The organism is Sporolituus thermophilus DSM 23256 (assembly GCF_900102435.1).
In the GTDB taxonomy this organism is placed as follows: Bacteria; Bacillota; Negativicutes; order Sporomusales; family Thermosinaceae; genus Thermosinus; species Thermosinus thermophilus.
This window is the reverse complement of the sequence record NZ_FNBU01000003.1, coordinates 57,672-173,014: the sequence shown is the minus strand read 5'-3', so window position 1 is coordinate 173,014 and position 115,343 is coordinate 57,672. Positions and strand designations below refer to the sequence as shown.

108 protein-coding genes and 1 other annotated feature (2 of these 109 cut by a window edge) are annotated in these 115,343 nt (G+C 54.4%); of the genes, 14 read left to right on the top strand and 94 right to left on the bottom strand.

All coding sequences use genetic code 11. The annotated features are described in order from the left end of the window. The 5 genes from BLQ99_RS03330 to BLQ99_RS03310 all read right to left on the bottom strand — a co-directional run. A protein-coding gene (locus tag BLQ99_RS03330; RefSeq protein WP_093688125.1) for a Ger(x)C family spore germination protein crosses the window boundary here: on the bottom strand, positions 1 to 806 show its 5' portion. It extends 406 nt beyond the left edge of the window; 806 of the gene's 1,212 nt are visible here — the first part of the coding sequence; its start codon is at positions 804 to 806; its stop codon lies beyond the left edge, outside the window. A gap of 41 nt (positions 807 to 847) precedes the next feature. Next, positions 848 to 2,056 carry a Ger(x)C family spore germination protein gene (locus BLQ99_RS03325; RefSeq protein WP_093688123.1) on the bottom strand — a complete coding sequence of 403 codons (1,209 nt, stop codon included), beginning with the start codon at positions 2,054 to 2,056 and terminating at the stop codon, positions 848 to 850. Next, positions 2,040 to 3,152: a GerAB/ArcD/ProY family transporter gene (locus tag BLQ99_RS03320; RefSeq protein WP_093688121.1), complete on the bottom strand. Its 1,113-nt coding sequence runs from the start codon at positions 3,150 to 3,152 to the stop codon at positions 2,040 to 2,042. The genes BLQ99_RS03325 and BLQ99_RS03320 overlap by 17 nt, the downstream gene beginning before the upstream one ends. Positions 3,153 to 3,251: 99 nt before the next feature. Then, on the bottom strand, positions 3,252 to 4,907 hold the full coding sequence (locus tag BLQ99_RS03315) for a spore germination protein (protein ID WP_093688119.1): 1,656 nt from the start codon (positions 4,905 to 4,907) through the stop codon (positions 3,252 to 3,254). 112 nt (positions 4,908 to 5,019) lie between these two features. After that, a complete protein-coding gene (locus BLQ99_RS03310) occupies positions 5,020 to 6,003 on the bottom strand; it encodes a SpoIID/LytB domain-containing protein (protein ID WP_093688117.1) in 984 nt (327 codons plus the stop codon). 306 nt (positions 6,004 to 6,309) lie between these two features. Here BLQ99_RS03310 and BLQ99_RS03305 point away from each other — a divergent pair, with 306 nt between their 5' ends. Continuing rightward, positions 6,310 to 7,509, top strand: coding sequence for an iron-containing alcohol dehydrogenase (locus BLQ99_RS03305; protein WP_093688115.1), 1,200 nt, complete (start codon positions 6,310 to 6,312; stop codon positions 7,507 to 7,509). A 358-nt stretch (positions 7,510 to 7,867) separates the two neighbouring features. Here the strand turns inward: BLQ99_RS03305 and pstA are convergent, their stop codons facing one another. The 3 genes from pstA to BLQ99_RS03290 all read right to left on the bottom strand — a co-directional run bounded on the left by pstA (position 7,868) and on the right by BLQ99_RS03290 (position 10,705). Then, positions 7,868 to 8,746, bottom strand: coding sequence for a phosphate ABC transporter permease PstA (pstA, locus tag BLQ99_RS03300; RefSeq protein WP_093688198.1), 879 nt, complete (start codon positions 8,744 to 8,746; stop codon positions 7,868 to 7,870). A 57-nt stretch (positions 8,747 to 8,803) separates the two neighbouring features. Further along, positions 8,804 to 9,697, bottom strand: coding sequence for a phosphate ABC transporter permease subunit PstC (gene pstC, locus BLQ99_RS03295; RefSeq protein WP_093688113.1), 894 nt, complete (start codon positions 9,695 to 9,697; stop codon positions 8,804 to 8,806). 153 nt (positions 9,698 to 9,850) lie between these two features. After that, positions 9,851 to 10,705 (bottom strand): phosphate ABC transporter substrate-binding protein, encoded by an 855-nt coding sequence (locus BLQ99_RS03290; protein WP_093688111.1) that lies wholly within the window; start codon positions 10,703 to 10,705, stop codon positions 9,851 to 9,853. Positions 10,706 to 10,932: 227 nt separating this feature from the next. Between BLQ99_RS03290 and BLQ99_RS03285 the strand changes: the two genes are divergently transcribed. After that, a complete protein-coding gene (locus BLQ99_RS03285) occupies positions 10,933 to 12,711 on the top strand; it encodes an ATP-binding protein (RefSeq protein WP_093688109.1) in 1,779 nt (592 codons plus the stop codon). A gap of 108 nt (positions 12,712 to 12,819) precedes the next feature. Here the strand turns inward: BLQ99_RS03285 and phoU are convergent, their stop codons facing one another. The 8 genes from phoU to mfd all read right to left on the bottom strand — a co-directional run bounded on the left by phoU (position 12,820) and on the right by mfd (position 22,697). Next, the gene (gene phoU, locus BLQ99_RS03280) at positions 12,820 to 13,416 is read right to left on the bottom strand and encodes a phosphate signaling complex protein PhoU (protein WP_050769620.1); all 597 of its coding nucleotides are present in this window, start codon (positions 13,414 to 13,416) and stop codon (positions 12,820 to 12,822) included. Between the two features lie 74 nt (positions 13,417 to 13,490). After that, a complete protein-coding gene (gene pstB / locus BLQ99_RS03275) occupies positions 13,491 to 14,246 on the bottom strand; it encodes a phosphate ABC transporter ATP-binding protein PstB (RefSeq protein WP_093688107.1) in 756 nt (251 codons plus the stop codon). Positions 14,247 to 14,327: 81 nt separating this feature from the next. Continuing rightward, entirely contained in the window at positions 14,328 to 15,020 is a 693-nt protein-coding gene (locus BLQ99_RS03270; RefSeq protein WP_093688105.1) for a winged helix-turn-helix domain-containing protein, read from the bottom strand. A gap of 83 nt (positions 15,021 to 15,103) precedes the next feature. Further along, positions 15,104 to 15,379: an HU family DNA-binding protein gene (locus BLQ99_RS03265; RefSeq protein WP_093688103.1), complete on the bottom strand. Its 276-nt coding sequence runs from the start codon at positions 15,377 to 15,379 to the stop codon at positions 15,104 to 15,106. A 91-nt stretch (positions 15,380 to 15,470) separates the two neighbouring features. Continuing rightward, the gene (gene yabN / locus BLQ99_RS03260; RefSeq protein WP_093688101.1) at positions 15,471 to 16,940 is read right to left on the bottom strand and encodes a bifunctional methyltransferase/pyrophosphohydrolase YabN; all 1,470 of its coding nucleotides are present in this window, start codon (positions 16,938 to 16,940) and stop codon (positions 15,471 to 15,473) included. A gap of 1 nt (position 16,941) precedes the next feature. Further along, entirely contained in the window at positions 16,942 to 18,543 is a 1,602-nt protein-coding gene (locus tag BLQ99_RS03255; RefSeq protein ID WP_093688099.1) for a putative polysaccharide biosynthesis protein, read from the bottom strand. Positions 18,544 to 18,733: 190 nt separating this feature from the next. Further along, positions 18,734 to 19,300: a stage V sporulation protein T gene (gene spoVT, locus BLQ99_RS03250; protein WP_093688097.1), complete on the bottom strand. Its 567-nt coding sequence runs from the start codon at positions 19,298 to 19,300 to the stop codon at positions 18,734 to 18,736. Positions 19,301 to 19,367: 67 nt separating this feature from the next. Further along, a complete protein-coding gene (mfd, locus tag BLQ99_RS03245) occupies positions 19,368 to 22,697 on the bottom strand; it encodes a transcription-repair coupling factor (protein ID WP_093688095.1) in 3,330 nt (1,109 codons plus the stop codon). Positions 22,698 to 22,939: 242 nt separating this feature from the next. On the opposite strand from mfd, the gene BLQ99_RS14720 reads away from it, so the two are divergent. Next, positions 22,940 to 23,131: a hypothetical protein gene (locus tag BLQ99_RS14720; RefSeq protein WP_143005860.1), complete on the top strand. Its 192-nt coding sequence runs from the start codon at positions 22,940 to 22,942 to the stop codon at positions 23,129 to 23,131. A 41-nt stretch (positions 23,132 to 23,172) separates the two neighbouring features. Here BLQ99_RS14720 and BLQ99_RS03235 read toward each other — a convergent pair whose 3' ends face one another. The 17 genes from BLQ99_RS03235 to BLQ99_RS03155 form a co-directional block, all read right to left on the bottom strand. Continuing rightward, complete coding sequence (locus BLQ99_RS03235; RefSeq protein ID WP_093688091.1) at positions 23,173 to 23,415, bottom strand: anti-sigma-F factor Fin; 243 nt, start codon at positions 23,413 to 23,415, stop codon at positions 23,173 to 23,175. Then, the gene (locus tag BLQ99_RS03230; RefSeq protein ID WP_093688089.1) at positions 23,412 to 23,816 is read right to left on the bottom strand and encodes a hypothetical protein; all 405 of its coding nucleotides are present in this window, start codon (positions 23,814 to 23,816) and stop codon (positions 23,412 to 23,414) included. Before BLQ99_RS03230 ends, BLQ99_RS03235 begins: the two co-directional genes overlap by 4 nt. A 63-nt stretch (positions 23,817 to 23,879) precedes the next feature. Next, on the bottom strand, positions 23,880 to 24,779 hold the full coding sequence (locus tag BLQ99_RS03225) for a M23 family metallopeptidase (protein WP_093688087.1): 900 nt from the start codon (positions 24,777 to 24,779) through the stop codon (positions 23,880 to 23,882). 141 nt (positions 24,780 to 24,920) lie between these two features. Continuing rightward, complete coding sequence (gene glpX / locus BLQ99_RS03220; protein WP_093688085.1) at positions 24,921 to 25,886, bottom strand: class II fructose-bisphosphatase; 966 nt, start codon at positions 25,884 to 25,886, stop codon at positions 24,921 to 24,923. 31 nt (positions 25,887 to 25,917) lie between these two features. Beyond that, the gene (fsa, locus tag BLQ99_RS03215; protein WP_093688083.1) at positions 25,918 to 26,562 is read right to left on the bottom strand and encodes a fructose-6-phosphate aldolase; all 645 of its coding nucleotides are present in this window, start codon (positions 26,560 to 26,562) and stop codon (positions 25,918 to 25,920) included. Continuing rightward, positions 26,559 to 27,221 (bottom strand): hypothetical protein, encoded by a 663-nt coding sequence (locus BLQ99_RS03210; RefSeq protein ID WP_093688081.1) that lies wholly within the window; start codon positions 27,219 to 27,221, stop codon positions 26,559 to 26,561. The genes fsa and BLQ99_RS03210 overlap by 4 nt, the downstream gene beginning before the upstream one ends. Positions 27,222 to 27,339: 118 nt before the next feature. Continuing rightward, positions 27,340 to 27,732: a response regulator gene (locus BLQ99_RS03205; RefSeq protein WP_093688079.1), complete on the bottom strand. Its 393-nt coding sequence runs from the start codon at positions 27,730 to 27,732 to the stop codon at positions 27,340 to 27,342. A gap of 123 nt (positions 27,733 to 27,855) precedes the next feature. Continuing rightward, on the bottom strand, positions 27,856 to 30,213 hold the full coding sequence (locus BLQ99_RS03200; RefSeq protein WP_093688196.1) for a hypothetical protein: 2,358 nt from the start codon (positions 30,211 to 30,213) through the stop codon (positions 27,856 to 27,858). Between the two features lie 239 nt (positions 30,214 to 30,452). Continuing rightward, on the bottom strand, positions 30,453 to 31,034 hold the full coding sequence (locus tag BLQ99_RS03195; protein ID WP_093688077.1) for a Yip1 family protein: 582 nt from the start codon (positions 31,032 to 31,034) through the stop codon (positions 30,453 to 30,455). 12 nt (positions 31,035 to 31,046) lie between these two features. After that, a complete protein-coding gene (sppA, locus tag BLQ99_RS03190) occupies positions 31,047 to 31,973 on the bottom strand; it encodes a signal peptide peptidase SppA (RefSeq protein WP_093688075.1) in 927 nt (308 codons plus the stop codon). Positions 31,974 to 32,064: 91 nt separating this feature from the next. Continuing rightward, positions 32,065 to 33,681: a CTP synthase gene (locus tag BLQ99_RS03185; protein WP_093688073.1), complete on the bottom strand. Its 1,617-nt coding sequence runs from the start codon at positions 33,679 to 33,681 to the stop codon at positions 32,065 to 32,067. A gap of 92 nt (positions 33,682 to 33,773) precedes the next feature. Continuing rightward, positions 33,774 to 34,139: a DNA-directed RNA polymerase subunit delta gene (rpoE, locus tag BLQ99_RS03180; RefSeq protein ID WP_093688071.1), complete on the bottom strand. Its 366-nt coding sequence runs from the start codon at positions 34,137 to 34,139 to the stop codon at positions 33,774 to 33,776. A 73-nt stretch (positions 34,140 to 34,212) separates the two neighbouring features. Beyond that, the gene (gene argS / locus BLQ99_RS03175; protein ID WP_093688069.1) at positions 34,213 to 35,883 is read right to left on the bottom strand and encodes an arginine--tRNA ligase; all 1,671 of its coding nucleotides are present in this window, start codon (positions 35,881 to 35,883) and stop codon (positions 34,213 to 34,215) included. Further along, positions 35,873 to 36,310, bottom strand: coding sequence for a YwiB family protein (locus BLQ99_RS03170; protein ID WP_093688067.1), 438 nt, complete (start codon positions 36,308 to 36,310; stop codon positions 35,873 to 35,875). Before BLQ99_RS03170 ends, argS begins: the two co-directional genes overlap by 11 nt. A 345-nt stretch (positions 36,311 to 36,655) precedes the next feature. After that, on the bottom strand, positions 36,656 to 37,159 hold the full coding sequence (locus BLQ99_RS03165; RefSeq protein WP_093688065.1) for a hypothetical protein: 504 nt from the start codon (positions 37,157 to 37,159) through the stop codon (positions 36,656 to 36,658). Positions 37,160 to 37,182: 23 nt separating this feature from the next. After that, positions 37,183 to 38,205 (bottom strand): SpoIID/LytB domain-containing protein, encoded by a 1,023-nt coding sequence (locus BLQ99_RS03160; protein WP_093688063.1) that lies wholly within the window; start codon positions 38,203 to 38,205, stop codon positions 37,183 to 37,185. 69 nt (positions 38,206 to 38,274) lie between these two features. Continuing rightward, complete coding sequence (locus BLQ99_RS03155; RefSeq protein WP_093688061.1) at positions 38,275 to 39,105, bottom strand: VanW family protein; 831 nt, start codon at positions 39,103 to 39,105, stop codon at positions 38,275 to 38,277. Positions 39,106 to 39,239: 134 nt separating this feature from the next. On the opposite strand from BLQ99_RS03155, the gene BLQ99_RS03150 reads away from it, so the two are divergent. Then, a complete protein-coding gene (locus tag BLQ99_RS03150) occupies positions 39,240 to 40,718 on the top strand; it encodes a Mur ligase family protein (RefSeq protein ID WP_171904579.1) in 1,479 nt (492 codons plus the stop codon). A 139-nt stretch (positions 40,719 to 40,857) separates the two neighbouring features. On the opposite strand, the gene BLQ99_RS03145 is transcribed toward BLQ99_RS03150, so the two are convergent. The 8 genes from BLQ99_RS03145 to BLQ99_RS03115 form a co-directional block, all read right to left on the bottom strand. Further along, a complete protein-coding gene (locus BLQ99_RS03145) occupies positions 40,858 to 41,457 on the bottom strand; it encodes a cytochrome b/b6 domain-containing protein (RefSeq protein WP_093688057.1) in 600 nt (199 codons plus the stop codon). Between the two features lie 398 nt (positions 41,458 to 41,855). Next, positions 41,856 to 41,987, bottom strand: a complete 132-nt coding sequence (locus BLQ99_RS15250; protein ID WP_281240864.1) for a hypothetical protein — start codon at positions 41,985 to 41,987, stop codon at positions 41,856 to 41,858. 107 nt (positions 41,988 to 42,094) lie between these two features. Beyond that, positions 42,095 to 42,763 (bottom strand): hypothetical protein, encoded by a 669-nt coding sequence (locus BLQ99_RS03140; protein WP_093688055.1) that lies wholly within the window; start codon positions 42,761 to 42,763, stop codon positions 42,095 to 42,097. 269 nt (positions 42,764 to 43,032) lie between these two features. Next, entirely contained in the window at positions 43,033 to 44,007 is a 975-nt protein-coding gene (gene gluQRS, locus BLQ99_RS03135) for a tRNA glutamyl-Q(34) synthetase GluQRS (protein WP_093688053.1), read from the bottom strand. Beyond that, positions 44,007 to 44,996: a pyridoxal-phosphate dependent enzyme gene (locus tag BLQ99_RS03130; RefSeq protein ID WP_093688051.1), complete on the bottom strand. Its 990-nt coding sequence runs from the start codon at positions 44,994 to 44,996 to the stop codon at positions 44,007 to 44,009. The genes gluQRS and BLQ99_RS03130 overlap by 1 nt, the downstream gene beginning before the upstream one ends. Before the next feature lie 464 nt (positions 44,997 to 45,460). Beyond that, positions 45,461 to 46,408: a metal ABC transporter substrate-binding protein gene (locus BLQ99_RS03125; protein WP_093688049.1), complete on the bottom strand. Its 948-nt coding sequence runs from the start codon at positions 46,406 to 46,408 to the stop codon at positions 45,461 to 45,463. A gap of 313 nt (positions 46,409 to 46,721) precedes the next feature. Beyond that, positions 46,722 to 47,360 (bottom strand): nitroreductase family protein, encoded by a 639-nt coding sequence (locus BLQ99_RS03120; protein WP_093688047.1) that lies wholly within the window; start codon positions 47,358 to 47,360, stop codon positions 46,722 to 46,724. Between the two features lie 157 nt (positions 47,361 to 47,517). Beyond that, positions 47,518 to 48,900 (bottom strand): sodium-dependent transporter, encoded by a 1,383-nt coding sequence (locus BLQ99_RS03115; RefSeq protein WP_093688045.1) that lies wholly within the window; start codon positions 48,898 to 48,900, stop codon positions 47,518 to 47,520. A gap of 240 nt (positions 48,901 to 49,140) precedes the next feature. Beyond that, positions 49,141 to 49,364: a binding site (T-box leader), on the top strand. Between the two features lie 41 nt (positions 49,365 to 49,405). On the opposite strand from BLQ99_RS03115, the gene BLQ99_RS03105 reads away from it, so the two are divergent. Both BLQ99_RS03105 and BLQ99_RS03100 read left to right on the top strand, forming a co-directional pair. After that, positions 49,406 to 49,885 (top strand): Lrp/AsnC family transcriptional regulator, encoded by a 480-nt coding sequence (locus BLQ99_RS03105; RefSeq protein WP_093688041.1) that lies wholly within the window; start codon positions 49,406 to 49,408, stop codon positions 49,883 to 49,885. Continuing rightward, on the top strand, positions 49,882 to 51,051 hold the full coding sequence (locus tag BLQ99_RS03100; RefSeq protein WP_093688039.1) for an aminotransferase class I/II-fold pyridoxal phosphate-dependent enzyme: 1,170 nt from the start codon (positions 49,882 to 49,884) through the stop codon (positions 51,049 to 51,051). Before BLQ99_RS03105 ends, BLQ99_RS03100 begins: the two co-directional genes overlap by 4 nt. Before the next feature lie 74 nt (positions 51,052 to 51,125). Here BLQ99_RS03100 and BLQ99_RS03095 read toward each other — a convergent pair whose 3' ends face one another. The 7 genes from BLQ99_RS03095 to BLQ99_RS03065 form a co-directional block, all read right to left on the bottom strand. After that, positions 51,126 to 52,349: an ABC transporter permease gene (locus BLQ99_RS03095; RefSeq protein ID WP_425440865.1), complete on the bottom strand. Its 1,224-nt coding sequence runs from the start codon at positions 52,347 to 52,349 to the stop codon at positions 51,126 to 51,128. Beyond that, entirely contained in the window at positions 52,342 to 53,025 is a 684-nt protein-coding gene (locus BLQ99_RS03090; protein ID WP_093688035.1) for an ABC transporter ATP-binding protein, read from the bottom strand. The genes BLQ99_RS03095 and BLQ99_RS03090 overlap by 8 nt, the downstream gene beginning before the upstream one ends. Before the next feature lie 12 nt (positions 53,026 to 53,037). Further along, the gene (locus tag BLQ99_RS03085) at positions 53,038 to 54,156 is read right to left on the bottom strand and encodes an efflux RND transporter periplasmic adaptor subunit (RefSeq protein ID WP_093688033.1); all 1,119 of its coding nucleotides are present in this window, start codon (positions 54,154 to 54,156) and stop codon (positions 53,038 to 53,040) included. 21 nt (positions 54,157 to 54,177) lie between these two features. Next, positions 54,178 to 55,446 (bottom strand): TolC family protein, encoded by a 1,269-nt coding sequence (locus tag BLQ99_RS03080; protein WP_171904578.1) that lies wholly within the window; start codon positions 55,444 to 55,446, stop codon positions 54,178 to 54,180. Positions 55,447 to 55,681: 235 nt separating this feature from the next. Further along, the gene (locus BLQ99_RS03075; RefSeq protein ID WP_093688029.1) at positions 55,682 to 56,965 is read right to left on the bottom strand and encodes a sensor histidine kinase; all 1,284 of its coding nucleotides are present in this window, start codon (positions 56,963 to 56,965) and stop codon (positions 55,682 to 55,684) included. A 3-nt stretch (positions 56,966 to 56,968) separates the two neighbouring features. Further along, entirely contained in the window at positions 56,969 to 57,643 is a 675-nt protein-coding gene (locus tag BLQ99_RS03070) for a response regulator transcription factor (protein WP_093688027.1), read from the bottom strand. Between the two features lie 171 nt (positions 57,644 to 57,814). Then, on the bottom strand, positions 57,815 to 58,579 hold the full coding sequence (locus BLQ99_RS03065; RefSeq protein WP_093688025.1) for a hypothetical protein: 765 nt from the start codon (positions 58,577 to 58,579) through the stop codon (positions 57,815 to 57,817). Positions 58,580 to 58,751: 172 nt separating this feature from the next. On the opposite strand from BLQ99_RS03065, the gene BLQ99_RS03060 reads away from it, so the two are divergent. Next, positions 58,752 to 59,600: a MurR/RpiR family transcriptional regulator gene (locus BLQ99_RS03060; RefSeq protein WP_093688023.1), complete on the top strand. Its 849-nt coding sequence runs from the start codon at positions 58,752 to 58,754 to the stop codon at positions 59,598 to 59,600. Positions 59,601 to 59,638: 38 nt separating this feature from the next. Here BLQ99_RS03060 and BLQ99_RS03055 read toward each other — a convergent pair whose 3' ends face one another. The 10 genes from BLQ99_RS03055 to BLQ99_RS03010 all read right to left on the bottom strand — a co-directional run bounded on the left by BLQ99_RS03055 (position 59,639) and on the right by BLQ99_RS03010 (position 68,157). Beyond that, positions 59,639 to 60,451 (bottom strand): beta-keto acid cleavage family enzyme, encoded by an 813-nt coding sequence (locus BLQ99_RS03055; RefSeq protein WP_093688021.1) that lies wholly within the window; start codon positions 60,449 to 60,451, stop codon positions 59,639 to 59,641. 13 nt (positions 60,452 to 60,464) lie between these two features. Next, positions 60,465 to 61,802 carry an aspartate aminotransferase family protein gene (locus BLQ99_RS03050; RefSeq protein ID WP_093688019.1) on the bottom strand — a complete coding sequence of 446 codons (1,338 nt, stop codon included), beginning with the start codon at positions 61,800 to 61,802 and terminating at the stop codon, positions 60,465 to 60,467. A gap of 160 nt (positions 61,803 to 61,962) precedes the next feature. Continuing rightward, positions 61,963 to 62,172 (bottom strand): hypothetical protein, encoded by a 210-nt coding sequence (locus tag BLQ99_RS03045; protein WP_143005859.1) that lies wholly within the window; start codon positions 62,170 to 62,172, stop codon positions 61,963 to 61,965. Between the two features lie 204 nt (positions 62,173 to 62,376). Then, on the bottom strand, positions 62,377 to 63,219 hold the full coding sequence (locus tag BLQ99_RS03040) for a hypothetical protein (protein ID WP_093688015.1): 843 nt from the start codon (positions 63,217 to 63,219) through the stop codon (positions 62,377 to 62,379). Between the two features lie 57 nt (positions 63,220 to 63,276). Next, positions 63,277 to 64,218, bottom strand: a complete 942-nt coding sequence (locus tag BLQ99_RS03035; RefSeq protein WP_245690230.1) for a DMT family transporter — start codon at positions 64,216 to 64,218, stop codon at positions 63,277 to 63,279. 13 nt (positions 64,219 to 64,231) lie between these two features. Further along, on the bottom strand, positions 64,232 to 64,513 hold the full coding sequence (locus BLQ99_RS03030; RefSeq protein ID WP_093688013.1) for a DUF503 domain-containing protein: 282 nt from the start codon (positions 64,511 to 64,513) through the stop codon (positions 64,232 to 64,234). 1 nt (position 64,514) lies between these two features. Next, on the bottom strand, positions 64,515 to 64,904 hold the full coding sequence (locus BLQ99_RS03025) for a secondary thiamine-phosphate synthase enzyme YjbQ (RefSeq protein ID WP_093688011.1): 390 nt from the start codon (positions 64,902 to 64,904) through the stop codon (positions 64,515 to 64,517). Between the two features lie 148 nt (positions 64,905 to 65,052). Further along, on the bottom strand, positions 65,053 to 66,027 hold the full coding sequence (rocF, locus tag BLQ99_RS03020; protein ID WP_245690229.1) for an arginase: 975 nt from the start codon (positions 66,025 to 66,027) through the stop codon (positions 65,053 to 65,055). Positions 66,028 to 66,119: 92 nt separating this feature from the next. After that, positions 66,120 to 66,947: a PHP domain-containing protein gene (locus BLQ99_RS03015; RefSeq protein ID WP_093688009.1), complete on the bottom strand. Its 828-nt coding sequence runs from the start codon at positions 66,945 to 66,947 to the stop codon at positions 66,120 to 66,122. A gap of 181 nt (positions 66,948 to 67,128) precedes the next feature. Beyond that, on the bottom strand, positions 67,129 to 68,157 hold the full coding sequence (locus BLQ99_RS03010; RefSeq protein WP_093688007.1) for an aldo/keto reductase: 1,029 nt from the start codon (positions 68,155 to 68,157) through the stop codon (positions 67,129 to 67,131). Positions 68,158 to 68,531: 374 nt separating this feature from the next. On the opposite strand from BLQ99_RS03010, the gene BLQ99_RS03005 reads away from it, so the two are divergent. From BLQ99_RS03005 to BLQ99_RS02990, 4 genes are read left to right on the top strand one after another with little or no spacing between them, the layout of a single operon-like run. Then, positions 68,532 to 69,521, top strand: coding sequence for an acyl-CoA dehydratase activase-related protein (locus BLQ99_RS03005; RefSeq protein WP_093688005.1), 990 nt, complete (start codon positions 68,532 to 68,534; stop codon positions 69,519 to 69,521). A gap of 5 nt (positions 69,522 to 69,526) precedes the next feature. Then, positions 69,527 to 70,633: a 2-hydroxyacyl-CoA dehydratase gene (locus tag BLQ99_RS03000; RefSeq protein WP_093688003.1), complete on the top strand. Its 1,107-nt coding sequence runs from the start codon at positions 69,527 to 69,529 to the stop codon at positions 70,631 to 70,633. Between the two features lie 9 nt (positions 70,634 to 70,642). Next, positions 70,643 to 71,617, top strand: coding sequence for an acyl-CoA dehydratase activase (locus BLQ99_RS02995; RefSeq protein ID WP_093688001.1), 975 nt, complete (start codon positions 70,643 to 70,645; stop codon positions 71,615 to 71,617). A 55-nt stretch (positions 71,618 to 71,672) separates the two neighbouring features. Beyond that, positions 71,673 to 72,074, top strand: a complete 402-nt coding sequence (locus BLQ99_RS02990; protein WP_093688190.1) for a putative ABC transporter permease — start codon at positions 71,673 to 71,675, stop codon at positions 72,072 to 72,074. Between the two features lie 61 nt (positions 72,075 to 72,135). Here the strand turns inward: BLQ99_RS02990 and queF are convergent, their stop codons facing one another. From queF to BLQ99_RS02865, 25 genes are all read right to left on the bottom strand, one after another. Next, positions 72,136 to 72,633 (bottom strand): preQ(1) synthase, encoded by a 498-nt coding sequence (gene queF / locus BLQ99_RS02985; RefSeq protein ID WP_093687999.1) that lies wholly within the window; start codon positions 72,631 to 72,633, stop codon positions 72,136 to 72,138. A gap of 282 nt (positions 72,634 to 72,915) precedes the next feature. Beyond that, complete coding sequence (locus tag BLQ99_RS02980; protein ID WP_093687997.1) at positions 72,916 to 73,329, bottom strand: VOC family protein; 414 nt, start codon at positions 73,327 to 73,329, stop codon at positions 72,916 to 72,918. Positions 73,330 to 73,559: 230 nt separating this feature from the next. Continuing rightward, positions 73,560 to 74,126: a beta-class carbonic anhydrase gene (locus tag BLQ99_RS02975; RefSeq protein WP_093687995.1), complete on the bottom strand. Its 567-nt coding sequence runs from the start codon at positions 74,124 to 74,126 to the stop codon at positions 73,560 to 73,562. Between the two features lie 246 nt (positions 74,127 to 74,372). After that, positions 74,373 to 75,104: an NADH-quinone oxidoreductase subunit NuoB gene (nuoB, locus tag BLQ99_RS02970; protein WP_093687993.1), complete on the bottom strand. Its 732-nt coding sequence runs from the start codon at positions 75,102 to 75,104 to the stop codon at positions 74,373 to 74,375. A gap of 12 nt (positions 75,105 to 75,116) precedes the next feature. Beyond that, on the bottom strand, positions 75,117 to 76,625 hold the full coding sequence (locus BLQ99_RS02965) for a hydrogenase large subunit (RefSeq protein WP_093687992.1): 1,509 nt from the start codon (positions 76,623 to 76,625) through the stop codon (positions 75,117 to 75,119). Between the two features lie 4 nt (positions 76,626 to 76,629). Continuing rightward, positions 76,630 to 78,096 carry a hydrogenase 4 subunit F gene (locus BLQ99_RS02960; RefSeq protein ID WP_093687990.1) on the bottom strand — a complete coding sequence of 489 codons (1,467 nt, stop codon included), beginning with the start codon at positions 78,094 to 78,096 and terminating at the stop codon, positions 76,630 to 76,632. Between the two features lie 4 nt (positions 78,097 to 78,100). Then, positions 78,101 to 78,727 (bottom strand): NADH-quinone oxidoreductase subunit K, encoded by a 627-nt coding sequence (locus tag BLQ99_RS02955; protein WP_093687988.1) that lies wholly within the window; start codon positions 78,725 to 78,727, stop codon positions 78,101 to 78,103. Positions 78,728 to 78,738: 11 nt separating this feature from the next. Next, complete coding sequence (locus BLQ99_RS02950; protein ID WP_245690227.1) at positions 78,739 to 79,626, bottom strand: respiratory chain complex I subunit 1 family protein; 888 nt, start codon at positions 79,624 to 79,626, stop codon at positions 78,739 to 78,741. Between the two features lie 5 nt (positions 79,627 to 79,631). Beyond that, on the bottom strand, positions 79,632 to 81,542 hold the full coding sequence (locus BLQ99_RS02945) for a proton-conducting transporter transmembrane domain-containing protein (RefSeq protein WP_216093620.1): 1,911 nt from the start codon (positions 81,540 to 81,542) through the stop codon (positions 79,632 to 79,634). 381 nt (positions 81,543 to 81,923) lie between these two features. Then, positions 81,924 to 83,528 carry an L-lactate permease gene (locus BLQ99_RS02940; RefSeq protein ID WP_093687984.1) on the bottom strand — a complete coding sequence of 535 codons (1,605 nt, stop codon included), beginning with the start codon at positions 83,526 to 83,528 and terminating at the stop codon, positions 81,924 to 81,926. Between the two features lie 133 nt (positions 83,529 to 83,661). Further along, on the bottom strand, positions 83,662 to 84,228 hold the full coding sequence (locus BLQ99_RS02935) for a beta-class carbonic anhydrase (RefSeq protein ID WP_093687982.1): 567 nt from the start codon (positions 84,226 to 84,228) through the stop codon (positions 83,662 to 83,664). 212 nt (positions 84,229 to 84,440) lie between these two features. Then, positions 84,441 to 85,703 carry a benzoate/H(+) symporter BenE family transporter gene (locus BLQ99_RS02930; protein WP_093687980.1) on the bottom strand — a complete coding sequence of 421 codons (1,263 nt, stop codon included), beginning with the start codon at positions 85,701 to 85,703 and terminating at the stop codon, positions 84,441 to 84,443. Between the two features lie 416 nt (positions 85,704 to 86,119). Further along, positions 86,120 to 87,133, bottom strand: a complete 1,014-nt coding sequence (dmpG, locus tag BLQ99_RS02925) for a 4-hydroxy-2-oxovalerate aldolase (RefSeq protein WP_171904577.1) — start codon at positions 87,131 to 87,133, stop codon at positions 86,120 to 86,122. After that, positions 87,134 to 88,012: an acetaldehyde dehydrogenase (acetylating) gene (locus BLQ99_RS02920; protein WP_093687978.1), complete on the bottom strand. Its 879-nt coding sequence runs from the start codon at positions 88,010 to 88,012 to the stop codon at positions 87,134 to 87,136. Positions 88,013 to 88,027: 15 nt separating this feature from the next. Then, positions 88,028 to 88,810: a 2-keto-4-pentenoate hydratase gene (locus tag BLQ99_RS02915; protein ID WP_093687976.1), complete on the bottom strand. Its 783-nt coding sequence runs from the start codon at positions 88,808 to 88,810 to the stop codon at positions 88,028 to 88,030. Next, positions 88,779 to 89,729 carry a molybdopterin-binding protein gene (locus BLQ99_RS02910; protein WP_093687974.1) on the bottom strand — a complete coding sequence of 317 codons (951 nt, stop codon included), beginning with the start codon at positions 89,727 to 89,729 and terminating at the stop codon, positions 88,779 to 88,781. Before BLQ99_RS02910 ends, BLQ99_RS02915 begins: the two co-directional genes overlap by 32 nt. Further along, positions 89,720 to 90,556, bottom strand: coding sequence for a hypothetical protein (locus BLQ99_RS02905; protein ID WP_093687972.1), 837 nt, complete (start codon positions 90,554 to 90,556; stop codon positions 89,720 to 89,722). The genes BLQ99_RS02910 and BLQ99_RS02905 overlap by 10 nt, the downstream gene beginning before the upstream one ends. A gap of 27 nt (positions 90,557 to 90,583) precedes the next feature. Then, positions 90,584 to 92,008 (bottom strand): hypothetical protein, encoded by a 1,425-nt coding sequence (locus tag BLQ99_RS02900; protein ID WP_171904576.1) that lies wholly within the window; start codon positions 92,006 to 92,008, stop codon positions 90,584 to 90,586. After that, the gene (locus BLQ99_RS02895) at positions 92,005 to 92,622 is read right to left on the bottom strand and encodes a 4Fe-4S binding protein (RefSeq protein WP_093687970.1); all 618 of its coding nucleotides are present in this window, start codon (positions 92,620 to 92,622) and stop codon (positions 92,005 to 92,007) included. Before BLQ99_RS02895 ends, BLQ99_RS02900 begins: the two co-directional genes overlap by 4 nt. Positions 92,623 to 92,761: 139 nt before the next feature. Then, a complete protein-coding gene (locus BLQ99_RS02890) occupies positions 92,762 to 93,541 on the bottom strand; it encodes an IclR family transcriptional regulator (RefSeq protein WP_093687968.1) in 780 nt (259 codons plus the stop codon). A gap of 181 nt (positions 93,542 to 93,722) precedes the next feature. Next, the gene (larC, locus tag BLQ99_RS02885; protein WP_093687966.1) at positions 93,723 to 94,916 is read right to left on the bottom strand and encodes a nickel pincer cofactor biosynthesis protein LarC; all 1,194 of its coding nucleotides are present in this window, start codon (positions 94,914 to 94,916) and stop codon (positions 93,723 to 93,725) included. A gap of 425 nt (positions 94,917 to 95,341) precedes the next feature. Then, positions 95,342 to 96,130 (bottom strand): IclR family transcriptional regulator, encoded by a 789-nt coding sequence (locus BLQ99_RS02880; protein WP_216093619.1) that lies wholly within the window; start codon positions 96,128 to 96,130, stop codon positions 95,342 to 95,344. A 423-nt stretch (positions 96,131 to 96,553) separates the two neighbouring features. Then, entirely contained in the window at positions 96,554 to 97,549 is a 996-nt protein-coding gene (locus BLQ99_RS02875) for an NAD(P)H-dependent amine dehydrogenase family protein (RefSeq protein WP_093687964.1), read from the bottom strand. A gap of 172 nt (positions 97,550 to 97,721) precedes the next feature. Further along, complete coding sequence (locus tag BLQ99_RS02870; protein WP_093687962.1) at positions 97,722 to 98,066, bottom strand: DUF3870 domain-containing protein; 345 nt, start codon at positions 98,064 to 98,066, stop codon at positions 97,722 to 97,724. A gap of 4 nt (positions 98,067 to 98,070) precedes the next feature. Beyond that, a complete protein-coding gene (locus BLQ99_RS02865) occupies positions 98,071 to 99,243 on the bottom strand; it encodes a M20 metallopeptidase family protein (RefSeq protein ID WP_093687960.1) in 1,173 nt (390 codons plus the stop codon). 255 nt (positions 99,244 to 99,498) lie between these two features. On the opposite strand from BLQ99_RS02865, the gene BLQ99_RS02860 reads away from it, so the two are divergent. Further along, positions 99,499 to 100,239, top strand: a complete 741-nt coding sequence (locus BLQ99_RS02860; RefSeq protein ID WP_093687958.1) for a hypothetical protein — start codon at positions 99,499 to 99,501, stop codon at positions 100,237 to 100,239. A 205-nt stretch (positions 100,240 to 100,444) separates the two neighbouring features. Next, positions 100,445 to 101,347 carry a tRNA epoxyqueuosine(34) reductase QueG gene (gene queG / locus BLQ99_RS02855; RefSeq protein WP_093687956.1) on the top strand — a complete coding sequence of 301 codons (903 nt, stop codon included), beginning with the start codon at positions 100,445 to 100,447 and terminating at the stop codon, positions 101,345 to 101,347. Between the two features lie 57 nt (positions 101,348 to 101,404). Here the strand turns inward: queG and BLQ99_RS02850 are convergent, their stop codons facing one another. The 11 genes from BLQ99_RS02850 to istB all read right to left on the bottom strand — a co-directional run bounded on the left by BLQ99_RS02850 (position 101,405) and on the right by istB (position 114,409). Further along, positions 101,405 to 102,784: an aminotransferase class V-fold PLP-dependent enzyme gene (locus BLQ99_RS02850; protein ID WP_093687954.1), complete on the bottom strand. Its 1,380-nt coding sequence runs from the start codon at positions 102,782 to 102,784 to the stop codon at positions 101,405 to 101,407. A gap of 187 nt (positions 102,785 to 102,971) precedes the next feature. Then, the gene (hrpB, locus tag BLQ99_RS02845; RefSeq protein WP_245690226.1) at positions 102,972 to 105,497 is read right to left on the bottom strand and encodes an ATP-dependent helicase HrpB; all 2,526 of its coding nucleotides are present in this window, start codon (positions 105,495 to 105,497) and stop codon (positions 102,972 to 102,974) included. A gap of 62 nt (positions 105,498 to 105,559) precedes the next feature. Next, positions 105,560 to 106,318 (bottom strand): amino acid ABC transporter ATP-binding protein, encoded by a 759-nt coding sequence (locus BLQ99_RS02840; protein ID WP_093687950.1) that lies wholly within the window; start codon positions 106,316 to 106,318, stop codon positions 105,560 to 105,562. Positions 106,319 to 106,330: 12 nt separating this feature from the next. Beyond that, the gene (locus tag BLQ99_RS02835; protein ID WP_093687948.1) at positions 106,331 to 106,984 is read right to left on the bottom strand and encodes an amino acid ABC transporter permease; all 654 of its coding nucleotides are present in this window, start codon (positions 106,982 to 106,984) and stop codon (positions 106,331 to 106,333) included. Positions 106,985 to 107,103: 119 nt separating this feature from the next. After that, the gene (locus tag BLQ99_RS02830) at positions 107,104 to 107,868 is read right to left on the bottom strand and encodes an amino acid ABC transporter substrate-binding protein (RefSeq protein WP_093687946.1); all 765 of its coding nucleotides are present in this window, start codon (positions 107,866 to 107,868) and stop codon (positions 107,104 to 107,106) included. Positions 107,869 to 108,024: 156 nt separating this feature from the next. Next, entirely contained in the window at positions 108,025 to 109,269 is a 1,245-nt protein-coding gene (locus BLQ99_RS02825; protein ID WP_093687944.1) for a BaiN/RdsA family NAD(P)/FAD-dependent oxidoreductase, read from the bottom strand. Between the two features lie 142 nt (positions 109,270 to 109,411). Continuing rightward, positions 109,412 to 110,167, bottom strand: coding sequence for an energy-coupling factor ABC transporter ATP-binding protein (locus BLQ99_RS02820; RefSeq protein ID WP_093687942.1), 756 nt, complete (start codon positions 110,165 to 110,167; stop codon positions 109,412 to 109,414). Next, entirely contained in the window at positions 110,167 to 110,976 is an 810-nt protein-coding gene (gene cbiQ / locus BLQ99_RS02815; RefSeq protein WP_093687940.1) for a cobalt ECF transporter T component CbiQ, read from the bottom strand. The genes BLQ99_RS02820 and cbiQ overlap by 1 nt, the downstream gene beginning before the upstream one ends. Then, the gene (locus BLQ99_RS02810; protein WP_245690225.1) at positions 110,977 to 112,074 is read right to left on the bottom strand and encodes an energy-coupling factor ABC transporter permease; all 1,098 of its coding nucleotides are present in this window, start codon (positions 112,072 to 112,074) and stop codon (positions 110,977 to 110,979) included. Positions 112,075 to 112,251: 177 nt separating this feature from the next. Beyond that, a complete protein-coding gene (locus BLQ99_RS02805; protein ID WP_093687936.1) occupies positions 112,252 to 112,731 on the bottom strand; it encodes a hypothetical protein in 480 nt (159 codons plus the stop codon). 88 nt (positions 112,732 to 112,819) lie between these two features. Continuing rightward, positions 112,820 to 114,409, bottom strand: coding sequence for an IS21-like element helper ATPase IstB (gene istB / locus BLQ99_RS02800; RefSeq protein ID WP_093687934.1), 1,590 nt, complete (start codon positions 114,407 to 114,409; stop codon positions 112,820 to 112,822). Between the two features lie 389 nt (positions 114,410 to 114,798). Between istB and BLQ99_RS02790 the strand changes: the two genes are divergently transcribed. Next, a protein-coding gene (locus tag BLQ99_RS02790) for a hypothetical protein (RefSeq protein WP_093687930.1) crosses the window boundary here: on the top strand, positions 114,799 to 115,343 show its 5' portion. 235 nt of this gene lie beyond the right edge of the window; only the first 545 of its 780 coding nucleotides appear in the window; the start codon lies at positions 114,799 to 114,801; its stop codon lies off the right edge, out of view.

The window sequence follows — 115,343 nt, the reverse complement described above, 5'->3', positions numbered from 1 at the left end:
GTTATAATGGCCGCTTTTTCGCTGCCGTAGATAAATCGCAACCCTTTTACACCATATTCGTCTAGATACCCGGCAAATTTATCTTTTTTAAACAGTGCCTGGCCGCCCAGTTTCACCATATTATCAGCCAGCTCAATCCGCGGCATGATTACATCGACCTCGGCATCAATATGCTGGGAAATATACCCCAGGTCAGCCCGTGCGGTCGCCACATGCACATTTTTCGGGTGGAGGTCAGCCATTTTGGCCAGGAATATCCCGCCCGGCTCGCCGCTGGGCGGAATATACTCCAAAAGCGGCTGCGCTTGGCCCGAGGTAAGATAGGCTTTAATCCGCCAACGCGCTTCCCCGTCGCGGCGGAAAAAATCGAGGATAGGCGCCAGGCCGCCGGCTTCTTTTACCGCTGCCTCACTAATAATAATGGTCTGGATATGTTCAAAATACAGACTCTTGCTGCTCTGCCCCAGCGTATCGCGGATCATTTCAAAGATGGACTGGCCGGTGTTGGAAAGGACAAAAGTTTTTCCTTCGCCTTCCTTTTCATCCCCTTCGCCGCCTGACACCAGACGCAAAACCTGCAAGCTCAGGCGGTAGCGCTTGGCGCCGTGGGGCTGGACAAAAGTTTCGGTCCGGGTTACCGCCCCGCCTTGGCTGCCCTGCTCCCCGGCATCGGCCACATCAATCGCTGCGGCCAGGACAAAACTCCTGTCCTGCAGTTCCCGCCGGTCCCAGCACCCGGACAGCAGTATGGACAGACAGATGATTGCCAAATAGCCGAAGACTCGTCTACTGACTTTATCCTTCATAAAATCCCCCGCTTTTAATGCCAGGTGCAAGCAGCACACTGCTATTTATGGGAGCCGATATTACGGATGGTCACATTGACTGATACGACCAGCGGAATGGTCGGGTAAATTTCATCCCACCGGTCTTCGATTTGTTTCCAGACGTTGGGCTCATGGGCCTTTAATTTTTTGCTGAAGGTCAGCGCGTCAACCCCAAGGGCTTGCGACACCTCCTTGGCGTACAGGACCGACCGCTTCACCTCTTCGGCAAACAATAGCTCGAGTTTACGGATATGGTCAGGCTTCGTGGTATCGTGGCCGGTGCCCTGGATCTCGCCGATATTGCCGCGCATGGCAATGTCGAGGGTAAAATAAATCTTGTCGTCCGCCACATGGGGCGTAAGTTTGGTGTCATGGTGAAACAGCTCAAAGGCCAGCACTTCCCCGGGATGGTCCGGACAGGTCACGGAAAAAACGGCCGATTTTTCGGTGCCGCGGATAAATTTTAGGCCCATAGCAGCGTATTCATCGACATAACCGACAAATTTATCCTTTTTAAACGCTGCAAGCCCGCCTGCCTTTACGACCTTGTCAGCCATTTCAATCCGCGGGATGATGACATCAGCGTTATTGTCAAGCATCTGGGCAATATACCCGAGGTCGGTACGCGCGCCGGCCACATGGATATTGCGGGAGTGAAGCTGGACAATCTGGGCCAGATATACCCCTCCCGGTTCACCGGTAGGCGGCTTGTATTCCAACAGCGGCCGCGCTTCGCCTGGTGTGATGTATATCTTAATGCGCCAGCGCATTTCCGCATCGCGGCGGAACAGGTCAATGATCGGGGTCAAGCCGGCCTGCTTAACCGCCGCTTCACTGATCACGATGGTCTGGATATGCTCGAAATACAGGCTTTTGCTGGTCTGTCCCAGCATGTCGCGGATCATTTCAATGATTGATTCCCCGGTATTGGAAATAACATAGGTCTTGACCACCGCCGCTTTCTTGGCCTCCGGTTCAGCCGCCGCTAACCGCAATACCTGTAGACTTAAGCGATAACGCTTGGCGCCATGGGGCTGGACAAAGGTTTCCGCCCGCTTTACCGCCGCAGCTTGGCTGCCCTGCTCCCCGGCATCGGCCACATCGATCGCTACGGCCAGGACAAAATTGCGGTCCTGCAGTTCCCGCCGGTCCCAGCAGCCGGTAAGCAGTAAACAAAGACAGATAATGGCCATATAGCCCAGGGCGCTTTTCTTAACCGCACCGTTCATGCCATCGCCGCTTTCGCCGCCAGGCCAGGACCAGGGTCAGCGGCACGACCGCCAGCGAAAACCCGAGCCCCAGCCAGGTCGCTATTTTGCCCATTGTCTCGTATACTTTAAAACCGGTCAACAGTTCATTGCCGAAATATAATAGCGGCGCCAGCGCCATTACCCATGGCCGGTGGTCGGTATAACCATAGCGCCGCATACAAATCTGGGCCAAGATAAACAGTATGACGGCCAAAGTATCAAATACCACCGGGATCCAGGCGAGGACCAGATAGTTTTCCAGGCGTTCAATAAAAGTGCCGGGCAGTTCGATCCCGCGAATGACCATTATGGGCGGATAGATCGCATTCTGCGCGCTCGCGGCGGTCAATACCCCGACAATAATAATCATGATCATTACAAAGACCAGGCCCATACATCCGAACGCCCCGCCCACGGCCTTTTCCGGGCTGATTTTGCCCCGGGCCACTAACGGCAAGAGGAACAGAATGATTTCATAACCGCTGTACAGGTCCCAACTCTTCAAACTCGCGGCCAGTACCCCGCTGACATCTTCCGGCAGCAGCGGGAGCATGTTTTCCGGTTGGAAATTCAACAGACCAAGCAGCCATATGCCAACTATCATAGGGACAGCAATAAAAAACAATAAATGCAGCACCCGCAAGATGGTCCCCCAGTCCTGCAAGGCGCAGTAGGCGCTGACCGCCAGTATGCCCATGGACACTATTCCCGGCGGCGTCCGGTCAAAGAGAATAAAAGTGATTGCCTGGCTGAAGCCATGCAGGATCAGGGCGAAAACAAGCATATAAGTTAAACTGAACCACCAGATAACGATGCCGCCGCCCCACCGTCCCCACAGCCGCGGCATGTATTCCACCATTGTTTCCTCCGGGAACTGCTTGCCCAGCTTGACCATCAACCAGGCAGCCCCGTAAAAGACGAAACCGCCCAGCAGGACGCTCAGCCAGGTGGCCTGACCGGCCTGTTTAATTATTGCCGCCGGCATTATGATGATTTGCGCGCCGATCGCGGTTGTGGCCACGACAAGGCCGAGCTGGATCGCCGACATTTTGCTTTTCGCTTCCAGATTAGCCAATGTATTTCACCACCTTGTCCGCTTCTGCGGCCGGATTTTTTGGCGCCAATACTGATTAAATCAAGTTTAACGTCCCTGCCCGGTGAATTTTACTGCCAGTTAACCATGGCCGCCCCCCATCCTGGTCCGCTCCTGGGGGCCCAGTTCTTTGGGCCGGGCCCGCAAAAATTTCACAGGAAACCGCACCAGCATATCCTTCCAGTCTTCGAGCAGCGTAATATCCAGCGTGCCCCCGAGGTACGACTCGCCAAAACTGCGCAGCGAACACATATGCGTAGTAATTGCCAACACCCCCAACATCACGCCATATAACCCCAAAACTGACGCCAAGATTAACAGCGGTACCCGTAATGACCGGAGGGCCATGCTAAAGTGATAAGAAGGCATGGTGTAGGAGGCAATGGCGGTGGTGGCGATAACGACCACCAGCAGCGGGTTGACCAGCGCCGCCTGGACAACGGTGGTGCCGATGACCAGACCGCCGACTACGCCGGCGGCGCCGGCGAATTTGTTCGGCAGGCGGATAATGGCTTCCTGGAAAATTTCCAGTAAAATCTCCATCATGACCGCCTCTAGCAGCGACGGAAAAGGCGTCCGGGCCCTGAGTTCGGCAATGGAAATGGCCAGCGTCGTCGGCAGCATCCCGGGGTGAAAAGAGACAATGGCAATATAAAGCGCCGGCAGGTAAATCGCCAGAAACGCCGACGCATGGCGGGTAAGGCGGATGAGGCTGGCCACGGTCGGCCGGGCGGTATAATCATCCGTGCTTTGCAATAAATTGGCGTAGGTGCAGGGAACAATCAAGGAAAACGGGGTGTTGTCCACGATGATGCCGACCCGCCCTTCATACACCGCTGCCACCATTGTTTCCGGCCGTTCCGTGACCTGCGCCTGGGGAAACGGCGTCCAGGGGTGGTCGCTCAAAGCTTCTTCCACCGTTGTTGATAATATGACACTGTCTACTTTTATCAGGTTTAACCGGCGCTCGACCTCTTCCACCAGGCCGGGTTTAACTAAATTGGCGACATACACCAGGGCAATGGCCGTTTTGGTCCGTTCCCCCAGCTTCAGGACGCGGATTTTGACGTTGGGGTCGCGGGTACGGCGGCGGATGAGCACAATATTGTCACTAAGCGTCTCATTAAACGCATCCTGGGGCCCCCGCACCACCCCTTCGCTCTTGGCTCCTTCAACCGTGCGTTTCACATGCTTGACGGTACCAATGGTGAACGCCTCTGCGATGCCGTCGACCAACAGCAGCGCGTTGCCGGTCATGACGGCCTCAATGGCCTCGCTGGCCTGGTAAGTCACGGTTAAAGACGCGGAAGTCAAAAATTGATTAACCAGCGCGCCGGGATCAACGCTAACCTGCCCCCCCTGCCCGGGGGTCATCAGTGTTTCCAGGACGTTTTTTTCCAGCAGGGTAAGGTCGGTCATCCAGTTGAGATAGACCAACAACGCCTGACGCTGGCCGGCCTTAAAGGCGCGGTACTTTATATCGTCGCAGTCGCGGAAAATAGCGCGGAGCAGCCGTTCATTTTCGGCCAGCACCGGCGTAAAGATAAAGGGCTCGTCCGGCGGAGCGGCAACCTGACGCAGCTCGGCAACGACCTGGCTCAATTCTTCACCGATTTCGGCGCTTTCGGCCGTCAGCCGGCGCAAACGGGCCAGTTCTCTACCGGCCTCCGCCAGGGAAGCTTCAGGTAACCGGGCCGATAATTTTTTTACTGGCCGGCATTGTTCGTCCTGCACCATATCCCCCCTTTCCCCTTGGTATTTTCCGCATTTTATGGGAAGCTTATACCAGAACACGTCTTTTAAAACCGTGATATAAGCAGCAAAGCCGGGGTCTTGCCCCGGCTTTACGTTATTGCCAGCGTTTTTCGATTGTAATGCCCCGATAATAGTGGCCGATAATTTCTTCCGGCTTCTTGCCTTCTTTGGCCAGTTTGTGGGCGCCCCACTGGGACATGCCTACCCCGTGGCCGTAGCCTTTGCCGGTAAAGGTTATGCTGTCTTCGCTTACTTCCACCTTGTCTAAGAGCAGCGACTTCAGTTTCGTGCTGTCCAGGGCTACCCGCAGTGCCGGCCCTGATACCTGCACGTTCTTATTGACGACAAAGGCGGTCGTCCGTCCGGACGGCCCTTTCTGGCCAATTTCCAAACTGTCGATGCGGTCGACGCGCTGGCCGACCTTGGCCAGGGCAGCCCTCACCTCTTCCTTGGAAAATGTCACTGTCCAGTTCTGTACGTCGGGCGGCGCCAAATCGTCGGGAGACTGGACGCTCTGGATGTAGGGCGGCTCGGGGTCCTTGTAGTCAAGGCCCTCTTTGGCCGTAGCCGTCACCCCGCCGGCGCTGGCGTGAAACCATGTTTTCGCCGGTTTGCCCTGATAGGCAATAATCATGCCGCGGGTCATCTGCACCGCCTGCTTGACCCGGTCATTGACGGCGGCGGCATTATACGCCTGAAATTCTTTTATATCGGTTGACGCCTGCGTGCCTCGTGCCGGAACGCCGCCTTTCGTCTCGATGGCCTCCACGGTAAAAGTGCGGGCGATAATGGCCTGGGCGGCCAGTGCTTCAACCGGCCAGTCGTTTTTCATTTCCCCGGCCACAACCCCGGCGATGTAATCTTCCATTTTCATGGTCTTCTTTTCACCGGTCTCATGCATATAAACCGTTATATCCGGCTCCGCCCCTTGCACGGCCTGTTTTTGGGGTGGTGGCGACGGCGGCGCGGGCTGCGGTTTTGGCTGGGGCGGCTTAAACAAATTGCAGCCACCAAGCACTAAGGCAACTGCCAATAAAAGCACCGGTAACCAAAACCATTTCTTCCACATTTTTGACATATGGTGCACCTCCTCACCTCTTAGTATGGCAGAAGACAAGTAAAACATGTGGTTTAATATTATTTTTATCACCCTACGCTTCCTACGATCCTCGGTAAATTCCCAGGGATTGCAATTGCTATTGCAATTCAGCAGCATGACATTTTGTGAAAACTGGTACTTTTTTGTTTTTTAAATGCAAAAACATTGATATTAACTTTTATCAGTCTAAAATAGTTATTTTTTTCACAAATTCAGATTTGGCAAATTTCCTCCAACCGTATATGCTCAAATTAAACACATTAATTTTAAAAAAGAGGTGCTACTATGTGGGAAAAAAGCATCGACATTAACCTTATCAGTGAAATTCGCGCTAAAACAACGGTGTATTTCGGTGTAGGCGCCATCGGTAAAATGACCGATATCGCCCAAGAATTGAGCAAAAGGGGGATTAACAAAGTCGTTGTTGTAACAGGCAAATCTTCACATATTAAAACAGGTGCATGGGATAAAGTAAAGCAGGCTTTAGACGCTGCCAACATCGCCTATACTCTCTACAGCAAAGTAACCCCTAATCCAACTGTCGATCAAGTAGATGAAGCGACACAGCTTGCGCGCGCTTTTGGCGCTCAAGCCGTAATCGCCATCGGTGGCGGCAGCCCGATTGACGCCGCGAAAAGCGTAGCCATCCTTTTAGAGTATACTGATAAAACGGGCAGAGACCTTTATGAATTTAAGTTTACACCCGTTAAAGCAGCGCCGATTGTTGCGATAAATCTGACGCACGGCACCGGTACTGAAGTCGACCGCTTCGCCGTGGTCAGCATCCCGGAAAAAGAATATAAGCCTGCCATTGCTTATGACTGCATTTACCCGCTATATGCGATTGATGACCCCGCACTAATGACAATGCTTCCGGCCGATCAAACAGTTTATGTAACAATTGATGCCGTTAACCATGTTGTCGAAGCAGCTACAACCACGGTAAATAATCCGTTTGCCATTAGTCTGGCGCGTGAAACAATCAAATTAGTCGCCGAATACCTCCCCCGGGCAAAACAAGATCCGCAGGATTTACAGGCGCGCTACTTCCTCCTCTATGCTTCCCTGATCGCAGGCATCTCCTTCGACAACGGTCTGCTGCATTTTACGCACGCTCTTGAACACCCCTTGAGCGGCGTCCGTCCCGAGCTTGCCCATGGCAAAGGGCTTGGCATACTCTTGCCTGCCGTAGTCAAACAAATTTATCCTGCCAAAGGCGCCATCCTGGCAGATATTTTGGCGCCGATCATCCCTGGCTTGACCGGGGCAGAAACCGAAAGCCACAAAGTATACACTGCCTTGAAAGAATGGCTTAAATCGATGGGAATAAACGCTTGCTTGGCCGATGAAGGCTTTGCGGCTGGCGATATTGATAAACTAGTTAAACTCGCCTTTGAAACCCCCAGCCTTAAAACCTTGTTAGATCTGGCGCCTGTGCCGGCGACACCGGAAGTCGTACGCAATATATATAACGACGCATTGTAATTTTGGTTAAAAACCCCAATTGCCAGCTACTGGCAATTGGGGTTTTATTAGTTACGTTCCTAGGCCCTAAATTGGCTGACAATTAAACCGCATTAAACCGCCAAGACTGCTAAACCGCCTTGCATTCGGCTCACAACAATTTCCCCGAGCCCATTTCCCGCCATCCTTGCACCACGATAGTAGCTTTTGCCTGATGCCGTCCATAGTATCCCCCACCAATATTGTTTGGGGTAGATACTACCATTATTTTCTTGGACTTTGACGGCACTTTACCATAACTTAACATTTCTTAACACAGTTTTAAGAACTGCATAGGTGGAAAAAAGGCCGCGAACAGGGTATTTTCACGACCTTTTTCCTATTTCCCCTTTAGTTTTCGCTGCAGCAAGTGCCCCGGAATAGTAAACATAAGATTAAAGGCCAAAATGGCAATAATCAGCAGGGCGCCGATGCCGTTGGCAATCTCGACCCGGTCCGGCACCAAACCGACAGCCATGACATACCACATGTGCACGGCCAACGTCTCCCCGGCGGCCAACGGGTCAAAATCCGGCAGATGGCGTGATACGGTCGTCCCGGCGGTAAAAATGAGGATCGCCGTTTCGCCCAACGCCCGGCCGGCAGTCAACGTAATACCGGTAATAATGCCAGGCAGGGCGTTTGGCAGCACCACCTTCCAAATCGTCTGCCACTTGGTGGCTCCCAGGGCCAGGCTGGCCTCCCGATAGGACGCCGGCACGGTACGGATCGCTTCTTCCGTTACCCGCACCAGCACCGGCAGGTTGAGGAGGGACAGCGTCAGCGCGCCGCCGATGATACTGAAGCCCAACCCCAGCATATTAACAAAAATAATCATGCCAAACAAGCCGAGGACAATAGACGGTACGGTGGCGAGGCTTTCCGTGCTGAGACGGATAACATCGGTAAGGCGGCTGGCGGGCGCATATTCGGCCAGGTAGATGCCGGCGCCAAGGGCTACCGGAATAGAAAACAGCATTGATAAGAAGAGAATATAAAACGAATTGAAAAACTGCGGCCCCACCCCGCCGCCAGCGCGGATGTCGCTGGGCATGCCGGTGATAAAGTTCCACGACAGTACCGGTACGCCTTTATACAAGATATAAGCAAGAAAAGCAGCCAAAATTCCCAGAATAACCATCCCTGCCAGCCACATAATCGCATTAGCCAATCTATCAATAGCACGGGGGTTTGTTAGGCGTTGCCACACGACAATCATTCCTTTTAGCGGTATATGCACGGCACAATAACGATCACCTTCGACAGAGCGTTCCATTTATACCGCCCCCTTTGCCGCCACCCGGCGAATAACCAGGATCATGGCTAATGACAGGAGCAGCAGCACCAGCGCCATAAGAAAGAGCGAATTACCCCAAGCCGTACCAAAGGGAGTGTTACCCATTTCAACCACAATTTCGCTGGTCAGGGTAGAAGTCGGCATAAATAACGACTTGGCCAGCTGTGGCGTATTACCAATCACCATCTGCACGGCCATCGTCTCGCCGACCGCCCTGGCCATGGCCAAAATAACCGACGTCAATATGCCAGGCAGCGCCGCCGGCAGGATAACGCCGGTAATCGTCTGCCAGCGGGTAGCCCCCAGCGCGAGCGAGCCTTCCTCCAGCGCCCGCGGTACGGCGCGAATGGCGTCTTCCGAAATGCTGATAATCGTCGGCAAAATCATAATGGCCAGAATAACGGCGGCGGCCAGCAGGCCAAAACCGGTGTTGACGCCAAATTGCACGCGGATAAACGGTACCAGGACGGTAAGACCCACAAAGCCGTAAACAACCGAGGGAATGGCCACATAGAGGTCGGTGGCCGGGCGCATAATTTCCCGGAGCCACGGCGGCGCGATTTTGGCCATAAAGATAGCGCCGGCCAGGCCAAGCGGCGCACCAAACAGCACCGCGAGCAGCGTTACGTACAGGGAACCGGCGATAAAACTGAGGGCGCCGTAATGATTTTCCGTAGGATCCCACTTGGTCGACAGGAAAAATTCCCCGGGCTCCACGTCTTTAAAGGTGAGCAGTCCCTGCTGTCCGACAAAGATAATAATGGACAGGATGATGACGGTCATTAAGAAGGCGCTGGCAATAAACAAGTAGCGCACATAACGGTCGTAGGCCAGTTTTAAGCTATGTTCTTTGGCATTGACCAAAGTCGCCATGTCATTCACACTCCGCTCTAAATCAAAAGTTCCTCATGGCTATTATAAACACCGCCGCTCCTGCCTTTGTTAATAGAATGTTAACTTTTCGTTAAAAATTGCATGATTTACAGGAAAGCCAAAAACCGCGCCAGAGGCGCGGCTGTTGGTTTCCTATTTCTTCATCTTGGTAATCGGCAGGAAGCCGTTTTTCTCGACGTAAGTTTCCTGGAATTCTTTGCTCATGACGTAGTCAATGAATGCCTTTACCGCGCCGGTCGGCTCCCCTTTGGTATACATGTGCTCATAGGCGAAGACCGGGTAGGTGCCATTAATTACGTTTTCCGGCGTATATTTTACCCCGTTATAAGCCAGCACTTTTACGGTATTGTCGGCATATGGAGCATCGACATAGCCGATGGCGCCGGGAGTGCTGGCAATGGCGGCCCGGACAGCGCCGTTCGAGTCCTGGATAACGGCATTGTCAGTAAAGGCGGCACCTTTCAGGACGACTTGGGCAATGGTCGCGCGGGAACCGGAAGATTTAGCGCGGTGAATAATGGTGATTTTCTGGTCTTTACCGCCGACTTCTTTCCAGTTGGTGATTTTGCCGGTGAAGATGTCGATATATTGCTGCTGCGTCAGGTTGTCGACCGTCACGTCAGGGTTAACGATAAACACGAAAGGTGCTACGGCAACTTTGTGGTCAACCAGACCTTTGTCTTTTAGTTCAGGGGGAAGCTCGACATCGGAGTTGCCGATATTGACTGACCCTGCGGCCACTTGGTTCATACCGGTAAAGGAACCGCCGCCGGCGATGTTAACGGTAACTTTGGGGTGCTTCTTTTGGAATTCTTCCTGGGCGGGCTTCAAGAGCGGCAAGAGGGCCGTTGAACCCGAAGCGGTGACCGTGCCCTGCAGTTCACCTGTCTTGGGCTCGCTTTTCTGGCCGCAGCCTGCCGCCAGCGATACGCCCAGCATAAGGGCCAGCGCCGCCGCCAGCATTTTCGGTTTACGGAACAAATTCATAAACAAGACCTCCTGTACCTGTTTTTATTAGTTTGTCTTCATTTTATTAGTTTGTCTTCGCACTTTCATTATAAAACCGTTCTGCAATCGTTGTGTTAAACCAATGTTAACGCTATGTTAAATTGCCGGACAGGGAGGCCGTAAGCTGGTCACCCTATAATATAGTCATAATTGCACACAAATCCAAAATACTGTAGTATTATTGTTAAAAACAGGAGTATACCGCCATGTTTCGCTTTAGTTTACGCAACCGGCTCATTTTTTCGTTTTTGCTGCTCATTATTCTTACTTTGGCTACCCTTGGCAGCTATATTCTCTGGTTTGTTCACAAGTATAACCTTGAACGCCTGACCGGTAATCTGTTTACCCAGGCCCAAATCACCGAACAGCTGCTGCGGGTCCATATAAGCGGTCCGCCAGCGGAAGCCGACCTTGACGCCATCGCCAAAGAGCTCGGGGCCGAGGTCGACCTGCGCCTCACCATTATCGACCCTAACGGTGTCGTACTGGCCGACTCACGGGAAAACCCGGCCCTGATGGAAAACCACTTGCACCGGCCTGAAATCGCCGCCGCGCTGGCCGGCGGCCGCGGCACGGCTATCCGCCACAGCACTACCTTGGACGAAAACCTGCTGTATGTAGCTATTCCTATGCGAAGCGGCAACGAAATCATTGGCGTTGTCCGTCTCTCCACCACCCTGTCCCATGTGGAAACGGCCTATAACCGGATTCGGTCGGCGCTGCTCGCCGCCTTTGTCGTTACTACCCTGCTCGCCATCGCCTTCAGCATCCGCCTGGCCCGCAAGTACACGGCGCCGCTGGAGGAAATCACGGACGTAGCCCGCCTTATTGGCGAAGGGCAACTCGATAAACGCGTTCATATCAAGACCGGCGACGAAATCGAAATTTTAGGCCATACGCTGAACAACCTAGCGGCGCGGCTCGATGACAAGCTAAAGGAAATCGTGGCGCAAAAACATAAGCTCGAACTCATCCTCCAGCATATGGATAATGCCGTTCTCCTGCTTGACCGCTATGGGCGGGTGACTGACTTCAACCTGCGGGCCGCTTCGCTGTTTTCCATCACCGGCGCCATGCTGGGCCAGCACAACATCCAGGTTATCGGCAACAGTCTGCTCGATAAAGCCGTCCGGGAAACAGTGGCTACCGGTGAAAACCGGCTGATTCAGCTCCGCACCAACCTTCACGGCGCAAAACGCGTCTTTCAGGTCTTTCTTGCTCCCCTTGGCGACGAAGGCGGCGGCGTCCTTACCGTCTTTCACGACATTACTGCCCTGCAGGAAATCCATGAGCGGCAGGCCGAGTTTGTCGCCAATGCCTCCCACGAACTTAAGACACCGCTGACGGCAATCAAGGGTTTTGCCGAGACCCTTCTCGACGGCGCCATCCGGGAGCCGGCGCTGGCCGCCAAATTCGTTACCATAATTCATGGCGAGGCGGAACGTATGAACCGCCTTATCGCCGATCTTTTGCAACTGGCCAGTTTGGACGCCCGGACAACCGGGCAGCAAACCCGGCTTGAGCCTACCGATATATATAAAGTGGCGGCCACCGTTGTCGAGGAGCTATCGGCCCAATGGCGGGCCAAAAAGCTGTCCGTGCTGCTTGATGCGCCGGCCCAGCCACTGGCGGTTATGGCCAACCCTGATTGGCTGAAGCAGGTGTTTGTAAACCTGCTCGATAACAGCATTAAGTATACGCCGGACGGCGGGAAGGTGCTGCTGAAATGGTGGCAGAATAGCGACAAAGCCGTCTTCATGGTTCAGGACTCCGGGATAGGCATCCCCGCCAAAGACCTGCCTTTTATCTTTGACCGCTTCTACCGCGTCGACCGGGCCCGTTCCCGCAGCGCCGGCGGCACCGGCCTCGGCCTGGCTATCGTCAAACATATCATCGAAACCCTGGGCGGCAAAATTGACGTCACGAGCGAGCCGGGCGCCGGCACCACCTTCACCTTCACCCTGCCATTGGCAAAAGCCCAATAAAATAAGAAAAATCCCCTTAAGATGACGAAGCTTAGCCCATTGTAACAAATGGGCTTTTTTAACGCCGTCTACCCTAAGGGGGTAATGCAGGGGATAAGCTCAAATCTTTTATTTCTTACGCAGGCGTTGGCCGGTCACCAGATAGATGACCCATTCGGCGATGTTGGTAGCATGGTCGGCGATGCGCTCGAGGTAGCGGCCGACAAAAATAAGCTGCGTCGCCTGACTGATCGTCCGGGGATCTTCCATCATATAGGTCAAAAGTTCCCGGAAAATCTGCTGGTAAAGGTTGTCGACCTCGTCATCGGCCAGACAGACCTGCTCGGCCAGCGTAATATCCAGCTTAAAATATGCTTCAAGGGCATTATGGAGCATCTTTTGGGCCATGCCGGCCATGCGGGGGATGTCGACCAGCGGCTTGATGAGAGGCTGGTGGGCCAGCCGTAGGGTGACATTGGCAATATCATAGGCGTGGTCGCCGATACGCTCCAGATCGGTCGTAATTTTCAGGCCGGTGCTGATGATGCGCAGGTCCCGGGCCAGCGGCTGCTGGCGGGCAATGAGGACCATGCACTTGTCCTCGATGTCCACTTCCATCTTGTCAATGATGTCGTCGCCCTCAATTACCTTGCGGGCAAGGTTAACATCCTGTTTGGCCAGCGACTGGACGGCATCCTCAATGGCCATAGCCACGGCATTGCCCATGCGCAGCAGTTCCTGCCTAAGCGCTTCCAGCTCCTGATCATAACTTTGTCTCGTTACCACGTCTTTCCCTCCTGTTAACCGAAGCGACCGGTGATATAATCTTCAGTGCGTTTATCCTGGGGGCGGGTAAAAATGGCGCCGGTTTCGTCATGTTCAATGAGCTCGCCGTTTAGGAAAAAGGCGGTGTAGTCGGAAACGCGGGCGGCCTGCTGCATATTGTGGGTCACCAAGACAATCGTGTAATTGGTCTTAAGTTCGGTAATCAGTTCCTCGATTTTCATCGTCGAAATAGGGTCGAGCGCCGAACAGGGTTCGTCCATGAGCAGCACCTCCGGCTCAACCGCCAAGAGGCGGGCGATACACAGCCGCTGTTGCTGCCCGCCCGACAGACCCATTGCCGAGCTGTGCAGGCGGTTTTTTACCTCATCCCACAAAGCGGCGCCGGTCAGGCTTTTTTCCACTATCTCATCCAGGCGCGCCTTATTTTTCAGGCCATGAATACGGGGGCCGTAGGCGACATTGTCATAAATGGACATGGGAAAGGGGTTAGGCCGCTGAAACACCATGCCTACCCGCTTGCGCAGCATGACCACGTCGGTGCCGGGATGGTAAATATTCATGCCGTCCAGCAGCACCTCGCCCTCAATGCGGACATTGTCAATAAGGTCATTCATCCGGTTAATGGTGCGCAGACAAGTCGATTTGCCGCAACCGGACGGGCCGATAAGGGCCAAAACGCTGTTTTTTACCACATTTAGGGAAATCTTTTTCAGTGCCAGGGTATCCCCATAATAAAGCTTCAGTTTATTAATTTGGATTTTATATTCCATATAGGGCTTCCTCCTAAGGTTCTCTCCCAGCACTATAACATGAATGCGTTCCACCGTTGTTAAATCCATGTTAACAAATTGTTAAATTTCCCGAAACCGGTAGCCGACGCCGCGCACTGTCTCAATGGCCTCGGCCAGAACAGGGTCAATGCTTAGTTTGGCCCGCAGGTGGCGGATATGTACATCTACGGTCCGGGTATCGCCGAAGTATTCGTACCCCCAGACCTTGTCCAAGAGTTGTTCGCGCGTAAACACCCTGCCCACATCGGTGACGAACAGTTTCAGGAGCTCAAACTCTTTGGGGGTAAGTTCAAGCTTTTCTTTGCCGATATGGGCCTCATAACGGCTAAAGTTGAGTTTTAGATTGCCGACCACCAGTTCGCCGGTCAGCGGTGCATCTTTTTGGCTGCGGCGCAGCACCGCCTTAATGCGGGCCAAAAGCTCCCGCGGGCTAAACGGCTTAACCATATAATCGTCGGCGCCCATCTCCAGGCCGATGATTTTGTCCACTTCCTCCGCCTTGGCGGTGAGCATTATAATGGCGATACCGGCCGTCTCGCGGGCGCTCTTCATGGCCCGGCACACATCCAGGCCATCTTTGCCTGGCAGCATCAGGTCGAGGACGACGAGATCAGGCCGCTCGCGCCGCGCCAGCGCCAATGCTGTATTGCCGTCCTCAGCCTCAAGCACGGCATAACCCTCCTTCTCCAAATTGAAGCGGACCAGTTCGCGGATATTGATTTCATCTTCCACAATTAATATTTTCCCGGTCACGGCCGCAAATAGCCTCCCCTTATTCTATGTCAAAGTGAAAAAAACCAGGCCTGCACCTGGTTTTTCCACATCTATGTATCGCCTTACTTGTTGACAGCGTCTTTCAAACCTTTGCCAGCTTTGAAGACAGGGCTCTTCGAGGCGGGAATGTCGATTTCCTTGCCGGTCTGCGGATTGCGTCCTTTTCTGGCTTCGCGGGTCTTTACCTCAAAGGTGCCGAACCCAATAATCTGCACTTTGTCGTTCTGGGCCAGCGCTTCCTCGATGCTGGCAAAAACGGCGTTAAGCGCCTTTTCTGCGTCCTTCTTCGTCATGCCGGCTTTTTCCGCAACACTGGCGATCAATTCGGTTTTATTCACAATCCTTCCTCCTCAATATAGTTGTCCATAATTGTTACGAATAGCATTATTCGCTATTCCGGTTTTTATTCCTTCTACCAATTACCAAACATTACTTATTTTTTCCTGTTTCTTTGGTCTTGGCCTCCTCCCACAGGCGGTCGAGCTCGGCCAAGGAGAGGTCTTGCCACCTGAGGCCCTGCGCGGCAACCGTTTCTTCGATATAGGCGAACCGCCGCCGAAATTTGTTGTTGGTATGATTGAGGGCGGTTTCGGGATCAATGTCTAAAAAGCGGGCCAGGTTGACAACGGCAAACAGGACGTCGCCCAATTCGTCTTCGCAGCAGCTTTGCTTGCCGCTTTGCACCGCGGCGCGGAGTTCGGCCAGCTCTTCGTCAACCTTCGCCCATACCGGGCCGATATCGTCCCAGTCAAAGCCGACTTTCGCCGCCTTGGCCTGCAATTTATAAGCGTACATCAGACTGGGCAGGCCTTGCGGGATGCCGGCAAGGACCGACGCCGGCGTCCCCCCTTTTTCCCGCTTTTTGATTTTCTCCCAGTTAAGCACGACCTCGGCGGCGTCGCGGACCGTGATATCGCCAAAGACATGGGGATGGCGGCGGATCATCTTTTCCGTTACGCCGTCAATTACGTCTTGCATGGAAAAGGCGCCGCTCTCCTCGGCGATGCGGGCGTGAAAGACAATTTGCAGGAGCAGATCGCCAAGCTCCTCGCATAGTTTGTCCGCATCGGCCAGGTCAATGGCCTCCAGCACTTCATACACTTCTTCGACAAGATAGCGCCGCAGGCTGGCATGGGTCTGTTCAATGTCCCAAACACAGCCGCCCGGCGAACGCAAGGTCGCCATCACCTCGATGAGGGGGGCAAGATTGAAGCGTTTGGCTTTAACGGGTCTTGGCGGTACATACACACTGGTAAGGTGGTCGATCACCGGTAGGCGGTCCAATTCGTACAGGGGGATGGTCCGGACTTCTTCCTCAGGCAGGCTGAGGCTCTGCACCACCGTAACGGGATAATCATCGCCAAAATAGTCCATGAGAGTAAGCTTGGTCTCCGACGCTACCTGCCGGTTGTAAACCTGGGTCACGACCAGGCCGGTCGGAAGGTCAGGCGGCAGCTTGTCCACCTCGGCCGCGTCTACGACCGTCAAACCGTGGATAGGGTCGATGCCCAAACGGGTATAAAGTACTTCCAGAAAACTCATGCCTGGCACAATGGCGACCGGGATGCCCTGCCCCTTGGCCTGGTCCCGGATAAGAACCACCGTGCGCTCGGCCACCAGGGGACTGCCTGGCACGGCAAAGACCACTTCTTCACCCCCGGCGGCGCGGGAAACGACATCAGCGGCAATCGTTTGGTAGACTTCTTCGAACGAGGCTTTTTCGTCGTAAACGGCGTCGTAACTCGTAAACGAAAGCCCGTGCCGCGCCAAATCGTCCACGCAGGGGTGCCGCGCCGTCCTCAGTAGCAGCGATTTGGCCGCCCGGAGCGTATTCCAGGCTTCAACAGTAAGCAGGCTAAAGGCCCCCGGTCCCAGTCCAACAATCGTGATTTTGCCCATATTATCGCCTCAACAATCGGAATGTGCGTAGCAGGCGGACTAAATCAGGTCCTACCCGCGGAATGCGCTGGACGTCCCGTTCGCTGACGCCGCCTACCAGTAAGAGGACAATGCCGTACACGGCGCCGCCCGCAGCAATGGCCGCCAACGTGGCCAGCGTATTGCTAAAGGTTTTGGTCATAACGGCGTCATAAGTCAAGAGCACAATGCCGCCCATGACGGCTGTCGCCGCCGCTGTTTTAAACGTGTCTTTCCAGTCAAGGCTGAAGCCTACATAGCGATAAACAAAATACATATTGAGCAGGGCGGCAACACCGAAGTCGGCTACCGTCGCCCAGGCGGCGCCTTTTATCCCCAGGGATGGCATGGCGGTCAACGTCCAGCTCATAATGACTTTTACCACCGCCGAAATAACCATGTTAACAAGGGGAATGGCCGTATGCCCAAGGCCCTGCAGCACCCCTGTCGTCACCTGGTGGATGCCGAGCAGGACGATGCCTACCGAGAGGATGGCAATCGGCACTCCGGCGTTAGGCGTGCCGTACAGCATCTGCGAAATGGGCGTGGCCAGCAGCCACATCCCCACAAAGGCCGGAATGGTAATAAGATTGGAAATGCGCATGGCTGTTGCCGTACGCTGGTAAATGCGCGCCCGGTTGCCGAGCGTATAGGCTTCGGACACGGCCGGCACTAAACTGGCCGCCAGCGATGCAGTGAGGATGGTTGGCAAGTTGATAAGGGCCACCGCCATCCCGGTTAGATAGCCGAAAAGTTCCGTCGCCTGCTCAACCGTATAACCGGCTACTTCCAGACGGGCCGGCACAATCAGGAGATCAATATTGGAAACAACTGGCAGCATGATATTGGCCAGCGATACCGGCAAGGCCAGACGGACGATACGGGTGATGATTCGGAAACCCGATTCCTGCCGCATATCGGGCTGAGCAGCGATTTTGCGCTGGAATTCACCCCGCTGGCGCCAGTAATAATAGATAAGAACGAGCAGACCGGCGGCCGCACCCGGACCGGCGCCGAAACTCGCGCCGGCGGCCGCGTACTCGAGGCCATAGGGCAGCAGCAGATACGCCAGGACGATCATGGTGACGACGCGCAGTAGCTGTTCCACAATCTGGGAGACGGCCGTGGGCGTCATGAGCTGCAGTCCCTGAAAATAGCCGCGGTAGCTGGAGAGGATGGTGACAAAAAAGATGGCCGGCGCCAAAGCGGCAATGGCGTAGTAGGCCCGCGGGTCGCGCACAAACTGGTATTCTACCAGCCAATTTGCGCCGTAGTAGAGTAAAAACGTAAAAATAATACCGGTTGCCGCCAGTACCGCCAGCGAAATGCGGAAAACGCGGTTAGCGCCGCGATAGTCGCCAAGGGCGATCTTCTCGGCAATTAAAATAGAAATCGCTACCGGAATCCCGGCCGACGAAATGCTGAGCGCCAAAAGATAAATGGGATAGGCCATTTGGTACAGACCAATCCCTTCTCCACCTAGTAGCCGTGATAATAAAATACGGTTGACCGACCCGATAACTTTGACGATAATGCCGGCAACCGTTAAAATCAAGGCGCCCTTTAGGAATGTATCCTTGCTCAATACCAGTCAGTCCTCTCCTGAATGTTAACCCATGGCATACTCTTTCACGCTTGAAGCATTTTATATTATAACAAAATTCCACCCTTAGGGGAAATACTTTCCGGGCAAAAGCGTTTGCATTCAGAAGAACGCCGGCCAATAGAAAAGTAGCGAACGGCGTCCGCTACTTAAACCAACCAAGAAGGCGTTGTTATTGAGACATTTGCTTGGCGAGAAAGCCTGCAGCGGTTTCGGCTAGTTTAACTTCCATTTCTCCCATTTGGACGCCTGGTTGCTTGGAACAGATAATTACTGCACCAATGGTGTCCCCTTCGACAATAATGGGCGAAATCACTTGCGCTGTGAACTTGCAGGTCTGGTCGTCTTCGCAATCCGTGACGCATCCTTTGCAGTGCTTGTATTCACCGGGATTATTGATAACCGCCGTCTTGCGCTCTTCCATGACTTTTTCGACAGCAGGCCCTAGCGGCTTACCGAGAAATTCTTTCTTTGACGCCCCAGCGACCGCAACTACGTTATCCCTGTCGGCGATCATGATGATATGGCCAATAGCTTCATAAAGTGAGTCGCAGTACTCCTTGGCAAAATCGCCCAATTCGCCAACTGGTGAATATTTCTTAAGAATTACTTCGCCTTCACGGTCGACATATATTTCTAATGGATCACCTTCACGAATCCGTAATGTCCTTCTAATTTCCTTCGGAATGACAACTCTGCCTAGATCGTCAATCCTTCTGACGATGCCAGTCGCTTTCACCAGTATCCCCCCTTTTCTACAGTTTTTGACATTTGTCTAGTGATAGTATATATCCGGCCTCTGCGTTTTATTCATTGTCCCCGCCAGTAGTAAGCGGCGCGAATGCCGTCTTTTTTTCGGCCGGTTCGGTAAGGGGGCGCAAAACCTTGACCAGCCAGTCAAGAATCGGCTCGGTCAGATTCGCCGTCTTCAGCCGCAGCGTCTGCGGGGGACCGGGCTGAATGGACACGCGGCCAGGGTAACTGCTTTTCAGGGCGATAATGTCGTCAACGCCAATATTAGGCCGATCAGTAAACTGGATCTCCACATGGTCGCGCCGCTGAAATATGGAGCGGATGCCCAGCGCCCGGGCGTAATTTTTGACGCGGGCCACCATAAACAGATTTTGCACGGGCTGCGGCGGCTCACCGAACCGGTCGATCAGCTCATCGACCAGTTCACTGATATGTTCTTCGGTGCGAATAGCGGCAATCCGTTGGTATACCTCAATTTTGTGCATCGCATCACTGATATAGTCACCGCTGAGGTAGGCGTCAACATTGAACTCCAATACCGGCTCGGGCGGCGGCTCGATAGCCTTGCCCGTACGGAGTTCCTGCACCGCTTCGTCGAGCAGCCGGCAGTACATTTCAAAACCAACGCTCAAAATATGGCCGTGCTGCTGGGGCCCGAGAATATTACCGGCGCCACGGATCTCCAAGTCGCGCATGGCAATTTTGAAACCGGCGCCCAGTTCGGCAAACTCTTTGATGGCCTGCAAGCGCTTTTCCGCCACCTCGGTTAGCACCTTGTCCCGCTGATAGGTAAAATAGGCATAGGCCATGCGATGGGTGCGTCCAACCCGGCCGCGCATTTGGTAGAGCTGGGCCAGGCCGAATTTGTCCGCGTCATAAACGATTATGGTGTTGGCATTGGGCACATCCAGGCCGTTCTCGATGATGCTGGTACAGACCAAAATATCGTAGTTTCCCTCATAAAAATCGAGCATCACCCGTTCAAGCCGGTCCTCGCTCATTTGCCCGTGAGCTACGCCAATGCGCGCATCCGGCAAAATCTCACTCAGCCGTTTGTGCATCTTGTCGATGGTCTGAACGCGGTTATAGACAAAATATACCTGCCCGCCCCGCCTAAGTTCGCGGCGGATGGCGTCGCGGACGACCTCTTCGTTGTATTCGATGACATAGGTTTGGACCGGGTAGCGTTCCTCCGGCGGCGTCTCGATAATGCTCATGTCGCGGGCGCCGACCAACGACATATGCAGCGTGCGCGGAATGGGGGTGGCGCTCAATGTCAATACATCAATATTGGTGCGCCATTTCTTGAGTTTTTCCTTTTGGGCGACACCGAAGCGCTGCTCCTCGTCCACGATTAAAAGGCCGAGGTCTTTGAACTGGACATCGGGATTGAGCAGGCGATGGGTGCCGATAAGAACGTCCACCTGGCCGGCGCGCACCTTGGCCAGCGTGGCTTTTTGTTCTTTGGGGCTGCGGAAGCGGCTGATAACGTCGACCACCGGGCCAAAACCGGCAAAGCGGCTGCTGAACGTCTGGTAATGCTGCTGGGCTAAAACGGTCGTGGGCACCAGCACGGCCACCTGTTTGCCACTCATCACGGCTTTGAAGGCGGCACGGATGGCTACCTCGGTCTTGCCAAAACCGACGTCGCCGCAGAGCAGGCGGTCCATCGGGCGCGGCGCTTCCATGTCGCGTTTGATTTCGCTAATGGCCTGCAGTTGGTCAGGTGTTTCCTCATAAGGAAATGCTTCTTCAAATTCCTTCTGCCACGGTGTATCGGGCTCGAAAGCAAAGCCTGGCGTCACCTGGCGCGCGGCATAGAGGGCAATAAGTTCCTTAGCCAAGTCGGCTACGGCCGCTTTGGCCCGGCTCGTCGCCTTCTGCCACTCGGTGCCGCCCATCCGGTGAAGCCGCGGCACTTCGCCTTCGGCGCCAATGTATTTCTGCAGTAGGTGTACCTGGTCGGTAGGCACGTAAATTTTGTCTTCACCGGCGTAACGGATAAGAAAATAATCGCGGTGCACGCCCCCGACTTCCAGCGTCTCGACACCGGCATACTTGCCAATGCCGTGGTTGACATGGACCACATAGTCGCCGACCTTGAGATCGCGGAAATAAGTGATCTGCTGCCCTTTGGCGGCGCGGGGGCGCAAGCCTTTTTTCTGGCGGCCGAAGATTTCTTTTTCGGTTAGCACTGCCAGTTTGGCATGGGGCAGTTCAAAGCCACCGGCCAGCACGCCGACGGTAATCATGACCGTGCCGGGAACAAGGGTAGTCAGCTGCTCGCTAAAGACCGCGCTGACGCCTTCCTGCGTCAGATTCTGCTGCAAATGCACCGCCTTGTCACGGTTGGTCATGAAAATAACGGCCTGCAGCTTGCGGTCACGCCATGCTTTAAGCTCGTCAACAAGCATCTCCATCTGTCGGTGAAACGGGGCGATGCCCTTAGCGGTGATGCTGTGAATCTCGCCCGGTTCGGTGTATGGCGTTTTCTGGAGAAGCAGCGACAGATAGACAATATTGAAGCCTTGCGCGGCGGCGGCAATATCGGGCCAGGCATAAACGCGGGGCTTGATTTCCGGGTTTTCCTTGACCAGCTTGGTCATAGCTTCCCGCACCCTGGCCGGTTCATCAAAAACAACGCAGCCGTCGGCCGGAAGGTAAGACAGTACGGTAGTTCGCCTGCCGCGGTACTCCGGCTCAATGATGGGCATGATGTCTGCTTTGTCCACGGCGCCAATCGACCGCTGGGTGGCCGGATCGAATTCCCTAAGTGAGTCGATTTCATCGCCAAACAGCTCCAACCGCAGCGGATTGGGGCGATTAAGCGGGAAAATATCGATAATGCCGCCCCGGGCGCTGAACTGGCCAACATTATCGACCTGGTCGACCCGTTCGTAGCCAAAGCGCACCAGGGTTGCCAACAGTTTTTCGAGCTGAACTATGCCGCCGGCAACCAGGCTGACGCGGCTGTTTACCAGTTCCTCTTTCGGCGGCGCCTTCTGCATAATGGCTTCGGGCGTCGCGAGGACAATGACCGGCTCCCCGCCCAGCAGGCGGCTGTAAATATCCAGCCGCCGGGCCGTTAGTTCCAGGCTTTTGGCCGCGGCTGAAAAAGTGACAAGGTCAAGGGCTGGCAGCTCTAAGACCGGCGCTGTCGGCAGTAGCGTGGCTAAATCGCTCTTAAGCTGGTCGATACTCTCCCCGGAGACGGTGATAATAAACGTGGCACGCGGTTTTTTATTGTAAGCGGCTGCGAGGAGAACACTCTTTTGCGTTCCCGTCAAGCCGTAGATCAGGCTAGCCTTGTTGGCCGCAGTGCAGGCGGCCAAGGCCTGCTGCAAGGCCTTGTCGGTCTGGATCGCGTCGAATAGTGGTTGCATGCTCACACCTCTTTGCTCGGAAAACACGCCTAGCCTGTTGCTTGACCGGCGGGGCTGTCCTTGCCAGACCGGAACCAACAGGCGTTAGTTCTATCATGTTCCTTTTAACAATACCATATCCCTCGGCCGACGTCAAAAGGGCCCGGCCTCGCTTACGGCCAAACAGGCCGCTGTTTCGATTAAAATTTTTCCTAATTGCCGTCCGCAAATCCGGAAAAACTATGCGCAGGGAGGTGATTATTTTGGCCGATGACAAAACCCGCGTATACCGTTTCTGGAACGGCAAAAACATTGATGGCAAATCCTCTGCCGGCTACCCCGACCTGATTGGCGAAACCGACCGCGACGGGCAGCGCAAAGCGGAAATGAAGTATGAGGTAGGCGTCGACACTTTCGCGGCTGATGACCTGCAACGCGGCGTTTCTTATGATTGATGAAATTTAGAAGAGGCAGGAGCATTTCCTGCCTCTTTTTCTTAGTGCACCGGCCAGATATGCCGTGCGGCCGGCAAATCGCCATCATCAAGGCCCAATGTTTCAATACAGGCGTCACAGAGCGACTGTACATACATAGCCTGGGTCAGCGGATCAACGCGGACTAATGTTTCCCGTTCCTCGGCCGTCAAACAGTCAAAGCCAAACCTTGCTTCGTCTACTTGGTTTACCTCAATGGTGTCGATAGCCTGCCCGCAATAGTCGCAGGTGTAAAAAATCTTCATTGTCCACCGCTTCCTTCCCGTGGCGCATAGAATGTAACCACTGCGGCATTCCAGGCAAGATGGCAGGCAAAACCGGCGGCCAGGGCCATCCAGACGCTATCGGCAAGCCACAGGGCAGCAATCGTTGCCAGGCCGAACAGGGTATGCCCAATAAGGCTGAAAAGCGCCGCCTTGCCGCTGCTTTTCCGCTTCGGCAGCCAGTCATAAACCGCCTCGAGTAAACCAAATGTGACATGGGTAGCCAGGATGTCGGCCGACAGATAATAGGCGGGTAGCGTCTTTACCGCTTCTTCCACGGCCGGACTGAAACTGACAATGGCTTTGGGCCCGACGGTTTTTAGCAGCGCTTTATTAAGCAGAAAGCTAAGCGAGGCCATGAGACAAGCAATAACGTAGGCCATATTCCCTCTGGCTGGTAGATTGCCGGTAGTGTTAGTTTTCCCGCCGCCGGTCAGCTTTATTCCCTACGGGAGCACCGCCAACGGATTTATTGGCTGGCCGCCGCGGCGGACCTCAAAGTGCAGATGCGGCCCGGTGGAGTAACCGGTGTTACCCATGTAGGCGATAACCTGGCCGGTCTGGACATACTGGCCGGGCGTCACCACATAGTCGGCCAGATGGCCATACAGGGTGGTGTATTCGGCGCCGTGCTCAATCATGACCGTGTAACCATAACCACCCTTCCAGCCGGTAAAAATCACGCGCCCGGCGCGGGCCGCCCGGACGGGCGTGCCAATGTCGTTGGCGATGTCGAGCCCGGTGTGAAGCCGGCCCCAACGCTGACCGAAGAGTGAGGAAATCTCGCCCTGCGTCGGCCAGATGAAGCGGAAATTTGCACCCCGGGCCGCCACATGGCTGTAGCGGACCCGGCCGCCGGGAATAAACACTTTTTCCCCGATGGCGAGAAAATCATTTTGTTTGCCATTGGCCTCCCGAATCCGCTCTACATCGACGCCGTACAGATTGGCAAGATGCCAGAGCGTATCGCCGATATCAACGGTATGCAGCACCCCTTTTTGGGGCAGAATGACAAGCTCGTCGCCCGGATAAATCGTTTCGCCACTAATATTGGGGTTGGCGGCAAGCAGGGTCTCGATATCGACACCGTAACGGGCGGCGATGTCGCTTAGCGTTTCGCCCGCCACTACCGTATGGGTACGAATTATTTGCTTTTGGTGTTTTTCTGCTGCCGCTTTTGGTACCGGCGGTTCAGCTGGCGCAGCAAGACCCGCCGGCTGCACGGTGGAAAACTTTTGTGCCGCTGCCGGACCTACCAGGTTCAGACCGCCGATAAGAACGCTAAAAGCCAGTACGGCCGCCAAAACGAACGGGGCGGACATGGCAGCTAGTATCTGCCGGATCAAATGCTATCACCTCGGTAAGTTAGCATTGTCCGCCAATCCTCAATTTATGCATGCGCTGCCTTATTTTTCCTCATTTGGCAAACTACCCAGGGAACCGCAACAATAAAAATACCTCCTGGCAACGCAGGAGGTTGTTATGAATTATGACCGTTTTATGAACAGCGGTTTGCGGTCCAGTTTGTGAATGGCGTCAATAAAACGAACCGTGCCGGTTTTGTAGCGCATGACGATCGAGTGAGTGCGCACCCCGCCGCCAAAGTAGCTAACGCCGCGCAACAAATCGCCTTGGGTAATGGCGGTGGCGGCAAACATGACATCTTCACCATGAACGAGGTCGTCGATGGTGAGCACCTTGTTAATGTCCGTAATGCCCATTTGTTTGGCCCGCTCCACCTCAGCCTCATTTTCCGGCCATAGTTTAGCCTGCATATCGCCGCCCAGGCATTTAAGGGCGGCGGCAGCAATGACACCTTCGGGGGCGCCGCCGATACCGAGCAGCATATGGACGCCCGTACCCTCGATGGCGGCGTTGATCGCCGGGGAAACGTCGCCGTCGGAAATCAGTTTAATACGGGCGCCCGCTTCCCGCACTTCCTGAATTATTTTGCTGTGGCGAGGCCGGTCAAGAATAACGACCGTCAGGTCCTCCACTTTGCGGTTGAGCGAGCTGGCAACGGCTTTTAAGTTTTCCCGCACCGGGGCATTAATATCAATTTTACCGGCCGCGGCCGGGCCAACGGCGATTTTGTCCATGTACATATCAGGCGCGTGCAGCAGCCCGCCTTTGGGCGCGATGGCAATAACGGCGATTGATCCCGGTAGGCCCTTAGCCACCAGGTTAGTGCCTTCCAACGGGTCGACGGCAATGTCCACTTCCAGGCCGCCGGCGCCGACTTTTTCGCCAATATACAGCATGGGCGCCTCATCCATCTCGCCTTCGCCAATAACCACGGTGCCGCTGATGCTTACACTGTCAAAGGCCTGCCGCATGGCGTCAACGGCAGCCTGGTCGGCGGCAATTTTATCGCCTTTGCCCATCCAGCGCCCGCAGGCGATGGCCGCCGCTTCGGTAACCCGCACAAATTCCAGGGCTAGTTCACGATCCATTTTCTTATTTCATCTCCTTTTTAAGTCAACATTATTGCCTAGCTTTGCGCCAATCTGCAAGAAACCGCGCAATACCCGCATCGGTCAACGGGTGATTTACGAGCGCCAGCAGCACTTTATACGGTACGGTGGCGATATGGGCGCCCGCCAAAGCCGCCTGGGTAACATGCAGGGGGTGACGAATGCTGGCGGCAATAACTTCTGTCTCAATGCCATGAATAGCAAAAATGTCGGTCGTATCCTTCACCAATTTCATGCCGTCATGACCGATATCGTCCAGCCGGCCCACGAACGGACTGACATAAGTGGCGCCGGCCCGTGCGGCCAGCAGGGCCTGATTGGCGGAAAAAATAAGCGTGACATTGGTCTTAATCCCCTCGGCAGTCAGCGCGGCTACCGTTTTCAAACCGTCAGCCGTAATCGGCACTTTGATTACCACATTATCCCCGAGTTTGGCCAGCTCGCGCGCTTCCGCCACCATTTCGGCAAAGGTGACGCCGATAACTTCGGCGCTTACCGGTCCGGGAACAAGGCGGGCGATTTCTTGGATAACCGCCTTGACATCCTGCTTTTCCTTGGCAATTAAGGAAGGATTGGTCGTAACGCCGGCCACTACGCCGAGGGCCAGGGCCTCCTTGATTTCGGTGATATTTGCTGTATCGAGAAAAAACTTCACGTAAGTACCTCCTCGCTGCTCCTGCGGTTATTCGCTTTATGACGCCGGCGGCGCTGGCGCGTCAATTCGATGGCCGCCATGGCGCTAGCTTGTTCAAGGTCAGCCTGGCTGCCGGCGCCAATAACCTGACGGGCGCCGCAATTTATACATTTCAGCACAATCCGGTCGGCAAGAATGTCGGCTTCAAGGACCGCATTCGTGCACTGGCAGTGTATCCCGCCTCTGGCTGCCAGATCATGAACAAGATTGAGGATTTGAAACATAACCGGTGGATTTTTAATATTTTCTCCATCGTCACTGCCAAGCAAATTGGCAACTTCCGCCCGGTCGCACCGGATGGTTTCTTCAATCTGTCGACGGTCACCAACCAGACCTAACTCTAAGTTTTCCTGGGCACAATAGATTTTATCCGCTCTGGCTCGCCAAAAACGCTTGCCGTCGATAGCGACAATATGGCTTGTCCCGCAGACAATGCAAGGAATTTCAAACAAGTATTGGCGGCGACAGGTGCTGGCTACGATCGCTTGCACATGTCCGCAGCTGCAGACCAAGCGCTGCCGGTGCGCCTGACGGATGGTGAACCGGCTGAACTCATGCATTTGGATGTTGCCACACCGCGGACAGTGCAAGGCAAGAGTAGACTTACTGCTGCAAACCATACCTATCCCCCTTCTTCAGGGGAACACTTCGCCATAAAGTAAAAAAATTCCTGCCTAGCGAGCCAGTCTTGGCTACCACGGCCGCAAAAGGAAAACACCCGGTCCAACCGGGTGCATGCTATCCAATCATTAATCGGCGGGAATCAGCCGAACCGGCAATTTCACGGATCATTTGACATAAGGCGATGATGTCAAAAGGCTTGGTAATATACCCATAGGCACCCATCTCACGGGCCTGATTCACCAGGTCGAGTTCGCCATAAGCCGTCATCATCAGCACCTTTTCCCCAAGACCGAGACGCTTCATCTCCCGCAAAGTTTCAATGCCGTCCATTCCAGGCATTTTCATGTCCATCAGGGTCAAAGCGGGCTTAATTTCCTTCGCCATGGCGATACCTTCATAACCGTTTGCCGAGGTATATACAGCATATCCTTCCTCCGCCAGCACTTCCGTCAAAAGCCGCCGGATACCAGGCTGATCATCGATAACCAGAACGGTAGCTTTAACCATTTAATATCCCCCGCAATCAAAATATTACACCTAATTACGTGTATATTCGCACCCAGTGACAAATATCCTGCTAATAATTGGTAATTTACGGCATTTTCTCACTATTTAAATAATATTCTTTATTTAAAAAATAAATATTTTTGCTTTTACAGTCCGCAGTGCTTGGACTAGTTTAAATAAATATTTATTATGGTAAACTTTTAAAGTGTATTTCGCGGTTCTGTCGTTAACGGTAAAAACGATGTCGTTGTAAGGCGTAGGCAGCCCCCAGGTGCTGTAGATTTCTTCGCCGTTTTTGAGCACGGCAATGCGGTAAGCGCTGTCGCGCAAATACAGCGGATATTTCACACTGACCCGATGGGGATGCTCGTTGTCAATCGGAATATCACGGCCAAGAATGTCCACGGCATACTCCGAGACATTGGCCGTGTGGGCCACCCGCGCCCCGTACAGCGCAACCGGCGCCGGCGCATAATAATCAAGGTACGCCCGCACCAATTCACCGGCGGTGGCAAACTGGAGCAGGCCGCGGTCAACATACTCCTGTTTCAGGTAACGGAGGTGTTCGCCGATCGCGTCAAATTGGCCGCCTTCCAAACTCTGCCAGTCACCACTCCCCATGACGAACATCGCGTGGGTGAAGCCGACAATAGCGTGCACCCCCGGTTTCACCTGGCCATCAGCAAGGAAAAAATCCATGCCCTGTTTAGCCAGGCTGTTCATGACGGCGGCACTTTGGGCATCATAGTTGATGAACTGGCGCGGCGTAGGCCTGAACTCGACAAGAGCGACGGCGTCGAGACGCTCCGCCGGCCAGTTGATGTCATCAGGCCGGGCAAAATAGATTTCCCCGCCATAAGCGCCGGCCGTTATCCCGCCGGCATTGCCGTCGGCATCACTTGTCCCCCACAAGCCTACCTTGCGGTAAACGCGGGTGCTCATGGCCTCATCCGCCGGCCCGTCACCGAAATCGAACGAGCCGACGCGGGCGGTGATAAGCTGGCCCTGGCCGGAATCAGCGGCTAGTTCGTCCAGAATCCGCTGGTACGTATACAGCGTGCCGGTACGGCTGTTATAGGCGTCAAAATCACCTTCTTCCGCCAGGCTGTGGGCCCAGCCATGGCGGAGGTGGTTGGCCCACAATCCGTCCACAGCAGGGTTGTAGGAAAGCACATTGCCGGGCAGGTGCGGATCATAGTCAAGATGGAGATGAATACCGTACTCATGGCCGCGCTTGGCTTGTTCCTGCACCGACTGACGGAGAGCGGCCGCGACCTGTCCCCACCGGCCGGTAGTTGACTGGCTGTCAGCCCACTGGGCGGCCTTCACCAGGGGCCAGGCAATATAATGGGTCCACTTGGCGCCGTAGGTTTCGGCCACGGCATTGAGCTTTTCCGCTTTGCCCACCATTTGGGTCAGCACTTCCGCCGGTTCCAGCCAGCCGTTGCCGTTGCCCCAGGCTTTGGGATAACCGGCAGCATCAATGGCTTCCAGGTCTTCGGTCATAACGTAAAATACTTTACCGGGACGAGTGTCTTGCACCCGTACCGCGATTTCGGCGGCGAGCGGCGTCCCGTTGACGGCAAAGCGCACTGGCCAAGGCCGGCCTAAGTTAACGGCATGGGGCCGCTGGGCCCGCACTTGCCAGACAAGAGGCACCTCTTGACCAGGAGCAAGTTCGGCTACCGTCCGGGTTTTTGGCGTCAACAGGACCAGGCCAAAGCCATAGGGTTCGACCAGTTCCACCGCCAGGTCACGCAGCGGCTGGCTGCCGGTATTGCGCAGACCTATCTCGACCCGCACGGTCTCTCCCAGCGCGGCCTCGAGCTGGCCGGCCGGCGCCGATACGGCCAGGACTCTTACGGTATCGCGGCCGAACTGCAGTTTGGTGACAAGCACATGCTGGCCTTGACCGGCCTGGACGCTCAGACGGTAGCGCCGGACTTCGCCCGGCTTAATCGCCGGCGCCAATTCGGCCAATAAATCTTGGACATGATATTCGGCGGTAAGCCAGTCACCTTTGTAGTTGGCGCTTTGCCGTTTGTCCAGCCATATTACGCCTGCTTGCGCCGGAGGCAGCGGACCGGTCACGACCCAGCCAACCGCGCCAACGGTGTTGCCCTGGTCGTCGAGGGCGCTGATTTGGACCCGGCCTGTCCCCTGGGTCGACAGAAACTGCAGACGCAGCTGGGCAACGACATCAGGGCCGGCAGGAACGTCTTGCCCATATTCGACCGTTCCCTGCCCGCCGGCTGCCAGTTCCAGCGCTTTAACCGCGCCTAGGACGGGACCGGTCACGACCCGCACCACATTACCGTCGCCCTGCTGGCGTATAGCCCCCGGCCACTCGGCCAGCGCTCCCGGTTCAAGGGGCGTAAGGCCGGCTGCCGGCGGCAGCGGCGGCTCGCCGGCGCAGCCGCCAACCAGCAGGATGACAACCATTACAGTAATAAATATGCTCGTCTTTTTACTAATAGTCATGTTTTTCACCAAAATTTCCACAAAGATAATCATGCCAATAAATCGCGGCAACTGGAACCGCAGAGATGTTCATGACATAAACGTCATCACAAAAACATGAAAACATTGAAGTCTAGCCTGAAAACCGATAACTTCAAAATAGGAAATATAAGGAACCGCGGAGGACGCGGAGGGGATATTTTTAATCTTTAGCGCGATAAATATCGCGCCTCTGCGCTCTCCGCGGTTAGAAAAGTTTTTCAATAAAAAAGCGGCCAGCGCATAGCCACAGCACTGACAAAGATGACAATCATGGCAACAATCGCCATAGCGGCCAGAAAAGGAATGGCCAGCACGAGCGCGGCTTTGGCTCCGCCCAGGGCATGGGCGCCTTTAATCGCCACCACATGGAGGGCAAGGATCCAAAAGAGGATGAAAAGAGCCGAAGCGGCCATAGCCAGCGGCCGCGCACCGTCCGGCAGCAGCGCCGCCAGCACCCAGAGGGGAACAATAAAGATGCGGGGAAACTGGGCAAAGCCTAAGGCGGCGAACAGGCCGAGCGCCGAGCCGCGGCCGCCAAAAAATTCGGCGATGAGGTGCAAAAGGCCAGCGCCTATAACCCATAAGAGCAAGCTGCCCAAGAGCTGAAAAAGCACCACAACGCTGATGGTCTGTGGCATACCGGCCGCTTTGAGGCCGAAATAGAGCCCCCACACCGGCAGCAGCACGCTGACAAGAAAAACGAGGACGGCCTGGCCGACGCGCTTTTCGCTGGCCACCCGACGCATCGCCGCCGTTGGATGAAAGAGCACGTCATAAAGTGTTTCCAACAACTGGCCCATCTTTGTCGCCTCCTACCATTTTTCCGGCAGCGCCAGCGGCGCCGTGAGCGGCAGCTGGTTGTGCGGCTGCTGCAGCACTTTTTCCAGCAGGGTGGGCGCCCGTAGACTCAAGAGATAATCCCAGGGGGTATGCTTGCCATATTCAATGACCTGTGGTTTGCCATTGATGCCGGCCAGCCGGGCGGCGCCATCAATGGCGTCGTACAAGTTGCCCAGCTCATCTACCAGCCCCAGTTCTTTGGCCTGATTGCCGGTGTAAATACGCCCATCGGCCAACTGCCGCACGCGGGCCGGATCCATTTTCCGTCCTTCGGCCACGACGGCCACAAATTGATTATACATGTCATCGACCATCGCCTGAATGATGGCTCGCTCTTCCCCGGTCATGGACCGTTCCGGCGACAAAATATCTTTATGCGGGCCGCTTTTGATTTTTTCCTGGCGGATGCCGATTTTGCGGTAAAGTTCTTCCCAATTGGCATAGGGGATATATACGCCGATGCTGCCGGTCATCGTGGCCGGGTTGGCGTAAATTTTGTCAGTCAGGGCGGCGATCCAGTACCCGCCCGAGGCCGCCACGTCCCCCATCGAGGTTACGACAATCTTGCCGGCCGCCCGCAGCTTTTTCACTTCCTCGCCCACTTCTTGCGACGCCGGCGCACTGCCGCCGGGGCTGTTGATGCGTAATACCACGGCGCGCACCGCGGCATCATCCCGCGCTTCGTGCAGCTGGCGCATGATAACGTCGGTGCCTCCGTACTCGGCTAGCAAGGCGCTTTGCCCCCGCCCCCCGATGATAACGCCGTCGATATAGATAACGGCAACTTTGCCCTGGGCGGCGCCGCCTTTGGTTTTCAGCCCCGGAAAGATAACGGCCGCCCCAGCGAGCGAGACAAGCACGACGGCGGCGATAACATACATGACTGTCCGTTTGAACATTGGCATCCTCCTCGGTCAGTTTTTAGCATACAAAGTTAGTATTAAAAAAAGAACTGTTGGTTAACCCAACAGTGAATTCTTGGTGCGACGATTACTGTTTCGCTTCTTTGTACGTCAGGGCCGCTTTCACGAAATCGCGGAACAGCGGATGCGGATTGGTCGGCCGGGACTTGAATTCAGGGTGGAACTGGGTGCCGACAAACCAGGGATGGTCTTTAATCTCGATAATTTCCACCAGTCGGCCGTTCGGCAAGGTGCCGCCAATAACCAGACCATGCTCGGTCAAAAGCTGGCGGTAGGCGTTATTGAATTCAAAGCGGTGGCGGTGCCGCTCATAAATAATTTCATCCTGATAGGCCTTGTAGGTTAAAGTCCCTTCGGCAACTTTACAGGGGTATACGCCTAAGCGCATCGTACCGCCCTTTTCCTCGACGGCGACTTGCTCGGGCATCAGGTCGATAACAGGATGGGGCGTATTGGGATCGAACTCGCTGGAATGAGCGCCTTTAAGCCCGCACACATTGCGGGCAAATTCAATGACGGCACACTGCATGCCCAAACATAGGCCGAAGAAAGGCACTTTGTGTTCCCGGGCGTATTGAATGGTGCGGATTTTGCCTTCCACGCCGCGGTCGCCAAAACCGCCGGGCACCAGAATACCATCTACGTCGCCAAGAAGAGCCGCCAGGTCGGCGTCTGAGCCTTCCACTTCCTCGGCATTAACCCATTTGATCTGGATGGCCGCATCGTTGGCGATCCCGGCGTGGCGCAGCGCCTCGGACACGCTCATATAGGCATCCTGCAGCTGGACATACTTACCGACAATGGCGATGCGCACGGATTTGGACGGATACAAAATCTTGTCCACCATTTTCCGCCACTCGGTCATGTCGGCCGTCCCCGCCGGCAGATTGAGCTTTTCCAGCACAATGCGGTCGAGGCCCTCTTCCTCCAGCAAAAGCGGTACCTGGTAAATGCTGGCGGCATTACGGTTTTGAATAACGGCGTTAACGTCAATGTCGCAGAATAAGGCCAATTTTTCCTTAAGTTCCTGCGACAATTCGTGCTCAGTGCGGCAGACGATAATGTCGGGATGAATGCCAATGCTACGCAGCTCTTTCACGCTGTGCTGCGTCGGCTTGGTCTTGAGCTCGCCGGCCGCCGAAATATAGGGGACCAGCGTAACATGGATGTAGAGGACGTCGTTGCGCCCCACTTCCTTCCTGACCTGGCGGATGGCCTCAAGGAACGGGAGACTTTCGATATCGCCAACCGTGCCGCCGATTTCGGTAATAACAATGTCGGCGTTATCTTCCTTGCCTACCCGGTAAATGCGCTCTTTAATCTCATTCGTAATATGGGGAATAACCTGGACGGTGCTGCCTAGATAATCACCCTTGCGCTCCTTGCTGATGACCGACCAGTAAACTTTGCCAGCCGTCACATTGGAACTCTTGCTTAAATTTATGTCAATAAAGCGCTCGTAGTGCCCCAGGTCCAGGTCGGTTTCGCCGCCGTCTTCGGTAACAAATACTTCACCATGCTGATAAGGGCTCATGGTTCCGGGGTCAATATTGATATACGGGTCAAACTTCTGTATCGTGACTTTCAGGCCCCGGTTTTTGAGCAGCCGGCCCAGCGACGCAGCCGTAATGCCTTTGCCGAGCGAAGACACTACCCCCCCGGTAACAAAAATATATTTTGCCATGAAGAAATCCTCCTATAAAAGTGCCTGTGGGCCTGCCCGCATGGTTAGGCCCTAAAAATTGTATACCTTATTTTTATATGTTGTCAAGCAAGTTATTCGTTCTCGGCCGGCTCAACCATGGGCTCCGTATAATCTTGCTGAATTTCGGCGAGCAGCTGCTGCCGCCGTAAGGTAGCGTCGGAAGCAGTCGCCGCCGTCTCTTCTGCCTGGTAGCTGCCGCTACGCTGCGGCACCCATTCGGCCAGACCCCACATGCCTTTGCCCATATGGACAAAACGGCTGTCCATATTAATCTGAGTATGCACTTCGGCCAGCGCCTGGGCTAGAGACTGCGTCTTCCGACCCTTTATCTTGAGCACTTCTGTGATCAAATCGCGAAAATACATAGCGCTTCCTACCTGGCGCAGGATGCTATAAGCTATTTCTACTTCCGACAGCTGGTTTTCCGGATGCACCATTGTCTTTCCCTCCTGCACTGGTCATTGGTAACTAGGGTGTGTATATTCACCGCCCGCCAGGAAATTCCTCTTTTTACATTTTTTCCGGCGCCGTAACGCCCAGAATACTAAGCGCGTGGCGAAGGACGCGCTGCACCGCCGTTACCAGGCCAAGCCGGGCATTTTGCAAGGCCGGCTCAGCGCCGATAATACGGCACTGGTTATAGAAGGCATGGAACAAGCCGGCTAAATCGTGAACATAGCGGGCGATGCGGTGCGGCGCCCGTTCCCGGGCGGCGGCCGTAATTTCGTCCGGATATTCGCCCAGTTTTTTGATCAGGTCGATTTCCGTTTCCGCCGTAAGGCAGGCAAGTTTATCTTGAGTCCATGCCTCAGGACGAATGGCCAGGCCTGCCTCCTCGGCCTGCCGGAAGATGCTGGCAATACGGGCATGGGCATATTGGATATAGTAGACGGGATTTTCATTGGTGCGCGACTTGGCCAAATCAAGGTCAAAATCAAGCTGGCTGTCGGCAGAGCGCATAATAAAGAAGAACCGCGCCGCGTCACGGCCTACTTCTTCAATAAGCTCGGCCAGTGTGACGCCTTGGCCGGTGCGCTTGGACATTTTGACCAGCTCACCGTTTTGGTACAGGCTGACCATCTGTAAAATCAGCACTTCCAAGCGCGCCGGGTCGTACCCCAGCGCGGCGATGGCGGCCTTGACCCGCGCAATATAGCCGTGGTGGTCAGCCCCCCAAATATTGATGACGGTATCGAAGCCGCGCTCGAACTTGTTGCGATGGTAGGCGATATCGGCCGCCAGGTAAGTCGGCACACCGTTATCGCGGATAACCACCCGGTCTTTATCATCGCCGTAGGCGGTGGAGCGGAGCCACAAGGCGCCGTCCTGTTCATAGATGTCACCGCTTTTTTTCAGCAGTTCGCAGGTATCGGCAATAGCCCCTGTCTGATGCAGGGTGCGTTCGCTGAACCAGACGTCAAAGGTAACGCCAAACGCTTCGAGGTCTTCGCGCAGGGCAGCCAGTTTTTCCGACAGGGCCAGTTCTTTGAAAACGGCCAGCCGCTCGGCCGGGGAAACAAGCAGATAGCGCGCCCCTTCGCGGTCAATAATCCGTTGGGCGGTATCAATGATATCACGGCCGTGGTAACCGTCTTCCGGGAACTCTACCGGGTGGCCCAAAAGTTCCAGGTAGCGGGCATTGACCGAGGCCGCCAGATGGTCAATCTGACTGCCGGCATCATTAATATAAAACTCGGCCTCAACATCATAGCCGGCAGCCCGCAGTAGGTTGACAAGCGCACTGCCCACGGCGGCGCCGCGGCCGTGCCCGACATGCAGCGGCCCGGTTGGATTGGCACTGACGAACTCCACCTGGACGCGCCGGCCGCGCCCGTAGTCAGTATTGCCGTAGTTTTCGCCGGCCGCCAGGATGCGCTGGAGCAGATCATACAGCCAGCCGGGCTTAAGATAAAAATTAATAAACCCCGGCCCGGCAATGACCGCCTTCTCCAGCCACGGCGCCCGGATGCGGTCGACTAAGGCCTGGGCGATAACGCGCGGACTTGTTTTCGCCGCCCGCGCCGCCTGCATGGCAAAGTTGGTGGCATAGTCGCCAAACTCCTTTTGGGGCGGCACCTCCAGCATAACCGGCGGCAGTTCGTCGGCCCGAAAAGCGTCCGCGGCCATAGCCTCGCGAGCGGCTTTGGCAATTGTTTCCGTTAGCAGCTGTTTAATATCCATCTTGCCTTTCATCCTCCCGTATTTTTACGGACAGCTTGTTGGCGCTCTGCCACTGTCCCTCAATTTCCAAATCGTATTCAATTTCGATATTGCCGGTTGTACCGGCAATATCAACAGCCAGGCGGCTGGTATATACACTCATGCGCATCGTCCCGAAGGGCGTGACATAGGTGCTGCGGCTGCGCTGACCTTCGCGGAATTCCTGTTTCTGTTCAATCTGGCCCATACGGACAACAGCGGCATGGGAGGGATAGAGCTTGATAAGGGTAGTCGTTCCCTCCATCCCGGAGACGGTACTCTCCTGGTAAGTAATATAATGGATGTTATTCTTGGTATAATACTTGCCTACCGTCACTAATTCAATCCGGTTTTCTTCCCCGTCCGCGTCGCGCTGGGTGCCAACGACGGTCACGACAACTTGTTTCATACCATCCGCTCCTCCTTGCGCCTGACCACCGGTGTAACTAGTGTTTGCCGGCGGCGGCCAAACTAACCGGAGGTTGTACACAAATTACCTATATATTACCATAAATGATCGCCAAATTCCAGAGCGCTGTCACCGGCTTACCCCCGCTTTACCGGCTAAACTATCTAAACAAGAAAAATACCCGCCAACCATTATTAGCGGGTATTGCGTAAAAAGTCATAAATATAACGGAGCGCCGCGACGGCCCGTGCGTACCAGGCCTTGCGGCGCCTTGGCGGATGAGACGCCACTATCGAGGCTGCCTCTCCACTATTAATATATGCAGCCAGGGTGAAAATATTGCGATCAGTAGCCGATGATCAACAGACTTTCCATTAAAGTGTAAATACGTTCGATATGGCAAAGCCGTTTAACTGTATTTTGATAAAATTCACTGCTTGCCTGCTGGCCTTGCCGCACGACCGGCACCAGCAGCACGCCATGGCGGATAACGCTGGATTCGGCAAACTTGCAAATATTCTTCCAAATATTGTTTATTTCGCCTTTTTCCACTTCCACGGCTATCTGCCAACCGGGGTGATAAAAGTCCACTTCAAAATTGAGGCCTTTTTTGAACAGCGGTGCATATTGGCGGTTGGTTACCGAATGGAGGAACCCTAGCGCTTGCATGTCAGCAGCAATGATTTTTTCCGCTTCAATGCTTTTGCGAAAGGGAGTATTGCGAATTGCGGCCAGCTCTTGCTGGTTTTTGTTGACGATTTCGGTAAGACGGTCCACAACCGGATTAGCATTAGCGACATACAGGTACTGGCTGGGCGGGTATCGCCCAAACCGCTCATGGTCGGGCATGCGGGCCTCCTGGCGTTTACCGTTTAGTCCCAAAGTTTGCGGATTTCAGCGCCGACGTAGTAGTGTTTGAGAATTTCCTCGGCGCTGCGGCCGTCCTTAGCAAAAGTATAGGCTCCCCATTGACAGAGGCCGACACCGTTGCCCCAGCCTTTGCCCCTAAAGGTAAAATGGCTGCCGTCAAAGGTCATCTCAGTAATAAGGGTGGACTTAAGCCGGTCATAACCTACCGCCTTGCGGAATTCGGCGCCGTACACTTTTTTATCGCCGGCGCCAATAAAGAGAATGCGGCCCGATGGTCCTTTCTCCAGAATGGTAATATCGCCGGGGTTGCCGCCGTAGCCCACGGCGGCGGCCACTTCACCGGCAGGAATTTTGGCCTCCCAGGCCTGGATGTTGGCCGGCGTATAACGGAAACTATCGTCGGTTACCGGCTGAAAGTAAGGCGTGGGATGGGGTATTTCCTTGGGAAAACTCTCTTCCTTGGTCGCGTTAATTTGACCGTTGCTGGAATGGTAAATCGCATAAATTAGGCTGCCGGCATACAATAGCACCTGTCCCCGTGTAGCCTGGACGGCGTCGCGCACCGCAGCGTTGACTTTTTGCGGCGCGTAGGCCTGAAGTTCGTCCTTGGATGTGCTGACATCGGCGTTATGGAGCCGGCGGATGGTTCCCGCTTCAATCGCGCTGATTGTCAGCGTCCGGGAAGCGATCGCCTGGGCCTTGAGGGCCTCCAGCGGCCAGTCGGGCTCCATTTCCTGCGCGATAACCCCTTCCAGATATTTTTCCAGCGGCATATGTTCCACATAACCTTTATCCGCCATCCACACCGCCACGGTCGGTTCGGCCTTGTACTTGTCCGCATCAAATGGCGGCATGCCGGGAATGGGCTGTGGCGGTGGCGGCGCCGGCTGCGCTGGCGCCGGCGGAGGCGTTGGCAGCGGCGCTGGCTTTTGGGCGGGAGGGCGCAGTAGGGCAAATGCTCCCGCGACGGCTACCACGACGAAGATTGCGACTATTGCGAATACTGAGTATCGGTTATTGCGCATTACACTCCCACCTCTGGTCTTAGTATGGACGGCACTTGTTCTTTTATTCCTGGCCACGGCAATCAGGGGCTATTCTTTGGATAGGCCCCACAGGTCGACGGTAAGCCGGCGGCCGTGCACGACGGCGCGGATAACGGCCCGCTGCCGGGTGGCATTGACAAAGCGCAGGTCTTTGTCGGTGTAGGTCGTGGCATCACACCCTTGGGGCACATAGGCCACCGGCTGCGAGTGGGGGTGCCGCTCGGTTACCGGCCAGCCAGCGGCCAGGACGGCATTGTATAAAGTGGACGAAACCTGGCACATGCCGCCTCCCAGGCCATATTCCATTTGGCCGTCCCTGCCGATGACCGGCGCTTCCTTAAAGCCCCGTTCGGCGGTTGGTTCACCGGTATGGCGGTTGAAGGAAAATTCGGCGCCTGGCTCAATAACGGCGTTGTTGATGAGTTTGGCCGTCAACCGGATGTTGTGGAGACGGCCGGGACTGGCATCAAGGATTTCGGTGGTATAACTGCCCAGACGGCGGGCCTGCTCAAGCTGGGCCGCACTAATGGCCGGCTGGATATCCTGGTAAATTCCCGCTAAAGCGCTGTTCGGCGGCGCCGCCATCGCCTGGTCGGCGGTGGCGGTGATGTCCAGCCGGCGCCCTGGCTCGCCGGCCGCCACTTTGCCGGTTTCATCGTCAAACCGGGCATCTTGGGGAGTCCGGTAACGCTGCTGGGCCAGCGACTTAAGCACCGTCTCCAGTTCGGCCCGGGTCAGCCCGCCTACCGCCGTCCCTTCCACGGTCACCCCCGGCGCCACAGAATCCGGCCGTTGTTTAGGGGCCGGCGGCTGCAGCCAACCGCAGCCGGGTAAGGCAACAAGAACAAACAGCGCGACTGCTTTCCCCCACAATTTCACGCCGAATTCCCTCCCTTGTTTTTGCTCCAGATACCCGCCTTAATATTTTGCGCAACCGGCGCCGCGTTACTCACCTTCATGCCGCTTCTTTAATACTATGATAGCGGTATTTTGCGCAAAAGAAGGTGGAAAGAGTGAACTATTTACTCCGTTTGCTCGACGGCGCCGCCGGTATCAGCTGCCATTCCGGCGAAATCAAACCAGGCTGGGTGTTTGTCGCCATCCGGGGTCGCGTCACAGACGGAAACGGCTATGCCACCGAAGCCGTCTGCCGTGGCGCGAAGGCGGTTGTCACCGATGCGCCTGACCGGCTGCCGCCCCTTGCCGTGCCGGTTGCCGTTGTGCCCGACGCCCGTCAGGCGTTGGCCGCCTTGGCCGCTCATTTTTACAACCACCCCTCCCGCAGCCTAAACATTGTTGGCATCACCGGCAGCAACGGCAAAACGACCGTCGCCTTTATGCTGGAGCATATTTTTCGCACCGCCGGCCATCTCCCGGGCCTGATTGGAACCGTCCGCGTCAATGTGGGGAAAACATCATTCCCTAGCAGGCTCACCACCCCCGATGCGGCGAGCCTTCAGCGTTACCTGGCCCTGATGCGCGACAGCGGTGTCACCCATGCCGCCATGGAAGTATCGGCCCAAGGCGTGGAAATGAGCCGCGTCGACCACGTCGCTTTTTCCTGCGGCATTTTGACCAATATCTGCGCCGACCACCTGGACTTTCACCACACTTTTGCCGGCTATCTGGCCGCCAAAGAGCGTTTCCTCACCCTGCTCGGGACGTCGCCCCTGGTCGTGAACAGCGACGACGAACATTGCCGGCGCATGGCCGCCCTGGCCGGCGGACCGGTCGTAACGGTTTCGCTCGCCCGCCCTGCCGACGTAACCGCCCAGATACTACATACCACGGCCTATGGCAGCAAGTTCCGGCTCACCTGGAATAAGCTCCCCGGATGCCAGGACATTCCCGCCGGCCAAATCACCGTCAGCCTGCCCCTGCCGGGCCGGCACAACGTCGCAAACGCCCTGCTCGTCGGTGCGGCCGCCTTGCTGCACGGCACAGCGCCGGGCGAGCTCGCCGCGGCCTTTTGTTCCTTTAAAGGGATCGAGCGTCGCCTGGAAATCTACCGCTGCGGCGGCTTTACCGTCATTGACGATACGGCGCTCAACCCGGGCAGCATTGACGCCGTCTTTGCCACCATCACCAGTTTCCGTTACCGTCGCCTGGTGGTTGTCAATGCCATCCGCGGCGGACGCGGCGCCGCCATCAATGCCCTCAACGCCGCCTGCCTGGCCCGCTGGCAATATGCCCTGCCGTTTGAACTCATTGTCACCGCCAGCGCCGACCAGGTTGGACCTGCCGACACCGTAACCAGCCAGGAGCGCCAGGCCTTCCTGGACAGTTTAAGCCGCGCCGGCGCCGCCTTTTCCTTTTACGTCGACCTGCAGACTGCCATTCGGTCCGCCCTCCAGCGCCTGTATGACGGCGACCTGCTCGTCCTGCTCGGCGCCCAGGGCATGGACGCCGGTCGCCAGGTATTACAGGAACAAATCAGTACTAGTGCCCAGCCGCGCCCGGCGACCGATTTCGCTATTGGCACCCGCCCGTGACTATAAACCGCGGAGGACACGGAGATAAAATTTTATTAAAATTAATTAAAACCCCAAGTGCGATGTATATCGCACTCTCCGTGCGCTCCGCGGTTCAATCCCGGTTTTCCTGGCTTGTGATGCCAATTTATTGGCATGATTATCTCTGTGGTGGCGGTAGTTTTGGCTCCTTATTGAGATAGCCGGTAAACATCGCCTGCAGTTTGGCCGGCTCTTCCGTAAAGACCAGGTACAAATGCAGCGGAATGGTAGCGGCAAAAAACATGGCGATGAAGAACTGGATGAACCGCATGACGTGCAGGCCGCCGAGCAGTTTCTGCAGCCACTGGGATTGGTCGGAAAAAAGCAGTCCCGTACCGGTTATGGCGCCGACCAGCACCGCTAGTCCCCAGGCGGTAAAGATGAATTTTTGCCCGGGGTTATACCGTCCGAAATTGGGATGATGCTCGGTAATAAAAAGATAGTAGCGAAAAAAACTGCGCAGGTGAGGAAGGTCGTGGCGGCTGAGCAGCACCTCGGTGTACTTGCCGGTATAAAGATAATAGTAGATCTGCCCCAGCAGGTTAATCGTGAGAATAAAGCCGAAAACAAGGTGTACCTTGCGCACCATGCTGACCGGCAGCCGCACCGCGTCAAAGGGATAATGAAGATACAGTCCGGTAAAGAGCAGTGTAATGACACAGGCAAACATCGTCCAGTGAAAGATGCGCACCGGCAGCGGGTGAAGAAGCAGTTTCATAAAAGCGCCTCCCGTTAGGTTATGGTGATAAAAATAAAGTATCCCCGCCGGCCCCGCTTCATGCACGCCTCGCGGTACCACTATAATCCCTTGCGCAACTTCGCGTTCTTGGTGTGCACTACCCTAGAAAGTGGCAAAACCGCGAAGTACACAAAGAACACGAAGGGCTACGCGCGCGACAGTTGTCGCGCTTGAATTATATAATGGAACCACAGAGGACGCGGAGGAATATTTTTTTACTTTAATTTTCCGCGCGATGAATATCGCGCCTGGCGTGTTCTCCGAGGTTAAAAATAATTTTTCATTATTTGTGGCGCCATATATTGGCACGATTATCTTTGCGGTTAAAAAACTTATACTTTCTGAAATAATAAAGGCCGGAGCTTAATTCCGGCCTTTCACACGCACCCCTGGATGCATTTAAAACCGCATTGTACGCAGAGGTCGCTGTCATTGATGCTGCTGTCGTACTGGCCGCAGCAGTTTTCCGTCCCTTTACTGACGCTGCTTAAAGTTTTATCTTCGGCCACAGCTTCACCTCCTCGGTGATAGTGTGGCCCGTTCACCCCCGTCTATGCGCGCTTTAAAGGGATTAAGCAAAATCCCCCGCTGCCGCAAACCGGCGCAGGGGACGTTATCATTTCCGGCGGATTTCGTTGCGGACGGCAGGGACGCCGTTTTTGTCCACCACCGTTTGCTCAAAGTAAAACGCCGGGTTGGCGGCCTGAACAAAGCCGGCCAGCCATTGCTGATAAAGGCTGCGCATAACGGCGGCGTCAATGTTCGCGGCGTTCCAATTACGGCCTTTCAGACAGACGGTATTTTCCCACGCCACTTGCTCCGGCGTGTTGACGACCAGCATGTCGGCCTGGTCACAGGGCATGCCGTTGAGGAAGTAGTCGTTAAGAGCCCGGTAGATGCCGTCCGCGCCGGTCAAGTCATACTGCCCGCTTACCTGGGCAGCGTGCCCGCACTGCTTGCCATGGGTGGCGAACACTTCGGCGGCCGCGTTAAGTCCCGCATCGCCGCAGTGGTCGACCATTCCTTTGACAACAGCCGCTTCGCGGGTTTCCGCGAGAGTAATCTGGCGCTGCAGCCAGCCGTGAATATTGGTGTGGTCAATAACTTCAGCCAAATCCACATCCGGCAGCGGCTCACCGTAACTTTCCCATACCGTTGCCCGGATTTCCTCGGCCATAGGGCCGCATAGTTCTTCCGCCTTCTCATAGAGAAGCTGCTCCCGCTCCACGACAAGGCGGATTTTCTTGTAGAGCCAATAATGAATCCAGCCTAAAAAAGCGCTCATGGATACCCCTCCTAATGTTGCTTTTGCTTCTATGATACCCGCTTTTCCCGGCTTTGCATGTGATGCAGGTCATACTTTGGGCCAAAAAGACTCTTGTGCCAGGTAGCGCCGCCTGCTTCTGAGCGCACCATTGCCGCAAAAACCAAGAGTCACCGCGACTTTACAAGTCGCGGTGACTCTTGGACACTGATCGGCTCTTGTTTGGCCGAATCACCATACATCTGCCCAAAATGTCAGGATTGGCTGAACGCCGATAATTAATAATCAGCCTACTCACCCTTGTGGAGAAAATCGGCTAAATCATCGGGAACGGCAATCGGCCCGGCCGGCAAAACCTTTTCATCAAAAGCGGCAATCAATTCGGCCGGCGCCGCCGGCCGGTACTCAGGCAAAAGACAGGCCTTCCACGCCAAATAGCCGACGATGGCGCGGGGGCTTACGCCGCGCGCCCTGAGCGCCGCCAGTGACAAATCCTTTTGCCGTTTGGACAAGCGGTGGCCGTCCATCCCACACAACAGCGGCACATGGGTGAAAAACGGCGCAGTAAGGCCCAGCAGGCGGTAAAGCAAGAGCTGCCGGGGAGTGGAGGCCAATAGGTCGTCGCCACGCAATACATGGGTGATGCCCATGGCCCCATCATCCACTACCACCGCCAGTTGATAGGCATGGACCCCGTCCGAGCGGCGAATGATAAAATCGCCGCAGGCGGCCGCCAAATTCTGCGTAACCGTTCCATGAACACCGTCAATAAAAGAAATATTTATGTCCGGCACGCGCAGGCGCAGCGCGGGACGCCGGCCGGCCTGGCGAACTTTCTCGGCCTGAACGCTGCCAAGCTTCCGGCAGGTGCCGGGATAAACAAATTCGCGCTCGCCGGCATGAGGGGCGCTGGCGGCGGAGTGGAGTTCCGCCCGGCTGCAGTAGCAGGGATAAACCAGCCCGGCGGCGGTAAGTTTGGCAACAGCCGCTTCATAGCGGTCCCGCCGCTCATCTTGCCGGTAGGGTCCAAAGGGACCACCCACGTCCGGCCCTTCATCCCAGTCGAGGCCCAGCCAGCGCATATCGTCTAAGAGCTTCGCCGTAAAGATTGGCCGGGACCGGTCAGGATCAAGGTCTTCGATCCGCAGCACCATCACGCCGCCCCGCCGACGCACCTGCAGCCATGCTAAGAGAGCCGTCCAGGCGTTGCCCAAATGCATTTCGCCGGTCGGGCTGGGGGCAAACCGTCCACGCACCTTGCTCATTACTTTTTCAGTCCCGTCCCGGTCAGCGGTACGACGATGTTCAAGCCGTCCGCTTCTTCCGGCTTAAAATACCGCTGCACGCCGGCCACCACCGCGCTGGCCGTCGCTTCCGCATAAATCCCCATGGCGCCCAATTGTTCGTGGGCAGCGGCAACTTCGTCGTCGGTGACGGTTATGATATCACCGTCCGTTTCCCGGATCGCGGCGAGAATTTCGTCCATACGCATGGGCGTGGGGACGGCAATGCCCTCGGCAACCGTGCTGCCGGCCGGCGCCGGCGCCAGACCGTGAAACTTCCGGTAAACGGGCGCGCAGTTGGCGCTCTGGACGGCGAGCAGACGCGGCAGCTTGCCAAGCTCCTTAAAGCCGAGATAAAGTCCCAGCAGCATCGTGCCGTTGCCAACCGGCGAGACGACATAGTCAGGTATCCCTACCTGCTCGTAGATTTCGTAGGCGATTGACTTTGTCCCCTCGAAAAACAAAGGATTATAGACATGGGAAGCATAATAGGTAGCTTTGGCGGCTTCCAGGATAGCGCGGGCCGTGTCGTCGCGCGAGCCCGGCACCTTCACCACGTTGGCTTTGTAGGCGCTGAGCTGTTTAATTTTGCCCGGCGAAGTACTTTCCGGGATGTAAATGTTGCACTTGATGCCGGCGGCGGCAGAATAGCCGGCAATGGACGCGCCGGCATTGCCGGAAGAGTCTTCGACGACTTCGGTGATGCCGGCCGCCTTAATGGCGTTGATGAGGATGAAGGCGCCGCGGTCCTTGAATGAGCCGGTAGGCATAAAGTAGTCTAATTTCAGATTAACTTCGACCCCGCCGAAACGGCGCTTGATGATGGGAGTTACTGTTTCGCCTAGCGACACGGTGATTGGCACGCGTTCCCCCGGCGCTTTTTTCAGGGAAAATAGACCGCCGCACTCGCACTTATACTGAAGGCCGCCGATTGGGTAAGTCTTTTGGCACTTAGCGCACAAAAATTCCATCTTTATACTCCTTTCTTTTTAAGTTGCCCCGCCTTTCTGCCAGCCACACCTCGTCTCCGCCAACTTTCGCCGCTGCCGGGGCGAAACCCTGCTTTTTCAAAAACAGGTAATTTCACACGGTGAACATTGGAACCACAGAGGACGCGGAGGCATTTATTAACATTATTCGTTTGTGTGATGGATATCACGCGCTCTGTGTCCTACTCCGAAAAGCGTAAAACCGCAAAGGCCGCGAAGAACGCAAAGGGCTATGCGCGCGACAGTTGTCGCGCGCGATTAGTTCAAAAACTTACTTTTCATCGCTTGTGGTGATGCCGGTTTATTTATTCAACGCGGAGATATTCATGACATGACGATCATCATAAAAATTATAAAAACATTGGAACCACGGAGATATTCATGCCGATAAATCGGTGCCGCCGCCCGCTGCAGCGCATGCCGGTAGTAGTCCCTTTCCTTTCGCCTTATTGGGCCAAGGCTTTCTGCAAATTGGCCAAGTTGTCGCGCATAACCGAAAGATAATTTTTACCCTGCTTTAGCTCTTCCTCGGTCAGCGATTCGAGCGGGTTAAGTATGAGCAGCCCTGCCCCTGTTTCCCGGGCAATTGTCTCGGCCAGTTTCGGGCTGACGACCGTTTCAAAGAAAATGTACTTTACTTTGTTTTCGCGGCAAAAGCGCACAATGGAGGCCATGCGGTCCGGCGTCGGTTCGGTGTCGGGCGCTAGTCCCATAATCGCTATTTCCCGCAGTCCGTAGCGCTTGGCAAGATAGCCAAAGGCGGCATGGCTAGTGACAATATCGCGGCCCGGCAGTTTCGCCAAAACCTGACGGTACTCCTCGTCCAACTTGCTAAGTTCGCCCTTAAAACGGGCACCGTTTTGGCGGTAATAGTCGGCATTGGCCGGATCAATATTCGCCAGGGCCTGGACGATATTGTCCACCTCCTGTTGGGCCAAGACGGGGTCAAGCCAAACATGGGGGTCGCCGCCGTGGCTATGGGCATGGCCGGTCTTGGCATGGGCGTCTTGGTCATGCTCTGTCAACAAAGGTACGCCTTTACTGACGGCCACGGCCGGCACATCGCCAAGTATCTCCTTGGACTGCAGCTTAGCCGCCGGCTCCAGGCCGGCGCCGTGATAAAGCAGCAGTTTGGCGCCCTTGATCAGCGCCACATCCTTGGCTTTAGGCTCCCAGTCGTGCGGTTCGGCGCCGGGCGGAACCAAGAGCGCCACCTCCACTTTATCGCCACCTACCTGGCGGGTAAACTCGTAAACGGGGTAGACGGTTGCGACCACTTTAACTTTGGGAACGCCGCTGGCCTGTTCGGTTTTGGCCTGGCCGCCGCACCCCCCGGCCGCAATTATGGCCGCTGCCAGTACCAAAGCAAGCAAAACATGGACAATCTTGCGCATAATTCTTCTCCTCGATTCAGTCTTTTGTCTTAATAAGAATGTTCTTATTTAATACTAAATAAAAATACCGCTGGCGTCAAGGCCATTGGCAATCATTACTAGTTTGCCCGGCTATTATCTTTTTATACAAAAGCCGGCAAAAGCATTTTGCGAGCAATACAACCACCGGCAAAGCGGCTATACTGTGAAGGTAGTGCCCAAAATTGGAAATTGAAAGCTCCCGCCGTCTGCCCGATCTGTGGGGCCAAAAAAAGCCGGTTTTCAAGCCTTTTAGACGGTGAAGGCACAGAGCGCCGCTCTGTGCCTTCACTATTTAATCAACAAATGTTACAACTTCATCAAGCGGTTTGCGTGGCGGGTTGGTCCCGTTGTTATCGGCCGGAACGCCGAGCGGCGTCAAGGCTGCCAGATAGTAGCCGGGCTTGGCAAAACCGACAAGCTTGGAAATTTCCTCGGCGGCATAGGTCGGCCCCGTCATCCAGCAGGTGCCGTAGCCTAAATTCGCAGCGGCCAGCAGCAGGTTTTCCATGGCGGCGGCAATGTTTTGGACGCCGGGATTGGGACGGGCTAAAGCATGGATGAGATCCAGCGGCGCCGCCTTGGCCTCGGCCAGGTCAGTAGCCAAAGTGGGATAGGGCCCGGCATAGACAAGGATGACCACAGGCGCCTTTTTGAAGACGGTATGGTATGCCACCATGCCGCGGAACGCCTTGCGCTTTTCCTCACTGGGCAAGAGCTCGGCCAGCTCGGCGTTTTTCCGCTCGACGATCTGGGCCATTTCCGCGATTTTTGCCTTATTTTTTACTACGACAAAATGCCAGTTCTGCATATTTTTCCCCGATGGGGCATAGACGGCAGCTTTAAGAATTTCCCGCAGATCATCGGCAGGAACGTCGGCGTCCAGAAAATTGCGCACACTGCGACGCTTATAAATAAAGTCCAGTTTGTCCATAGCCTCTTCTCCTTTCTTCTCACCGGTGATTATAGCATGCCCGGCCGGCGCCAGCCGGCGTAGCGGGCTTGCATCACTTCACCCTTATTTTACCACATTCTGCCGGGCAAAAAGCAAGGTCAGCACGCTTGCTTATGGTTACACCCGTGCAAAATCTTTACCCGATTACCCCGACCGAGTTCAAAAAGACCACTATCAGCGCCGCCGGGGTTACATAGCGGATAACAAAGAAGAAGAGGTCGACCATCCCGGCCAGCCGGACGGCGCCGCGGTTGGTCAGTTCCCGCCTTACATCTTCCCGGTCGGCGGCATAACCGACAAACAGCGCAACCAGCAGGCCGCCTACCGGCAGCAGGATATTGGAAGAAATATAGTCAAAGAGGTCAAAGAACCCTTTGTCGAAAATCGTGATATGGCCGAGCAGGCTGGCTTTGTCTACCGACAAGGCGGCTAAGGCGCCAAAGGCCACGATGATGACCGCGTTTACCAGTACCGATATACGCCGCGATAGGCCGTGCTCCTCGGCGAGATATGCCACCAGCACCTCGACCAGCGACAGCATGGCTGTCGTCGCGGCGATTGAGGTCAGGAAAAAGAATGCTACGAGCAATGTATTGCCGAAGGGCATCTTGGAAAATACCAGCGGAATGGTCATGAAGAGCAGTCCCGGCCCGGCACCCGGTTCCATGCCAAAGGAAAACACGGTGGGGAAAATGGCGATACCGGCCAACATAGAAACCAACGTATCGGAAAGAGCTACTTTCGTAGCGGTGCCAAAAAAGTTGGTATCAGCCGTAAAATAGCTGCTGTAGGTAATCATAACTCCCATGCCGAGCGATAGCTTAAAAAAGGCCAGCCCCAGCGCGGTAAGGATAACGGTCGGCGTCAGTTTGCTGAAATCGACCTGAAAGAGGAAATTGAGGCCCTCGGCTGCGCCGGGTAAAGTCAGCGCACGGATATCACAAATCAAAATGAGGATAAATAAGAGCGGCATTAGTGTTTTCGTAATCTTTTCAATGCCCTTCTGCACACCCAGCATCAGGATGGCGGAGACAACGGCCATGACGATGACCTGCCAGATTATGGGCGACCACGGACCGATGACGACATTGCCGAACTGCGCTTTGGCCGTCTCGAGCGTAATCTGGGCGAAGTCGCCGCTGAGCGCCTTGAAGAGGTAAAAATACACCCACCCGGCCACACAGCTGTAGAAAAACATGATGAGGTACACCGCCAGCACGGCTAAGGTTCCGGTATGTTTCCACGCCGTTTGCGGCGCCAGCTTTGCAAAGGCGCCCACCGCGTTGCGGCGAGCCTTACGGCCGATATAAAACTCGCCCAGCATGATGGGCAGACCGACCAGAAGAATACATACCAGGTAAACCAGGAGAAAAGCGCCGCCGCCATATTGCCCGGTCAAATAAGGAAACTTCCAGATGTTACCGAGTCCGACGGCCGAACCCAGCGTGGCGAAAAACACGGCCAGGCCGGAGGAAAAGCCGTCGCGCCTCAATTTTGTCTGTCCTTGCACTGTTTGCATGTCACTACCCCTTTTCCTAATGTGGGTAAATTGTACTAAACCGGCCATCGGCATGTCAACGCCGGCAACGGGCGACAATATACTGTATACACCGCTCAGCCTATGCGTAAGACTTTTTTTCCGCTAATGCGCCTATTTACAAGTTTACACAAATTCCTTGCCTTTGCCCCATAAAAAAAGACAAAAGTCCGCTCTTGCATCTCCGGCGCCGCCTGTGATACCATATAAGCGAAAAAGACATAGCAGGCGATGATGGGGAGAGTATGGCCGCCGCTTCTTTCGACAGAGAGCCGGGGTTGGTGGAAACCGGCGAAAGGCCGCAGCCAGAAGGCCACCCTGGAGCCGTCGGGCCGAACGGACCAAGTAAGCCTGACCGTATCCTGGCGTTAACGGGACTAGAGGGAGCCGGGCAATTGCCGGCTAAAGTAGGTGGTACCGCGGGAACCAAAGTTCTCGTCCTTAAAGGACGGGAACTTTTTATTTTGGAGAAGAGGAGGTTTTGGCAATGAAAGAATTATTAGAACTGCTGGAAAAAGACCATAGGCTCACGGCCGAACAGCTGGCCGCCATGCTGGGCCGGCCGGTCGAGGAAATTGCAGCCGCGCTTAAGGATCTGGAAGCGCAAAAAGTCATTCTTAAATACCACACCTTCATCAATTGGGAAAAGGCCGGCGTGGACACCGTTACCGCTTTGATTGACGTCCGCATCACCCCCCAGCGGGAAGTTGGCTTTGACGCGATTGCCGAACGTATTTGCCGGTTCCCGGAAGTGCGCAGCTTGTACCTTATGTCCGGCGCCTATGATCTGGCCGTCATCGTGGAAGGGAAAAACATGAAGGAAGTGGCCCGGTTTGTCGCGACCAAGCTGGCAACCATGGAAGGCGTTATGAGCACGACCACCCATTTCATCCTCAAACAGTACAAGGAAGCCGGGGTCATCCTGGAAGACCGGGAAGAAGACCGGAGATTGGCGGTGACGCCATGACCTGGGCTGACCGCGTCTCGCCGCTCGTCAAATCCATCCCGCCGTCGGGGATCCGCCGCTTTTTCGACATTGTAGCCGAAATGAAGGGCGTCATTTCCTTGGGCGTGGGCGAACCAGACTTTATCACCCCCTGGCACATCCGCGAAAGCTGCATCCACGGTCTCCACCGCGGCTATACGGCCTATACGTCTAACTTCGGCCTGCTGGAACTGCGGGAAGAAATCGCCCGGCTGCTCGCGCGCGACTACCAGGTAACCTACGACCCGCGTAAAGAGGTGCTCGTCACCGTCGGCGTGAGCGAAGCCTTCGATTTAGCGATGCGGGCCGTCCTCAGCCCCGGCGACGAAGTGCTTGTCCCCGAGCCCAGCTATGTTTCGTATAAGGCCTGCGTTACCCTCGCCGGCGGCAAACCCATCCCGGTGCCAACCACCATTGACAACGAGTTCCGCCTGACGCCGGCCCTCCTTGAGGCCTATATCACCCCCCGCACCAAGGTGCTGGTCATCGGCTACCCCAACAACCCCACCGGCGCGGTTATGACCCGGGAGGAACTGGTACAAATTGCCGCCTTTGTCAAAAAACATGATCTTATTGTCATTTCTGACGAGATTTACGGCCGGTTAACATACGAAGGCACACACACCTGCTTCGCCAGCCTGCCGGATATGCGGGACCGGACCATCCTGCTCAACGGCTTTTCCAAAGCCTATGCCATGACCGGCTGGCGGCTGGGCTACGCCTGTTCTAATCCGGACTTCATTGCCGCGATGACAAAAATTCATCAGTATACCATGCTGTGCGCCCCCATCACGGCCCAGGTGGCCGCCATTGAGGCGCTGCGCAACGGCGAGGCCAGCGTAGAGAAAATGGTATCCGAATACAACCGGCGCCGCCGCCTGATGCTTAACGGTTTTAGGGAAATGGGCCTGACCTGCTTTGAACCAAAAGGCGCCTTCTACATCTTTCCCTCCATCAAAGAAACCGGTATGGATTCGCTCTCCTTTGCCGAAACACTGCTAAAGGAGGAAAAAGTTGCGCTGGTACCCGGCAGCGCCTTCGGCGACAGCGGCGAAGGCTATGTACGCTGCTCGTATGCCAACTCAGCCGCCAATCTGGCCGAAGCCCTCGAACGCATCGGCCGCTTTGTCAGAAAACACCTTGGCTAAGACAAATCCCCGGTTGCGTCCAAACGCTACCGGGGATTTGCGCTCTATTGCCATGGCAGAGGCTTAAATTTTTTCTATTCGTACCTTAGCGCGTCAATGGGATTTAATAGCGCCGCTTTTCGGGCCGGGTACAGTCCAAAGAACAGACCGATGCCGACGGAAAAAGCAAAAGACACTAAAATAGGCAACGGAGTGATAACGGTATTCCAGCCGGCAAAGGAGGAAATTGCGTAAGAACAGCCTATACCCAGTGCGATGCCGATAACGCCGCCGATTACGCCGATAACGACCGCCTCAATCAGAAATTGCATAAGGATATTAGAATATCTTGCCCCTAACGCCTTGCGGATGCCTATTTCCCGCGTCCGTTCGGTGACAGATACCAGCATGATGTTCATAATGCCAATACCGCCGACCACGAGGGAAATCGCCGCTATACTGCCTAGCAGCATAGTGATGGTGGAAGTCGTCTCCTGAGCTGTGGCCATTACGCTGGCGAGGTTGCGCACCGTAAAGTCGTCCGGTTTGTCGGGCGTAATGCGGTGACGCGACCGCAACAGGCCGGTAATACTGTCCTGAACTTGGTCGATAACATCGGCGCTGGCCGCCTGTACACTGATTGTCTGGATATACGTAATCCCCATCAGCCGTTCTTGGGCAGTAGTAAGGGGAATAATAACAATATCGTCCTGGTCTTGGCCCCCGGCCGACTGGCCTTTACTTTCCAGTACGCCGATCACCTTAAACGGGGCGTTATTAATACGGATATTTTGGCCGACCGGATTTCCGTTGCCGAACAAATTGCCGGCAACCGTGGAGCCAATAACGGCTACGCGGTTTCTTGCTTCCACATCTTCGTTGGTAATAAAACTGCCGCTCTGGACGCTTAAATTGCGGACATCCATATATTCCGGAGTTGTTCCTTGGACGTTGGTAGTCCAGTTCTGGTTGCCCGCAACGACCTGATACTGCCGGCCGACGCTGGGAGCGACCGCACTTACGCCGGGAATCTCACGGGCAATGGCCTGTGCATCTTTCAGCGTCAACGTAGTATTCGTCCCCGCTGCTTGCCGGATACCGGAAGAAGAAGCCGCCCCCGGGGTAACAATGATGAGGTTGCTCCCGAGGCTGGCAATCGAGTTTTGCACCTTATCCCGCACGCCCATGCCGATCGAAACCATGGCGATGACCGCGCCTACCCCGATGATAATGCCGAGCATGGTAAGGACAGAGCGCAATTTGTTGGCGACCAATGCATTTAAGGCAATTTTTACACTTTCCCGGAACACATTAATCATCCCTTTCTGTGTCGCGGACGATGCGCCCGTCCCGGACGTGGATTACCCTTCTGGCATAGGCGGCAATATCGGGTTCGTGGGTTACCAGGATAATCGTCCGTCCGAAGGAGTTGAGGCTTTGAAAGATTTCCATTACCTCATTGCCTGACTTGGTATCAAGGGCACCGGTAGGCTCGTCGGCCATAATAATGGACGGCTCGTTTACCAGCGCCCGCGCAATGGCAACCCGCTGGCGCTGGCCACCTGACAACTCGTTGGGCAAGTGGTTCATCCTGTTCTCCAAACCAACGGCCGCCAATGCTGCCGCTGCCCGTTTCTGCCGTTCTTTACGGCCGACACCTGCGTAAACAAGCGGCAAGGCTACGTTGTCGAGGGCCGACATCCGCGGCAGCAGGTTGAAGTTCTGAAAGACAAACCCGATCTTTTTATTTCGGGTCAGTGCCAGTTCATCGTCAGTCAGCGACGATACTTCCTGGCCGTCCAGCAGATACGACCCGCTTGTCGGCCGGTCCAGGCAGCCCAAGATATTCATTAACGTCGATTTACCTGAACCCGACGGCCCCATGATGGCGGTAAACTCGCCTTCCCGGATCTTTAAGGTCACGCCGGCCAGGGCAGCGACCGGCGTGTCGCCCATTTGGTAGATCTTGGTTATATCAGATAACTCAATCCCCATTTTCCGGCCTCCTTACATGCGGCGCATCATGTTAAGCGGATTGGAGGAAGGCCGTCCTTGTTGACCGCCGCCGGTTTGCCCTTGTGCCTGTGTCTTCGGCAGCGATACGACAACTTTATCGCCCTCCTTGAGCCCGCTGGTAATTTCTACCCGGTCATCACCAACACTGCCGGTAGTGACCGGCACATTCTGAGTCTGGCCGTTATCCCCGACAACGACAACATACTTGCCGGTTTTATCGGTCCGTATCGCCGCAAGCGGCAAGGTCATCACGCCTTTCCTTTCGCTGACCGTGATGGACACCCTGGCAATCATCCCGGGATTTAGCAGGTTTTCCGCATTAATAACGTCGATCGTTACCGGATAGTAGGTGACATTCTGCTGGACAACCGGTTTTTTGGAAATGGTAGCCACCGTACCCGCAAACTCTTTACCGGGATAAGCATCAACGGTAAAGGTGACTTTTTGGCCAAGCGCCACTTTACCAATATCGGTTTGGTCCACTTGCGCTTCGATCTGCATTTTCGACATATCGGCCACCGTCAAAATTACGGTCGGGTTGTTAACGCCCTGCGCCACCATTTCGCCGGCGGAAAGCGGTTTGCCGATCACACTGCCGTCAATGGGCGAAACTATCACTGTCTCGCTTAGTTTTGACATTACTTCGTCGTAGCTTGCCTTGGCGATGTTATAGTCCATACGGGCGTCATCAAGCTGTTCTTTTGATGCGCCGCCGATAGTGTTCAGCCTGGCGATACGCTCATATTTGACCGCGGCATTATCGAGCCGCTCTTTGGCCTGGGTTACCTGGGCCCGGAGCCCGCTGTCTTCCAATATTACGAGAACTTGGCCGGCCTTTACCTGGTCGTTCTCCTTCACTTTTACCTCTTTGATCTGCGCCGTTATCTTTGAACTGATATCAACCATATTTACCGGTTTGATTGTGCCGGTTGCCGCCACGGTGGCAACGATGTCGCCGCGTTCCACCCGGATAACTTGCTGCGGCGCAGCCGCCGACATCTTGCCGGCGCCTTGCGCGAAGATTAAACCGGCGATAACTGCGGCCAGACCGCCCAGTCCTAAGAGCAGCCACTTTTTATGCTGCTTAGTTTTAAGCCATATTTCCCTCATAACTTACCTCCGTCATTTTCGCTACTTCGTTTCTAAGCCTACCGCTTTATCCAATTTGGCTTTGTTCACGTTATAATCGTAGAGGGCTTGGACATGATTGGTCTTGGCCTGAGTGAGCGCCAGTTGGGCATCGATTACGTCCAGGTTGGTGCGTACGCCGACTTTATATGCTTCCTGGGCAATATAAAGGTCTTCTTTGGCCTTATTAACCGCCGTCTCGGTCGTTGCGAGACGTTTTTCCGCCTCCTTCATGCCGAGATAGCTCTGCCGGACTTCTTGCTCCACCGTATCTGCGACTTGCTCAGCTTGCAGGTTAGCTTTGTCGAGAGCGGCTTCGGCCTCTTTTATTTTGGCCTTCGTCACCCCGGCGTCAAACAGGTTCCAGTTTGCCGCGAGCCCCACTGACCAGTTATTATCGCTTGGCAGCAGGCTGTCGTTCCAACCGGTTGTGGCCGATAAAGAAACGGTGGGGAGCTTGCCGCTTTCGGCAATCTTTACCCCGCTTTCGGCACTTTCAATACTTGCCTTGGCTTGAGCGATCTCAGGCCGGTTTTGTTTGGCAACGGCGATTAATTCCGCCAGGGTTCTTGGGTCAGGCTGATACTGCAGCTCGCCTTCCAACTGAAGGTCGGTCCCCGCATCCATATTCATGGTAGTAAGTAAATTTGATACCGCCAACTCATACTGGTTTTGCGCTTTTATCAGGTTTTGTTCGGCATTGGCCAGTTCCACTTCCGCCCGCAGGACGTCAGACTTGGCTACCGTGCCCGCTTCGTATTTTGCCTGCACTACCTCCAGGTGGGCCTTTAAATTATTAACGGTTTCCTCATTAACGGCCAGCATATTCTTAGCCAAAAGAACACTATAGTAAGCCGTAGTAGTGTCGAGGATCAGTTGCTGTTTGGCTTTTAATACATTTATGTCCGCGGTGGTAACGCCAAGCTCAGCCTGCTTAATCTGCGCCTCGGTCCGGCCACCGTTGTAAAGCTGCCAGCTCATTCTTAAGCTGCTATTTAGGCTGTCTTGGCCAGGTCCATCAGCGCCCCGGTCCTGAAAACTGTAACTGCTGCCAAATGAAATGCTCGGCAGCTTTCCTGCTTTGGCCTCACTAACCCCCCACAGCGACCGCTCTTTGTCTTCTTGCGCTATTTGGATCGCCGGGTTATTTTTTAACGCCAAATCAATGCTTTCGGCCAGCGACAGCTTGATCGGCGCGGCGAACAAAAATGACTGTTGCAAAATAATTAGACCGGCGGTAATAACGGCAGCGCTATTTTTTAACCTCCGCATTATGTGTAGCAACCTCCTTAAATCAATTTGTCCAAGTTTTATTGGTGTTCCCCCTGGTTGTCCGGTCTTGTATACGCTCTGGCTCATTAATAATGACTAAATTATAAATGATAAGTTTTAGATTTTTTTTAGAAAGCCAGGCCCTTGCCCAAAAAAAGCGCTGGCACACCTCGTTTTCAGGGTAGTACGCTCATGCCGTAATAAAATTAAAAGCCACCGGCTAAAAGCCCATGGCCTAAAAGGAGTTCCGTTTTATCCATTTTACAGGCAAAAGGATGCTGAACTTTGTCCCGGCGCCGACTGTGCTCTCCACCCCTATCTTGCCGCCGTGCTTTTCGACAATCCATTTGGCAATCGCCAATCCCAAACCTGTTCCGCCTTTTTCCCGCGACCGGGCTTTATCGCCGCGGTAAAACCGGTCGAAAACACGGGGTAAGTCCTCGGGGGGGATACCCTGACCGGAATCCTCGACAGTGACCAAAATATGACCGCCTTGCTTGGCCCCGGTTATTAGGATGTGTCCGGGTGGCGGCGTATATTTTACGGCATTGTCCAGCAATATAACCAAAAGCTGATACAGCCGTTCCCTGTCTCCCGTCAGTTTCAACTCTTCAGCCATTGCTACTCTCAGCATATGACCTTCCAATTCTGCCAGCGGTCCAAACTGCTCAGCAACGGAAGCAACCAGCTCGTTTAAATTGACAAGTTCTAGTTGTAGTTCAGCCTGGTTGGCATCGGCCCTGGCTAAAGTGAGCAAATCGGCAACCAACTTCGTCATCCGCCTGACTTCTCTGACTATGTTCGTAACCCGAATGCTTTCTTCTTCTATGGTATGGTCTGGATGTCGCAGCATAAGTTCAGCGTTGCTTTTTATGACGGCCAGCGGCGTCCTGAGTTCATGCGAAGCATCGGCAACAAACTGCTGCTGTTTCTCCCAGGCCGCCTGAATGGGGACCATCGCCCGCCTTGCCAGGTAATACCCTGCCAGAATGATAATAATCATTCCCATAATCAATCCACTAATGATAATCATAAAAAGATTGCGCAATAAGGCGACCTCGGAATCGACAATACTCACGGCGATAACGTCTTTTACGGCAATTGGCCCGCGCTCGGTCTGCAGCACGTTTTCCTCATACCGGTAAGGGAGACTAATAATCCGATAGGCATGGTTCTCAAATTCTCTGATTTGGATTTCATCTGTATTCACTTGGGATGCCAAAGCGGTGAGCCGCTCCAAATCGGCAACTTCGCTGGAAAATATGTTCGTAACCCTCCCCTGGGCATCGCGCAGCAATATAATGATGCGCGGATCAAACAGAAACCGGCCGCGGCCCGGGTTAGCCACGCGGCCATTCGTAATTTTAAAACTTTCCGCCTTAAACCGCATAGCATCATCAACTTTATCAAACAACCGATAAGACACGTAGCCGTACAGCACGGCGCCAAAGGTCAAAAAAATCAACAAAAATACCACCGAGTTAATTACCGACAAGCGGCGTAGCGTCCGTTGAAACATAAGCTATTTCTCCTTAAGCATAAACCCTGCGCCGCGTACGGTTTGGATTAGTCCGTCCCGGTTGAAGGGGGCCAACTTTTTACGCAGGTAGTGAATATATAGGTCAACCACGCTAATCGTCGTTTCGGAGGCAAAGCCCCAGACCCGGTCGAAGATTTGCTCTCTGGTTAAAATCTGTTCCTTATTTAACACCAGGAACTCCAACAGTTCATACTCTTTCGTGGTTAGCCCAAGCGGCCGGCCTTCGATAAAGCCGTCCCGCACCTTAGCATCTACCGTGACACCGCCATAGCTTATTGTACCGTCTTTTCCCAGATTACCCCTGCGCCGTAGCAAGGCTTTTATCCTGGCTAATAGTTCCGGTATGGCAAAGGGCTTTACTAAATAGTCATCGGCCCCGGTTTCGAGCCCATAGACGCGATCAGCCACACTGTCCCGTGCCGTTAACAATAAAATCGGCGCCGTATGCCCGGCCTCGCGAACTCTTCTGATTATTTCCAGGCCGTTAATTTCCGGCAGCATGATATCCAGTATCAGCAGATCGTGTATCCCTTGTTCCGCCAGATATAGACCCTCGTCCCCGGTTGCCGCTTCGTCGACAAGATAATTCTCTTCGGTCAATAACGAGACGACTGCTTCGCGCAATGCATTGTCATCTTCGACGACGAGAATTCGCATGTTAACCTCCGTGCAGAGCCAAATATTTTGCCAATCTATAATACTTTACTTTCAATAGTGTTTACGGTCTTGCTAAAATTAAAGCAACATAACCGGTAATCTTCCGGGAAATCATAGTGGGAACAGACACTTGCACCGGCAAGTACCTGTTCCCTGTCTCTCGGCTGTTATTTAGTGCGCTCCCCACTTGTGTCCAGGCTTGGGACCTTTACCGTTAATCATGGCGGATACGCGGCTCTCAATATTAACTTTCATTGCTTCCGCTTTATCGGCAGAAATACGGCCTGCTTTCACGCCTTCTTCAATTCTCTTGGTCATTTCTCCTACCATAAAATCTTTAAGCGCCTGTTCGGAAACGCCATGTTCCTGGGCAATCGCAACCAAAGTCTTGCCGGCGCCCAGCTCGTTTTTCAGCGTTGCCGCGTCAATCTTTAGTAGGGCCAGCAGCTTGGCATCCCCAAATATGCCGTGTCCGCGCATGGGGGCGCGGCCAGCATGCCGCGGTCCTTTACCGTTTATCATATCCGCTACGCGCTCCTCAATTCCGGCTTTCATTTTCTCCGCTTTGGCCGCATCAATCCGGCCTGTCTTGACCGCTTCGTCCAGGCGTTGGCTCATTTGGTTGACCAAAAAGTCTTTCAGCGCTTGCTCAGATACGCCGTGCTCCCTGGCGATAGCAACCAAAGATTTACCGGCTTGTATCTCGCTCTTAAAGGTCGCGGCGTCTATTTTCAACAATTCAAGCAGCGCAGTATTATCTCCCTTGAAATGTCTCATGCCGCCTTTGTGCGCAAAATGGCCTTTGCCCATCGAAGCAGGCCGTGCGTCATCGGGAGCGCCTTGCTGCTCGGCAGTCGTCGCGGCCATAACTACGCCGTTCGCCGCAAACATGGTGGCAATACTAACCGCCAGCAGCCACTTCTTGGTTTTGTTCATAACTTAACACCCTTTCGTTTATTTGGTATTTTTGTGGGGGCTATGACTGTATTATCGCTACGTTTTTTTAGATTATCTTTAGAAAAAGGTCCTTAAATCAGGATGTTGTTCATTGTTTTTCTCGCATCCGGTATAATGATAACAATAGACGCTTGTCTGAGGTGAATAACGTATGAAACCTTCCCTGGTCCAAAACATACAGGCGCATTACCCCGGCATGAGCGCCAGTCATAAAAAAATTGCCGAATATCTCCTGGACCACTACGACAAGGCCGTTTTTCTCACCGCCAAAGAGCTCGGCCAAACCCTTGGCGTTAGTGAAGCAACCGTCATCCGTTTCGCCATGGCGCTAAACTACAAAGGGTACCCCGAACTCCAACAGGCTTTGCAGGACATGGTTAAAACTAAAATTACGACCGTGGAGCGGCTGCGGCTGGCGTTGCTGGACGGACAAACCAATCTGCCGCACAAAGCATTAAGCGCCGACATCAGCAATATTCAATTAACCATGGAGGAAATTACCGGCGCCGACTTTGAAAAAGCCGTCAACGAAATCATCCTGGCCCGCAATATTTATATCATAAGTTTGCGCAGCGCCACAGCGTTAGGCTATTTCCTCCATTTTTACCTCCAGCTCCTTTTACAAAACAGCCGCCTCATCCACGGCGTGGGAACATTTTTCGAGGAGATCAGGCCGGCCGGCCCGGGGGATTTGGTGATCGGCATTTCGTTTCCCCGCTATACCAGACAGACCGTCGAAGGCATAAAATATGCCCGGGAAAACGGGGCACGGGTCCTTGCCATAACGGATTCGCTTACTTCGCCGCTGGCGCCGTATAGCCATCATGTCCTGACCGCCCGCAGCCAGCAAATCTCATTCGTCGATTCTTTTGCCGCGCCGCTCAGCCTCATTAACGCCTTAATTCTGGCCGTAGGCGCCCGCGACAGCGCCAAGACGGCGGACATACTGCGCCAAATGGAAGCAGTATGGGAAAGCTACCGGGTATACCACTCCGAATGACTAAAGCAGCCCAGGATGACTCCTGGGCTGCTTTGATCTTAATTCACTCCCCATATTCGCTTTACATCGTCCGGCGTGGCGATTTCCCTACCCATTGCCCGAGCAATATTCACAATCCGCTCGACAAGGGTGACATTGGTAGCCAGTACGCCTTTGCTGTAATAAATATTGTCCTCAACCCCGACGCGGACATGGCCGCCTAAAGCCATGGCGATCATGGAAAGCGGCACATGCTGCGGACCAACCACCGACACGCTCCAGACGGAATTGGGCGGCAGGCTTTCCACCAGGAAAAAGAGGTTTTTCGGCGTAGCCGGCAGCGACCCCTTTACCCCCAGCACCAGATTAAACAGCAGCGGTTCCTTAAGAAGACCGGCCTTGTGCAGCTGGACGGCATTATTAATCATGGCGGTATCAAATATTTCCAGTTCCGGCTTGATATTTCGCTCCAGCATGATTTTCGCCAGATACTCAATCAGCGCGGGATCATTAACATTGGCCGATGCGGGAAAATTGGACGAACCTGTCGCAAGGCTCGCGGATGCCGGATTAAGCGCCAGGGCTTCGGCCCGGTCCTGGGCGGTTTTGCCGGCCCGGGCCCCCGTGGAAATTTGCCGGATAATGGGACAGCCCTTTTCGTCCAGACGGCGGAGAATTTCGGCAAAAAACTTGATTTCGTGCGTGGGTCTGCCCTCTTCGTTGCGGGCATGAATATGCGCCACGGCCGCTCCTTTTTCATAGCAAGCCGCAATGTCCTCGGCGATTTCCTCCGGCGTGACCGGAACGAAAGGCGTCATTGCTTTTGTTGGCACATTGCCGGTAGGCGCAACGGTAATAATTAGCTTTTCCATGTCGGCTCCCCCCTTATTTGTACTGGGAAATTGACTTGTCAAATTCGGCAAAGCCGGCCACCATGGCATTAACCAATTCGTCGGCCTGTTCTTTGGTGATGATGAGCGGCGGCGCCAGAAGGAACTGATCACCGTTTTCCCCGTCGGCATTGCCGCTGCCGGGATAAACCACAACGCCATGTTTCATCAGCGTCACCGTTAATTTTTCGGCCAGCCCCAAAGCAGCAGGGAACGGTTCTTTCGTCGCTTTGTTTTTGACGATTTCTACGCCCTGCATCAGGCCTTTGCCGCGGACATCGCCGACAAACCAGAAGGGCTGCAATTTTTCCCGCAGTTGCTCCAGAAGATAACTACCAATAACACGAGAGTTTTCGACAAGATTATCTTCGATTAAAGTCCTGATGACCGCTACGGCCACTGCCGCCGAGAGGGGGTTGCCACCGTAAGTGTGCCCGTGAACGAAAATGCCCGAACCCTGTTTGAAGGTCTCGTAAATTTCGTCTTTGACAATGACGGCACCGAGGGGCGAATAGCCGGCGCTCATACCTTTGGCCGCACAGATCATATCGGGTACGACGCCGTAATCTTCGATGGCGAACATTGCCCCGGTCCGCCCGAACCCGGTCATAACTTCGTCGGCGATCAGCAGGATGTCGTAGTGGTCGCAGATTTCGCGGACGATTTTAAAATAGTCCTTATGGGGAACAATGGCGCCGCAGGCCGCTCCGCCTACCGGCTCGGCGATGAAGGCGGCAATGGTGTCGGCCCCTTCCAGCTTGATGACGCGTTCGAGATCCAGAGCACACTCCACGGCGCAAGTCTCCTGTTCTTTGCCGAAAGGACAGCGGTAGCAGTAAGCCGGAGCGACATGGGGAAAGTTCAACAACAGCGGCGCATATTTCTTGCGGCGTTTGTCACCGGTCATGGACAAGGCCCCGATCGTGTTGCCGTGGAAACTCTTCCAGCGGGAAATCACCCGGTACTTCCCCGTTTTGCCGTCCCGTTCGAGATAATACTGGCGGGCCATCTTAAGCGCGGCCTCAGTGGCCTCCGAACCGCCGGAAACTAAATAGAGCTTGTTGAGCGAACCAGGGGCAAGGCTGGCTACGAGGTCAGCCAGCTCCTTGATCGGCCCGGAAGTCCAGCGTGATAAATGGCTAAAAGCCACCTTTTGGGCTTGCTCGGTCATAGCCCTGATCACGCGGGGATGGGCATGGCCGAGGTTAGACACCGCCGCGCCTGAGCAGGCATCCATGTAACGGTTGCCGTCCTTGTCGTAGAGGTAAATGCCTTCGCCATGGTCGACTTCCAGATATGTTTTGGTCAAATTGCGATAAAAAACGTTATCCATTTTACTCCCTCCTCGTGTTATGAAACTTTTCCTTCATTATATCATTATTAATAAAATATTTCCATCATAAATTTAAAGAAATGTTGAAACTGTCAAGGACGCAAAATACGCAACGGGTAGCAAATAAAAAATCCCTTCTGCCCAAAGCAGAAGGGATTTTTTATTTGCTATAGCTTAACAGAAAGTCATTACCCAGTTCCACATACTTTTGCAGTACGTTCACCAGTCGCTTTTGCTGTTGTTCATCCATGTCATCCATGATAACGGTGCCGATGGCCTCCTGCACCATGCTGCGAATCTGGAACGGATAATAACCAAGGCGAATGAGCTGCTTGCACAGCTTTCTCACCTGTTTTTCAACACTCATCATTGTTGCCTCCTCCTAAACTGTATTGGCAATTACTGATCTCAGAATTAGCCACAAAATTACCAATGCAGTGCAGAGAAAGGACTGGAGTGCGAAGGCAAATGCCTGTGGCGGCAAACTGAACTCGTTTTACTATAACATAGTGAACGCAAGACGTCAAATATATTTTCTGCCATAATATAAAGCCCTGGACTATTATCCGCCTTTTTATCTTTTGCTGTCCTGCTGGGCCAGCCAGGCGGCAAACTGGGCCGCAAATTGGGCGGAAGAAAGACCGAAAGCCTGCTGAAAGGCGGGCTCGGGCGGCTTGCCGCCGGCCCGCAGCTGCCAATAGGCGGCCAATGCGCCATACCCATTCCTATCGGTAAGGTATAAGACGGCCAGCGCCGCCGTCCGGTAGGCGACAGGAGCATCACGCCGCACCGCCGCCAGCCAGTCGGCCTTGGCGTCAAGCATCTCCAGCCCGGGGCGGTGGCCGTCACTTTTAACCACTTTCAGCCAATTGCGGCGATATTCGTCGACGACCGCCGTCTTGCCGCTGTCGGCAGCAACGACATTGGCGGCCACCACGTCGGCCGTTCCCTCGGTCAGCCAGCAGAGGCCGGCTTGGGCGGCGTCCGCCGGCTGGTACTGATGAACCATTTCATGAGCGGTGATGAACACCATATCACGATAATATTCGACGGCGCCGGCATTGATAATGACATGGTCATTAACCGTCGTACCGGTCGAACGGGCAAGTTGCGACCGGATGATATCCCCGTCGAGTTGCTCCTCGTCCCTCAAGACGGCAAAGTAGCTGGCCTGGTCGGCCGTAAGCACGACCTTGACGGGATGGTTCAGCGCCAGCTGGCACCGTTCGTCCATAAACCGGGCGGTAAAACTCACCGCCCGGCGGGCAATTTGCAGTTCGAACTTCGAAACGCCTGGCTTGGCTACCATTTCTACCTGGGATGGAAAGGGCGGCACGTCGGCCACTACCGGCACGGGCGGCAGCACCACCAGATAAAGGCCGATGACGGCGGCAACATATAAGAAAATCCGGACCAATGACGTCACCCCGAATTTCGGTTGTTACGCCCTAGTATGTCCGGTTTTTCCCCGCTGTCACCTGTTAATTGTTTCCTTCTCCCGCCCGCGCCGCATGCTTCGCCGGAGGAATGCCCCCTTGGTCCGGGTAATATACAGACCGGCCGTAATCGCCACCGCGCCGGCGAATTGCAGCCAGCCGAAGGCTTCGTGCAAAAACAGATAGCCTGTCGTAATGGCGAAAACCGGCGACAGATTATTATAGAGCGCCGCTTTGGGGCTGCCCAGTTTGCCCACGCCCCAAATCCACAGAAAATTGCCGACCGTCAAGGCAAAAACCCCTGAATAAATGGCGCTGCAGTAGCCGGCGGCCGGCACGGCCCGCCAGTCGACCGCCGCCATGGCGGGCAGCGAAACGAGCAGAAACAACACCGTCGTAATGGTAATGATATAGGCGGTGATTTGGTAAGTAGAATATCTGGTGAGCAGCCCCCTGGAAAAAACGGTATAGTAGCCATAGCCGGTCTGAGCGCCCAGCAGAAAGAGGGCACCGGTAACATGGGCGCTGGCCAGGCTGAGTTCTTTGCCCGACCCAACGACAATGAGAACAACTCCCCCCAGCGAGAGGAGAATGCCCAAGGTAACCGGCAAAGTAATCTCCTCGATTTTGCACACCTTGTTTATGATCGCCACGCTTACCGGCAGCAGGCCGAGCAGCAGCGACGCATTACCGGCGGTGGTGCGCTCAACGCCAAGGGTAAAGAACAGTTGAAAAACAAAAAAACCAAAAAGACTCAGCAAAAAGACTTGTCTAAAGTCAGCCCGGCCAAAGGGGCGGTAGCTCTTCGACCATACCAGCGCCACCCAGGCGACGGCCATGGCGATAAGCATCCGCAAGGCATTGTAAGGAAGCGGCGGGAGATAGGCCAGCCCTACCTTCATGATTGGCGGATTTATCCCCCAGAAAAACGCCACCAGCAAGAGTATCATTTCGGCATAGACCAGCTTCTTATCGCCCATGTTGCCCTCCCGGTTATCGATATTCCACGGTAAAGTCCACTTGTTCCACTTCGGCGTTGTCTTCGACGATCCGCCGGATAATGCCGATTTGCCGCTCCAGCAGCGCCTTGTCGCCGCTTACCATGGCCACGGCGATGACGGCGCGTTGCCAAAGCTCCTGGGCGTCGGTCTCGGCCACCGACGCATTGGTACGGGCCTTGATGCGGTCCATGATACTTTTGAGGATTTGGCGTTTGCCTTTCAATGACCCGGCGCCCGGCAGAAAAAGGTCGATGATGCACACGGCGACAAACATGCTAGGCACCCACAATATTGACAACAAATTTACGGCGGCGCGGGCCGTCGAACTCGCAAAAATAAATACCCTGCCAGGTACCCAGCCACAGCCTGCCCTCCACGATCGGCACCGTCACGGAGCACCCCAAAAGCGAGCTCTTAACATGAGCCGGCGAATTGCCCTCCCCATGGCGGTAAGGCAAGCGCGACACCATTTCCGCCAGCGCCGCCAGCATGTCGCGGACGACGTCAGGGTCAGCGTTTTCGTTAATTGTAACCGCCGCGGTAGTATGGGGCACATAAACCTGACAGAGCCCCTGCCGCACCGCCGCGGCTTCAACCGCGGCGGCAACCAAACCGGTTATATCAATAAAACCTTCGGCCGGCGTATTGATTTCAAACTCCCGCATGCCATCACCCCTAATGTCAAATTACAGCCATACTCCTATTATAAAGGAAAATCCGAAAAATTTTACACGCTCTCACTATTTGTCTTCCCAATATAGCCAAAAAGGGAAACCCGCATTTCCAGGTTTCCCCATTTGCTACATAACCATATTATCGCTTGGCCGCTGAGGCGGTAACTGACGGTGTTGCCGCTGCCGGCTGGCAAATCCCTTCACTGTCGGCCACCTCGCCGAAGAGCGCACCGGCCAGGGCCAAAGCGGCGCTCACGGTGCGGTCTTCCCGGTCAAGCAGCGGATTGACTTCAACCAACTCGGCCGACGTTATGATGCCCGATCGGTGCAGCAGGGCAAGCGCGGCAAGGCTGTCGCTATAGCTGATACCCCCCGCCACCGGCGTTCCTACCCCAGGCACTTCGAGGGGATCAATGCCGTCAAGGTCAAAACTGAGATGAACGCCATCGCACCGGGCCGACAGATAATCAACCGTTTCGGCTATTACTTGCGCAATACCTAAGCGGCTGACGTCATCGGCGGTATATACCCGGATTTTCCGTTCGGCAATAAGCAGGCGCTCGCCGGGGTCTAAATCCCGGATGCCAATCATCACGAGATTTTCCGCTTTCACTTTGCCTACATAACCGCCAATCCCGGTTAAGGCCGGATGGCCCAGGCCCATGCTGGCAGCCAGCGGCATGCCGTGGATGTTGCCGCTGGGAGTAGTTTCCGGAGTATTCAGGTCGCCATGAGCGTCATACCAAATTACGCCCAAGTTGGCGTAATGGCGGGAGATGCCGGCAAGCGTGCCGATGGCGATGCTGTGGTCGCCGCCGAGGATGAGCGGAAACCGTCCGGCGGCCACCGTGCGTGATACCTTGGCCGCTACTTTTTCACTCGCCGCGACGATTGGCTGCAAATTTTTCAGCGTTTTATCCTGACGCTTGTAGGGCGCTTTCGTACCGACCGCGATATTGCCTTCGTCGCTGACGCGGTACGCCAGCCCCTTCAGCCGCGTCACCAAACCGGCCGCACGAATGGCATCAGGCCCCAGGTTGGCGCCAAACCGCGTCTGGCCCAGCCACATCGGCACGCCGATAACGGAAATCCCCTTTCTCATTTTCTTCATCATCCTCTCCCGCCTACGAAAATTGCTAACTGAGACTATATTTTAAAGCCATCTTCCCCGCTATGCAATAGGCTGAACAAAAAAATTTTCACCGCTCAGCCTACCTTTTCCGCCAGCGGCCCCAGCCACAAGTCTTCGGTCGTCACCACCGGCTCGCCCAGGCGGCGATGCGGGATAAAATCGCCATGACAATCCGAGCCGCCGGTCACAATCATGCCGTGGCGGCGGCACCAGGCCAACGCTCGGCGGGTGGTAACGGCATCATGGCTGGAATGGAAGCATTCCACGCCTTCAATGGCCTCCCGGCCGAAGGCATCGAGCGTTTCTTCCAGGGATGTCCCGTGAAAATCGCTGCCCGGATGGGCCAGGACCGGTATGCCGCCTGCCGCTTTGATGACGGCAATGACCTCGGCCGGCGGCGGAAACTCAGGAAAGCGAATCCCCCGTTTTTCGGTGAACAGATTGGCAAAAAAATCACTCACATCCCGGCAAAAGCCTTTGTCGATGAGAAAGCTGAGCGACTTCCAGCCGCCGCGGGCCGGATCGTGACGGTAGGCACAGTATTCGTCATAGTCGATGGCCAGGCCATCGGCAATGAGTTTGCGGATGCTGTCATGGTCGGCCTCTTCCAAAAGCGCCGTATTGCTAGCCAATAGCCGCCTAAGTTCCCGATGTTCAGGGTCGATGCCGTAGCCGAGAATGTGGACTGACTTGCCGTTCACCGTCGCCGACACTTCGACCCCGGGAAGAAAGGCGATGCCTGCCGCCGTGGCCGCGGCCCGGGCGGCCGCCAAGCCGTCCACGGTATCATGGTCGGTAACGGCAAAAAGACCAATGTCGGCAGCGGCCACCTTGGCCACAACCTGCTCCGGCGTCCATGACCCGTCCGAAAAAGTGGTGTGAATATGGAGATCTGTTCTCATTTTTGTCCCTCGCGCGAAAAATTACCGGCCTTCTTAGCGTGCACGCCTGTCCCGGCCAATCATACTTAGCCGCGTCACAAACCCCCGCACGCATCCGCTTGCGGGGGTCTTCGTCAATCAGCACTTAACTGCGTACACCAAGAGCCTGGATGCAAACATACTTGCCTTTTTAGGCGGCGCATTACTTGCCGAGCTCAGCCCGGTGCTGTTCATACATGGCATAGTGCTTTTTCAGGATTTCAGGGATGGGCAGATTATAGGGGCAGCGCGTCATACACACGCCGCACTCGACGCACTGCGGCACCGTGGCCATGACCTTTTTCAGATTGCCCACAGCTACCGCCGGCGACATGCGGTGGGCGACCACGCGATAGCCCATCGCCATGGTGATCATTACGCCGTGCGGGCACGGCTGACAGTACTCGCAGCGCCGGCAGAACTGCCGTCCCAGTTCGTCCCGATAACGCTCCATCAGCGCCAGATCGTCAGAATCTACCTGATTTGGCGTTTCATAAAAGCCTAAAATCTCATCCACTCCTGCGACGGTTTCAAACCCGGGGATTGGCACAACATCAGGGTACTGGCGCAAAAACTTAAACGCAATGCGCGCGTTGTCGATCACGCCGCCGGCAAAGGGCTTCATGGCAATAATGCCGAGATTGAGCTGGCGTGCCACCGGGAACAGCTCTTCCGCCGCGGCCGTTTCAATAAAATTAAACGGAAACTGGACAGTTTCAAACAGCCCGGTCTTAACCAACTTAACCGCCATCGCCAGGTTATGCGAGGTAACCCCGATATGGCGGACTTTTCCTTGTTCCTTCGCCCTGACAATGGTTTCCAGCGCGCCACCGGGAGCGGTGATGGCCTGCCAATCTTTTTCCTGCGACACCTGATGGAGCTGATAAATGTCGATATAGTCGGTCTGGAGCATGCGCAGGCTGTTGTCGAGATGCTCGGCGGCGCCGGCGGCATCCCGCTTTTGGGTCTTGGTGGCAAAGATGACCTTGTCACGCATACCCCGAAATGCCTTGCCGATTTTTTCTTCACTGTCTTTATACGCGTTGGCCGTGTCGTAAAAATTAACACCCCGGTTATAAGCATGCCGCAGCACCCGCACCGCTTCATCGGTACTCAGTCGGAGAATGGGAATACCGCCAAACCCAACCTCCGACACTTTCAGCCCTGTTTTGCCCAAAATGCGATATTCCATGCGCCTGTCCTCCTTTAGCTTTTCGCCTAACTGTTACCAGCAGAAACCTTTTTGCAATTGTTCGCCAGGCAGGCTTGTCTCTCCTGCAGCGTAACCTTTCCATTATCATAACCTTTCTATTTTATAAAGCGAATTGTCCCCTGCCGCCCTATAGTCACGATACCGCGGCAACCACTAACCGGTACTTTGCACCGGCCTTACATCACTACAGCAGGATTTATGTCGGAAATGTCAAAAAAAACACAAATAGAAAGGAGGAATGAATCCCCGGACGGAAAACATAAGTTTTTACAGAATGATTTTTCCATCCTGCCTTTAATTCGGCATGCCGGCTACGGAAGAAACAAGTCCGGCGATGCTCACCGAGGTATGCCATGAAAATCGGACTGCCACGCGCCCTCCTTTATTACTATTACAATCCCCTGTGGCAAAACCTGTTTACCAACCTGGGCTGCGAAGCGGTATTATCGGGACCGACCACCAAGGAAATCGTCGACCTCGGCGTAAAGTACTCGGTTGCGGAAATCTGCCTGCCGCTGAAAATCTTCTGCGGCCATGTGGCAAGCCTGCTAAATACCGGTGTGGATTACATATTCATCCCCCGCATGGTTTCGGTGGAAAAACATAAATTCTTCTGTCCTAAATTTTTGGGCCTGCCCGACATGATGCGGCATATCCTGCCGGAACTAGCGGAGCGCATGCTTGCCCCCGATATCTGCTGCCGCCGGGAAACGATCGAAGACTTTGGCGACTATGCCGCTTTCGCCCGTCCCCTTGGCGTAAGCTCCGGCGTGGTCAAAAAAGCGCTGGCTGCGGCGATAAGCAAATGGACAGTCTTTCGCCGCTACCATCTGCAGGGCTGCACAATCGAAGAAGCCCTGGCCCGCCTGGAGAGCGGACCGGCAAGCGCGTCCCCGCCGCCGTCCCGCCCGCTCACCATTGGCCTTTTAGGCTATGTGTACAATATTTATGACAAGTTCATCGGCATGGATATCATCGGTAAATTGCGCGCCGCCGGCGCCAATGTCGTCACCTTTGAAATGCTGGACGATTATACCGTTACCGAAAACCTGCGCCCATTGCGCAAGACCATGCCGTGGACGTTCACCAACAAGCTGCTTGGCACAGGCTATGACTTTTTCGATGACCCGCGCATTGACGGCGTCATCCATATCACCGCCTTCGGCTGCGGGCCCGATTCTATGCTCGGAAAAATGCTGGACCTCATCGCGCTGGAGAAAGAAAAGGCCTTCATGACCATTCGGGTTGACGAGCATAGCGGAGAGGCCCACTTGAACACGCGGATCGAGGCTTTTGTCGATATGCTCCGCCGCAAAAAAATGCTTATCCGCCAAGCGAGGTAGCCGCCATGAAGCTGACCTTTCCCTATATGGGGCCAATCCTGGTCTATAAAAAGCTGCTGGAAATGTTCGGCCACGAAGTCGTTATGCCGCTAAAACCCACTCAGCGCACCTTTGACTTAGGGACAAAGTACAGCCCTGAGTTTCTCTGTTTCCCCTTTAAATGCGTCATGGGCACTTATATTGAGGCGATGGAGCGGGGCGCCGAGGGCGTGGTAACGACCGGCGGCGACGGTTCCTGCCGCGCCGGTTTCTACGCCGAAGTTCACCGGCGCATCCTCAAAAGTTTAGGCTGGAACGTCCCCTTCTATGTTTTTGATTCCTTCAAACTCCATCCCCGGGCCTTTCTCGCCCAACTCAGCGAACTTAAGGGCAGTTATTCCTGGGCATACCTAATCAAGGCCATCCGTCTCTGCTATGCCATAATTGCCGCCCTCGACCGGCTGCAGGCCCGCATCCGGCTGCTGCGCCCCTATGAGCAGCAGCGCGGCGCCTTTGCCCGCTTGTGGGACGAAATTCAGGAAAAGTTTTACCACTGCTCATCCCGCCGGGAAGTGGCCGAGCTGGAACGGGCGGCCGGCGATTGGATCGCCGCCGTGCCCCGCGTAGCCGCCGACCCCGCCCGGACAGTACGCATCGGTATCGTCGGTGAAATCTATGTGGCCATGGAAGGCCATGCCAATATGGAACTCGAGGAGTTTCTCGCCGCGCTGGGCGTGGAGGTGCTTAACTCACAGTATGTATCCCACTGGCTGGACCATAAGCTGCATTTCATTCCGTGGAGAACTTCTTACGTCTACTCCATTCTCGACCGGGCCACGCCATACCTCAAAATTGGTCTCGGCGGCCACGACAAGGAAAACATCGCCCACATGATCGCTTTCCGGGAACAGGGTGCCGATGGCATTATTCATCTCATGCCCTTCGCCTGCCTGCCGGAATTGGTAACGCAGAGCATCATCCCCCGCGTTTCCAAAGACCTGGGCATCCCCATCCTGTCCATCGCCCTGGATGAACAGCGCGGCCTGGCTAATAACCATACGCGCATTGAAGCCTTTATTGACCTGGTTCGTAATACCAAAAAACTGCGTGCCGGCAGCGCAAAACCATCCTAGGGAGGGAATATGGTGAGCAAAGAGGTATTTCTCGGCGTTGACGTCGGCTCTGTCAGCATTAATGTGGTACTGATAGATGCCGACAATGAAGTAGTATACTCGTCTTATACCCGTACCGAAGGCCAGCCGCTGCTATCGCTCAAAGAAGCGTTGTCGCTAATGATGAAATCAGCCGGCGACTATCGTATCGGCGGCGTCGGCACTACCGGCAGCGGCCGTCAGCTCGCCGGCCTCCTGCTGGGCGCCGATATTGTCAAAAACGAAATAACCGCCCATGCTACGGCCACCGTAACCTACCATCCTGAGGTGCGCACCATTTTTGAAATCGGCGGACAAGACTCAAAAATTATTATTATCCGCAACCAGATGGTAGTTGATTTTGCCATGAACACTATCTGCGCCGCCGGTACCGGTTCCTTCCTCGACCACCAGGCCGAGCGGCTGAAGATCCCCATCAGCGAGTTCGGCGACCTGGCGCTAAGAGCAACCAAAAGCGTGCGCATCGCCGGCCGTTGCACCGTTTTCGCCGAATCGGACATGATTGCCAAGCAGCAGTACGGCTTTTCCAAGTCGGAGATTGTCCGCGGCCTGTGTGAAGCTCTGGTCCGCAATTACATCAACAATCTGGGGCGCGGCCGCGACCTTGAGCCACCCTACGTCTTTCAGGGCGGCGTGGCCGCCAACAAGGGCATTGTCGCCGCCTTCGAGCAGGAAATGGGCCACCCCATCATTATTCCGAAATATTACAACGTAATGGGCGCCATCGGCGCCGCCATCCTGGCCCGCGAGCATATTGCCGCCACCGGCCGGCCCACGGCCTACCGGGGCGCAGCCGCCCTGAAAGTGGAGTTTGCCCCTACCAGTTTCATCTGCAACGGCTGCGCCAATATGTGCGAAGTCGTGAAGGTAATGATGAACAAACAGACCATCGCCATTTGGGGCGATAAATGCGGTAAGTGGTCGGGCAGCGTGATCGTTGCTTAAAATTGCCAGAAGGCAGCATAACATAGCGCGCCTCTTTCCGGCACACACTAGGGCCATGTACAGGTTTTTCGTGTACGGCGCCCTGGGGTGGTGCCTGGAAGTTTTGTGGACCGGACTGGGCTCGCTCCTGTCCGGCGATGTCCGCCTAACGGCCAAAACCTATCTGTGGATGTTTCCCATCTATGGGCTGGCGGTGCTGTTTGAACCGGTCCATGACCGCATCCGCGCCTGGCCAATTACTTTGCGCGGCCTGGTATGGATGGTGCTGTTCTTCGCCGTGGAATACGCCAGCGGCTGGCTGCTCCGCTTCCTGACCGGCGTCAGCCCCTGGGACTATTCCCATGCCCGCTGGCAGATAGACGGGCTTATCCGCCTGGACTACGCCCCCGTCTGGTTTGGCGTGGGCCTGCTGTTTGAGAAAGTCCACGACCGGCTGCGCCGCATGAAAATATTATGAGCGCACACATGCCGAGGCCCCTCCGGCTAAGCCGAAGGGGCCTTTTTGGTTTTTTATCATATCAACGGTTGTCCACTTTTTCCGGATACATATCATGGTAAAACAGGCGTTTTTCCGCCACCTGCTCCCATTTGGTGCCCGGCTTGCCATAGTTGCAGTACGGATCGATGGAGATGCCACCGCGGGGCGTGAACTTGCCCCACACCTCGATGTACTTGGGATCAAGCAGGCGGATCAGGTCTTTCATAATAATATTGACGCAGTCCTCGTGGAAATCGCCATGATTGCGAAAGCTCATCAGGTAGAGTTTTAACGATTTGCTTTCCACCAGCAGTTTGTCCGGCACATAGGAAATGTAAATAGTGGCGAAATCGGGCTGACCCGTCTTGGGGCAGATACTGGTAAATTCCGGACAGTTGAACTTAACAAAATAATCATTTTCGGGATGCTTATTTACGAACGCTTCAAGAATGGAAGGGTCATACTGGTATTTGTACGTCGTCTCCTGACTGCCAAGCAGCGTCACGCCGCTTAGTTCGCGTTCATTTCTTCCCGCCATAAAATTACCTCCTTTTATTAAGGCTTACTTATTTTTCCCTTGCGGATATTAGGGCAACAAAAAAAGGGCTTACGCCCCTAAACATGCTGCATTACACCATTGCAGCCAGTCCCTAGTTTTGTTTATAGACAGGATGGGGTTGCGAACTGTCTTATCCAATTGTCACGCCTATTATAGCATAGGGCACCAGCAATTACAATAGAAGCGCGTTATGCTTACCGATTATTGTCCTGAAAGTGCTGTCGATATTAAATTGAATCGCAGCGGCAAGACTTAGCACGGTTATTCCGTCTTAAATGCCTCATACAACGCCTTGTACTCCGGCGTCGGCTCAATCGTCTGATAAATATACAGATGCACCCCGTTCGGGTCGTCGACGACAAAACTGCGCTCGCCCCACGGCTTATCCTGCACTTCCTGGCGAATGTCCAGCCCTGCGTCTTTCAACCGGCGATACTCGGCATCGACATCATCCACTTCATAAGAAATAATAATCCCCTTGCCGCTAAAAAACTCGCCTGCTTCCCGCTGCGGCAGGGTAAAACTGATCCCGGTAGTTGGCATCTGGGGCGATACCAGCTCAATATACCATGGCGATTCGTAAACCAGCTTGAAATTAAAATATTTTTGGTAAAACTCCTTCGATTCTTGCATTTTGTTCGTACTTATCGTCACATCCACCCGTTTGATTTTCATTTTGTCTATCCCCTCTCGTGACAGCCTGATAAAGCATTCATTATTTATGTATTTATATGCAAAAAGATTAATTCCTGCTTTGTGGGGTCAACCTAAAAAAAAGTCCCCATGCAATAACCACCCTTGTGACAACAATAAACCACAGAGGAACAGAGAGATAATTATCCCTGGCACGATGAATATCGCGCCCTTCGCGTCCTCTGCGGCTAAAAGACCGCAACATTTTCAGTTCAGCGCTCATAGCCATTGACCAGTACGGATAATTCCCCGGTATTCGGCTCAAAAAGCAGGCCATGCACAGGAATATCGGGCGGAATCAACGGGTTGTTTTTTATTCTTTCAACTACTTGCTTTACGTTCTCGTGGGGGCGGTGGAAATTATCCAGCCATAGCTCGAAATCCTCCTTCACCATCTTAATTGCGTCATGTGATATGCCCCTGCGCAACATTTTTTCGATAATTGCCTGCGAAGTAGAATGAGCAACACCGCAATCTTCATGGCCTATTACCATGATCTCCTTAATATCAAGTTCAAAGATGGCGATTACAAGGCTTCTGATTGTAGCCTCAAAGCTGCCGGTAATAGAATTGCCGGCGTTTTTGATAACTACCGCTTCCTCCCTTTTGATGCCAAGCGCCGGTTCTAAAAAATCAACAAGCCGCGTATCCATGCAGGTAAATATGGCCAATTTCTTTTTCGGAAACTTGCCAACCTTGGGCGCCGTTTGTTTAAATTCTTCCGATACGTTTTGAACAAAAGATTGGTTTACCGCCAATATTTGTTCCAGTAACGTCATAATTCGCCTCCCGCTATGCTGGTTTTGTCATGGGTGCGGCTAAAGTTGTATATCAAAATATATTCACCAAAAGTTGGAAAAATACTTTTATCCTTGAGGAAAAACGGCATCTAAAAATATGTTAAATATGTTCAATATTAACAAAAAACCACAGAGTTCACGGAGAGATAATCATCTCTGGCGCGATGAATATCTCACTTTCCGCGTGCTCTGCGGTTCAAAAGAGTCGTCATAAATTTTTTTGCCTTACAGCCGGTCCAAGGCCAGCAGCAAACCGTGGAGCAGCGCCTGCGGCCGCGGCGGACAACCGGGCACGTAAATATCAACCGGCACCAGCGCATCGACACCGCCGCGGATAGCATAACTTTGGCCAAAAGTCTGCCCGCCGGCGGCGCAGCTGCCTACCGCCATAACCAGTTTGGGCGCCGGCGTCGCCTCGTAAGTCATTAAGAGCGCCTGCGTAAGATTGCGCGTCACCACGCCGGTAACCATCAACATGTCGGCATGCCGGGGCGAGGCCACAAAATCTATACCGTATTGCTGCAAGTCATAAAGCGGATTTGTAAGGGCGACCATTTCCCAGTCACAGGCGTTGCAGGACCCGACATCGACGTGGCGGATAGCCAGCGACCGGCCAAGGACGCGGCGGATTTTGGCCCGCAGCGCCTGGCCGGCCCCGGCAATGCCGGTAGCGGCGCTAAAGACAGCCAGGTTGCCGTTTGCCATGTGCCGCAGGGCGGCCTGTTCGCAGGCATCCACACAGCGCCCGCAAAAGATGCAGGCTTCATGCCGCACCGCTAAAGCCGCTTGCGTCAGGCGAATGGCTCCGGTTGGACAAACGGCGGCACAGTGACCGCACCGTCCGCACCGGTCCGTATCCACCGCCACTTCACCGCGAAACCTCGCCGGAACAGGCGCCTCATCCCAGTTTTCAGTTACCGTGCCGGTATAGATAATTTTGCGTAAAATATTCAGCATGGGGCTACCCTCCTAACGGTCAATGCAGGCGTAGCAGAGTTCAAAGCTTTTATTAATTAACGGAAAGTCCGGAATAATGTTCCCCGGCGCGGCTAGGGCGACCGCCGGCCAGTTGGGGTACGAAGCCGAGCGGACAAAATAACGGTAGATCCGGCTATCTTCCCCGACCATCAGCCAGTGCAGGTTGCCTCCCCGGGGGGACTCGCTCCAGCCCAGCGCGGCATGATACGGCGGCAATGGCGGCAAGGCGGCCTTTAGCGCTCCCTGCCGCGGCGGCATGCCGTCCAAAACCTGGCGGATGATGCTGGCCGTCTGGCGGATTTCATCGGCCCGCACCCAGATGCGGGCGGCCACGTCGCCCTGGGGATATGTCGGGACTTTAAAATTGAGCTTGCCATAGCAGGCATAGGGAAAATCGCGCCGCATATCGACATTGACGCCCGAAGCCCGCGCCGCGACGCCGACAACGGCTAAATCCAGCGCCGTCTGGCGAGGCAGCACGCCGGTAGTGTTTACCCGGTCCAAAAAGGCGCTATTTTCCCGGAGAATGTCCACTAGCTCCTGGAAATCGGTAGTTATGACCTGCAGGGCGTTAATAATTGCGCCAGCCAGGTCGGCAGTAATATCCAGACGAACGCCCCCCGGCGCCACCATCCCCCGCAAGAACCGGTTGCCGGTCAGCGCTTCGTTAAGGCGCATGATTAGTTCCTTCACCCTACTGCCGTGACTTATCCCTACGGCAAAACCGACGCCGGCGCAGATATTGCCGATGTCGCCCACATGATTGTACAGCCGTTCCAGTTCAGCCGCCAGCACCCGGAGGTACTGGGCGCGCGGCGGCACTTCCACGCCGGCCAGGGTTTCCACCGCCTGGGAAAAGGCAATGGCGTGCGACACACTGCAAGCGCCGCAAATCCGTTCGGCCCGATAAAAAGCATCCTCTACCGGTAAACCTTCCACCGCTTTTTCGATGCCGCGGTGGGTATAAAAAAGTTTGGCCTCCAAGTGGATAATGTTTTCACCGGCCTGGCTGAACCGAAAATGACCGGGCTCAATGATGCCGGCATGAATAGGTCCGACCGGCACTTCAAAGACACCTTCGCCGGCCACGGCGGGAATGGGAAACTCTCCGCCCGCGTCGTCAACAGCCGCAGGCAGAGTAAAATCCTTACGCAACGGGTACTGACCGGCCGGCCAGTTCTCATGCAACACCAGCGGCCTAAGGTCTGGGTGTCCGACCGGCGTCAGTCCGAATAGGTCGTGGATTTCCCGTTCATACCAGGCGGCCGCAGGCGTTACCGGCGCCAAAGAGGGAAACTCCCACGGCTCCTCGGCCAGCAGCACCTTTATCCCCGTAAACTCGCCTCTAGCATGGTTGGCAAAGAGGCAGTAAATGGCGAAACTGCCGCTAAGCGGCCGCTCGTCACTGGCGAACATCGCCGCAAGCTGGGCGCCGCCGGCCAGTAGCGCGACAGCCGTATCCCGCAGCGCTCCCGGCTGAATTTCCTGATATGTCAGCATCTGCTTACCCCCCTACAATAATGGCTGCCGCCTGGGTCAGGACCGCATCCAGCCAGACCGGCATCGACAGGCCGGTCAGAGTGACAACGGCCAGGGACAGCCCAATGGCGATCATGGCCGACGCGCTCAGCGGAGCAGGCCGCACCGGTCCAGCACCGCTCCCGAACACCATCTGGCAGCAATAATAGGTCATCCCGGCAAAAATACCGGCCAATAATAGTAGCAGCACCGCGCCAACTAGCGGCTGGCCACCCGCAAAAGCCGCCCAGGCAACCGTGAATTTACTGACAAAGACGCCAAACGGCGGCATGCCGGTGATGCACAGGACAGTGAGCAGAAACAGCGCGCCGAGGCGGGGAGCGAACGTCATCATGCCCCGGATGCGCAGGATATGCTTGGTGCGATATTCCTGGACAATGGCGCCGGCCAGAAAGAAGAGCGCCGACTTGGCCACCGCATGATTAAGCACATGCAGCAGCGCGCCATAGACGGCCAGCGGCGTGCCCAGGCCAAGGGCCAGCGTCACTATACCCATATGCTCTACGCTGGAATACGCAAAGAGCCGCTTGATGTCGTGCTGCAACAGCAAAAACGGCAAGGCAATTAACACCGAAAGCACTCCTAACCCAACAAGCAGTGGCTGGATGAAAGCAGTACCGGCTACGGCCTTGACAATAGCCACATGGCGCATGAGGGCGTACAACGCACAGCTTAGCAGCGCCCCGGACAAGAGGCCGCTGACCGGTGAAGGCGCCTGACTGTGCGCATCCGGCAGCCAGGTATGCATCGGCGCCAAACCGGCCTTGGTACCATAACCGATCAAAATAAAGACAAAAGCCAGGCGAACCATGGCCGGGTCAAGCCGCTCCGCCACCTGCTTTAACGCCAGCCAGCTCAACGCTTCCTGGCCGCTGCCGCCGGCGCTGACCTGGGCATAATACAGCAGAATGGTACCGAACAAGGCCAGACAGATGCCGACCGTACAAACCATGACGTATTTCCACGCCGCTTCCAGAGCGGAGCGGTTTAGCTGAAACGCTACCAGCAGCGCCGATACCAGCGTCGTTGCCTCGATCGCCACCCAGAGCAGGCCGAGGTTTTCCACTAACAAAGCAGCCGCCATTGTGAAAGAAAAGGCATTCAGCAGCATGTAATAACGCCGCAACGCGGCGGCCGGGATAACGCCGTGGCGCATTTCTTTTTCCATATACGGCGCCGAAAACAACGTCGCCGTAAAGGTAAGGACGGCAATGACGGTTAGAAGCAGGGCGCTCACGTGATCGGCATAAAACAGGCCGGTGTAGAGCGGGCCCGTCGTATAAACGGAGTAGACAATTGCCAGCAGCGCGCCGCTGGTAAGCAGGCTTCCCGCCAGATTGACCTTCTTAATCGCGCCTGGGCGCTTCAGCGGCAAAGTCGCTCCCGCCGTAGCAAGCGGCAGGATAAGGGCCGCGTAGATAAGCTCCAGCATAGTTTCACCCTTTCAGTTTCCGCAGTTGCGACGTATCGGTAGTCAAAAAGGATATCTTCAGGCGATAAGTCAGAATGACCAGCACCACGACGGCCACCATTACGTCCAAAAAGATGCCGAGCTCGATAATCAGCGGCAGCCCCTTGGTCATCGAAAGCCCCAATAGATACAGGCCGTTTTCCATCGTGTTAAGCCCGACAATCTGCAGAATAGCCTGCCGCCGGGTCATAATGAGCTGCAGCCCGATCAGCACCAGAGCGGCCGCCGCGGCCAGCGTCTCCCGGCTGACTACCCCTGGCAGGGCCTGGCTGATAAAGCCGTAGGCCAGTACAATGGCAGCCGCCGCGCCCAGGGAAGACGCATTGGGGCCCCACAAGGGACGTTCCTCCCGTTCACGCCGCAACCGGCTGACAATACGGTACAGAAAATAAGGAATAATGCCGACCTTAATGACCACCGTCAACAGCGCAGCCAGATAAAAGTGCATTTCACCGGTTTCTCCGCCGATGACCAGGCAGGCGAGGGCGATTAGCACCGATTGGAACACGAGAATGTGGACGGCCGTGCGCAGCATTGTTACGCGCGTCAGCACAAATACGGCCGCCATGAGGGCAATTGTCAGCAGATTCACGCTTCTCCCCCCTATTGAGCTATAAGCGCCAGCAGTGATAACAGGCAGGATATGGCAAAAAAATGGGGCAGCCTAAACAGCCGCATTTTGTTGGTGCTGGTTTCGACGACGCCGAGCAGCACGGCGGCCAAAAGCACCTTGCCGGCAAACCAGAGCGCACCGCCGGTCAAGCCGGCCGGCCCCCATCCCCACGGCACAAAATAGGTGACAAACAGCGTCAGCATGATCAGCTGCTTAACCATTGCCGCCCAATGAATGAGGCCCAAATAGCGGCCTGAATACTCCAACACCATGCCTTCATGCACCATTGTAAGCTCAAGATGCGTGTCAGGGTTATCCACCGGAATGCGTCCCGTCTCGGCAATAACCACGAAGAAAAAGGCAAGGGCCGCCAGCACATGCGGCAGGGACAAGGGCGCACGGCCGGCCGCGGCGGCCATGCCGGCAAGGTCCGTCCCGCCGGCCGGCATGACCACGGTCAGAAGCGCCAGGAGGAGCGCCGGCTCCACCAGCACGGCGATATACATCTCCCGCGACCCGCCCATACCGCCAAAAGCACTGCCAGCGTCGAGCGAGGCCAGCGCCAGAAAAAAACGGCCCAACGCAAAAAGATACACGAGAATAAACAGGTCGGCCAACGACACCGCGCCATCCCCTACCGGCAAGAGCGCAGCCGCTCCGGCGGTCGCACCAAAATAGACAAACGGCGCGCCGCGAAACACCCACGAAACGGTTGACGAAAACACGCTGTCTTTACCGAACAGTTTGGCCAAATCAAAATACGGCTGCAGCAGCGAAGGGCCGCGGCGGTTCTGCAGCCGCGCTTTGACGGTTTTAATGACGCCTGCCACCAGCGGGGCGGCAAGCATTAGTACGACCATGCCAATAATATTGATCACTATCTTCACCACCTGCTCGTACTCCAAACCAAAATAATCACTGTCACGGCCAGCACATAGCCAATATACAGCTGCAGGCTCCCGCTCTGGATGTTTTTAAGCGCCTGCGCCCCGCTTAGCACAACGGCATGCACGGGCCGGTAGAAGAGGTCATTCAGGACGTAACGGATGTGCAGCCGATAGGCCAGCCGCCGGCCGTAATAGGCGCTACCATCGTCCTGCGCCACCGTCTCTCGCCGCGGCTGCAGAATGGCGGCGAAAACGGTGCGGATAGGTTTGGAGAACCCGGTAGCCGTATATTCCATGCGGGCCGTAGGCACAATGCCGCAGGTCCAGGTTTCGCCCACCGTCGCCCGCGGCGTGCCCCGTAACCGGAAAATCACCAGCGCCAGCGCAACGCCGGCCAACAGCAAGACAGCTGCCCATGGCAGGGCCAAAACCGGCTGAGCGACACCGACCGGGACGGCCAGCCCCGGCCAGGCGTAACGGAACGCCACCCCTGAGGCGCCGTAATAATCAGCCAGCATTGCTTGCAGCACCGCCAAAACCGGCTGGGGCCAGAGGCCAAGCACGGCGCAGCCGGCAGCCAGCACAGCCATGGGAACAAGCATCACCGCCGGCGCTTCCGTTGCCTGCCCGGCGGCGGCGCTGCGCGGCTTGGCCAGGAAAGTAACACCAAAGGCTTTGACAAAACAGGCGGCGGCCAAGGCCCCGGTCAGCCCCAGGGCAGTCACGAACAACGCCGCGGCCAGCCGGCCGCCAATGCCGCTGAGGCTGTACGGCAAGTAGATGAGGGCCTGAAAGGTCAGCCATTCACTAATAAAGCCGTTCATAAACGGCAAGGCCGATATCGCCGCCGCTCCGGCCAGGAACAGGGCGGCCGTATAGGGCATCCGACGGATCAGGCCGCCCAGCCGCTCAATGTCCTTGGTATGAGTGCGCTGCACCACGGCGCCGGCCCCAAGAAACAGCAGCGATTTAAACACGGCATGGTTAAGAAGGTGATAAAACGCCGCCGACCAGGCCAGACCTGCCAGCAGCGTTTGGCCGCTGCCGGCAAACAACAGGCCGGCGCCTATCCCCAGCAGAATAATGCCCACATTTTCCACACTCGAATAGGCCAGCAGCCGCTTGAGATCGTTTTCCATCAGCGCATACAGCACTCCCAGCACGGCGGACACGGCGGCCAAAACCAGCATCAGGACGCCCCACCAGTCAGGCCCGGCGCCCAAAAAATCAAGCAGAAACCGGCTAAGGCCATAAATGGCCGTTTTAATCATCACGCCGGACATGAGGGCCGAAACATGACTGGGCGCAGCGGGATGGGCCAGGGGCAGCCAGATGTGAACCGGCATGATGCCTGCTTTCGTACCAAAACCAACCAGCGCCAGCAAAAAGACGAGATTGCGCACCGTTTCGCTCGTCCCCCCCTGCGCCAATCCGGCGAAGTCGAAGGTGCCGGCGCGAACGGCCAACAGCAAAAACGCCGTGATAATAAAGGCTGTGCCGATATGGGTCATGACCAGATAAATGTATGCGGCACGGCGGTTAACCTCCTTTTCCCATTCGTGGTTGACAAGGAAAAAGGACACCGCCGTCATTACCTCCCAGACGACCAGAAACGCGACGACATGACTGACGGTGAAAACAAGAATAATGGACAGTAAGAAAGCATTGTACCAGGCCGCCATGATCCATAGGCGCCGTCCGTAATACTCCCGGCAATAGCCGACGGCATATAAACTGCTCATGGCCCCGACAAGGCCGACAACCAGCAAAAAGAACGCCGCCAGCCGATCCAGGCGGGCGCTGATCATGCCAAAGAAAGACCAGTTAATGAGGGGCATTACGACCGTCTCGCCCGCGAAAACAAAAATTGCACACAGTACGGCTGTGGTACATCCCAGCGCAGCCATACTATGTGCAACTCTGTTGACAGTTTTTTCGTGTTTGCGTAAGACGACAGCTGACACTATCCCTGTACAGAACAATATCAGTGTAAGTAAATATAAGTCCGACGCATTCATAGCCTCACCACCCCGTAAAATGCAATAAGTACTGCTCCATTCTATCACAAGCCGCCCATGCCGCGCCAATGCCGCATTTCCGCAATAATACCTTTTTTCGACAAAAAATCCCCCGTCTGGGGGATTTTTTGTCGATTTAAGTAATCGTAAGGCGGTTACCAGCAAGTAATCGGCTCGATGTCGGCCATTGTCCTGAGGCCCGGCCGGGCTTGGTTATATACAGTTTTTTCTTTGGCTACAGTCTCTAAATATTTTCTTTTAGGCCAGCACCTAGTTTCCGAATACACGACTTGCGACTATAGCCAACATTCCCAGTATAATCGCGAATACCAGCGCCTGTTTGATGGTAAAAACAAATATTTCGCCTTCTTTGCCTAATAGCTCAGCGGCACTGGCCGCTACCGCCAGCGCCTGGGGCGCTACCATTTTCCCGGCCACGGTGCCACAGCTAAGGATACTGGCAGCTAAAACAGGGTCAAAGCCCAGAGCCTCGGCGCTAACCACTTCCAACGCGCCAAACATAGCATTCGTGGCGGTATTGCTCCCGACGATGAAACTGCCAAGCAACGCAAGGATGGGCGTGAAAAAAGGGTAGAACGGGCCTGTTGAGGCAAAAGCCAAGCCTAATGTCGCGCTCATACCGCTAAAGTTAATAATGAAAGCAAGAGCAAACACACAACCCATATTAATTGTCGGCCATTTAAGCTGAAACAGAGTTAGCCTCAATACGGAAAAGTAAGTTGTTGCTGATATACCAAGCAGTTTGGCGCTGATAGCCGTAACAACGAAAATTGCCGTTCCTACCGAAGACAAGACATCAAATACCAGCGCTGCCTCAAGCGGTGCCGGTTGGGACGCCGCAGGCGGAATCTTGACTACCAGGTTATGTAGTCCCTGGATAAACCAAACGACGCTATACCGGCCAAGTAACTCGTATACGTAAGGTATTCTCCAGAGCAATACCATAAGTGCCAGCAATATAAATGGATACCAGCTGCCGATAAAATCCCGCCATTTAAACGTGCCGCTAATGTTTACCGGCGGATCTGACTCAAACCTATACGCGTCGCACGGCGTTAGAGTCTTAATAGACAACAACACCGTAAACAGGCTGACAATAGCGGGGATGACGCCGGCTAAATCCGGGCCAATATAAGTGGCAACAAGCCATGTACAAAAGGAATACGGCAGCGCGCAAGCCAGAATATGCGGCAAAACTTCCACTGCCCGCCGCCACCCGACCAACAATATAACCATCCAGCCCGGAATTAAAAAAGACATGAAAGGAATTATTTTTGCAATCCCGCGGCTTAATTGGTCTACCGGCAACCCCGTCACTTTAGCCATCACTAATACAGGAATGCCGATAGCTCCATAGGCAGCCGGAACAGCGCTGGCAATTAGGCATAGACCTGCAGCCTGAAAAGCTGGGAAACCCAGGCTTTTTAGGATCGCAGTAGAAATTGCCACAGGTGCTACGAACCCGGCGGTACTATCTAGAAAGGCCGTAAAACAAAAGCCGATTATTAGCACCTGCAGCCTGCGGTCGGCTGTAAGCGTTTCCAATGTTTGCCGCATCTTGAGGAATTGACCGCTCTCGACCACTAAGTTATACAGAAAAAAAGCCTGGAAAATTATGTACATTATCGGGTATAACCCATAAACAAATCCGTATAAGCCAGCGAAAAAAGTAAACTGCGGCGGCAATCCCCAGAGCAGCGCTACCGTAAATGTATAGGCCAAGGTAACGCTACCGGCTAAATACCCTTTTACTTTGAAGACCGCAAGCAGGAGAAACATAAGAATAACTGGTGAACTGGCAATAATAATTGACAGAACCTGATTAGAAAACGGGTCGTACTGCTGTGTCCACATGTTTGTGTCCACCTCGCCATATCATTTTTCGTACCGGACCCGCACTGTACCGAAGCAATCAGGCATTGTTTTCGCCAGGTATCCGGACATATTTGAATTTAAAGGACTCGGCATCTAGGAGCACGGTCTATATTTAGCTGTCATAACCATTAACCAGTATGGATAATTCCCCTGTATTCGGTTCAAAAATCAAACCATGAACAGGAATATCGGCCGGAATCAACGGGTTGTTTTTAATTTTTTCAACTACTTGTTTTACGTTCTCATGTGGTCGGTGGAAATTATCCAGCCATAATTCAAATTCCTCTTTGATCATCTTAATCGCGTCATGTGATATACCTCTTCGCAGCATTTTATCAATAATTGCCTGCGAAGTTGAGTGAGCAACCCCACAATCTTCATGGCCTATTACCATAATTTCTTTAATATCAAGCTCAAAAATGGCTATTACAAGGCTTCTGATGGTAGCCTCAAAGCTGCCCGTGATGGAATTTCCGGCATTTTTTATGACTACCGCTTCCTGCCGTTTGATGCCAAGCGCCGGTTCCAAAAAATCAACAAGCCGCGTATCCATGCAAGTAAATATGGCTAATCTCTTTTTCGGGAACTTGCTAACCTTTGGCGCGGTTTGTCTAAACGCTTCTGATACATTTTGAACAAAAGATTGGTTTACCGCCAATATTTGTTCCAATAGCGTCATAATTCGCCTCCTACGGTAATTTTTATCCTATATTCCCGCTTAAAAACGAAGCATATTCAAGAGTGGGACGTCTATCACGTCAACGCCAATGATGTATTTAATGATGTATTTTAATAAAGAGCAGGAAGCTCCCGCCTTCCTGCTCTTTATTGTTAATAAGACACCATATATCTGATATTATTGCGCAGCATTCGCGAACAACAATAAAACGATTAAGCCTTAGCGTTTGCTAAGCTACTTCCGTTGGTGCCATTAACAAATTTGAAATCATTTTTCTCCAGCAGCAGCGAAGTTAAAACCCCAAAAATAATGGCCCAAAAAGGAGCGCCAATATTCAAGATCGACAAATTGGTAATAGCGACGAAAAAGGCTACAACAGCACCCGACCGGAACTGGCCGGTGAAGGCACCTTTAAAGACGCTGCCAAACACGTCAAACATTGCAAGTCCTGCCAATACGGCGGTAAATTCAGGCGGAACAAGTTTGACCGCGTCAACAGCCACTTTGGCGGAAAGCGCAAATGTAAACCAGAATACTCCCTCAAAGAACGCCGCGATAAACCGCATCTCTTTTCTTTCCCCAGCGGCCGAACTGGAACAGATTGCTGTACTCGGCCCGGCAGTAACAGCCGGATGTGCGCCAACCAATCCATTAATAAAAGCACCGATACTGGGAACCAAATACATGGCATTTATCGGCGGTTTATAGCCTTCTGCCATAAGCACGCCAACCGCTTGGATGTTCTGCACGCCAATAACCAGGAAAAACAGGGGAACACTGATATTCAGTATGGCTTTGAGACTGATATCGGGGGCGACAAATACAGGTTTAGCCAATTGCCAATTTAATGTTACCGGTTTAACCAGGCCGAAAGAAGTCAACAAAATGGCGCCGGCAATCATGGCGATCATAATGGGCGGTATTTTCTGCGAAAAATGCCGGAAGGTCATTGTGACAAAAAAGACTACCAGCATGACGCCATAAATCGAGGGAGTTTTAATTGCCGCGGAAAACATGCTAACACCGAAGCTTAACAACACGCCACCGACCATGCCAAGCATTATCGGAACCGGTATATGATCAACAACCTTTTTAATAGCTCCTGTCGCGGTAAGAATAAATGTTGCCAAGCCGACAAGCATATAAGCTCCAACTGCCTCATTTATCGTAAATTGTGATAGTACTTTGCCCAAAAGCACAGCCCCAGGTATACTGTAAGCAATAACAACTGGAATACGATACCGCAAAGCCATAAACATTGTCGAAAGGCCACCGAAAACATAAATACCAAACAACCACGAAACTGCCTGGGCATCTGTCAGTCCGCCCTGTTTGGCGGCATTCATTACGATTACACCGGGCCCAAGAGTGCTGAATAGGGTAGCTACCAGACCCGTTCCCACTGCGGCTGCATTAATATTAGCCCATAATACTTTTAAACTTTCTCTGAGGTCGTAGCCTTTCTCCATTATCATACTGAATCCCCCCTACATGTGTTGCTAAACTTGAATTAAGCCCCTTGGAAGTTAGATTAAAATCTCATTGTCTTTCACGCCAATAAAAATGCAGTCCATAACCCTTGGTCTCCCCAATGCCTTTCTTATATATCGCTGAAAGAAAACATCCAACAATATTATTTTGGTTTCAAGCAGGTCCGATCTTGCCTTTCCCCCGCTTCCTTAACAATTGCCCGAATAGCGGCATCCACCTCGGCGGCTGTATCCTCGGGTCTTAGAACATTTGTTTCCCTAAACCCTTACCAACATCTGACGCCATCCCTATTATGGCTGTCTGCAATATTGCCGGTTCCTACGATCTGGCCCGTATTAGAACATTACCTTTCAAACATTTCCTGGAAATGTGCCATATACAGGCCCATCTCAGGTCACCCCTACGCAGTCCGCGCTTTCTTATTTGCCAGCTCTATGGCAACGTCAATAATCAGATCCTCCTGTCCACCAACAGTTTTGCGCCGCCCCAGTTCGATCAAAACATCCCTGGCGTCGACGCCGAATTTCTCCGCCGCGCGGTACGCATGCAATAGGAAACTGCTGTATGCTCCGGCATAGCCTATAGCCAAAGCTTCCCTATTTATAATTTGCGGCCGTTGCATTAGCGGCGCTACCACTTCCTCGCTCAGGTCCATTACCTTATAAAGATCTATTCCTGTTTCATATCCCATGCGATTGAGAACAGCTACCAAAACCTCCAATTGGGCATTCCCGGCTCCGCCGCCCAGACCTCGAACCGTACCGTCCAACACCGTTGCTCCGGCTTCAATAGCGGCAAGATTATTTCCTATAGCAAGACCCAGGTTATTATGGGCGTGAAAGCCTACAGGAAGCGATACGGCGGACCTTACAGCACTAACCCGGGCCTTGACATCTTCCGGCAGCATGGCCCCGGCCGAATCGGCTACATAGATAATGTCTGCACCATAGCTTTCAAACAGTTTGGCCTGTTCAGCCACTTTTTCCGGGGAAGCCATATGCGACATCATTAAAAAACCGATAGCTTCAAGACCGTTCTTTTTGGCAAAACCGATGTGTTGCTCGCCAACATCGGCTTCCGTTACATGGGTTGCAACCCGTACCGTCTTCGCACCGTACTCCATTGCAACCTTCAAATCTTCAATCGTGCCAATTCCCGGGATTAGCAATACATCAAGCCGGGTTTGCTTTATCGCTTGCGATACAGCCTTAAGGTATTCCCGGTCTGTTGCCTTGGCAAAGCCATATTGCATTGAAGATCCACCAAGACCATCTCCATGGCCTACTTCGATTGTTCCAACGCCGGCTTCATCCAAACGCGAAGCAATCAAGGCCACCTGCTCCGGCGTTAATTGGTGGCTGACAGCGTGCATCCCATCCCGTAATGTAGTATCAATTATTCTAATCCGCTTCACCTAAAACACCGCCTTTTGCTTAAACTGGGCATAACGCTCGCCAACTGCGACGGCAGCTGCCGTAATAATATCAAGATTGCCCGAATAAGTTGGCAAGTAATCACCAGCCCCTGTAACTTCAATCATTGCTACCACCCGTTCGCCATCGGCATAAGGGGGAACTTTGAGCCGGTATCCTGGCACATACCGCTGCACTACTGCCACAATTTCATTTACGCTTTTTACAATATCGTCAATCCGTCGTGTGTCACACTTGGCATAGATGGTATTACGCATCAAGATCGGCGGTTCCGCCGGGTTCAGGATAATTATCGCCTTGGCGTCCTTGGCGCCGCCGACGGAGATCAGGCCCTGCCGGGTCGTTTGCGTGAATTCGTCAATGTTTTTCCGCGTGCCGGGTCCGGCGCTCCGGCTACTAATGGTCGCCACTATTTCCGCATATTCCACCTCGGTCACTCGACTGACGCCGTATACAATCGGTATCGTTGCCTGTCCGCCGCAAGTAATTAAGTTGACATTCATAGCGCTATTTAAGTGCTGGTCCAAGTTTACGGCAGGAACGACATAAGGTCCCACCGCCGCGGGGGTGAGGTCAACGGTGAATAGGCCGGCCTCCTTCAATAGCGGCGCATGCTTGAGATGCGGCTTAGCACCAGTAGCGTCAAATACGATGTCCAAGTCCTTAACTGCCAGTACGCCGTCGATGCCTTCCAGGGAGATAGGGATCCCTTTGGAAGCGGCAATTTTCAGTCCTTCCGACTGCGGATCGATTCCTGATACGAGTGCAACTTCGTGATACGGGCTCCGTAAAAGCTTCAGCATTAAATCAATGCCGATATTTCCCGGTCCCAGTACCGCTGCTTTCAGTTTTTTCTGCATCTTTTGGTCCTCCTTTTAGATAAACCGGGCACTGACGCTACCGATATGGTCGAAAGTCGCCCTGATGTTGTCCCCAGCAGCTACCGGACAGGCAGCGGTCAGTGATCCGGACATGATTATTTCTCCTGCTTTGAGGGTAATTCCGAACTGGGAAAGTTTATTAGCCAGCCAGGCCACGGCATTTGCCGGATGACCAAGTACGGCCGCCCCGGCCCCGGTAGCAACGATTTCGCCGTTTTTCTCCAGTACCATCCCCATGTAGCGCATATCTAGCGCCCCAACGGGCAGCAGCTTGCCGCTGAGGATGACTTTGCCAATGGAAGCGCCGTCGGCAATGGTGTCCTGAATTTTAATCTTCCAGTCTTTTATGCGGGTATCAATAATCTCCAGCGCCGGCATAATTCCCGCCGTAGCCTCAAGCACCTGCGCCACGGTGATGCCGGGACCGGCCAAGTCGCGCTTCAGCACGAAAGCAATTTCCGCCTCCACTTTTGGGGCGATGAGCTCGTTCATGCTGACCGCATCGCCCTCCAGAGCCATCATGCGGTCGGTAATGTAGCCGTAATCCGGTTCAAACACGCCGAGCGCAGCCTGCATGGCTTTGCTGGTCAGGCCAATTTTTCGGCCTACAATAACGTGCCCGTCGTTTTCCCGCAACTTTTGGCCTACAAGCTGTACCTGATAGGCATCTTCGTTAGTGATGGCCGGATAACGCGCCGTTAGCGCTTCAACAGGTGTCCGCGTCATTTCCGCCTGATAAAGTTCTTTAGCTAGTTGCTCTATGATGGTTTTTTCCATGATCTTCCTCCCCGCTAGTTTGATGGGTATGATGCTGCCAGTGCTTACCGCTTAGCTTCTGGCGTAAGATTTGCGCAATTTCATCCGCCAGCGCGACTTTGTCGATCCGCCCCGTCCGGCAGTGTCGCCTCAAGGCTGCGCTGCTCGCCACCACCTCGTCGTGGGGGCCGGGAAGGTTGATAATTGTGGCGATGCCGCACTGGCCTACGCCAATACGCACTCCGGCTTTAACATGCCGGCCGGTGCCTTGCTGAAACTTGACAATCCAGGGGGTTGCCGCCGCCGGGTCAATCGCGGTCGTTGCCTCAACGCTGAAGTCTTTGTCTTCAGCGCCAACGCCGCCGGTGGTAATTATCAACCCAAAACCACGGTCGAGGGCGTCGTCGATTTTCCTTCTAATTACCACCGCATCGTCGTCGAGAATACCACCAAACTCAACGCTGTAGCCTTGCTCGGTCAAGAGGCGCATGAGAAAGGGCGAATTGGTATCTTCAATCATTCGCTGCTTTACTTCAAATCCGGTGGCAAACACTATTGCCCGCCGCAGCACCGCCTGCTCGATCTCGGTAGCGAGGTGTTCCGTCCGCGTGATAAGTTCGCTGGCCTGCTGTTCATCAAAAGCGATAAGCCCCATTATACCGGACGAATCCACATAGGCATCAGCGGTAACGGTAAGCCCGGGCACCGTGGCCAGCCCGTCGAGAATAGCCCGCTCCTTACCGGCAATTTGCCTCAGGTCCAAACTCTTTTCAAGGATATCCAGGCAAATATGGTCAGGCCTGACATCTACCACCAGCACGCTGGCCGGGGGAAGAGCCAGCGCTTCAGCCACTTTTTCCGCTGCGAGACTTAAATTGGTGTTAGCCAAAACAAGTCCAAAAATACGCAGCTCGGTTTTTTCGAGCAGATTCAGCTGCATGCCGCAACCTCCCCGCAGACCTCGAGCTTCATATCAAGAAGCGGGGCGTCAATAATGGCGACGCCAATGTCCAGAATATCAATGCCCCGGCCTTTTAGTTCGGAAATGGCTTCTATCTTGATGCCTTTTGCAAAAGCGATTTGGACTCTGTCGCGCCAACCTTCGGCAATGAGCGCCTCGTGCACCGCCGTTACGTCCTCCAGCCGTCCGGTATCCACCATGATTATGTCGGCGCCATATTTCACCGCCGTGAGGGCTTCCGCGGCGACAGAGCCATAATGCCCTTTAAGCTGGATGACTTTTTGTTTGTCATTCATATCTCTCACGGCAGCGAGGGTAGCTTCAATGCCGCCTAACATGCGAACAAAGTTCTTATCCAAGTAGAGAAACGGCTGGTCGGAAATCCGGAAAGCGGCCTGGCCGCAAGCCACCGCTTCCCGGACAATATGTTTAATCTCGGGAGGCATTTTTTTCCATGCTCCGCAAACAATGCGGAGGTCAGGCCCGGCTGCTTGAACGGCCTTTTGCGCTGCCGTTGCTATCCCTGATGGTTTAGCCATTATACCGATGACGATTTCTTCGGCCATGGCAATCTGTTTGGCCTTACCCGTAATGGTGGCGATTACCGCGCCCGCGTCAACGGCGGCGCCGTCGCCTAGGAGCTGGTTGACAGTGACGCCAAGGGGCATCAAAACTTCTGCCAGTCGCTTGCTCCCTGCGATAACGCCGCTCGCTTCGGCGATAACTTTGGCCATAAACGTGCGATTGCCAACCGGAGCAAAGATGGTATCTCTTATATCGGGTGGCGCCTGAATTTTTTGCTGCATTTCGCCTACCTCCGCCCTTCTTAATCTTTACAGGGAAACGCCGCGCTGCTTAAGCCACTTGGGCATGAGCTCCTGATCAACCCGTGCCGACACTTCGGGCGCCTTACGTATCAGCAGCTCAGCCAGTGATTTACTTACATTTATGCCGCCCATGGCGCCGTCAAAGATGATAACCTTGTCGGTCTTGGCCGCTTTGTAGGCAAAGTGCATCGCCTCGTCCAGCTCATTGGCCACAACCGCATATTTCATATACGACAAGTTTTGCGGGTCGGTGTTGAACAAGTCGGCTTGTTCCTGGCCGACGACAATAGTGGGCACATGCTCGGAGAAGAAAGCGCTCGGATAACCACCCCATGCGTAGTTGTGCACAACCATCTTAATCGCCGGGTTGACGGGCAGCACACCGTCAATCAAAGGTTTGCCGTTTTTGCCGTAGAAAGCTTCGGTATACCAGGTATAGGGCGGCAAGCCTTTGTCAAGGTCGAACAAGTCTTGATTCGCACCGGCAAAGTTGGCGTAAATTACGCCGGCAGCGAACACATAGGGCACCGGGCAGGGGAAGTCCAGACCGACGATACACTCATCAATTTCGCCCAGCAGTGTCATGATTTTGCCATAATATTTGAGGCCTTCTACCGTTATTTGATCATTGAGCACATAGAGGTCATTTTCGGCGCTTACGCCAACTACGCCGCTCGGCGACATATTCAGAAAGGCAGCGAAGGCGAATTTACTCTTCACAAACTCTGACTCAAAGATGGCGCGGGCGGTAAAATTCGCTCCCCGGGGCCCCATGTTCCAATGATAGGTCGACCGGGTTTCGATCCGCGCGTAGGACATGCCAAAAGGTTTAACTGCCCGGTCAACCTGACGATGGAAATGCACTTCCCGCACATCACTGTTATGCACATGAACAATCCAGTCGGCATCGTAAATGGCTTTGATACCGTACAAGGTGCCAATTTCAGTCTGAATGGCCACCCCTTCGTCAATGGGGGCCACGCCGCGCGCCTTACCTTTATAGTGCGCGTCAAGCCCGTACCGCTTAATATATTCTTCCGTCTCACGGAACCGTAGGCCTACGCCAGCCCGCAGCCGGATATCCGATGCACCCGTCCGCTCAGCAATAATGTCGCGCACCGCACGGAGCAGTTCAGCGTAGGGCTCGCCGCCAAGGAGAGTAAAACCGTGGTGGGAGGCGAGCACGTTTACCGAATCACCCGGCTTAATCATGGACATATCGACCTTACGGAGCGCAGCTTCCGCCGCTTGACGAATAGCGGCCAAACCGTTCTCGCCGGGGTAGATGACGTCCGGCGTATCTGCAAATAGGTCTTTCACCAGCAGGGACGTCATTTCCGGGTATTCGGCCATCCGCTTTTTCACGAGTTCCGGGGCAATGCCATACTGCGAGGCCCGCGGAGCCATGGGAGTAATTGGTTTGCGCATCATTCGGAATCCCTCCCGCTCGGTTTAGCTTCAACAACTTTGTCCAAAAGTTTTATATCTTCATCGAAGTAGAAGCCGCGGCTATTGTACTTGGCTTTAACTTCTTCCGGAATGTCCCAAACGGTGGGCGTAAGACCATACCACTGGTAGCCGGCCGGACGCTCGGGAGTGATGCCGGCTGCCTTAAGCAGTCGAAGTACTGGCTGAATGCATTCCACTTTGCAGCCCATGCGGATGCCGGTCCTGCGCGAGATCTCTTCCGGCGTCTTGGCCCCTTTGAGGATAGCGCCGGCCACTTCTTCCGCTCTGGTTGCAGTACAGTAACAGATAATTTGGTCAGGATTAAGCTTGGCTTTGATGCATAAGTTAGCAATCTCATCATAGGCGAGATCGGCAATGTCCACCTTAACCGTGTACGGTTTTTCCAGCTTCTCCATCGTGATTGCATAAACGGGACACCGTTGATTGCAGGCGCCGCAGCCACGGCAATGATCAAGGTCAATTTCCGCTTTGCGCTCTTTAACTGCAATTGTTTCGGCAGGGCAAACTTTGGAACAAATGCCGCAGCCAATACATTTGTCCTTGTCCACAACAGGTTTCAGGGATACGAGTTTCACACTTTGAACCTCCTTTTACTTTCGTTTTTTTGGGGAGCAATTAGGGCTGGTTATAACCACCTCCTTGCGGTCCGATATTATCGGACTTCGTTCACATTTAACAAACGGTTATATTTTGTAGGAAATTAAAAAGCTTTTATTATTCTTTGAAGCCAAACTCCATGGAAATGATTTTGGCCGTTTCAGTCACGTCTCGGATAATCATACTTAAGTTTTCGTTATTCATCCGGCTCGTAGGACCAGAAAAACTAATAGCGGCAATGACCGCCTGGCGGTGATTCTTAATTGGCGCAGCCACACAGGTAAGGCCGATTTCAAATTCCTCTTCATCCAAGGCATAGCCACGCAGGCGGATTTCCTGCAAATGTCGTTTTAGTTGCGCATAGTCGGTAATGGTATTGGGGGTAAATTTATGCAACACCCGTCCGGCCATGACTTTCTCAAGCTCAGTATCGCTTAGCCAGGCAAGCAGCACTTTACCCACGCCAGTACAATGGGCTGGATTGCGCCCCCCAATTTGGGATGCGATACGGATAGAGTGGAGGCTATCAACTTTGTCAATGTATACTACTTCGCCTTTGGACAGCACGGCCAAGTGTGCGGTTTCGCCGTATTTTGCCACCAGTTCACGAAGATGGGGCATAGCCAGTCGCCGAATATCCATGCTTGAATGAACCACTTGACCTAGTTCAAACAGTTTCATTCCCAAGGAGTACCGGCCTGTTGACTGGTCTTGTTGGACATAGCCCAGTTGCTCCAGCGTGGAAATCAGGCTGTACGTAGTGCTTTTGCTAAGCCCAATGGCGCGGCTAATATTGCTGAGACTATCTTGATTACCGGCAGTAGCCAAATATTCAAGGATTTGTACAGCCCTGGCCACCGACTGAATTTGCCGGCCGTGGTTGGTTTCAACAGGCATTACATCACCTCTTTGGTCGATATTCAAGTATAAGCATCTTACTAAAATTCCTGTTCCCGGCGACTGAGCCAAACGTTCCCAATAAATAATATTGCGACACTAAGCTGTAACGCGTTTGCAGAAACGAATGGTTAACCGCCAAAGTCTATTCCACTACGGTCATATTAGCCCCTGGTAATTTTTATTTTGTTTCCACAATACCTTCTATCAGTACTTGGCACTTCCCGAGGACACAGGAATGGATAGCCTTAAGCGGGATGTTATGCCGCTCGGCAATTGTCCGACAGTCTTCAAATTCCGGGGCAATATTGATTATTCGCCCGTCCAGTCTGCCGATTTTCACCCGAACTGCTCCCCACGGCGTGTCGACTGTGACCGTTTCCCGCGCCACATGGTACGAGTCGCAGTCCAAAATACGCACGCCCAAGGTACTGGTTTCCGTCAAAATTAGGCGAACAACCTCGTTTAGCTTGTCAGGCGATATCATCACGGTCAGCTTAGTGCCAGGCCGGTTTTTTTTCATGATCACCGGCGTAAGGTATACATCGTAGGCCCCGGCGGCAAACAGCCGCTCCATGACATAGCCATAAATCTGCGGGTTGAGATCGTCCATGTTAGTTTCAACCAGCTTTGCCCTCTGACCTTTCGCCTCCATTTGTACGGTGCCAAGATAGACGCGCAGCACATTGGGAATGTCAAGATCCATGCTTCCGGCACCATAAGCGACGCGCTCCGTCTTCATCCTTTCCGGCACCGCGCCAAATTCTTGGACCAAACTCGCCACCAGGGCCGCTCCGGTAGGTGTAACAAGCTCCCCCTTAATTTTGTCGCTGTAAAAGGGGATGCCCTGGAGAAGTTCAGCCGTGGCCGGCGCTGGGACAGGCATTAGGCCATGGCTGCATTTGACATAGCCGGATCCCACATGCAACGCCGAGGCGAAGACCTGCTCAATCCCGAGATACTCAAGACCAATGGCTGTCCCTACAATATCAACTATCGAGTCAATAGCCCCCACCTCATGGAAATGGACCTTATCGACCGAAGTGCCATGCACCTTGGCTTCTGCCGCCGCCAACCGGGAAAAAATCCCCTCCGCTTGCTCCTTTACCCGTTTGGACAAACTGCTTTTTTCAATGATTTTTTGGATATCGCTGAAATTGCGCGAGGGCTGAAACCACTGCCGAAACTCGACATTAAAGTACCTGGCCCGTATCCCCTTTTTGACCACATCCTTATCAATTAGCCTATAGGCAGAAAGGTCGAGCTTGGCCAGCTCGGCCCGCAGGTGTTCGATGGGTAGTCCGGCGTCAAGCAGGGCGCCAATCATCATGTTACCGCTAATGCCGGAGAAACAGTCGAGATAGATGGCTTTCACTTCTTCACCTCTATGCATTATCCGATATTACCGCACACCGTTCACAAAATGTGCGATAATAGCAAACGCTGTTCACAAATGTTACGATGTTTATATTTGACATTTAGTCTTGTTTTCCTGCTATTTTTCGACAAGTTAAAAAATAATTTTTAATAAAACTATTAATACTACAATAATTTTATTCTATATTAAGATGATACCGCCAGTCTATTTTCGAAGTGGAACAACCTAAAAAGCGTGCCAATTCGGCGGCCTTAATCCGCAAAAGATACGCTACTATCTACCCGAGTAGATGATAGTAGCGGAGAAAATGTGTTTAACGGCGGAAACGGAGCTCGCTATCGGCCAACATCCGCAAACCCGACCAGGTTTTAGTCACCATTGGATGGCTTTACGAGAATGGCCCTTATTATTTAAGTTAAAATTTATGGCTTAAACCCCAATTGCTTTGAAATCAGCTTGGCAGTGCCAGTAAGGTCTTCGATCATTTGCTCGAGGTTTCCGTTGGTCATCCGCGCGGTTGGGCCTGAAAGACTTATAGCGGCAATCACATTTCCTTTATGGTTTTTTATTGGCGCTGCGATACAAAACAGACCAATTTCAAATTCTTCCCGGTCAAAAGCATACCCGCGCTGTCTAACCTCTTCTAAGTGTTTTTTTAAAGAAAGAGCGTCCGTTATGGTATTCTCAGTAAACCTTCTAAAATCCACGTTTTTCAGGGTTTTTGCCAATTCTGCGTCCGATAAGCTTGCAAGTAGCACCTTTCCAACTCCTGTACAGTATGCCGGATTTCGTCCGCCAATTTGTGAGGCTATTCTAATTGAACGGGGACTGTCAACTTTATCGATATAAACTACTTCGCCTTTAGATAACACGGCCAAATGAACCGTTTCCTCATATTTCTTAGCAAGCTCACTGAGGTATGGCATTGCAATTTTTCTAAGATCCATATTGGCATGAACCACTTGTCCTAACTCAAATAGTTTCATCCCCAGATAATACTTGCCTGTGCTTTGGTCCTGCTGAACATACCCTAGCTGCTCCAGGGTGGAAATAAGGCTATGGGTCGTGCTTTTGCTAAGGCCTATTCCCCGACTTATGTTGGATAAACTCTCACCAGTTCGGTGCGCCGCCAAATAATTCAATATATTAAACGCTCTGACCACTGACTGAATTGCCCGCATCTTTTTCTCCTCGACTTGTATATTATTCATCGCAACCCCGCCCATTGGTATTTTCGTATATCGTTAGCCGGCACCGCTCTCATAGGCCGCCAGCAGACTGTTAATAAACTTGGCTGATATGTATAGTTAACCCTTGATTTTATTGGGCTATGAATATGAAATTCTCTCATGTAACAAGATATCCTTTGTGTTTGCTCTAAAACAAAATTTATCATATCCGAAAAAATATTTAATTTTTTATATGTACCGAAAACAGACTGCCCTGTCCGTTCTGTGTGAGCAGTTTACTTAATCGATATTGCGATACAAATGCATGAACAGTTCCGGTAAAATATTAATCTGGATGGGCACGCGGAAATATAAAAGTCCTTGCTAGGTGTCGCTAGCGGCACCTAGCAAGGACTTATTGTTTTTCTATATCAACATAAGACACCGCATATGATCTAAGAGCGGTTACCAGCAAGTAATCGGCTCGATGTCGGCCATTGTCCTGAGGCCCGGGCGGGCTTTGGCGACCACCGGAATAGCGTTGACAAGAATGGCGCAGGTGGCCACGTCGCCGTTGACGCCGCCATTGATGCAGCTATCAATGGCCGGTTCGCCGTCAATGACAATGCGGTCGCGCGCCCCGGGCTCGCCGATAGCGGCGCGGAAAACAAGGGAAATGACTTCTTCTCCGCCCATGATGCCGCGGCCTAGCTGCTGCACACCAAGAACGTTGCCGGCCTCAATGACCATGCTGTCGGTTGTTACCCGCCGCTCGGCGATGATGGGCGTGATAATATCTTCGGTTTTATCAAGCTGCCAGCCGAGACGGGCGGCAATCAGGTGCATCGACTCGGTTAGGCCTACATGCCGCAGGACGCCTTCTTCCACCTTCTTATAAAACTCTTCCACCGTAAGCCCGGCGCCGATCTTCTTTTGGAACGGAATGCGCCGGAACGTGGCGTCCTGGATGCGCTCGACCGTTACCTTGCGCACCTTGCGGCATACGCCGGTCATGGCCGCCGGCAAAAAATCCATGAGAAACCCGGGGTTAACGCCGGTAGCGAGTACCGCCGCGTTGCTCTTTTTGGCGGCCCGGTCAATACTGGCGGCCAGTTCAGGTTGGGTTTGCCAGGGATAACTCAGTTCCTCGCAGGAAGAAACAACACTCACGCCGTAAGGCAAGATACGGAGAAGCTGGTCATGAACTTTCGCCATGCTGGACGCAGTCGTCAGCACGACAACATCAGCCCGACCGCCCCCCAGCGCCGCATCGATATCAGCCGTTACGATCACGCCAAGCGGCGCCAGACCGGCCAATACGCCGACGTCTTGTCCCACCTTGGCCGGGTCGGTATCAATAGCCCCGACAATTTCCAGGTTAGGCCGCTCTGCCAAATACTGCGTCACCTTGTTGCCGATCGGGCCAAGCCCCATCTGCACGATTCTCAGTTTTTCCGTCATTTTTCTCCTCTCCTTTGTTCAGGTTAATATAAAAATAAAAAGACCAAAGAACAGAGGCACCCGCCTCACAAGTTCCTTGGTCTTACTTATCTCGGTAGCACGAAGGACGTTCATGCACCAATAAATAAGACAATATTTCGTTACTTTCATTATAACATAACTGGCGGAAAATTCAACCACCTAGCTGCAACTGCTGTTTTTTCACCATCATGTATTTATTGTGGGCATCCTTTAGGGCGACGATGAGCGCTTTCTGCACCAGGCCGAAAAAGCGGCGGCGAATGGCATCGGTCATGCCGTCCACTCCATCGCGCAAATTGTGGCCGATGAGCAGGGAACGGATAAAACTTTCGGTCATCGGACTGGCCGTATTGCAGGCCGCATCGACAATCTGGTCTGTCCGGACATCTACGACCATACTCACGAAAAACACCTGATAGATGCTGGCAATCGGGTCGTCTTTGCCCGGTTTGGCTACCCCGGTAACGAACACGGTACTTGGCCCATATTCAGCCATCGCGTTAGGCCTCCAGCAGCCGGAGGGCCGTACGGGCCATAATCTCTACCCCGTATCCCAGGCCGCGTTCATCAATATCGAATTTGGGATGGTGATGGGGATAGACAATCCCCTTTTCCTTGTTGCCAACGCCGACGAACATGAAACACCCCGGCGCTTGTTGTTGGTAGTAGGAAAAGTCCTCGCCCACCATGGCGGGGTTTACCTCCAGTACTTTATCGCCGCCCAGCACTTCCCGGCCGACGGCGGCGACGACTTTCGCCACCGCGGGGTCGTTGACAACCGGCGGATAGCCGAAATATTTCTCCAGCGTGAAGCTGGCGCCCGCCGCCGCGCAAATGCCTTGACAAATCTGCTCAATGCGGCCAAAAATTTTCCCCCGCACGGCGGGAGAAAAGCTCCGTACCGTTCCTTTCAACATCGCCGTATCCGGAATAATGTTAAAGACCTCGCCGCTTTTAAAAACGCCGATGGAGAGTACTGCCCGCTCATTATGGCTGATTTCGTTACCGATAATGCTCTTTAGAGCCAGGACAATCTGCGCACCAATCGCGATGGGATCGATCGCGTCATACGGCATCGAGCCATGTCCACCCTTGCCTTTGATCGTAATGGTAAACTCGTCAGGCGACGCCATCATCGGTCCATAGGTTATGCCCAATGTGCCGATATCGAGCGGTTGCCAGAGATGGGCGCCAATGACGGCATCCACGCCCGCCATGGCACCGTCTTTAATCATTGCCAGCGCCCCGCCGGGAAACCGCTCCTCGCTCGGTTGAAACAGCAAGCGAATGTTACCTGCCAGTTCACCCCGCAGCGCAGTAAACACTTTGGCGACCCCCAGCAACATGGCCGTATGGCCGTCGTGGCCGCAGGCATGACAAACGCCGGCTGTTTGCGACCGGTACGGCCGGTCCACTTCGTCTTGGATGGGCAAGGCGTCCATGTCGGCGCGGACGGCCACCGTCTTACCCGGTCTGACCCCTTTTATCTCGGCAATAACACCGGTACCCGCCGCCGGTCGGGGCTCAAGCCCCATCGCCGCGAGCTCGGCCATGACCTTTTGCTGGGTCGCAAACTCCTGCCCGCCAATTTCGGGATGGGCGCGAAAATGGCGCCGCAGCCCGACAATATATTCATGGTTTTCTGTGACCAAAGCATGAATTTTTTGTTCCATTCTGTCGTCCTCCCATTGCCAAAGCTCCCCTCGCGTTGGCCTTGCTAACTATTAATCCTTGTTTCTGCACAACCGCCAGGCCCTGTTTTCCGCTGGGACAAGCAGGTTATGCACGGTTGTAAACTATATATACCATTCTCTGCCAAAGCCGCAGTTCCTTCCGGAAAAGCGCCCGTGGTTGTATATTCCTGCCGGCAGTGTTAGTATATATTTAGATTGGCAACAACTTGGCTCTAGCAGATTGCGGAGGTTAACGTGAACGGAAACCGGAAAAAAGATGACCAGTATCACCGCCTTATTACCGAGGCGCGCAAATGCTTTGAACGGCAGGAACGGGAAAAAGCCTGTTATTGGTACGTGCAGGCCGGCCTCCATCAACGGCCGGACGCCGAACTGCGCGATCTGGCCGACTTTTTGGTCGTGGCCATTGAATTTCGGCCTGAACTGGCCGGCGAAATCGCCCGCCTGCTTTTGGCCAAAAGTGAGCCCCTGCCGCCCCTTTACATCCAGGATTTGTTCTTTTGCGCTTTGACCCTCCCGGACCACGTTTTGGAGCAAGAAGTGGCCAAGCGAGTGCTGGCCGGGCCGCTTACGCCGAACTTGTGCGTCCGGATCGCCGATATGTATTTTGAATACGCCGCCGACCGGCGCCACCAGGTCAGAGCGGCGGAATGGATCCGGCGGGCGGCTGAAGCCACTCCCCTAACCTTTGACGACTGGGCGGCCAAGGCCTACGCCTATTATCTGCTGCTCGACGATGACAAAGCGCCGCTGGCCGTTCTCGGCTGCGCGCAAAGGTGCGTCGAATTGGCCGAAACCACGCCGACGATTGACCTTGACGCCCTGCAGGACTTAGGGGAAGCTCTCAGCATTCTTGATAACGGCAGTAGCATTACGAAGCACCTGTACGATAAAATCCTGGCCAACAACCTTATCCCCCTGCCGGATAAACACCGCATCTGGCAGGAGATTAAAGGCAATCAGGGCTACTTATAATCCACCCTGAAAATCGGCTATTTTAAGCCAGAATATTAGGAACCACAGAGGACACGGAGTGGGATATTTTTAACCTAACGCGATGAAATCGCGTCTCTGTGTTCTCTGTGGTTAAACATCGGTTTTCATGCTTTGTGGTGCCAATGTATTGGCATGATTATCTTAGCGAGTTTTTAGTCGCAGCAGCGAAAGGGGGACGAATGCCATGAAGGAAAAGCTTAAGCAGTTTTGCCGTTCGCAAGGACTTGAGTATGTAGGCATCGCTCCCCCGGGCCCTTATCCCGAACTCGCAGCAATACTGCACGACCGCATGGCCAAAGGCCAGTGCACTGAGTTTGACGGGCCCGAAATCGCCAAACGCATTGATCCTCGTCTCACCATGGCTGACGTCCAGTCCGTCATTGTCTGCCTGTTCCCCTATTACATCGGCCACCAGGCGCCGGCCAATCTCGCCAAATACACCTACGGGCTTGACTACCACCACATCATCCGCCGCAAGCTGGACGAGATCGGCATCTACCTGCAGGCGAACATTCCGGGCTTCGCCTATCAGCCGTTTGTGGATACCGGGCCGCTGGTGGACCGCTATTTGGCTTACCTGGCCGGCCTGGGCTTCTATGGGATCAACAGCCACATTATCACCGATAAGTACGGCTCCTATGTGTTTATCGGCTATCTTCTCACCAACTATCCCTTCGCCCCAGACCGGCCGCAAAACCGCACCTGCATCCAGTGCGGCCAATGCGTGAAGATGTGCCCCGGCCAAATCATCCTTGGCAATTTTGCCATCGATCCGCGGGGCTGCCGCTCTTATCTGACCCAGAAAAAGGGCGACTTGTCCCCGGCCGAAATCAGCATTATCCAAAAAACCGGCCTTGTCTTCGGCTGCGACGTCTGCCAGGACGTTTGCCCCCATAACCGGGACGTCGCCCTGACGCCCCTTGCCGAATTCAGGCAGCAGCTTCTTCCCTGGCTGGACGAAACCGAAGTCGCCGCCCTATCCAACAAGGAATTTACCTGCCGCTACGGTGACCGCGCCTTCAGCTGGCGGGGAAAGAAAATATTGCTGCGTAATTTCGCGTATATCCAAGGCCGACAGTGCCGCTAAAAAGTCACCCCCTCCCAAGCTCCGGGAGGGGATAAATAATTCAGCAAGGCGCCGCTATCAGCAGTATAAGTGCCGGTTAAGGCTTGCGGCCGCGCAGCGTTTGCCGCGGCCATCCTGCTGATATTTTGTTTTATAGTAGTCCCGCTTCTTGGCAATTCGCTGCAGACAGTCAATAAGCACATCCACCTCGCGGCAATCGTTATACAGGCCGAAGCTCACCCGGACCAAGCCGGGAACAAGAATATCGTCATGAGTCTGATAATAGGCCACCGCCTCGTCGCTTAAATTCAAGAGCTTTTCTACATAGAGGTGAGCACAGAAGAGGCCGCTGCGGGACGCAATCCCCGCTTCCTGGGCGAGTATGTCGGCGACAAGGCTGTGGTGCAGCCCTTCGAGCGTGAAGGAAATCAAGCTCACCCGGTCTTCGCTTTTATCCCGGTGGCGGTACAGCGTTAGCCCCGGCACCGTGGCCAGGCCGTCAATGGCATATTCGATCAGATTTCGTTCGTAGCCGGCAATTGCTTTCATGTCCAGGCTCTGCAGCGTCTGGATCGCCGTCGCCAGCGCAAGCACCCCCATCATATTGGGGGTACCGGCTTCAAAGCGGGCCGGCGGTTCATCCCATTGTACGGACTGAGCGGAAACCAGCCCGACCGCCCCGCCGCCTTTGTAGACTGGCTCGGCATCAGCAAAGGTGTCCCGCGGTCCGATGAGGACGCCGGCGCCGAAGGGGGCGTACATCTTATGGGCGGAAAAGGCCAGATAATCAATATGTTCCAGCGAATTAGCAGGTTTCATATCGACCGGTACATGGGGAACAAGTTGCGCGCCGTCGACGAAAATTTTGGCGTCATACTTATGGGCCAGGCGGGCAATCTCATAAATTGGGTTGACATATCCCGTTACATTGGAGGCACCGGTAACGGCAACCAGTTTGACCCGCCCCTGATACTTGAGCAGTTTGGCTTCTAAATCCGGCAATGACAGCCGGCCGGCTTCGTCGATAGCGACATAGTCGGTCGTAAACCGCTCCCGCCAGGGCAAATCATTGGCCAGATGCTCCATCTGGGTGGAAAGCACGACCTGGTTCCGGCCGGCGGCGGCCAATACATGGGCGAGGATATTAATTGCCTCAGTCGTGTTTTTCGTAAATATTACAACATCATGGGAAGAGGCGTTGACAAACCGCCGGACTACATCCCGCGCCGCTTCATAGAGCTTAGAAGCCAAGACCGACTTATAACCTTTTCCCCGGTGAACAGACCCATACCAGGGCGCGTAACTCATAATCTCTTTCATCACCGAGCGGAAGGGCGGAGTAGTCGCTGCATTGTCGAAATTAATTGCCGTCACATATTGGCCGTCAGCCAGGGGCACCTTGGCGTCCACGCCAACAACCATGCTCCGCAAATAAGGGCCGATATTCGGGCAACGCATCTTAAATCACCACCACACGCCAAATTCTGACGCCGCGTCTTTAAACCCTTAGTATAATGTATGTAGCCGCACGCCATTTAGCACTCCCTGCCGGGCAGCCCAGGCGGTGTATTATTGCGCTATTGTATCAAAAAAAAGCTATGTCAGGACAAAAGCCCTTTGCCAGTTATGGCAAAGGGCTTTTGGGCTATGTCCGCGGCCGGACACGGTGGGTTGGTGTGGCGGCAAGCGGATCGTCGGGCCAGTAGTGTTTCGGGTAACGGCCGAGGAGGTCTTTGCGCACTTCGAAATAAGCGCCACGCCAGAAGCTGGCCAGATCCCGCGTCACCTGCACCGGCCGGTGCGCCGGCGACAAGAGGTGCAAGGTAAGCGGCACGCGGCCGCGGGCAATCCGCGGCGTTTCGGTAAGTCCGAACATTTCCTGCAGCCGCACCGCCAAAACCGGCGCTGCCGGATCAGAATAATCAATGGGTATGCGCTGGCCGCTGGGAACAACGATATGGGTCGGCGCACACTCGTCCAGTTCCCGACGCTGATCCCAGGTCAGCATCGACTCGATAATTTTTACGAGGTTCAACCGGGCGAGGCCGTCGCGGCTGCTGATGCCGTAAAGGTAGGGAGCGAGCCAACTCTCAAGAGTTCCGACGAGGGCCGCATCGCTCATATCGGGCCAGCCCGGCTCCAACCGGTGCATGAAGTTGATGCGCTGCCGCAGCTGACTGGCCGCCCGCGTCCATGGCAAAATGTCCAGGCCGGCTTCGGCGATGCCGGCGAGCAGCGCCGCCAACATGTCCGCCGGCGCCGGGTCGGTCACGGGGACTTCCTTAAGGATCAGCGCGCCCAGCCGCTCGTATTTGCGGGCCCGCACGGCCTGCGCCGCCCGGTCCCAAGCGACGCTTGTCACTTCTTCAATCCGGTCAGCGAACTGCTGTTTTAAAGCGGCAAGGTCTACCGGCGCCGCCAGTAAAATGCGGCTCTCCGCCCCTTGGTCGTCCAGTTCGGCCGCGACTAAGTACGGCGCGTCGGCCAAGGTCTGTATCCCGGCTAAGGCGGCGCCGCGGCCGCTCGTCAGGAGAAACCGGCCATTTTCCCGCCGCTGGCCGATCCGGTCGGGGTAGGCAAACGCGAGCAGTAAGCCACAGGCATCGACATCGCCGGCTTCTTGCCCGGCAATGCCAAATAAGCGCCGCCAGTAGCCAAGCTCGGCCCGCAGGCGCCGCACCGCCGCCCAATCAACCAGATGCCCCGCGCAAAGGGCCGGGTTATCCCGCCCGGCTTGACCGGCAAGGCGGAGGGCTTCGACGCGCAACCTTAGGTCCGCGTCGGAAGCGCCGCCGGTACTGCGCAGTATGTCCCGTTCACTTAAGAGCACTGCAAGTTCACAGGACAATCCGCCCAGGCCCAGGGGAATAGCCCGCAGAACCATATGGGCCAGCCGGGGATGAAGCCCCATGGCCGCCATGCGCCGGCCGTGGGGCGTTACGGCGCCGTCGCGGTCGAGCGCGCCCAACTGCTGCAGCAGGTCCCGGGCCTGGGCGAACGCGGCGGCCGGCGGCGCATCAAGCCACAAAAGTTCGGCCGGGTCGCTCACGCCCCAGACGGCCAGTTCGAGCGCCAGCGGCGCGAGATCGGCTTCCAAAATCTCCGGGGTATTACGCGGGACCAGCCGCGCATCTTCCTGCTCTGTCCAAAGGCGGTAACACACGCCGGGGGCGAGTCGCCCGGCCCGCCCCCGCCGTTGGTCGGCCGAAGCCCGTGATACCATAACGGTCTCCAGGCGGGTCATGCCTGTCCGCGGCGAAAAGCGGGGAACGCGCATAAGCCCGCTGTCAATAACCGTCCGTACCCCCTCAACCGTTAAACTGGTCTCGGCGATGGACGTGGCCAGCACCACTTTGCGCTGCCCCGGCGGACTAGGCGCGATCGCCAGGTCCTGCGCCGCCAGGGGCAGCATCCCGTAGAGCGGCGCCACGCGCACATTTCCGCCCAGACCGCGCGCGGCGAGAACCGCCTCAACCCGGCGGATTTCGGCCGCGCCCGGCAAAAAGACGAGAATATCGCCCGGCGCGGCGGCGAGCGCATCGAAAATCGTATTAACAATAACTGTTTCGCGTCGCCCTTCGTCAACCGGGCGGTCAAGGTAACGGGTCTCGACCGGGAAAGCGGCCCCGATACCGGTCAGAACCGGCGCGTCACCTAAGAGCGCCGCCACCGGCGCGGCGTCCAGCGTAGCCGACATAACCAGCAGCCTTAGGTCGGGCCTGAGCACGGCCTGCGCCTGCAGACAGAGGGCCAGTCCCAGGTCGGCATGGATGCTGCGCTCGTGGAATTCGTCAAAAATCACCAGGCCGACGCCTTCGAGGGCCGGATCGGCCTGCAGGAGACGGGTCAGCACCCCTTCGGTGATGACTTCGACGCGGGTATTGGCGCCCACCCGGGTATCAAGCCGCACCCGGTACCCTACCGTCTCCCCAACCTGTTCGCCCAGGCTAGCTGCCATGTACCGCGCGGCGGCCCGCGCCGCCAGGCGGCGGGGTTCCAGTAGCAAAACGCGCCGGCCGGCCAGCCAGGGTTCGTCCAGCAGGGCCAGCGGGACACGGGTTGTTTTCCCGGAGCCCGGCGGCGCGACCAATACCGCATTGGCCTGGCGGCGCAGTACGTCTTTTAATTCCGGCAGGATCGATTCGATGGGTAAATGGAGCAAAAGAGTCACCTCGATGTAGCAATTAACAGTAACCAGCCCTGGCCGCTTAGCCGAAGGCTGGTTCCTTTAGGTCACAGCATATTGTTGAGGAAGGCCTGCGTCCGGGGATGGCTAGGCCGGCTGAAAATTTCTGTCGGTGTTCCCGCCTCAATAATTTCGCCTTTATCCATGAAAATAACACGGTTGGCCACTTCCCGGGCAAAGGCCATTTCGTGGGTCACGACCAGCATGGTCATATGCTCTTCGGCCAGCTGCCGCATGGCCCTGAGCACCTCGCCGGTCAGTTCGGGGTCCAAGGCTGAGGTGGGCTCGTCAAAAAGCATGATGTCCGGCTTCATGGCCAGCGCCCGGGCGATGGCCACCCGCTGCTTTTGGCCGCCAGACAGCCGGGACGGGTAGCTGTCCCGTTTGTCGAGAAGCCCCACCTTGCGCAGCAGTTCTTCCGCTTCCGGCACGATGTCCTCCCGTTTAACCCCTTTTACCACCAGCGGCGCTTCGATGACATTTTCCAATACCGTCAGATGGGGAAACAGATTGAACTGCTGAAACACCATCCCCATCTTGCGGCAAATCCGCCGCGCCTGTTCCTCCGGTGCGTAACGGGTCTTACCGTCCGGGCCGGGGGCAGCCAGTACTTCCCCTTCGATCTCGATCGTGCCCCGGTCAATGGTTTCTAACCGGTTAAGACAGCGTAGAAAAGTGCTTTTTCCCGAACCGGACGGCCCGATAATGGCCACGACCTCACCTTTACTTACCTCGAGCGAAAGGCCTCTTAAAACTTCCAGCTTATGAAAACTTTTATGAATGTCTCTAGCCCTAATCATCTGCATGGCAGTTATCTCCTATTCATCATATACCGCGTACCGCTGCTCCAACTTCTGGAACAGCCAGGTGAGAGCCAGCGTCATGACCAGATAAAAGACGGCGGCCACAATAAACGCCGTCGTATTAAAGTCGCGCTGGACAATGGACCGGGCGGTTCTGAGCAAGTCATTCATCGCCAGAACGTAAATCAGGGATGTATCCTTGACCAGGGTAATGGTCTCATTGCTCACCGGCGGCAGCACCCGTTTAACGACTTGCGGCAAAATGATGCGGCGCATGGTCTGGACATAGGTCATGCCGAGGGCCTTGGCAGCTTCATACTGCCCGCGGTCAATCGACTGGATGCCGGCGCGGAAAATTTCGGCGAAATAAGCGGCATAGTTAAGGACAAAGGCCACCACGGCCGCCGGAAAGTCAGGCAGCCTGACACCGATATAAGGGATAAACGGTAGGCCAAAATACACAAACAGTAGCTGGAGCATCAGCGGCGTACCTCGGAGCAGCCAGATATACACTCCCACCGTCCCCCGCAGTACGCCGAACCGGGAAATGCGGGCCAGGGCCAATAACAGTCCCAGCGGCAGGGAAAGAACAATGGTCACAAAGAACATCTCGAGCGTTACCGCTGTCCCGGCCAGCATGGGCTCTAAAATTTCCATCACATACGTCATTAAATTCTCTCCTGTCTAGGGTCTATCAAATGAAGAATCTATATTTATTCGGCGGCTAGCGGCCATCCTGCATAAGAAAGGCCAATGGCGGGAAACCATCGGCCGATTCCGGTTCATAACTATTTTACAATATCAGCACCAAACCATTGCTTGGAAATTTTTGCGGCAGTGCCGTCCTTTTTCATCTCATCCAGCACTTTTTGCAGCTTATCCAGCAGTTCTTTGTCATCTTTTCTGAGGCCTACGCCATACTCTTCCGAGCCGAAATTGTCAGCCAGGATAGCATATTCGCCCGGCTTCTTGGCGATATAATAGCGGCCGACAATTTCATCCACCACGACCGCGTCTAGCCGTCCGGCTTTTAAGTCCATCAGCGCGGCCACATTATCGGGATACTTTTTCAGTTCCTTAAAGCTCTTAAGGGTAGCCGCGTCTTTTTCTACCGCCTCAACGCTGCTGCTGCCGTCCTGTACCCCTACGACCTTGCCGGCCAGATCAGCCTTGCTTTTAATTGGCGAGTTAGCATTTACCACGATAATCTGGCGGTTTTCCATATACGGTTTGGTAAAGGCGATGTTTTCTTTCCGTTTCTCGGTAATAGTCAGACCGTTCCACAGCACATCCACCCGTTTGCCGTTAAGCTCGGCTTCCTTGCTGTTCCAGTCAATCGGCTTAAACTCTACTTCCATACCCAGCCGTTTGGCCGCTTCCTTGGCCATATCCACATCGAAGCCAACAATATTGTTCTTGTCATCCCGGAACCCCATCGGCGGGAAGTTGTCATCAAGCCCGACAACAATCTTTTTCTTCGTCACGCCGCCGCAGCCGGCAACAAGCAGACCAACCAACAGCAGTACAAGCAAAGATGCAACCAGTTTGCGCATTGTTTATTCCTCCACTCCCAAACAATCTCATTTCCTATTTTACTTTAATATATTAAAATATAGAAGTAATAAAAACCGACTTCTTAATAAACTATTCCTGCTTTGTACGCAAAATCGCGCGTTTTCATTTAAAATCGCATCTTTGCTTTTTCTGCTTTAGTCCTGCCTGGCCGCGTGCCGACCGGCCACATACCCTGTGGAAAAGGCGGCTTGCAGGTTGAAACCGCCGGTATACCCGTCGATATCAATGACTTCGCCGGCAAAATATAAACCCTTTACCAGCTTGGATTCCATCGTTTTCGGATTGATTTCTTTCGTAGACACGCCGCCGGCGGTAACCATTGCCTCGGCCAGCGGCCGGGTTCCTTTAATGGTAAAGGTCAGGCCGGTAATGGCATTGGCCAGCCGCGCCCGTTCGTTTTTGGTTGTCTGATGCACCGGTTTTTCCGGATCGAGAAACGCCAGATCGATAACAACATTTACCAGTCTGGCCGGCAGCAGGTCGGCCAGGGCGTTTTTGATTTGCTTGCGGCGGCAATTAGCAAATTGCCGCTGCAAGCGCTTGTCCACCTCTTCCGGAGCCAGCGCCGACATCAGATTTATCGCCACGAAAACCTCGCCCTCACCTTGGGCCAGTAAGGCGGATACCGTATTGCTGAGCGACAAAATAAGCGGACCGGAAAGGCCAAAATGGGTAAAGAGCATTTCGCCCTCTGCCTCGGCCACCTTGGCTTCGCCGCGGAGGACAGTAGCGCTGACATTTTTCAGCGCCAAACCCTGCAACTCGCCGATCCATTCTTCCGCCACTTCCAGCGGGACGAGTGAAGGCCTGAGCGGAATAATCGTATGGCCCGCCTGCTTGGCCATGGCATAGCCATCCCCCGTCGACCCGGTGCCGGGATAGGACGCCCCGCCTGTCGCCACGATGACGGCGGCGGCGTCATACCGTCGGCCGTCACGGGTAACAACGCCTGCGGCCGCACCGTCTTCGATAATGAGCTCTTTTACTGCTTGGCCCGTCAGCAGGATAGCGTCCAACGCGCGCAAGGCGGTTAAAAAGGCATTAACCACATCGGCCGCCTTATCGCTGGCCGGAAATACCCGTCCGCCCCGTTCCACCTTGGTGGGAACGCCCTGGCGAGCCAAAAAGTCGATTAAATCGTGGCTGCCAAAGGCCCGTAAGGCGCTATGCAAAAAAGCGCCGTTGCCCGGCATGTTTTTGATATGGGTCTGGACATCGCCGCTATTGGTAACATTGCAGCGGCCGTTGCCGGTAAGCAATAATTTCCGGCCTACCGACGGCATCTTTTCCAGCACCGTCACCCTGGCGCCGCCCCCCGCCGCGCTAACGGCCGCCATTAGGCCGGCCGCCCCGCCACCTATCACAATTACGTGTTTCATACGCCCACCTTTTCCGTTTGTTTTTCTGATTACTATTCCCCGCTTACCAGGCTAACAATTAACTTTACTACACAATCTTCCTAAGCAAAACGATCCGCCGCCCATGCAAAAGGCCCGCCGGTGCGGGCCTTGTACCGTTCCTTTACGTCTTTTTTCCACAGACCGGACAGCCTTGCAGCCGCAGCGGCTTTTCCAAATGACTGCGCGCGAGTAACGCCTCATCATTGAACACTTCCAGCGTGGGGCCGTCGGCAATGACCTTGCCTTCACTTAGTACGATTGTCCGTTCGCACAAGTCCAGCACCAGATCCAAGTCGTGGGTAGCGATAATTTTCGTATGGTAAAACGACTTGAGAAGATTGATGAGCTGCCGTCTGGCCAGGGGATCGAGGCCGGCGCTGGGCTCGTCCATCACCAGGATATCAGGCTGCATGGCCAGGACGGTCGCGATCGCCACCGCCCGTTTCTGGCCGCCTGACAATTTATAGGCCGGGCGGTCTTTAAGTTCCACGGCGCCAACCGTTTGCAGTGCGGCAATGACCCGGCGCTGAACTTCCGCAGGTTCCAGTCCCAGGTTTAGCGGCCCGAAGGCAACGTCATCGTATACCGTTGGCATAAACAGTTGGTCGTCGGCGTTTTGAAAAACCAGGCCGACACTGCGGCGGATAAACTTCAGGGTTTCTTTATTCACCGGATAATCGCCAATCCGCACCGTCCCTTGGGTTGGCGCCAGCACCCCCGCCAGGTGCAACAAGAGTGTTGACTTGCCGGCGCCGTTCGCGCCAACGACGGCGACTGCTTCGCCGTGGACGATTTTGAAAGTGATGCCGTGCAGCGCCGGCGTGTTATCCGGATAAGAGTATTCGAGATCTTTTACTTCCACGATGTGATGACTCATCAGTTGCCTCCCGTCAGCAAAACGCCTAACCGATAGGGAATATTCGTCAAGCGAACGGCCAGGAAAAAGATAATCCAAGCGCCAAGGAAAACAAGGTCCCCCAGCCGCAGGGGGCGTGACCGCAGGCCGCGAAATTTCCCATCGAAGCCCCGGCACAGCATGGCCTGATAAATGCGCTGGGCCCGGTCAAGGGTACGCAGCAGCACTACCCCGAGCAGCGACCCCCAGACCTTATAACCTACGCCGTTATCGGCCGGCGCGCGTAAAGCGTGGGCACGCAGCATGCGGATAAATTCATCGGTCAGTACGTATAAGTACCGGTACATAAATAAAATCTGAACAATAAACACGCGCGGCAGCCGCAGCTGTGCCAGCGCCATCCCGATTGCGTCGATGCCGGTCGTGGCGATTAGCAGCAGCACGGCCGCCACGGCCAGGCTAAACCGGAGCAAAATAGAGAGAAAAGAAATCCAGCCGCCGGAGATGACGAGCGGCCCGGCCTGGACAAGCGGCGTTTGGTCAAAGAGCGGATTGAAGATGCCGATAAACACCACGAAGGGAAGGGCGAGGAGCAGCCTTTTCAGCAGCAGAATAAGGGGTATATTCCCAAGGCTCATTACAAAAACGGGGTAAAACACCATTGGCGCCAGGCCGGCAATGGCGTATTTAGGAAAAGAGGCGACCGTGACGACAAACACTAAAGCCGTAACCAGCTTGGCACTAGGGTGGAGCCGGTGAATAAAGGAATCTTGGGCAGCCAGTTCATCAAGATGCCGCAGCTCAAGCCAGCGCTTTTCAATGTTAATCATCTAGCACTCCTGCTTCCGCCTGCCCGCCGCCAACTGCAGTCCCTTGCCAAACAGCGCCGCCAGCAGCAGCGTCAACACCGAGCCGGCTACCCCCGCCAGGGAGGTGCCACGGTCAACGGCCGGCCAGGAGCTCTCCACCTTGGCGCTGTCCGAGACATTACCGGCTTCCTTCACGTTATAATCGGGAAACACCGCGATTTTTTGCTGCCACTCGGCAAGGACGCTGTGAATAGTCCCCTGGGGAGCCGCCAATTCTTCCTGGCCGGTAGCCTTGAGGATTGACCACTCCAACCCATCCGGGTCGGCGGAAGCAAACCAGGACAATATTCCGCCGGTCACCACGGCCGCCGCCAAAATAGCGATTAGCAACGGTTTTAGGGAGACGTTGCTCAGCGGCTGGACCCGGACAGCCTTTTGCAAAATTTCCGGCCGTTCCTTGGCAATGAATAAAATGACCGCGGTGGTTATCAGTCCTTCAACAAGGCCAATCGCCAGATGAATCGGCTGCATTAACAGGACAAAGGAAGCAAAGGGCAGCGCCGAAATACCCGAAAAAACGGTTTCCAAGACCACGGCAAAGGCTCCTAACTGGAGACCAATAACCGCGGCGGCCATCGCCCCGGCGACATGGCGCCCCTTGCCTGGATTTGCGCCGACGATTTTCTTGTAAATGAACGGATAAGCAATATAGCACGGGAAAAAACCTAGATTGAAGATATTCGCGCCTAGGGCCAGCAGGCCACCGTCAGCGAAAAACAGGGCCTGAATGGTCAGGATTGAGGACATGGTCAAAAACGCCGCGTGCGGCCCCAGCAGGATGGCGAGCAGCAAGCCGCCGCCCAGATGCCCGCTCGACCCGGTCCCCGGGATCGCGAAATTTACCATTTGGGCAGCAAACACAAAAGCGCCCAATACGCCCATCAGCGGCACTTTACTGTCGTCTAAGTCCTTCTGCAGCTTTTTCGCCGCATGGGCCGCCACTCCTGCCGTGGTCGCCCACATCATCCCCCCCACCGCCGGGGAAATTAACGCATCAGCCATATGCATTACGTTCACTCTCCTTACAACGCCCAAAATTACCGGAAAATAAAAAACCACGAAAGTACCCCTATTCGTTAAGGGATATGACCTTCGTAGCCAATTCAATTCGCCTGACAAAATTAATAAACCATCGCCGGCCTTCAGACCAGCCTATTTCTGTTGTATTTTTATTCGCGACAAAAAATTAACTTTCCTGCAGGCAGGAAAGTTAATTTTCGTACATCGCTCCGCTAACTAATCGCGGTGGAGCCGGTGAAGTGTAAACTCGCTGTGATGGGGATGCCAGCCGCGCTCACCGATATAAATTTCGTCGACATCAATGCGGTGACCGTCCATGAACAGGTCAAAGTTCAGCCGTTTGCCATCGTCGACGCGGAAATCAAAGCCGTCCAGGCCTCCCGCCGTAGTGAACCGGAAAGTGATGGTATCCCGGTCGCGGCTGAGCCGGTAATAGTCACCGTGTTCTAAACGGCGGCCGTCAACATCTTCAAATTTCCCGTCAGTGCGGATGACGCCGCTGAACACATGGTCATGGCCGCGGGTAGTAGTGCGCAGATGCAGGCCGTCATCATCACGCCAGACAAAATAGCCCCGGATATGCCCCGGATCCAGCATATCAGGCCGGCCTTCGATAGACCGGTCTTTGGCCAGCGCCGCGCCGGCGGACAAGACTAGCAGAGCTACGACAATCACTAAAATGGACAACTTTCTCACTTATACCATCCCCTTCCATGTTTTGTCCCCATCATAGCAGTAAAATGTGACAAAATAATGACAGGAATGTTTCGTACGATTTCAAAATTCACTCTTTCACGCTATCCGGCTGGAGCCGGTGTTTCAAGCGATAAGATGGACCATGGGTATCAATGACGTACGATTTATGGATCAGGCGATCAACTACCGCAGCGGTCAACATTGGGTCGCCGAAAATCGCAGTCCACTGGCTGAACTCGAGATTGCTGGTGATAATAAGACTTGCCCGCTCATACCTCGCGGCGATAACTTGAAATAATAGTTCGGCGCTAGGCCGGGACAGCGTGAGGTATGACAGCTCGTCAATAATTAATAAATCGATCTGGCCGAGTATTTGCGCCAATTTTGCATAGCGGCGCTGTTCTTGCGCTACTAAAAGCTTCTGTATCAACTCTGCCGCAGTATAGAATTTTACCCTGTAACCCCGGTCACAAGCCAGCAAACCTAAAGATATGGCCAGATGGGTTTTTCCTGTTCCCGGATTACCGATCAAAACAATATTCTCTTTACGGGAAATAAAATCACCCTCGCCAAGCTGTTCAACCAGGGGGCGGTTAATCCGCGGCGAGTGTTTAAAATCAAAGGTATCTAATGTTTTGATTACAGGAAAGCCAGCTTTACGAATTTGGCGTTTTTTCAGCGGTTCTTTGGCTAAGCTACTTTTATTCCGGCCATTACTGCCTGATGTTGCGGAGCGCAGGTCGGCCTTCGCCAGCGCAAGCAACGCAAAACTGGTATGAACAACTTCAGTGGATTTTTTGTCTAGTTCACTTGTCCAACGGCCATCAGGTCTTTGCAGAGCTACCAATGTATCGGCCATATCGGTATACCAGTCATTTGTACCGATGAAAATAATGGGCGGCTCGATAACACAACTACTTGCTATACTGTATAAATAATAATAATACCAACTATCACGAATGCCTGGCGATAACTCAATAATATAGTTGGTATTTAACCAGTCCAACGCATGGCCAACCAGACTTTTAACCTGCGCCAGGTCATCCGGATTGGCCGCAAGCGCGTTAATCGCTTTAAGACCTGCCAGCGCCGCGGCCGTCATGCTATGTCGAATACCGCCACTATTAAACCAGGAATAATCACCCAAACCATACGTGTAGCTCCCGTCATTATTAATATCATGGTTTCGCTGATACCACTTGACCGCCCTGCTCCACGTTTCCTGCGGTGCCACTAACCCCCACGCGGCGGCGGCATATAATGCCAAAAGCGCATATTGCGTACTGGAACCGTTGGCCGCGTTGGCAACACCGGTCAAACCCCAGCCGCCATAGGACAATATTTCGTCCGGATTATGGCCCTGCGCCTGTATCAGCCACTCGGTGTCGGACTGTACCCTGCTTACAATATCCGGTGTTTTTTCCCCGTTAGCGACCAACGCCATAACCGTCAACGAACGGAAATAGCTATCGTCCGCTGGGGCTGAATTTAAGATGTAAGCGATCGCCTGTTTTACCGCCGCGTCTTGCTTTGCTACATTACTGAAAAGTAGCGCCATTACGGCTAAACAGGTTGACCCGATTCCCCACTTGCCATAACTGCCATCGGTATTTTGCTGCGCCTTAAGCCACAATGCGCCATGTTTTATCACTTTATCTATCTGCTGCCGGGTAGCCATACAACCCCCCCCTTTTTTTCATCCTATTTAAGCTTATGTCTGCAAGCAGAAATTTAAGCGAGCGCCTCCGGCGGCGCTCGCTTTTTTACATTAAACCGCGCCTTGGCCAACCCTTTTTTATATTTCACGCGCCGACACACTATTATTACAAGAATCATATTCTGTATTAAAGAAATTAACCACTTTATGTACCAAGCAACAAGGCCACAAAACTCTGCTTTTTTTGCCGGAGCGCACACCTTTGGCGACAATAAGCATATTATGTACTAAGAAAATAACTCCTTTATGTACCAACAAAATAAAATTTACGCCTCGAAGGGGGGAGATAACCAGCTATTAAAGTCGTTTGCTAAACTTAACCTGAGTAATAATTAAAAGGAGGCAAATATATGATAGAAGAATACAAATTAGAAGTACCTGAGTTTGCCAGTCTCAGGCAAGAAAATTGCCCTTGTAACACCGATGGTCCTTGCAGCGAGTGCTGCAACAAGGGTCAAAACGCGACCTGCAATATTGCGACTGGAAGGACAGTACCAGGCAATGTACCGAACCATCCTGGACCCAATTGCTGCTGCCATGATATTTGCGTTGAAGAGGTCACCCATATTTGCACCCATGTGGTTAACGTAGACATTCCCTATCCGCCTGTCGGCAGATGCCGGATAAATTTACCACAAGGTGTTACTTTCCCGACACTTACCCCGAACGAAGTATGCCAAGTTGTAATTACCTGCGCTGAGGAAGAACTGGACGCCAGCTGTCAGGCGATTAATGTCCAAGTCGGGATAATGATTATCTGTCAGTCCGGTCAATGTGCGGTAGCCCTGCCGACCTGTATCAGGTTTACCTGCGATTTCAGTAACACCTTCGACTTCGCTACCTGTACTGGAGTTCCCAATGCAGCTGCAATGAGAGAAATTATCAGTAAGACCGA

Bases quoted from the DNA above. Each gene is read 5' to 3' on its own strand.
- BLQ99_RS03050 (WP_093688019.1), bottom strand. From the start codon at position 61,802: ATGGATAACGTTTTTTATCGCAATTTGACCAAAACATATCTGGAAGTC.
- BLQ99_RS02890 (WP_093687968.1), bottom strand. From the start codon at position 93,541: ATGCCTGTTGAAACCAACCACGGCCGGCAAATTCAGTCGGTGGCCAGG.
- BLQ99_RS03125 (WP_093688049.1), bottom strand. From the start codon at position 46,408: ATGCGCAAGATTGTCCATGTTTTGCTTGCTTTGGTACTGGCAGCGGCC.
- BLQ99_RS03045 (WP_143005859.1), bottom strand. From the start codon at position 62,172: ATGATGAGTGTTGAAAAACAGGTGAGAAAGCTGTGCAAGCAGCTCATT.
- BLQ99_RS03000 (WP_093688003.1), top strand. From the start codon at position 69,527: ATGAAGCTGACCTTTCCCTATATGGGGCCAATCCTGGTCTATAAAAAG.
- BLQ99_RS02995 (WP_093688001.1), top strand. From the start codon at position 70,643: ATGGTGAGCAAAGAGGTATTTCTCGGCGTTGACGTCGGCTCTGTCAGC.
- BLQ99_RS02915 (WP_093687976.1), bottom strand. From the start codon at position 88,810: ATGGAAAAAACCATCATAGAGCAACTAGCTAAAGAACTTTATCAGGCG.
- BLQ99_RS02940 (WP_093687984.1), bottom strand. From the start codon at position 83,528: ATGTGGACACAGCAGTACGACCCGTTTTCTAATCAGGTTCTGTCAATT.
- BLQ99_RS02840 (WP_093687950.1), bottom strand. From the start codon at position 106,318: ATGCAGATGATTAGGGCTAGAGACATTCATAAAAGTTTTCATAAGCTG.
- BLQ99_RS03305 (WP_093688115.1), top strand. From the start codon at position 6,310: ATGTGGGAAAAAAGCATCGACATTAACCTTATCAGTGAAATTCGCGCT.
- BLQ99_RS02905 (WP_093687972.1), bottom strand. From the start codon at position 90,556: ATGCAGCAAAAAATTCAGGCGCCACCCGATATAAGAGATACCATCTTT.
- BLQ99_RS02870 (WP_093687962.1), bottom strand. From the start codon at position 98,066: ATGGCTGAATATGGGCCAAGTACCGTGTTCGTTACCGGGGTAGCCAAA.
- BLQ99_RS03310 (WP_093688117.1), bottom strand. From the start codon at position 6,003: ATGTCAAAAATGTGGAAGAAATGGTTTTGGTTACCGGTGCTTTTATTG.
- nuoB (WP_093687993.1), bottom strand. From the start codon at position 75,104: ATGCTGAATATTTTACGCAAAATTATCTATACCGGCACGGTAACTGAA.
- BLQ99_RS02980 (WP_093687997.1), bottom strand. From the start codon at position 73,329: ATGAAAATCAAACGGGTGGATGTGACGATAAGTACGAACAAAATGCAA.
- mfd (WP_093688095.1), bottom strand. From the start codon at position 22,697: ATGCAACCACTATTCGACGCGATCCAGACCGACAAGGCCTTGCAGCAG.
- BLQ99_RS03285 (WP_093688109.1), top strand. From the start codon at position 10,933: ATGTTTCGCTTTAGTTTACGCAACCGGCTCATTTTTTCGTTTTTGCTG.
- BLQ99_RS02825 (WP_093687944.1), bottom strand. From the start codon at position 109,269: ATGAAACACGTAATTGTGATAGGTGGCGGGGCGGCCGGCCTAATGGCG.
- queF (WP_093687999.1), bottom strand. From the start codon at position 72,633: ATGGCGGGAAGAAATGAACGCGAACTAAGCGGCGTGACGCTGCTTGGC.
- BLQ99_RS02865 (WP_093687960.1), bottom strand. From the start codon at position 99,243: ATGGAACAAAAAATTCATGCTTTGGTCACAGAAAACCATGAATATATT.
- BLQ99_RS03070 (WP_093688027.1), bottom strand. From the start codon at position 57,643: ATGCGAATTCTCGTCGTCGAAGATGACAATGCATTGCGCGAAGCAGTC.
- BLQ99_RS02960 (WP_093687990.1), bottom strand. From the start codon at position 78,096: ATGCTGGAGCTTATCTACGCGGCCCTTATCCTGCCGCTTGCTACGGCG.
- BLQ99_RS03325 (WP_093688123.1), bottom strand. From the start codon at position 2,056: ATGAACGGTGCGGTTAAGAAAAGCGCCCTGGGCTATATGGCCATTATC.
- BLQ99_RS02930 (WP_093687980.1), bottom strand. From the start codon at position 85,703: ATGATAATGGAGAAAGGCTACGACCTCAGAGAAAGTTTAAAAGTATTA.
- BLQ99_RS03010 (WP_093688007.1), bottom strand. From the start codon at position 68,157: ATGGAATATCGCATTTTGGGCAAAACAGGGCTGAAAGTGTCGGAGGTT.
- BLQ99_RS03005 (WP_093688005.1), top strand. From the start codon at position 68,532: ATGAAAATCGGACTGCCACGCGCCCTCCTTTATTACTATTACAATCCC.
- BLQ99_RS03185 (WP_093688073.1), bottom strand. From the start codon at position 33,681: ATGGCAAAATATATTTTTGTTACCGGGGGGGTAGTGTCTTCGCTCGGC.
- BLQ99_RS03200 (WP_093688196.1), bottom strand. From the start codon at position 30,213: ATGACTATTAGTAAAAAGACGAGCATATTTATTACTGTAATGGTTGTC.
- BLQ99_RS03080 (WP_171904578.1), bottom strand. From the start codon at position 55,446: ATGCGGAGGTTAAAAAATAGCGCTGCCGTTATTACCGCCGGTCTAATT.
- BLQ99_RS03075 (WP_093688029.1), bottom strand. From the start codon at position 56,965: ATGTTTCAACGGACGCTACGCCGCTTGTCGGTAATTAACTCGGTGGTA.
- BLQ99_RS03160 (WP_093688063.1), bottom strand. From the start codon at position 38,205: ATGCGCAATAACCGATACTCAGTATTCGCAATAGTCGCAATCTTCGTC.
- BLQ99_RS03290 (WP_093688111.1), bottom strand. From the start codon at position 10,705: ATGAATTTGTTCCGTAAACCGAAAATGCTGGCGGCGGCGCTGGCCCTT.
- BLQ99_RS03315 (WP_093688119.1), bottom strand. From the start codon at position 4,907: ATGGTGCAGGACGAACAATGCCGGCCAGTAAAAAAATTATCGGCCCGG.
- BLQ99_RS02830 (WP_093687946.1), bottom strand. From the start codon at position 107,868: ATGCGCAAACTGGTTGCATCTTTGCTTGTACTGCTGTTGGTTGGTCTG.
- BLQ99_RS03030 (WP_093688013.1), bottom strand. From the start codon at position 64,513: ATGTTTGTCGCCGTGTGCATCATCGACCTTTTTCTGCCGGGCGCCGGG.
- BLQ99_RS02965 (WP_093687992.1), bottom strand. From the start codon at position 76,625: ATGCTGACATATCAGGAAATTCAGCCGGGAGCGCTGCGGGATACGGCT.
- argS (WP_093688069.1), bottom strand. From the start codon at position 35,883: ATGGATATTAAACAGCTGCTAACGGAAACAATTGCCAAAGCCGCTCGC.
- BLQ99_RS02835 (WP_093687948.1), bottom strand. From the start codon at position 106,984: ATGACGTATGTGATGGAAATTTTAGAGCCCATGCTGGCCGGGACAGCG.
- BLQ99_RS03170 (WP_093688067.1), bottom strand. From the start codon at position 36,310: ATGAAACAAGTTGTCGTGACCGTCGTTGGCACCCAGCGCGACGCGGAC.
- BLQ99_RS03165 (WP_093688065.1), bottom strand. From the start codon at position 37,159: ATGCCCGACCATGAGCGGTTTGGGCGATACCCGCCCAGCCAGTACCTG.
- BLQ99_RS02900 (WP_171904576.1), bottom strand. From the start codon at position 92,008: ATGATGCGCAAACCAATTACTCCCATGGCTCCGCGGGCCTCGCAGTAT.
- BLQ99_RS02880 (WP_216093619.1), bottom strand. From the start codon at position 96,130: ATGAATAATATACAAGTCGAGGAGAAAAAGATGCGGGCAATTCAGTCA.
- BLQ99_RS03205 (WP_093688079.1), bottom strand. From the start codon at position 27,732: ATGGTTAAAGCTACCGTTCTGGTTATCGATGATCAGCCTGGTATCCGG.
- rocF (WP_245690229.1), bottom strand. From the start codon at position 66,027: ATGATGAAGAAAATGAGAAAGGGGATTTCCGTTATCGGCGTGCCGATG.
- BLQ99_RS02945 (WP_216093620.1), bottom strand. From the start codon at position 81,542: ATGGCTGCGCTGGGATGTACCACAGCCGTACTGTGTGCAATTTTTGTT.
- BLQ99_RS03065 (WP_093688025.1), bottom strand. From the start codon at position 58,579: ATGAACAAAACCAAGAAGTGGCTGCTGGCGGTTAGTATTGCCACCATG.
- pstB (WP_093688107.1), bottom strand. From the start codon at position 14,246: ATGGAATATAAAATCCAAATTAATAAACTGAAGCTTTATTATGGGGAT.
- BLQ99_RS03015 (WP_093688009.1), bottom strand. From the start codon at position 66,947: ATGAGAACAGATCTCCATATTCACACCACTTTTTCGGACGGGTCATGG.
- BLQ99_RS03105 (WP_093688041.1), top strand. From the start codon at position 49,406: ATGAAAGAATTATTAGAACTGCTGGAAAAAGACCATAGGCTCACGGCC.
- BLQ99_RS03210 (WP_093688081.1), bottom strand. From the start codon at position 27,221: ATGGTTTGCAGCAGTAAGTCTACTCTTGCCTTGCACTGTCCGCGGTGT.
- BLQ99_RS02975 (WP_093687995.1), bottom strand. From the start codon at position 74,126: ATGACGTTACTGGAACAAATATTGGCGGTAAACCAATCTTTTGTTCAA.
- pstC (WP_093688113.1), bottom strand. From the start codon at position 9,697: ATGGCGACTTTGGTCAATGCCAAAGAACATAGCTTAAAACTGGCCTAC.
- BLQ99_RS03025 (WP_093688011.1), bottom strand. From the start codon at position 64,904: ATGCGGGAGTTTGAAATCAATACGCCGGCCGAAGGTTTTATTGATATA.
- BLQ99_RS02920 (WP_093687978.1), bottom strand. From the start codon at position 88,012: ATGCAGAAAAAACTGAAAGCAGCGGTACTGGGACCGGGAAATATCGGC.
- BLQ99_RS02820 (WP_093687942.1), bottom strand. From the start codon at position 110,167: ATGAGTCATCACATCGTGGAAGTAAAAGATCTCGAATACTCTTATCCG.
- BLQ99_RS02935 (WP_093687982.1), bottom strand. From the start codon at position 84,228: ATGACGCTATTGGAACAAATATTGGCGGTAAACCAATCTTTTGTTCAA.
- BLQ99_RS02910 (WP_093687974.1), bottom strand. From the start codon at position 89,729: ATGCAGCTGAATCTGCTCGAAAAAACCGAGCTGCGTATTTTTGGACTT.
- BLQ99_RS03120 (WP_093688047.1), bottom strand. From the start codon at position 47,360: ATGGACAAACTGGACTTTATTTATAAGCGTCGCAGTGTGCGCAATTTT.
- BLQ99_RS02850 (WP_093687954.1), bottom strand. From the start codon at position 102,784: ATGCGTTGCCCGAATATCGGCCCTTATTTGCGGAGCATGGTTGTTGGC.
- istB (WP_093687934.1), bottom strand. From the start codon at position 114,409: ATGGCTACCCGGCAGCAGATAGATAAAGTGATAAAACATGGCGCATTG.
- BLQ99_RS03085 (WP_093688033.1), bottom strand. From the start codon at position 54,156: ATGAGGGAAATATGGCTTAAAACTAAGCAGCATAAAAAGTGGCTGCTC.
- BLQ99_RS03235 (WP_093688091.1), bottom strand. From the start codon at position 23,415: ATGAAGATTTTTTACACCTGCGACTATTGCGGGCAGGCTATCGACACC.
- glpX (WP_093688085.1), bottom strand. From the start codon at position 25,886: ATGGATCGTGAACTAGCCCTGGAATTTGTGCGGGTTACCGAAGCGGCG.
- BLQ99_RS03230 (WP_093688089.1), bottom strand. From the start codon at position 23,816: ATGGCCTACGTTATTGCTTGTCTCATGGCCTCGCTTAGCTTTCTGCTT.
- BLQ99_RS03035 (WP_245690230.1), bottom strand. From the start codon at position 64,218: ATGGGCGATAAGAAGCTGGTCTATGCCGAAATGATACTCTTGCTGGTG.
- queG (WP_093687956.1), top strand. From the start codon at position 100,445: ATGAAGGAAAAGCTTAAGCAGTTTTGCCGTTCGCAAGGACTTGAGTAT.
- BLQ99_RS03115 (WP_093688045.1), bottom strand. From the start codon at position 48,900: ATGCAAACAGTGCAAGGACAGACAAAATTGAGGCGCGACGGCTTTTCC.
- sppA (WP_093688075.1), bottom strand. From the start codon at position 31,973: ATGTTCAAACGGACAGTCATGTATGTTATCGCCGCCGTCGTGCTTGTC.
- yabN (WP_093688101.1), bottom strand. From the start codon at position 16,940: ATGGGCAAAATCACGATTGTTGGACTGGGACCGGGGGCCTTTAGCCTG.
- BLQ99_RS03130 (WP_093688051.1), bottom strand. From the start codon at position 44,996: ATGGAATTTTTGTGCGCTAAGTGCCAAAAGACTTACCCAATCGGCGGC.
- BLQ99_RS03055 (WP_093688021.1), bottom strand. From the start codon at position 60,451: ATGGAAAAGCTAATTATTACCGTTGCGCCTACCGGCAATGTGCCAACA.
- BLQ99_RS03195 (WP_093688077.1), bottom strand. From the start codon at position 31,034: ATGGGCCAGTTGTTGGAAACACTTTATGACGTGCTCTTTCATCCAACG.
- phoU (WP_050769620.1), bottom strand. From the start codon at position 13,416: ATGGGCAATGCCGTGGCTATGGCCATTGAGGATGCCGTCCAGTCGCTG.
- BLQ99_RS03145 (WP_093688057.1), bottom strand. From the start codon at position 41,457: ATGAAACTGCTTCTTCACCCGCTGCCGGTGCGCATCTTTCACTGGACG.
- BLQ99_RS02875 (WP_093687964.1), bottom strand. From the start codon at position 97,549: ATGACGGAAAAACTGAGAATCGTGCAGATGGGGCTTGGCCCGATCGGC.
- BLQ99_RS03100 (WP_093688039.1), top strand. From the start codon at position 49,882: ATGACCTGGGCTGACCGCGTCTCGCCGCTCGTCAAATCCATCCCGCCG.
- rpoE (WP_093688071.1), bottom strand. From the start codon at position 34,139: ATGGTGCATCCGGAAAACCAGCTGTCGGAAGTAGAAATAGCTTATAGC.
- gluQRS (WP_093688053.1), bottom strand. From the start codon at position 44,007: ATGAGCAAGGTGCGTGGACGGTTTGCCCCCAGCCCGACCGGCGAAATG.
- BLQ99_RS03095 (WP_425440865.1), bottom strand. From the start codon at position 52,349: ATGATTAATGTGTTCCGGGAAAGTGTAAAAATTGCCTTAAATGCATTG.
- BLQ99_RS03060 (WP_093688023.1), top strand. From the start codon at position 58,752: ATGAAACCTTCCCTGGTCCAAAACATACAGGCGCATTACCCCGGCATG.
- BLQ99_RS02990 (WP_093688190.1), top strand. From the start codon at position 71,673: ATGTACAGGTTTTTCGTGTACGGCGCCCTGGGGTGGTGCCTGGAAGTT.
- cbiQ (WP_093687940.1), bottom strand. From the start codon at position 110,976: ATGATTAACATTGAAAAGCGCTGGCTTGAGCTGCGGCATCTTGATGAA.
- pstA (WP_093688198.1), bottom strand. From the start codon at position 8,746: ATGATTGTCGTGTGGCAACGCCTAACAAACCCCCGTGCTATTGATAGA.
- BLQ99_RS03090 (WP_093688035.1), bottom strand. From the start codon at position 53,025: ATGGGGATTGAGTTATCTGATATAACCAAGATCTACCAAATGGGCGAC.
- BLQ99_RS03140 (WP_093688055.1), bottom strand. From the start codon at position 42,763: ATGAGCGCTTTTTTAGGCTGGATTCATTATTGGCTCTACAAGAAAATC.